Origin of the sequence: Anaerovirgula multivorans (assembly GCF_900188145.1) — a bacterium.
GTDB lineage: Bacteria > Bacillota > Clostridia > Peptostreptococcales > Natronincolaceae > Anaerovirgula > Anaerovirgula multivorans.
This window is the reverse complement of the sequence record NZ_FZOJ01000013.1, coordinates 1-115,343: the sequence shown is the minus strand read 5'-3', so window position 1 is coordinate 115,343 and position 115,343 is coordinate 1. Positions and strand designations below refer to the sequence as shown.

The following is a 115,343-nucleotide window of genomic DNA, read 5'->3' as shown; positions in this document are numbered from 1 at the left end:
ATCAGGCAGATACGAGTTGGAGTTGACCTACAACTACAATCCAGAAAAACCCTATGAGATTGGCAATGGCTTTAGCCATATAGCAGTTACAGTAAATGATTTAGAGGGTTCTCGAGAAAAGCATAAAGAGATGGGATATAAAGTTACAGAATTGATGGGACTTCCAGGTAGTCCGCCTAGATATTATTTTGTAACTGATCCAGACGGATATGATGTAGAGGTTATAAGGGCAGATTCATAAAAATTTCATCTTTAAAGTTTTTAATAAAAGAATACAGATAAAAACCTTCAATCAATAAGCGATTGGAGGTTTTTATCATTAAGGAATAATTTTCTAATCAAATTCTAATCTTGCCCTAAGAATCTTCTAATATTTATTTTCTATAATAATATTACAAAGATGATGATGGAGGGATAGAATATGAGTGTTAGTTTAGAAACCATTGATTTATTAAGAAAGAGAGCAAATGTCAGTTATGAGGAAGCGAAGTTAGCATTAGAAAAGAATAATGGCGATCCAGTGGAGGCTTTGATTTTCCTTGAAAAAGAAAACAAAACAAAATCAGAAAAAGAAGAAAAGAAAACCTCAGGCACCATTCTTAACAGTATTACAGGCACTATAAAGGGTTTGATAGAAAAGGGCAACAACAGCAGACTGGTTATCGGAAAACAGGATAACAATATTTTCAATTTATCTATGACATTAACAGTAATCGGTAGTATTGCCGCTCCAGTAATTCCATTGGTGGGAATCCCATTGGCCTTTTTAACAAATCACAAAATAAGGATAGAAAAGAAAAATGGTGAGGATATCAAGGTAAATGAAGTACTTGATAAAGTATCCTCCACTGTAAGCTCTATGGTGAATCAGACGGATCAAGAACCACATAAAGAATCAAAAGAATAATAACGTGCTTTTAAAAAAGTCATCCTTTCACCTTTAAAGGAAGACTTTTTTATTGCATTCTATGTAGATAAATATGTGACTGCATACTTTGATTGCATTCTGTGAAAGTGACTGACAGCAAATCAAAGATTTGGGTCATCTACTTTTAATATCCAACAACTAGGATCTTCTCCTGGTCTGAAAGCTGTAGCTAAGATTTGGAAGTATAGTATATAATGGATATATAACCGTTGATTTATTCCTTCAAAGGAGAGATGGAAGCATATGCAAAGAATATTGATTATTGAAGATGAGGTAAAAATTGCCCGTTTTCTTGAATTAGAATTAAAGCACGAAGGCTATGAGGTAATTCAAGCTCATGATGGAAGAGCAGGGTTAGAAAAAGCCTTAAAGGAAAAGATAGATTTGATTTTGTTAGATATTATGCTGCCAGGGCTGAATGGGATGGAGGTTTGTCGACGAATCCGCATGTCATCAGATGTTCCGCTTATTATGTTGACGGCTAAAGACCAAACGATGGATAAAGTAATGGGGCTTGATTTTGGGGCGGACGATTATATTACAAAACCCTTTGCCATTGAAGAATTGCTGGCAAGAATCCGAACAGCATTAAAAAGGAAAAGAGGGACTTTTGAAACTCACCATATTTTAAGGGTAGGAAATCTTAAGCTAGATGAGGAGCAGCACTTAGTTACCTATAATGAGCATACTATTGAGCTAACGAAAAGGGAATTTGATTTGCTCTTCTATTTAATGGAGAATCAGAGCATTGTTTTATCAAGAGATAAAATTTTAGAGAAGGTTTGGGGTTACGACTATATGGGAGATACCAATGTAGTAGATGTTTATGTTCGATATCTCAGGGGAAAAATTGATGAAAAATATAATGACAAGCTTATCCATACCATTAGAGGGGTGGGTTATCTTTTAAAAAATGAATAAATTTCAAGTAGTTTCTACAACGATTAAGAGGCTTTTTTCTCTTCTGCTTCAATTAATAAAGCTGTTATTTAAGGGAGCAGGCTATATCATTAAACGGATTAAGAAATTATTTAGGTTTTCTATTACCTTTAAGATTACCGTAGTATATGCTTTTATTTTTTCTTTGCTTCTTTTCATTATTAGTGCTAGTGTTTTAGGGGTTTCGGGCTACTTTCTAAAACAGCAAGCAGAGAGGAATTTAAAGAGGAATTTAATACAGACGACAGAAATGATGACAGAGGAGTTTCAGTCCTATGAAAATTATTTAAAGGAAATAGCTGAGAAGGAAGATGTTATTTTTGCAGTTTCAGATAATAGAAGGAGACTGTTGTTTTCTACTGGAGATAATACGATAACAGAAACCATTGGCTTTTTCCATCAACCGATAATAATCCAAGAAACAATAACAATAGAGGAGCAACAATATATTTTACAGGCAACTAAGTATCTAAGAACAGAAGATACTTATATGACGGTGTTATTTATAACCCTTCTTATATTAAATAGTATTGCTATTCTCATTACGCTTATTTTTGGATCAAAGACCAGTAGAAAGATGCTAAGGCCCATTGAGAAGATGACAAAGACAGTAAAGCATATTTCTATTCATCAATTAAATACCAGATTGGATGTTGGAAGCTCCCAGGATGAATTGAAGGATTTAGCAGAAACCTTCAATGCAATGCTAGATCGGATCGAAGCCTCCTATCAGCAGCAGAATCAATTTGTTTCTGATGCCTCCCATGAACTAAGAACACCTATTTCAGTACTGCAGGGGTATGCCAATTTGCTGGATAGATGGGGAAAAGAGGATAAAGAGGTGTTGGAGGAATCTATTGAAGCTATAAAAAGTGAATCGGAAAACATGAAGGACCTAATTGAGAAGCTTCTATTTCTAGCAAGAGCAGATAAAAATCTTCAAAAACTAGAGCTTACGGAATTTTCCATGGGGGAATTAATGAATGAATTAGTGAAGGAGGCGAAACTAATAGATAAAACCCATGAATTTGGTTGTGATGTAAAGGAAGATTATATTTTTTATGGAGATAGAAAATCTATTAAGCAACTACTGCGAATATTGCTAGATAACAGCGTAAAATTCACACCAGAGAGCGGCAAAATTTCAATTCATCAAAGGGTCTGGAAAAATCATATAGTGATAGAGGTAGAGGATACAGGAATAGGTATAGCCAAAGAAGAGCTTCCCCATATATTTGAACGATTCTATTGTGCTGATAAATCTAGAACAAAATCTCAGGGAGGACAGGGCTTAGGCTTATCCATTGCAAAATGGATTGTAGAGAGCCATCATGGTAAGATTGAAGTAAGAAGCACGTTGAGAGTTGGAACGAAATTTGTTATTATGCTACCTGTAAAGAAAGTAAATAATTGATAAATGGTGAAGATCATAAATTATAGAGATGTGATAACGGACAAAGGCAAAAAACAAAATGATTATTATATAGTAGTAGAGGGGAGAGGTGCATATGGAAAAAAATACTATAAAGATTGTAAGGAAAGAACAGCATCAAATCAGCCAGTGGGCTGGCGGAACTACGACACAGCTTATGATTTATCCTGAGGATGCTGATTATGGTAACAGAGATTTTAAATGGAGAGTAAGCTCTGCTAAGGTGGAGCTGGTGGAATCAGAATTCACACACTTACCAAGATTTTCACGAATACTGATGGTTGTCGAAGGAGAATTAGCTTTAGAACATGAGGGAAGGTATAAGGTGATGTTAAGTCCTTATCAACAGGACAGCTTTATGGGGGATTGGACAACGAAAAGCTATGGAAAAGTAACAGACTTTAACTTGATGATGGCAGAAGGGGTCACTGGAACATTAGAGGCTTTGAAGATAGTAAGAGAGAAGTGTGTTGAAATCTTAAAAAGTGATGAGGATAATAAAGTAAAACAAATAACAGAGGCATTTTATATTGTTAAGGGTAGTCCCTGTATAGCTGTGGGAAATGATGAAATAAGCTTAGGTGAAGGAGATTTTTTCTCTATAACGGGATTATCCAAAGATGAACACAATATTAATTTTTATAATAGAAGAGAAGAGGAAATGATGATAATCAGAGTGACTATTTACTACAATGATTAGTATAACGAAATTTCATACCGAAAAAGAAAACAAATCCATCTAAGGTCTTTGGTTAGATGGATTTGTTTTTGTAATCGATACTTTATAAGGATAAACCCATATAAGTTTAAAAATAAAAACACATAGGAAAGAAATATAATTACAAAAAAATAAAAAAATATTGTAATATAATTTCAAATGCATTATAATTAAATTACAGAAAATTTATAAAACATATGATTTTTACGGAAAAAAAGAAGTAACTTATAAGAATTGGGGGATACTGATGCAGATCAATTTAAACGGAATGACAACAGAGGAAAGAAATGAAAATAGTAAAAATATCGACAGTATGTCTACTTTAGAAATGATGCAGATTATTAACAATGAGGACAGACAAGTTGCATTGGCTGTTGAAGAAGAACTTATTAACATAGCGACAGCAGTAGACCTTATAGCAGAGCAGTTGCAAAAAGGGGGTAGATTGATATATATTGGGGCAGGTACTAGTGGAAGAATTGGTATATTGGATGCTTCTGAATGCCCTCCTACCTACGGAACAGACCCTTCCCTGGTACAAGGATTAATCGCTGGAGGTACGGAGGCAATCTTCAAAGCAATAGAAGGTGTTGAAGATAACGAAGATGAAGGAAGATTAGACCTTGAAAGAATTAGCTTCAATCATAAGGATGTTTTGGTAGGTATAGCAGCCAGTGGACGAACACCTTATGTAATCGGAGCAATGAAGTATGCAAATACTCTTAGGGCTCAAACAATTTCTGTCACATGCAACATTGGAAGTGACATGTCAAAGCTTGCAACTATCGCTATCAATCCAATTGTTGGGCCAGAGGTGGTTACTGGTTCTACCAGAATGAAGGCAGGAACTGCACAAAAGATGGTTCTAAATATGCTTTCAACAGGAGCCATGATTAAGCTAGGAAAGGTTTATGAAAATTTGATGGTGGATGTGGAGGCAACCAATCTAAAGCTAATTGAGCGATGCAAACGAATTGTGATGGAAGCTACGGGAGTATCTAGAGAGACGACAGAAAAATACTTGAAAGAAACTGATTACGATGTTAAGCTTGCAATCTTCTTGATTTTATCAAAGATACCGCTTATAGAGGAAGCAAGAGAAATACTAGAAAAGAATCATGGCTATGTAAGAAAAGCACTGGAGTCTGTAAGAAAGTCTTCTTTTGGAAGCTTTAAAGGATAACTTTGTTGAAACCAATTACGGAAATTATAGCTTATCTATAATTATGAAAGGTATATAATTTCCTATTGATTATAAAAAAAGGGGTGTTTTTTATGGCTAATGTGTCTATAGCTAATAAAGAATTAGCTAGCAAAATTGTTGAATTAGTAGGTGGCAAAGGTAATATCATAACCGCTGCTAATTGTATGACGAGGGTGCGAATCCAAGTAAAAGACCAGTCGAAAGTGAACATCAAAGAATTAAAAGAAGTAGAGGGTGTATTGGGAGTAGTTGAAGCAGAGACACTTCAAGTTGTAGTGGGTCCAGGGAAAGCCAAAAAGGTGGCAGACCTTCTTGCGGATGAATTTGGAATAACTCAAGCTTCGACGGTAACTGAAGATTGGCAAAGCAATAAAGCGGCTATTAAAAAGAACCAAAAACAGAACAAATTAAAAACAGCGTTAGAAGCAATTGCAGGTATATTTATACCTCTTATTCCAGCAATTATTGCTGCGGGTATATTTAATGGATTTAGCAGTTTAATTGGTACAATGATGCAGCAGGGGGCGTTACCAGAAGGTAGCCAAATGTGGGAAGTAATCCGGCTTGTTTTTGCACTTATCGGTACCAGTTTCTTAGGTTATTTTGCTATATTTACCGGGGTAAATGCTGCTAAAAGATTTGGTGCTACTGAAGCACTTGGAGGGATGGTAGGAGCCATGTCAATTGCGGCTCAAATTGTAAATATCGCTCAACTCTTCGGGCTGTACGACGCTGAAGTACCATTGAATTCTATTTTAACAACAGGTAAAGGCGGCATTATAGGTGTTATTATCGGTGTATATCTTCTGGCAAAGATTGAAAGAGCTGTTAGAAGAAGGGTTCCTGATGTACTGGACTTAATTATTACTCCTATTGTTGCTCTTCTTGTTACGGCAGTGATTTTTGTATTTATTATCATGCCGGTATCAGGTGTAGTATCCGATTGGCTAGTAAAGGGATTGAGTGTAATCATTGGTTCAGATAATACTATTATTAGTATCATTTCAGGATATATATTATCAGCTGTATTTCTGCCAATGGTATTGTTAGGGTTACATCATGGTCTAATACCAATTTATGCCATACAATTGGAGACCTTTGGGGGAGTATCTTTATTTCCCGTGTTGGCGATGGCAGGTGCTGGTCAAGTAGGAGCTGCAATTGCCATCTATATGATTAGTAAAAAAGTTAACAATCATAGAATGAAACAAGTCATTGCTGGAGCGCTGCCGGCAGGCATTCTAGGGATAGGGGAGCCACTAATTTATGGTGTTACTTTGCCTTTAGGAAAACCTTTTATTACTGCAGGATTAGGTGCGGGCTTTGGGGGCGCTTATGTTATGGCTACTAAGGTTATGGCGACAGCCTGGGGACCTTCTGGTCTGGTAGCAGTACCTCTTATGCAGCCAAGTTCAATGATACATTATATAATTGGTATACTCATATCCTATACTGGTGGTTTTATTATTACTCGGTTGTTTATTAAAGATACTGATGTAGCAAATGTTTAAAAGGAATATCTTTAAAAAGCATCTTGGAAATCTAGAAGTATAGAGGAACAATGGAGAGGAGAAGGATATAAATGCTCGGAATTTCAGTTTATACAGGTATGGATTATAATCTGGAGGACAACTTAAACTACTTGGAAATGGCCCATAGACATGGTATAAATACTGTGTTTACCTCTCTACACATCCCAGAAGCTAATGAAAAGGTTTATTTAGAAGCAAAAGAAATTCTGCGAAAAACCAGAGAACTAGATATGCAAGTTATCGCAGATGTTTCAAAAGGTTTTATGGATAAAGTCAACCTTAAAGCATATAACATCTATGCTTTAAGGTTGGACTTTGGCTTTACCATAGAAGAAGTAGCCGCCTTTACAAGAAATTATCCCTTTAAAATTCAAATAAACGGCAGTACCATAGACAAAGGCTATCTGCAAAAACTAGTAGAAGCAGGGGCTTTGATGGAAAAGATGGAGGTTGGTCATAATTATTATCCTAGACGGGACACGGGTATAGCCTATGATTTGCTTATGGAGAGAAATCAGGCTTTCAAGGAGTATGGTTTGAAGATTATGGCCTTTATACCTTCAAGGGGAGGAAAAAGAGGACCCATTTATGAAGGCCTACCTACACTGGAATGTCACAGAGACATCCATCCTATTGTAGCTGCCCAGCACTTATTAGCCTCTGATATAGATTTAATTGTTTTGGGAGATGCTTTTGCTCTAGAGAAGGAAATAGAGGATTTAAGTAAAATTAAAAGGAAGATTTATACCCTTCCTTTAAAAATAGCAAGTCTCAGTAAAGGAGAAAGACAGATTATTTCTAACATCCATACTAATCGCATGGATCCAGGAGAATTTGTTATTCGCTCTGAAGAAGCAAGAGGCAAAAAAACTCTTCCTATTATAAAAAAGAATACCATTGAAAGGAAAAAATATTCTTTGACCATAGATAATGAAGGATATTTGAGATATGAAGGTGAATTACAAATAGTAAAAAAGGATTTTAAGGCTGACGACAGGGTCAATGTAGTAGGTGATGTCTCTGAGGCTGCTCTGCTGATTGACAGGATAAGACCTGGAGATGCTTTCAAATTTATATTGGAGGAATAAAAGCAAAATAGGAGGAGAGCTGGTTGAGTTGTATTTTAAAAATAAGAGAAGTTTATCAAGAGTTTACACCGACAGAAAAAAAAATAGCTAATTATGTTATGGAAAATGGAGACGAAATTGTTAGTTTGTCAGCAGCGGAACTAGGGGAACAAGTGGGAACTAGTGCGCCAAGTGTAGTTCGATTTGCTAGAAAACTGGGCTACACTGGTTTCCAAGAGATGAAATTAGGGTTAGCAAAGGATGCTGTTTTACAAGATAGACAGCAGGATAAGGTATACGAGGCTGTTAGCATCCATGACTCTACTAAAGAAATCATCTATAAAATTGGACAGGAGAACATGAATGCAATTGAAGAAACCAGTAGTCTATTAGATGAAGATGCAGTAACAGAGGCTATTGATGCTATGACAAAAGCTAGGCATATTAATATTTATGGTGTTGCTGCTTCTGGATTGGTGGGACTTGATTTTCAGTATAAGCTAATGCGTATTAATAAGAGATCCAGTATGTATATGGATAGTCATACCCAGCTAGCTTCTGCCATTCATATGGGCAAAGAAGATGTAGCAGTTGGAATCTCTCACAGTGGGAGAACGTTGGAGATATTTAAAGCAATGGGGACAGCTAAAAAGCGAGGTGCTACCACCATATCTATTACAAAGTACGGTAAAAATCCATTAAGTGATTTGGCGGATATCAATCTATTTACAGCTAGTGTAGAAAAAAATTTGCGTACTGGTGCTATTGCCTCAAGGATTGCACAATTAACCATCATTGATATTCTATTTGTTGGAATAGCCAGAAACAATTTTAATGAAATATCTAAATATATTCAAGATACAAGGGAGATTGTAGAAGATTTTAAAGTGTGATGAAGATAAATAAGGGGTGACAACAACCAATGAGAATATATATAGAAGAGAATTACGAAACGATGAGTAAGAAAGCAGCTTTGATGGTCGCTAGTCAGATAATATTAAATCCTAAAAGTGTTTTAGGCTTAGCTACAGGCAGCACGCCTGTTGGAATGTATCATGAATTGGTGGCAATGTTTAAAAGAGGAGAAGTTGATTTCTCAGAGGTTATTACCTTTAATCTTGATGAATATTATGGGCTACCAAAAGAACATGAAAGCAGCTACTATAGATATATGATGGATAATTTCTTTTCTTATGTTAATGTACCAGAGCATCACATGCACATCCCAAATGGAATGGGAGAAAATGTGGTGAAGGAATGTTTGGAATATGAAGAAAAGATACGGATTGCAGGAGGTATTGATCTGCAAATATTGGGAATCGGAAGCAATGGGCATATCGGGTTTAATGAGCCTGCAGATAAGCTGAATGTAACTACACATTTGGTGAGATTAACAGAAAAGACAATTAATGATAATAGCCGTTTTTTTGAAAGGGAAGAAGATGTTCCAAAAGAAGCCTTATCAGTGGGCATAGCCACTATTATGAAGGCAAAGAAGATAGTATTATTAGCCAGCGGCAGAAATAAGGCAGAAGCTATAAGGGAAATGACCAGTGGATATGTAAATACTCAGGTGCCAGCTTCGATTCTTCAAACTCATTCAGAGATTACATTAATCGTGGATAAAGAAGCAGGAGCGCTGATAGAAGCCATATAGTTATTTAATAAAGGTAAGGATGATAAAGATGAAGGCGCTAATTAATGGAAAAATTCTCTTAAAGGATGGTATATGGGAGGATAAAGGTTTATTGATAGATGAGAAAATTAGAGGAATTTGTGATAAAAAAGATCTTTACAAAGAAAATGCAGAAGAAATTATTGATGTAAAGGGCTGCTATATTTCTCCAGGATTTATAGATATCCATATTCATGGTTCCGGCGGCAGTGATACGATGGATGGAACGGTAGAAGCTCTAAAAATGATAAGTAATACTATTTTGGTCAATGGAACTACTGGATTTTTACCTACTACCATGACGATGGATATGCCAGTTATCCATAAGGCTTTAGAAGCCGTTAAAAAAGCTACGACAATGGAATGGTCAGGAGCTAAGATATTAGGGGTTCATATGGAGGGCCCCTTTATTAATAAAAAATTTAAAGGTGCTCAAAGGGAAGACTATATCATTAAGCCAAATTATGAATTTATTAAAGATTACGTGGATATCATTAAGATTATTACAATGGCCCCTGAGATAGAAGGGAGCAGAGCTTTTATTGAATCTGTCAAAAAGAGGTCGAATGCTGTGCTATCTATTGGGCATAGTAATGCTACTTATGAGGAGGCGATGGAAGCTATAGAAGCCGGTATTTCCCATAGCACGCACCTTTTTAATGCCATGACACCCTTACAACATAGGAATCCAGGGGTTGTTGGAGCCGTTTTCAATAGCAATATCACTTGTGAACTTATTGCTGACAAAATTCATGTTCATCCAGAACTTTTCAAATTCATTTTAAAGGTAAAAGGGCAGGATAGATTGGCTTTGATTACTGATGCTATGCGAGCAGGTTGTATGAAGGAGGGAATGTATGAGCTGGGAGGACAGCCGGTATTAGTAAAGGAAGGAAAAGCTCAACTAGAGGATGGAAGCCTAGCAGGAAGTATTCTAACCTTGAATCAAGCCGTCAAGAATTTTGTGGAGATTACAAAAGCTCCCTTATACGAAGTAATAAACTTAGTTTCCCTTAATCCTGCGAGGATCATTGGCATAGAAGGGGAAAAAGGTAGTATCGAGGTTGGAAAAGATGCAGATATTATTGTTTTTGATGAAAATATTGAAATGAAGATGGTATTTGTTGAAGGATGCAGACGATTAGGAGACAAATAATAGAAAAGTTAGATGGACGAGAAGAATGGGTTATAAAGGTAACAATATAGGAAATAGAAAGCAGAGGAAATAAAAAATATATGTTGAATACAGTATCTTATAATGAATAATATCCTAGTGCTATGGTTTAAAAGAGAGCCTGCGGAGGTACTAAATGTAGTAAAGTATTATATTGAACACAGCAAAACCGTCTAAATTAAAAATTAAGGTGGTTTTGCTATGTTTTAAGGGAGAAAAGCTATTAGAGATAAATAAATTCAAAGTTTTCTTCCTGTTGAAATGCCTTTTCAAACAGTTGAAATCTCTGGTGATCCCATGAAGTATCAAATACACCTAAGATTGTTATATTGGTGTTTTGACATTTTCTTGATAGAAAAGAAAGGAAGTCAAAGATTTTCTCATCATAAAAATGAAGATGATGTATATTGATAATAATCCTATCTAAACTAATACGCTGTAACATACTACATAGCTGTTGAAAGAGAAAGTATTCATTGGAAGAATTAATTTCTTTAAAGTTATCCAATTCTAGCAATGTTTCTTTGAGATAAGAGCTATCATCTTGATTTTTCAATAGTTTAATGTATTCTTCTATGATTTCATAGATTCCTTCATAAAGAATTCGCTTACCAGGAAGCTTACCAATCTCAATCGTGACTTCTCTATGATTTAATGTAACTTCTTTAAGTTTTTTCTGAGATTCTCCTAATTTTGATTTTGAAGAAACCATTAGAAACTTCATATGAATACCTGCCTTTTCATATGGAACCAACTGATTATATACATTTTTTGTCATCATCGTTGGCAAAGTTACAGGAATTTTTAATTCTCTTCCGGTAGATATTGACTTAAATAATGTTTGAGTCTCCTTCATAGGACTAATATTCAACTCTTCTCGAAGGGTTTTCTTCAACTGTTGATAAACTTCGATAGCGGCAATCCTATGGCCTGATAATGCATAAAGCTTTATTAAACGGTAATACAATTCTTCATGTAAAGGATCAATTTTAATGAGTTTCTTTAAGGGGAGAATAGCTTGATTATATTGCCTTAAATTAACATACTCTTCTGATAATTTAAATTGTACTTGGAAATAGAGCCTTTGTAAATCTTCCCTTTCATAAAAAACCCAATCATTGAAGATAGGAGCATCTTGAATATAAAAATCTTCTAAAAAGCCTCCTCGATAGAGCTCAGCAGCTTTTTTTAATAGTATAATTCTATCTGTTTCGCTGCTTTTATGGGTATTTGCTTTCTTAATAAAATCTTTAAATTGAAATACATCTAAACCACATATATGTTCTTCAGAAAATTTAATTGTACTTTTATTAGGACTAAGAATATATTGATTTTTCTTCCCATTAGAATCTAAATTTTTTCTAATGATCCATAGAATATATCTTAAATTACTGCTGGCAGAGTTTTTATCAGATTTTTCCCAAAACATTCCTGCTACATGCTCTCGGTAGTGGAACTTGGGGGAACTCATCATAAGATAACATAATACACCACAGGCTTTTTCAGATAGAGAGGTAGTAATGGATTTTTCATCGATAGAAAAATCCAACTGTCCCATAAATTTTGCGTTTAGCATCATACTATTTCACCCAAATCTTTTTCAAATAATATTTGACCTTTCTTTATTGTACACATTACTTTTATATCCTTAATACAAGTAGGTTCTATAGTAAGAGGATTGTGATCTAGAATTACAATATCAGCTAGTTTGTTTTTTTCAATTGTTCCTTTTGTATCCTCTTCAAATATACCTATAGCAGCATTAACCGTAAACATTTTGAGGGCTTCATAGGGGGAAATTCTATAATTATGATTGGGATGATTTACAGCTGCATGAATACCTAATATAGGGTCTACTGGCATGACATCACCATCTGAACCACCAGCAATAAGGATACCAGCATCTACTATTTTTTTAAAAGGATTTGTTTGCCGTGAACGTTCTTTTCCTAATCGAATTTCATACATACCATGGGGTTCTCTAAAAAAATATTCATAGGTAGGCTGCATGGATAATATAACGCCTAAGTCCTTTGCTCTTTTTATTTGGTGGGCAGTGGGCAATTCAAAGTGCTCTATTCGATGGCGATGGTTAACTTTAGGATGTTGACCCAAAACCCTTTCGTAAGCATTTAAAAGATACTCGATAGCTCTTCCGCCAACAGCATGAATTGCAATTTGTAGATCCTTCCGATGGGCATGGAGTATAAATTCATCTATTTCTTCTTGAGAGAAATATAAGACACCTCTATTTCCAGGTGAATCACTATAAGGTTCAAATAGAGCAGCATTTCTAGAACGAAAGGACCCATCAAGAAAAATATCTCCGCCTATTCTTGGAAGCTGGTGAGAGAGAACTTTTTCCACATCAGTGGTTTGGTAGAAAATAGCAATATCTATAGGCAGTTTATCTTTTTCATTCAATATAAAGTCTGCATGTCTATCATGAAACAAAGATCCACCCTCCATTGCAACCAGAGAAGTAACACCTTTTTTTATGATCTTTTCTATCGTAGTTTTAAGGCCTTGAACCTGAGCTTCATTAGAGATCATTTCAAACATTTTTTTTCTAGCTATAAAACTAGCATGATGGTATATCCTTCCGGTAGAGAATCCTTTGCTATCTTTCTCAATACTATTAATAGTAAAAGGGAGATTCATTTTATGCAGTGCATAAGAATTAACTGTTACTGTGTGGAATTCAATACTACTGATAAAAACAGGTTGATCTGGTGCAACTTTATCTAAATCGTTTTTCGTAGGAAGTATTCTTTCCTTTAGCTGAAACTCATCCAGCCTTATGCCCCAAATAATACTTTTAGGTGGCAATTGTTTTCTCTTTGCTTCAATCAAATCCAATACATCCTGAATCGAAGAAGCCTTTTCAAAATTAATAGCTAATTCGTTTATGCTAGTGGGCATAAGGTGCATATGAGAATCAAAAAATCCAGGAACGACTGTTTTTCCCTTCAGATCTATAGTTAAGGTATTATCTCCAATGTATTTTTTGATATCTTCATTACTGCCAACATCTAGAATCAACCCATCTTTTATTGCTATAGATTTATGTATGGATTCATCTTTATTCATTTGTATAATAATGCCATTATATAAAACAAGATCTACATTCAAGATATGACCTCCATTAAATTTTTTAAAACTATTCTTTAGGCTTTATTGCTCTAAAGCCGGAGCCAATATGTACACTACATATATTCTTCAAAAAAAAGAGCAGACCTTTTTCTTTGCAACAATTTAATAAAAAAACATGAGTACAACGGAAGATAAACGGAAATAAAACGATGGGCAAACTTACTACAAACAGTAATGAAATATAATTAATAATAAAAGGTTTCAGAAAATTAAAAAAATTTAAGAGGTGATGCAATATGAAGAAATCAGATAGTAGTAATCTGGCAACAAGAATTGAAAAAATATTTATGGAGCTGTTAGCAATTAAAAGTCATACAGGAACAACTGGGGAAAGGGATATTGAAGCATATCTGTACCAAGAGCTTAGAAAATCAGACTATTTTCGTGCAAATCCAGAAAAATTAGGAATGTACCCACTAAAAAGAGATTCTCTTAAAAGGTCAATTATTTGGGGTTTAGTAAAAGGAAAAGGGAAAAAAACCATTGTTCTTTTACATCATCACGATGTTGTAGATACCTTTGATTATGGCATCCTTAAGGATCATGCTTATAACCCCATTAAACTGGCAAATAAATTGAAACATATTGAAATAGCTGATGAAGTAAAAAAAGATCTGGAAGCCGGAGAATGGGTTTTTGCAAGAGGAGCAGCTGATATGAAAGCGGGAGCAGCTATTCAGATAGCTTTAGTAGAGGAATATGCAAAGCAACAGGGGCTAGAAGGAAATATCTTGATTGTATCTGTTCCAGATGAAGAATCTTTATCTACAGGGATGAGAGAAGGCGTAAAACTTCTGAAAGACATTAAGAAAAAATTCGATTTGGAATATGTTCTTTTAGTAAATTCAGAAGCGCATCAACGGGATGAAGAGGATAAAGGCATTTTTTATGAAGGTTCAGTTGGAAAGCTGATGCCTGTTATCTATGTAAGAGGAAAGAAAACCCATATAGGAGATATTTTCCACGGATTTAATCCTATAGTTTTGTTGTCTCAGATCGTGGCTAATACAGAATTAAATACAGCGTTTTCAGATGTAGAGGGAGATGAAGTGTCTCCACCTCCCTCTTGGAGTTTCTGCAGAGATACTAAGAAATGCTATGATGCTTCTATTCCAGAAGCATCAGGGGGATACTTCAGCATTCTAACACTTACCAGGACACCTAAGGAGATATTAGCACAGCTTCAAAAGGTTTGTGATGAATCCTTTGAAGAAGTCATTGATAAAATGAATGAAAATTACAGCAAGTTTCTTAGTAAAAGTAGGGAGTCAGTTAAGAAGCTACCTTGGAGCATAAATGTGAAAACTTTCTCTGAAATTTACGAGGAAGCAATCCAGTATTCAGGAGACGCATTTCTTAAAGATTTTGAAGATACTACTAATGAACTCATAGTGGAAATTCAAAAAAATAAGATCAATATTCCAGAAAGCAACTTTGTTCTAATTGAGAAAGTGTTGGAATATGTTGCAGATCGCAGACCTATAGTAGTAATTGCTATTTCTCCACCCTATTATCCGCATATTGCTAATAAGGATTTTAAAAAACTATCAAAAACTGTGAAAGAAATAGGCAAAAGAATTAATGATATTGCTCAAAAAGAATGGAAGGAAACCTACAATAAGAAAAATTATTTTATGGGAATTTCAGATATGAGTTATGTGGCATTACATCACAGTGATGAGGTGATTCCTTATATAGGACCTAACATGCCTTTATGGGAAAAGATGTATGATATTCCCTTCGAAGCTATGAGGGATCTATCCATTCCTGTTATTAATGTAGGTCCATGGGGTAAAGATTTACACAAATTTACTGAGAGAGTTCATATGAAAGATGTGTTAGAAAAGACTCCGGTGCTATTAGATACTGCTATTAAATGGGCTTTGTCGGAAACACAATTATCTGAACAATAGAATTTAAAAACCAATTTATAGAAAAGGAGTTGTATGGTATGCAAGAAGCAATTTTACATTTTATTAACACAGCTACAGGGATTTTGTGGGGACCGGCAATGCTAGTGCTGCTTGTAGGAGGTGGATTGTTTATATCCTTCAGGATCGAGTTCATTCAATTTAAGCACTTTGGATATATGTGGTCTCAGACAATAGGTTCTCTATTTACTAAAGATGGTAAGGAAGGCGACGGAACAATTACACCTTTTCAGGCAGTTACTGCTGAATTGGGATCTACCGCAGGAGCATCCAATATTGTTGGTGTACCGGTAGCTATCTTTTTCGGAGGACCCGGTGCAATATTTTGGATGTGGGTGACAGCACTAGTAGGTATGGCTTCAAAGTATGCTGAAGTCGTGTTAGGTGTAATGTATAGAGAAAAAAATGAAGTGGGAGAATATGTTGGCGGTCCCATGTATTATTTAAAGAATGGTTTGAAATCTCCTGCTTTAGGAACTGCTTATGCCTTCATATTCATGCTGACAATTGTTTCAGGGATTATGGTTCAAGCAAACTCAGCGGCAGGTTCTGCCAGTACCTTAGGAATTAGCCCTGTTGTTTCAGGAATGATTATAACAGTTTTAGTTGGACTGATTGTTGTTGGAGGTGTAAAAAGGGTCGGAAAAGTATCAGAAAAATTTGTTCCAGTGATGGCAAGTCTGTATTTATTGGGATGTATTATTATCATTATAAGCAATATTACTGTAATCCCGTCTGTAATAGGAATGATTTTTAGAGATGCCTTTACAGGACGTGCGGCTGTAGGTGGATTTACTGGCAGCACGATAGCAATGGCCTTACGCTGGGGAATGGCTAGGGGAGCGTACTCTAATGAAGCAGGAATGGGGAGTGCACCTATTGCTCATGCAGCAGCCCAAACAGATCATCCTGTTAGACAGGGATTATGGGGAATGTTTAGTGTATTTGTTGATACGATATTGATTTGTTCTATGACGGCATTTGTGATATTAAGCACAGGCATTTGGCAAGAGGCTGGGTTAGAAGCATCTGCAATGACAGCGGTAGCTTTTAGCAATTTTTATGGATCAATTGGTGGAGTTATTGTTAGTTTTTCAATATTATTATTCGTTGTGTCTACTATATTTGTTATTCTTTTTTATGGTGAAAAACTGGCAGAATATCTATTTGGATATCGTTTTTCAATATTAATGAGATGGGTTTATTTAGCAGCTTGCTTCATTGGTGCTGTTGGAGGTTTACAATTTGTATGGATGTTTTTAGATTTCCTATTTGGATTAGCAGTTATACCAAACATGATAGGAGTGCTAGGATTGTCAGGTGTTGTTGCTGCTAAAACAAAAGAATATTTTACATCCAAAGATTATTATCTAAAAGACATAAAAATGAAAGGACAGAGAAAAGGCAAAAATATGGTTTAGGTGTCATAAGAATTACCGTTCCTAACCGATGGAACTGGAAGAACTTATGTTATATAGAATAATCTTTCCTTTAGAGTCAAATCTCAATAGATTTGACTCTAAATATTTGTTCAAGCTCTCTTAAGCTTAAGCCAGTTAAAAACTAAATATTAAAATAATATTGCTAAAAAAAAGACTTTTTAGCTTTCTAGATAAAATGAGACTTAATTCAGAGGGAGTTTTTACTCCCACTGAATTGTAGCCGAATTTACTTCGAGGATGTAGTGCTTGATCTCCCGCTTTAAGTAGACAACCGAAAGTTTGGTTTCTAACTTTCGTGTTGGTCACTTAGTTTGTTTATCTATAAGCAGATAACCAAAATCTTTGATTTTGTGTTAGTCGCTTAGTTTGTTTATCTAGAAGAAGCGGGAGTCTTAGCAATACACCGAAGGATAAAATAGCAAATATAGATGTTTATAACTGGAACTATATATTAGAAAAAATTGGTTTACATAAATTGATTGAAATTCATAGAAAATCCACTGCATTTATCGTATTATTAAATGTAATACATAAAATACAAGGCATCTTAGGGGGCTTTACTATGAAGAACAGTAAGTGGCAAACCTTTCTGCATATTGGACAGTTTTTGCTTTTCTATATTACGATTTTTCACTTTTTCTCTTCAGATAAACAAATCTTCTTTATAGGACAATACATAATTTTCATAATACTATTTAAAATTTTATCTAAAAGAAGTGGATTTATTCTACTGATAGCCTATAACTTGCTAATAGCACTAGGTTATCTTTTTATTGGATTTATAGAGATGTGGGAAGCCCTTAGACAGCTTGAGGGAATCGTGAATCACCTTGTATTAATACTCAATATAGCAGTACTCTATGGATTTACCTACATAGCCAAATCGGTAGAAGAAGAGAATGTTGAATTGAAAGAAAGAGTAGAGGAGTTGACTCAATATATAGGTTCTTCAGAGATGTTAACGAAACAAGAATATAAGAGAAGAAGCAGTTTAATTAAGAAAGCTATGGAAAGACGGGGAGAGTTAGGGTATGAGATACAATTTTCAGTTAAAGAGAAAAACCTCCATGTACAAAAAGCAGTTTTTAATACCTTAACGAATTTAGCCCTGGCGACCTTTCGAAATCAATATGATCTAGTAGGAAAATGGAGTAAAGATTCTTTTGTAGTCTTGTTACAAAATACGGATGAAGCTGGAATGGAGATTGCCCTTAATCGTTACTATACAAGGATCAATGAGAAGTTAAATATTAAAGAAGAAGAATTAATAATGGACATCCAAGTAATAGGTAAGGATGAGAGGCAGGTGAATACTGCATGAAATATTTATTGTTGATTACCTCCTTAGTTTTTAGCACGGTGATTATCTATTATTGCGTATTAACAGTCTTTGGATTATACTATCGAATTAATAAGAAAAAAAGTCCCGTTTTACAACATTATCCCAGTGTAGATGTGCTCATTCCTGCTCATAATGAGGGAAAGGTTATTAAGAAAACTTTAGAGGCAATGGTAAAGTTGGAATACCCCGGAGAAAAAAGGGTTTATTTATTAAATGATAATTCACAGGATCAGACAGAAGAAATTGCAGAAACCTTTTGTAAAAAATTTAAAGATGTATATCATATTAAAGTTCCTCTAGGAGAGCCAAGGGGAAAGTCCAGGGTATTGAACTATGGGCTGCAAATCTCACAATCAAAATATTTTATCGTATATGATGCTGACAATCAACCAGAGCCTCAAGCGCTTAAGCTGCTGGTGGAAGCAGCAGAAGCTATACCCAATGCAGTAGGAGCTGTAGGCTATGTAAAAACCATTAACGAAAATAAAAACTGGCTAACTCGAATGATCTCACTAGAGTTTCAAATATTTCAATTGTTAATGCAATCGGGAAGATGGATTTTATTTAAGATGGGTTCTTTAACCGGCACAAATATGCTTCTTAAGCGTTCAATCATTGAGGAAGTGGGAGAATATGATGTTTACGCATTAGCAGAGGATGCTGAATTAACATTAAGGATTACAAGAGCAGGTGGATTGCTACCTATCATTCCAGAGGCTGTTACTTGGGAGCAGGAGCCACAACAGTTAAAGGTCTTGATAAAACAAAGAACCAGATGGCTACAGGGGAATCTTTACTTGCTAGAAAAAATGTTTACCTCTTTTGAATACTATAGGGGGAAAATGCTAGTACATACTTTACAACAGGTTTTGGTTTATGTTATTTTCTTAATTTTTCTATTAGTCTCTGATGGCTGGTTCATAGCAGGCATTTTGGGCTTTACCACAATTACATTGCCTATTCCTATGCTGTTAATTTGGTATGTTTCATACATCCTATATACATGCCAACTGTTTAGTGCTCAGGTGGCCGAAAAAACTATATCACCGCTGAATATGCTAATCGGGTTTATTATGTATTTCACTTATGCTCAGCTATTTATCATTCTCTTTATTAGAAGTCTATACTACTATTTAAAGGCCAGAAAAAAAAGAGAAACCATATCATGGGATAAGACGATACGTTTTTAATAGGAAAATTCTTTGTTAAGAGTTTTCTTTTTTTTAGACTACTTTTCTTATTTAATGCAAACGATAAATAGGTTCAATATTTAACAAAAAAATGCTAGTCAAAAGAAAGAAAGAAGTGTACAATATTTAGTGTAAACAACTAAAAATTCGATCATACACGAACTATATACTCTTGGATAAAGATGAATATTCGAAAATTCTATTATTAATAGGAGTTGATGGTAATGAAATATGACGTTATTATTGTAGGAGCTGGACCATCGGGTATTTTTACTGCCTTAGAGCTGGTGAGGGGAAATTCTCAGAAACGTATTTTGATTATTGAAAAGGGAAGACGCATTGATAAAAGACATTGCCCTAAAGAGGAAACTAGAAAATGTGTTAATTGCAAGCCCTATTGTCACATTACTACAGGTTTTTCAGGGGCTGGGGCCTTTTCTGATGGAAAGCTTTCCTTAAGCTATGAGGTTGGGGGGGACTTGCCAAATTTAATAGGCAGCAGTAAAGCCCAGGAATGTATTAACTATACAGATCAAATATACCTAGAATATGGGGCAGATACAAGAATAGAAGGTGTAGATTGTAGTGAAGAGGTTAAGCATATAAGAAGAAAAGCAATAGAAGCAGGACTTAAGCTGGTGGATTGTCCTATTAGGCATTTAGGCACAGAAAAGGCTCAAGAGATCTATTTGAAAATACAGGAGAGCCTTTTAGATGCAAATGTTGAAATTCACTTTGATACAGTAGTCAAGGATTTGGTTATAGAAGAAGGAATAGCTAAGGGCGTAATCACAGCAAATGCCAAAACAAAGGAAGAGGAAAAAATAATCCTAGGAGAGACAATCGTTGTGGCTTCTGGCAGGAAAGGTGCCGATTGGCTTCAGGAAATATGCTTAAAGCACGACATTGAGCATAATGCTGGAACGGTGGATATAGGTGTTCGGGTAGAAGTGAGAAATGAAATTATGGAAAAGGTAAATGAAGTACTTTATGAATCAAAGCTAATTGGTTATCCAGTTCCATTTAAAAATAAGGTGAGAACCTTTTGTCAAAACCCTGGAGGTTTTGTAAGTCAAGAAAACTATGATAACGATCTGGCGATTGTTAATGGACATTCCTACAAAGATAAAAAATCTGAAAACACCAACCTAGCCATATTGAGTTCTCATAATTTTTCACAGCCATTTAATCAACCGATTGAATATGGGAAAAAGGTAGCAGAACTAGTAAACATGCTGGGAAATGGTAAGATTTTGGTACAGAGATATGGAGATATTTTAGACGGAAAGCGAACTTGGCCTCGTGAACTAGATCAAACCAACGTAAAACCTACACTACCAGATGCAGTAGCTGGAGATTTAGGATCCGCCATTCCTTATAGACCATTATTAAATATCTTAAACTTTATTAAAGCAATGGACACGGTTGTACCAGGCTTTGCCAGCAGAGAAACTTTGTTGTATGGGCCTGAAATAAAGTTTTACAGCAACAAAATTACTTTAGATGAAAACTTTGAAACCAACATCAAAGGACTACACTGTTTAGGAGATTCTAGTGGATGGACAAGAGGACTAATGATGGCGTCTGTGATGGGGGTATTGATGGCACATAAGATTAAATGAGACTTAATTTAGAGGGAGTCAGAGCACTACACCGAAGGGGAAAGAATAAAAAAAGACACTTTTCAGGCTTAATTAAAAGCTTGAAAAGTGTTTGTTTTGTGAAAAACAAATTGGTTTGATATTTAAAAGGAGAAAAGAAACTAAATAATATTAAAATTGGTACATAAATATATTATATCAGAAATTTTCCAAGAATGGTAGCTTATTCTTATAAGCTTATCTATTATAATAATATAATTTTAAAAAATTGTCTATAGTCTACTATGCTGATTTTATGGATATTCACTTCGATGCTTTAATTTCAATACAAACACAAGCCTATAACAAAAGATGTTGTTCAAATAGAAAAAGCCTGCCACAATATATTGTGGCAGGCCTACCCTATTGAGATATTTATTCATTCTACGCTTACTTTACTTTTACAATCCATCCCTCAGGTGCTTCTACATCACCAAACTGAATGCCATAAAGGGTATTATAAAGCTTCTTCGTAACAGGTCCAACCTCTGCTTCGCTATAGAATACGTGTAGGTTATCTTTATATTCGATACCACCGATAGGTGTAATTACTGCAGCAGTTCCACAAGCCCCTGCTTCCTTAAACTCATCTAAGTTATTAACAAGTACATCTCTTTCTTCCACTTCCATACCTAAATATTCTTTTGCTAAGTACATTAGAGAATATTTTGTGATACTAGGAAGGATAGATGGTGACTTTGGTGTTATAAACTTATCATCCTTTGTAATACCAAAAAAGTTAGCAGCTCCAACTTCTTCTATTTTTGTATGGGTCATTGGATCAAGATAAATACAATCTGCAAAACCTTTTTTTACGGCCAGCTCATGAGGATAAAGGCTACCGGCATAATTGCCACCAACCTTCGCTGCACCTGTTCCATATGGTGCTGCTCTATCGTATTCAGAAATTGTAAAGTTTACAGGAGCCATTCCTCCTTTAAAATAAGGACCTACTGGTAAGCAGAAGACACAGAATATGTACTCTGGTGCAGGCTTAACACCAATATTGTCTCCAACACCTATTACAAAAGGTCTTAAATAAAGAGTGGCACCAGTTCCATATGGAGGTACATAAGCTTCATTTGCTTTAACAACCTGGATACAGGCATCAATAAACTTTTCTACTGAAACCTCGGGCATCATCACACGTCTACAGCTATCCTGCATACGCTTAGCATTTTCATCTGGCCTAAATAACTGAATAGCACTTTCGCTAGTGCGATAAGCCTTCAAACCTTCAAAACATTGTTGTCCATAGTGAAGGGCGGTTGACGATTCGCTAATAGTTAAGTGATTATCTTCTACTAATTCTCCTTCATCCCATTGACCATCCTTCCATTTAGAAACATAACGAAGGTCAGTCTTCATATAGCTAAAGCCAAGTTTACTCCAATCGATATTCACATTTTTACTCATGAAATCCCTCCATTTTTATAAAATATTTTGATTGATTTTGTTGTATAAGTAGTATATATATAATTATAACATATTACTACAAACCTTAAATAATATTATTGACAATCTTCATTTTAGAATAAAAAATTTTTAAAACAGTAACGCTTAAATTCTTATCAAGAAATAAAAATGTTATAATATAGAATAGTATGCTAAAATTATGAATTAAAGCAAAATCCCCAAAATATATAATTTGCTATTACTCATAAAAAAAGGAGTTTTGTTGAACCCTATTACGGTAACTAATAGATTAGTAATCTAATATACTAAGAAGTGTAGAGTATAGGATTTGTAAATATAATGAAACTTATATAAACTGAAGAGGAAATAAAATAAGATGAATCAAAGAGAAAAGATACTATGTCTAATATCATAATACATAAAATATGGAGTTGAAATTTATGAAAAAGTGTTCTATATGCAATAAAAATACAGCAGTTGTGTTTGCAACAAAATTTGAAAATGGAAAATCAGAAATGAAGGGCATCTGTATACCCTGCGCAAAAAAAATGGGCCTTCCAGTTATTGATCAGATTATGCAACAGACAGGCATGACAGAGGAGGAAATAGAAAGCTTAACAGAAGAGATGGATATTAATCCTGCTGAGGGAGAGGAAGAATTTAATCTAGACGGTTTGGAGAGTCAGCAATCATTAATGAGTTTATTTAATAATAAAGCAGAAGATAAAGAAGAAAATCTTCATCTCTTTGATGAAGAAAGGGATTCTTTTGCTGACACAAAAGAAGAAACTAGGAAGCAGGCAAAAAATAAAAAATCTAAAAGGAAGAAAAAACATTTAGATACCTATGGCAGCAATCTTACAGAAAGAGCTATAAACAAGGAAGTAGACAAAATTATTGGAAGACATAGGGAAATTGATAGGGTAATACAGATTTTAAATAGAAGAACAAAGAACAATCCAATCTTGATTGGTGAGCCAGGAGTTGGTAAAACAGCTATTGCAGAGGGCTTAGCTGTGAGAATTGTTGAAAAACAGGTGCCAGCAAAGCTTTTTGGTGCGGAGGTCTATCTATTAGATCTAACTGCTATCGTAGCAGGAACACAGTTTAGAGGTCAATTTGAAGGCCGTATGAAGTCAATTATTAAAGAGGCACAGGACTTGGGGAATATCATACTGGTTATTGATGAAGTCCACAATATTATGGGAGCTGGTGAAGTACATGGTGGTGTTATGAATGCTGCAAATATTCTAAAGCCCGCCCTTGCTAAGGGAGAAATACAAATCATAGGTGCTACTACCTTAGAAGAATATAGAAAGCATATTGAGAAGGACGCTGCTTTAGAAAGAAGATTTCAACCAGTGTTAATTGAAGAACCAACCCTTGAGGAAACGATAGAAATATTGAAGGGAATTAAAGAATATTATGAAACTTATCATAAGGTTACAATATCGGATGAAGTATTGGAAACAGCAGCGAAGCTATCTGAAAGGTATATTACTGACAGATACCTGCCAGATAAAGCTATCGACGTAATTGATGAAGCAGGTTCTAGAGCAAATCTAAAAAATCAAGGTTTAATTGAAGTGGAGGCTTTAAAAGAGGAATTAAATGTCCTACAAGAAAATAGAGAAGCCTTAGCTCGAGAAAATGACTTTGAAAAAGCTGCTCAATACAAAGTAGAAGAATGCATATTAATTGATAAAATAAAAGATATCGAAGAAGAATGCAGCAAAGTGTATATTACTGTTGAAGATATTGCAGCCGTTATTGAAGCTTGGACAAAAATCCCTGTACAAAAGATTACTGAGAAAGAAGCTCAAAGGCTATTACAATTAGAGGAAAAACTGCATGAAAGAATCATAGGACAAAATGAGGCTGTTAAAAGTCTTGCTAGAACGATACGCCGTAATCGTTCAGGATTTAAGAAAAAGAAAAAACCTTCTTCTTTTATTTTCGTTGGGCCAACAGGGGTAGGCAAAACAGAATTGGTTAAGGCTTTAGCATCAGAGCTTTTTGGAAATGAAGAAGCTATGATTCGAATGGACATGTCTGAGTATATGGAAAAACATACGGTTTCTAAACTCATCGGAGCTCCCCCGGGATATATTGGTTATGACCAAGGCGGGCAATTGACAGAAAAGGTTAGAAGAAGACCTTATTCAGTTATTTTACTAGATGAGATGGAAAAAGCACATCCGGATGTATTTAACCTCTTATTGCAAATTTTAGAGGATGGAAGACTAACCGATAATCAAGGTAGAACTGTTTTTTTCGAAAATACAGTGATCGTCATGACATCTAACATAGGAACTCAGTTGAAATCTAGCGGCATAGGTTTTGGTAAAAATGGATATGAAGCAATGGAATCAAAGGTAAGAGATGCTCTAAAGGAAACCTTTCGACCAGAGTTTTTAAATCGTATTGATGAGATTATTGTTTTTGATCGACTTAACCGGGAAGAACTATATGAAATTGTAGACTTAATGCTAAAGGAAGTTGTGGAGGAAGTTAAAGAAAAAGGTATGACACTAGAGATTAGTGATGAGGTGAAGGCCTTTATTTTAGAAAAAGGATATGACGAAAAGTATGGGGCGAGACCTTTAAGGAGAACTATTCAAAAGTATATTGAAGATGAGATTGCTGAGAATTATCTTCAAAATAAATTTCATGAAGGAGCGCATATAAAGGTAGAACTAATTAATAATAAGATTTTTCTTACACAGGAAAACATAAAGTACTAAATTTTTATAAAGGACTACCAGCCCTACAAACGGAATGGTAGTCCTTTATTTTTTAGTTTTTGAAACTATGAACTGGAGCAGGAATTTTTCCTCCACGGCTGATGTTATTAGAAAGTGATATACTATAAGTTTCATAGAAAAGGCACCATTAGCGCCAAGCTAACCCAGTATTTGGTATAATTTGCTTGTATTAATGTTTAAAAAAACAATTTCTTGATTCGTTTCAGTTTATTTAAGGTTCATGTTATTGATAAGTAGTGATATTCTAAACTCTAAATGAGTCAAGAATTTCAATTGTTTTTATTAAAATACAATGAAATTTTCCATTATTAGGTTAGCTTGGCGCATATGGAAAGGATACTATAAATATAAGACTTTATAAAATACAATAAATTTAAAAAATACAAAAAAATGAAAAAAATAGAAGGAATTTACATTTGAGGCATTGAATCTAGAAAATATAGTGAATTTTCAAATTTATACCCAAATATGAATGGAGGAAACTATATGGAGAAGCAATGCAGGCATATCTCGGTTATTTTAATAGTGGCATTTTTTATTCAAATTCTGTTTTCATCAGGGATATTTTTTATTGCTAATCATGTTTTTGCAGAACAAACCAGTGTGGATGTCAAAGCAGCAAATAGGTCCGACAATTGGATAAGTTCCTTGTACACAGATACAGCAGCAGAGTTTGTGGAAGACCTTCCTTCACAGCTACAGGACATTTTCAAAAGTCATCCTAGGCTGTTGAAGTCACCACTAGAAAGATTGAGCCTAAATGCTGAACGGAGGAATATTCTTTCTAAAACATACCCAATGGAAGCAGAAAAACCAGATGAGGATCAACTGACTTTATTGGAAGAAAAAGTAATGAATAAAATCGCAGTATATATGGGCGAGGGTATTCCCGAAAATCCATACCAAATATGGAACGCTGAAGATTTAAATAATATACGGCATGATTTATCAGCCCATTATATACAGATGGCGAATATTGATTTAAGCGAGTATAGTAATTGGCAACCAATAGAAAATTTTACTGGCGTTTTTGATGGTAATAATAAACGTATTTCCTCTTTGTTTATTAATAGGCCAATGGAGAACAGTATTGGCTTGTTTGGAAGAATTATAAGACCGGCAGAGTTAAAAAATATTAAATTAGAAAATATAAATGTAACAGGAAACTATTTTGTAGGTGGTTTGGTGGGAGAAAATGGACTTTATGATGTTTCCCCAGGTGGTAATATTGATAATGTACATGTATCAGGTAGTGTCACAGGATTTGTATTTGAAGATGAATATGGATGGTTAGTCAGCGGACCAACTGGTGGATTAATTGGTGTTAATCTAGGCGGAATTATTAGCAGGGCGCATTCAGCAGTAAATGTAAATGCTGCTGAAACTTGCGGTGGTTTGGTAGGTTTAAATGTTCCAGTTTTTCCAAGTTCTTTGTATCCTGCACTTATTAGTGATTCGTATGCAACGGGTAACATAACATTAATTGATGATCCTAGAACATTTGGTGACTACTTTGGTGGACTGGTAGGGTGGAATTCAGGCGAAATTCAAAGGTCATATGCAGCAGGTAATGTTTACGGGAAAAGTACAATTGGGGGTCTTGTTGGAGATAATGAGGGTGCTATAAGTAATTCATATGCAACAGGCAATGTAACAGCTATTCGCTACACTGCAGGTGGATTAATAGGGTTTAATATAGGATATATAGATAAATGCTATAGTATAGGATGGACAGATGCAGAGCTTTATGCAGGTGGCTTAGTTGGATATAGTACTGAAATTATCTATAATTCCTACTACGACGCCGAAACTTCAGGTCAATCCAATACAAATGGTGGAGAGCCTCGTACAACAGTACAAATGAAGGACATAAACACGTTTATTGGCTGGGATTTTGAAAATGTGTGGGATATTGATGCTTATATCCATGACGGATATCCTTTTCTCAGAGCAATTCCTGGAACACCTACAATAAAAGATATTACAGGTCTGAATGCAGCAGAGGAAATAGCCAAAAGAGACCCAGCCCAGATTTCTCTGCGATCTTTAATAAGTGACCCAATAGATACTTCAACCGGGGCTCAGATAATTGACCTTCACTTACTAACAATAAAAGGAGCACAGCCTATTGTATTTTCTATCAATTACAACTCCCTCCTGCTGAAAGCAGGTTCATTGGGAAAAGCTTGGAGTCATCCTTTTGAAGTAAAATTAGAATTTCTTTCCGATGATAATATTAACGTTTTATGGAATCAAAACCGAAAAAATCTATTTTTAAAAGAAAATGAAAATAAGTATTTTCCCGAAGATTATTCCGTTCGCTTTGATACCCTCACAAAAAAAGAGGATGAAGGTTATGAATTAGTACGGAAGGATAAAACTAGTTATTTGTTTGACTCAACAGGGAAATTAATTGAAATTATAAATTCTAACCAATTTTCAATTATGTTCTATTATGATGAGTTTAATCGCTTAAAGGAGATTATTGAACCTATATCAAACAAAAAATTAATCCTTTCCTATGATGATAATAATCTAATTGAAAAACTTACAGCCCCCCTGAATAGAGAAGTGCTATTCCAGTATGATGCAAATAAGAATCTAACGACTATAACAGAAAGCATAGGTGCAACCATTACCTATACCCATAACCACGAAGGTCAGATTCTGTCCGCTACAGACTCAGAAGAAAAACAGATTTTTGAGAACACATTTGATGAATATGGAAGAATCATATCTCAAAAAGATGGACTGGAAGATAATTATCCTACTATTTTTGCTTATGATGAATTGACAGAGCCCGGAAAAATAATTACAATCGTAACAGACCGTAACGGAAATCAAAAAGTATTGGTTCATGACAGCAGCTATCGCTTAATTCAGTTTGGAGATGAACTGAACTTTACAACAGATTTTGAATTTGATGACGATGGAAATCTTATTAGAGAAACAGATGCCAAAGGCAACACTACAGCTTATACATATGATGAAAGAGGAAATCTTTTAACCATTACCAATGCTCTAAGGAACATAACGAGAATGACCTATGATGAAAATGATAATCTTTTGTCTGTTAAAAATGAAGCAGGAGATATAACAAGCTTTACGTATGACGATAACCAACGGTTAATCCGCATACAAGCGGTTAATCCGCATACAAGATGCATTAGGGAATATTACCAGCTATACCTATGATGAAAATGGTTTGCTTCTTACAGAAACAAGCCCCAGAGGAGCAGTAACGAGCTATACCTACACAGAAGGACTTCTGCATACCCGGATGAATCCTGCTGGAGATGTTCTGACCTATAATTATGATGCAGGAGGAAGACTCACTTCCATATCCGATGTAGCAGGTACTGTTTCCATGACTTATGATAATGGAGATAAGATAAATAGTATTACAAATCCATTAAGCAATACCATACAATATACCTATGATTTAAGAGGCAATAAACTAACAGAAAAGGATTCTAAAGGAAACATTACTGCTTATACGTATAATGATAATGATCTCTTAATCAGCATAAAAAATTCTCTAAATCATACTGTCTACTATGAATATGACGGAGAGAACAGGCTGAAGAAAATTACCGATGCAAAAGGAAAAGAAACTACTTTTACCTATGATGAGAAAGGACAGATGACAGGCATAACAGATCCTATCGGAAATACCTTTACAACAGAATACGATGAAATAGGCAATGTAAAAAAACAAAAAGATGCATCAGGCAACATTGTAAGTGAATTATACTATGATGCTGTATATAACTTGATTGCTAAAAAAGATGCTTTAGGAAGTTTACAGACCTTTGAATACGACCAGGTGAATAATCTGATTAAAGCTATAGATCCGTTAAACAGAATAACTGAATTTCACTATGATGCTTTGGGCACAATGACATCTGCAGTAGATGCCTTAAATGGAATCAGTGCACAACAGTTTGACGAAGATGGAAACAGAATTACCCTGACAGATCCAAACCAAAACACTCTGACCTTGAATTACAATCAGGCAGGCCAATTAATATCAGCAGTATCCGAAACAGGCGATATGATTCAGTACGAATACAATGAACGGAATTTGTTAGAAAAGACAACCAACGGCAGAGGACAGGAAGCTAATTATACTTATAACGCAGCAGAACAGCTAACAAGCTTGACAGATAATATTGGTATAGTAAACTACACTTATGATGCCAATGGAAATCTTCTTACCATTACAGATGACTTTGGAACCATAATGTGTGAATATGACGCTTTAGACAGGCTGATAAAATATACGGATGTATATGGAAATATCATTCGTTATGCTTATGATGCCAATAATAATTTAACATCCCTTACCTATCCTGACAACCGTATAGTAAGCTATAGCTATGACGATGCAAACAGATTAATAGAAGTAATAGACTGGAACCAGAGGAAAACTACCTACAGCTATAACGAGAATAACCAATTACTGACCACAACTCGGCCCGATGGCTCCGTAGAAACAAGAACTTACAACACTGAAGGAAGACTAACAGCTTTACTGGATATTGAAGAAGACGGTACAGTAATCAATCATTACATTTTTGATTACGATGCTGTTGGAAACATTACCGAAGAAGTCAGTAGTCAAGAACAAGAACTGCCTCTACCGGGAAAACTTATTCAAATGACTTATAATGAGGCAAACCGGCTGGCAGCCTATAACGGAGAAACTGTCCTTTACGATAAAGACAACAACATGATCTGGGGGCCTTTAGATAATGAAATGACAGTATTTCATTATGACTCCAGAAATAGGTTGACAGAAGCAGGAGCAACCACCTATGCATATGATGCAAATAACAATCGGATAGCCATTACAGAAGATAATGTTACAAAGCAATATGTGGTCAATCCCAATACGATACTGAGTCAAGTTCTTATGGAAAGAGATCAGGAGGGTAATGTAACTGTCGCTTATGTGTATGGGTTAGGACTTATCAGTAAAGAAAATGCAAACGGAGAAATAAATATCTATCACTATGACTTAAGGGGCAGTACCGTAGCTTTAACAGACATGGCTGGAAATCTGACAGATCGATATGTTTACGATTCCTTTGGAGAAGTGGTATACAAGGATGGGATTACAGAAAACCCGTTTCTTTACAATGGACGAGATGGGGTTATCACAGACAACAACGGACTGTACTACATGCGGGCACGATACTATAATCCAGAAATTCGAAGATTTATGAATGAAGATATCATCCTTGGATTTGTTAATGATAGCCAAAGTTTAAATCGTTTTGCCTATGTTCAAGGTAATCCAATCAATTACATTGATCCAGAAGGGTTATTCGTTGTGACTATTAGTGGGGGTGGTTCAGGATCATATGTTGTAACCGGAGGAGCTAACATTGGAGTAGGATTTGATGATAAGGGAAAAATTCTTATTTACAACTATATAGGAGGTGGAGTAAAAACCAATATTGACCTGGGATTGGGGGCAAATGTTGGAATATATCCTTGGATGGAATCTGTAGATGATCTTAAAGGTTGGTCATTAAATGCAGGGGCATCTTGGGACTGGATTATCAACGTCGGAGGGGATTTTAATATAATGGATGCAAAAAGTGGGACTAGTATAAGTGGAGGGAATATAAATGCTGGAGCTCTACCAGGTAGTGTTAAGCTTGAACTTGGTAAAACAACAAAGCTTCAAGAAATAAATGTATTCAACCTGATGAATGGATCTGAAACAGAATTAGAAGACGGATTGATAAAAATCAATAGATATGATAATAGAATAGAATTACATGCTGGTAATAATAAAATCATTTACTATAAGAATGGAAAAATGCAAATGTATTCTGGAAAAATACAGGTTTTTAGTAATAAATGAGAAGGGTAGTATAGCTTGAGAAAAGAAAAGTAATTGTTTTATGACAGATATATATTATGAAATTTACTTTTTTAGGGTTTAGGAATTAGAATTTTAGGCAGTAAAAAATTGTTCTGCCCACTAAAAAATGAAAATCTCCAGCATATTACAAATCAGCTTTAATTATTTTCACTATCCTAAGGCATAAAACAACATATGCTGGAGTTTAATTAAAAAAATTTTGTTGTAGAAGTCGGAAACTTGTGTCTTTAGGACAATGAAAGGAACGATAGCTAATATGCAAGTATACAAAAAAGATATTTCTAAGAGAGTTGATATGATGTCCAAGTATATAGCTTTACAGAAATTCGGAGTAATTACATTAATGTTAATTATAGTAATACTATTAGTAAACAATATTAGTACGCTTCATTTATTTTTTATTGTATTATTCATATTTTTAATAATATATTTAATTAGAAAAGCAAACTATTTACTAAATTACCATGTAGTAAATAGTATTTCTTTAATGAATGATTCAACATTGCATATTAAAACTAAAAAGAAAATATATGAAATTAAAATGAAAGATATTCATTTAATCGAGGATGGTTATCACAATATAATTCTTAATGTAGATATTAAGAATAGAAATATTGAATTCTATTTCCCTAAAAAGCTTGAATTAAAAAAGAATATAAATGACTCTTATTTTTTTGAACTATTTACAAAATGTAGAATCAAAAAGACCAGTAGAGATATGATAAAAAAATTTATTTAATGAATAAAAGTGCAGAAAGGTCTAATTACATTATTTATAGTATTGTCATTAATCATAGTAGTGGATATTTTGGAAAAAACAAAGAGGAGTGAAAAAATGAAATTTAACAGAACTATTAAGACTTTTATATTAACAATACTCATTTTAATATTATCTTGTTATAGTGTTTTTGCTGCAACCTACACCTATGATAGTTTAAATAGGTTAATATCCGTGATTCACAACAATGGGCAAGTTATGAACTATTCTTATGATGCGGCAGGCAATATTGCTCAAATAGCTAGAACATCTTTTAATGGAGATGATAATGCTGACCTAAAAGAAATTAGAATTGACGACGAGCTACTGGAAGAGTTTGATGCTAATATTTTAGATTATACAGTCCAACTACCTTTTGGAGCAACAGAGACCCCAACAGTAACTGCATCTGTTTATAGTACAGGAAGAGCTACAGCGATAATAACACCTGCAGAAAGATTACCTGGTATAACTACCATAACAGTTACTGCAGAAGATAGTATAACAACAAAAATATACACAGTTAGCTTTTTCGTAGTAAATGAACTTAGCCATGATATAAGATTAAGTGATTTGAAAGTTGATGATATCACAATAGATAGATTTGATCCGAAAATAGAAATTTATAATATGGAACTGCCTTTTGGAACAACACAAGTACCAACAGTCACAGCATCTGTTTACGATGAAGGAAAGGCTACGGCGGTAATAACACCCGCAAAAACCCTTCCTGGAATAACTACAGTAACAATAATGACAGAGGATAAAATGTTCATTAAGATTTATGCGGTTAAATTTATAATAGAACAACAGCAAGTCCCAAAATTAACAACAATAGACATTGCTAAAAATGTCCGGAAGAAGCCTTGGCATATAAATTAGGAAAGAAGGACTACAACCTTTTAAAAGGCTTGTAGTCCATTCATTAGTTTTTGAAGCTATGGACAGGTGCAGGAATTCTTCCACCTCGGCTGATAAAATCAGCACTTGAAAATTTACTAACCGCCATGAGAGGAGCCATTCCCAGTAATCCACCAAATTCAGCGGAATCCCCTAAGATCTTACCATAAACAGGAATAATCCTTACACCAGTAGTTTTATTGTTGATCACACCAATAGCTGCTTCATCTGCAATGATGGCAGCGATCGTAGATTCAGGAGTATCCCCCGGTATAGCTACCATATCTAGCCCTACAGAGCAAACACAGGTCATGGCTTCTAATTTATCTAAGCTTAAGGAGCCCTTTTGTACTGCATCGATCATTCCTTCATCCTCGCTGACGGGAATAAAGGCACCGCTTAAACCTCCTACATGGGAAGAGGCCATGATGCCTCCTTTTTTCACGGCATCATTTAATAGCGCTAAGGCGGCAGTTGTACCGTGACAACCACAGCTTTCTAGACCCATTTCCTCTAAAATTCTTCCAACACTGTCACCGATAGCAGGAGTAGGGGCAAGCGATAAATCTACAATACCAAAGGGTATTCCAAGTCTAGAGGAGGCTTCATGAGCCACTAACTGACCAGCCCTTGTTATCTTAAAGGCGGTTTTCTTAATGGTTTCCGCCATCACATCAAAGCTTTCTCCTTTAACATTTTCCAAAGCACACTTTACTACCCCAGGACCACTAATGCCTACATTGATAATGGATTCGGCTTCACCTACTCCATGGAAGGCACCTGCCATAAAGGGGTTATCTTCAACTGCATTGGCAAAGACCACCAGTTTAGCACAGCCTATACTATCTCTTTCTCTTGTAAGATAAGCGGTTTGTTTGATAATCCTTCCCATATCTCTAACAGCATCCATATTGATCCCAGTTTTTGTGCAACCAACATTGATGGAGGAGCAGACCTTTTCTGTTACAGTCAAGGCTTCAGGAATGGATTCTATAAGGATTCTATCTCCCTTAGAGTAACCCTTCTGAACAAGAGCAGAAAAGCCGCCAATAAAATTGATGCCAACAGTGGCTGCAGCCTCATCTAAGGTTTTAGCAAACTCTACATAGCTTTTGTCTTCACTGGCTTGGGCCACAAGGGCTATAGGGGTAACAGAAATTCTTTTGTTAATAATGGGAATACCATACTCCGTTTCGATTTCTTCCCCAACCTTTACTAGGTTTTCTGCTAGTCTCGTGATTTTATCATAGATTTTTTTCCTAGCATTTTTTCCAGAGGAATCACAGCAGTCTAGAAGGGAAATTCCCATAGTAATGGTTCTTATATCCAGCTTTTCCTTTTCAATCATCTTTATAGTTTCCATGATATTTTGAAAGTTAATCATTGTCCTCATCTCCCAACTGTATTAGATACTATGCATTGTATTAAATAGGTCTTCATGTTGAATTTTTATGGAAACGCCTATTTCTTTACCAGCAACAACAAGCTCTTCTTTTAATTGTTTAAAATCTATTGTCATCTCCTTAAGATCTACCAGCATCACCATGGCAAAGTAATCCTGTAGCAACGTTTGATTGATGTCCAAAACATTTACCTTGTTCTTTTTTAGTACTGTAGTCACCCCATGAATGATGCCAATTTTGTCATCACCTATTACACTAATAAATGCCTTCATTTCTTCATCTCTCCTTTTGTAAGAATAATATATACCTGGGACATTCAAAAAAGGAAAAGAGACTAAATTAGAAATCTAGTCTCTGGAAATCAAGATTTTACAATGCAAGAAAACGCTACTCTGTTAACCATACAAATGACAGCTAAAGGTTATAGCATTATAAGTACATAGAAAATCCCCTGTCCTTTTACCTGAGAGTTTCACCTGAAAAACAGGCTTTCCCCTTCGGTGCTCTTTTGAGTCTCTCCAGAGGCTCGTCCAATAACGGTTTACCATATGTATTCCGCTATCTTCATTCGATTTTATATAATTTTTAAAATTTAATATTCATTGTAACACAATTAATTCTAAAAAATCAAGAAGAGTTTAAGAAAATTACAAAAAAAATTAAAGCGTGAAGGCTTTAATATGCTTTACAAGAAAATGGTAGTGATTTATAATGAAATAAATAGAATAGTTTAGCTAGGGGCGCCTTAGGCTGAGAAGGAGATATCCTAACCCTTGAACCTGACGTAGTTAGTACTACCGTAGGAAAGCTGAATCATAAGATGATAAAGTTTAATTATCTTTAAATTATTAAACATAGTCATAAAAGCTTACCTAATTTAGGTAAGCTTTTTTTGTCACATGGGAATTCATGAAATTATGGTTTCGTAAGATATAAGGAAAACGAGTTTTATTACATAGGAAATTGAGAAAGTTATATTTCTTCTGTTTTTAATAACTTTATTTTTCGCTAAATATAGAAAGCAATTTTTCAGGTCTTCTATTCTGTTTTTTAAAAGCTTAGATATAATCAAAATAATACGATTATGAAAACTTCATTATCATAAGGGGAGCCTATGGGGATAGGCTGAGAAAGAGATGGGATCTCTGACCCTCATAACCTGATTTGGGTAATGCCAACGTAGGGATCATTGTATTCATTTTCAATGCAAATTCTCTATGGATTTGCATTTTTAAATGTCCAGAAAAGTATAGTAGGCATTCATTTATTTCTAAAGAAACTACATAACAAATTATCTTTAGTAGAGGGAGGTGAAAAATAATGATAATTAATGGTAAAGAGGGAAGCTTTGAAACCGGGATTACGATTAAGGAACTATTGATGAAGCTGGAGTTAAATGAAAAAATAGTTGTCATTGAAATTAATCATAAAATTGTTCCCAAAAAACAGTATAGTAGTTTCGTTTTAAATGAAGGCGATAAAGTAGAAATTGTAAGCTTTATGGCAGGGGGCTAGGTTATGAATATTTTTTAGAAAAAAGAATCTTAATTAGGAGAGGATAAAATGGATTGTTTAACAATTGGAGGGGTTGTCTTAAAGAGTAGACTGTTGATTGGAACAGGGAAATTTTCCAGCAACAAAACAATGACAGAGGCCATAAAAGCCGCTGATGCACAGGTAGTAACCATGGCATTGAGAAGAGTAGATCTAAATGGAAGGGAAGAAAATATTCTTCAGCATATTCCTGAAAACTGTATTCTCCTTCCCAATACATCTGGTGCAAGAAATGCTGAAGAAGCTATTAGAATAGCTAGATTAGCCAGGGCTATGGGATGCGGAAATTGGGTAAAAATCGAAGTGATCTCTGATAATAAATATTTGCTGCCAGACAACTACGAAACCATAAAAGCAACAGAGGCTTTAGTAAAGGAAGGTTTCATTGTACTGCCCTATATGAGTCCTGATTTAATGGTGGCAAAAATATTGGCAGAAGTAGGGGCAGTAGCTGTAATGCCCTTAGGAGCTCCTATCGGAAGCAACAGGGGAATCAAGACAAAGGAACTAATACAAATTCTAATAGAAGAAATCAATGTGCCTATTATTGTAGATGCAGGGATCGGGAAGCCTTCTGAAGCGGCAGAGGCAATGGAGATGGGAGCAGAGGCAGTTTTAGTGAACACTGCCATTGCTACTGCACAAGATTCTATCAAAATGGCACAGGCTTTTTCCTTAGCAGTAAAGGCTGGTAGACTTGCTTATCTTGCTAAAGTGGGATTAGAAAAGAAATTAGCAGAAGCCTCCTCGCCTCTCACAGGATTCTTATATGAAGGTGAAGAAAAATGACATTTTATAATGAGTACCTTCGATATAAGGATTTTGACTTCGACAATTTTTTTCAAAAGGTTACAAGAGCCGATATAATGGATATTCTGCAAAAACAGAAGATTACAGAAGTTGAATTTTTAGCATTATTGTCTCCCACTGCCGCCAGTTGTTTGGAGAAAATGGCACAAAGAGCACATCAAGCTTCTCTAAGACATTTCGGCAAGGCAATACTGCTGTATACCCCTATGTACCTATCCAATTATTGTGTAAATCGTTGCAGCTATTGCAGCTTCAATAGCGATAGCGGCATTAAGAGATCGAAATTAAATTTACAGGAAATTGAAGAAGAAGCCAAAGCCATTGCTGCCACTGGATTAAGACATATCCTTATCTTAACGGGGGAGGATAGAGGGAGAACGCCAGTAGCCTATATAATAGAGGCTGTCAAGGTGCTAAAAAGATACTTTGATTCTATATCTATAGAAATCTATCCCTTATCTGAAGAGGAATACAGCCAGCTAATGGAGGTAGGGGTAGATGGACTTACAATTTACCAAGAGGTATATGATGAAGAAGTCTATGATTGTGTTCACGAAGCAGGGCCTAAAAGGAATTATAGATTTAGACTAGATGCACCAGAAAGGGCTTGCAGAGCTAAAATGCGAAATGTCAATATCGGTGCTTTGCTGGGTTTGAATAATTGGAGAAAAGAGGCTTTTATAACAGCATTACATGGAAATTATCTTCAAAACAAGTATGGGGATGTGGAGGTTAGTATATCCCTGCCCCGTATACGTCCACATATAGGGAGTTTTCAGAATGTTGTTTTTGTGGAGGATAGAGACTTAGTACAGGCAATGCTCGCCTTGAAAAATTTCCTTCCTTACATAGGCATTACTATCTCCACTAGAGAAAAGAAGGAATTTAGGGATCACTTGATTCCCCTTGGAGTTGTAAAAATGTCGGCAGGAGTTTCTACTGAGGTGGGAGGTCATACCCACTCCAACGGAAATAGTCAATTTGAAATAAGTGACACAAGAAGTGTAGGTGAGATAAAAAAAGCTATTTTAGCCAAAGGCTATCAGCCTATATTGAAAAATTGGATGCACCTGTAAAGGCATAAAAGAAGCTAAATAAAATAATGAGAAGGAGCTGGAAGTCATGAATTATACAACCCAAATGGATGCAGCTAGAAAAGGAATAATAACAAGAGAAATGGAAATTGTAGCAAGCAAGGAAAAGACAGATGTAGAAACCTTAAGGAAGCTTGTAGCAGAAGGTAAAGTTGCTATACCTGCCAATAAAAATCATGGATCTTTAGACCCGGAGGGAATCGGTGAGGGGCTTAGAACCAAGATTAATGTAAATTTAGGGATATCTAAGGATTGTCCCAATATCGATGTTGAGATGGAAAAGGTAAGAACTGCTCTTGATATGAAGGTGGAGGCCATCATGGATCTAAGCTCCTTTGGAAAAACCAAAGAATTCCGAAGAAGATTGATAGACGTGTCACCAGCCATGATAGGAACTGTACCTATATATGATGCTGTTGGTTTCTATGATAAAGAATTAAAGGATATTACTTCGGAAGAGTTCTTAGAAGTAGTAGAGAAGCATGCCAGGGATGGAGTAGATTTTGTTACCATCCATGCGGGTATCAATCAAGAGACGGCAGAAGTCTTTAAGAGAAACAAAAGACTGACCAACATTGTTTCAAGAGGAGGATCCTTATTATACGCATGGATGGAACTAAATGATAAGGAAAACCCTTTTTATGAACATTATGATAAGCTTTTAGACATTTGTGAGAAATATGATTTGACCTTAAGTCTTGGAGATGCTTGTAGACCTGGAAGCATCCATGATGCTACAGATGCCAGCCAAATTAAAGAATTAATGATTCTTGGGGAATTAACCCTAAAGGCATGGGATAGAAATGTACAAGTAATGATTGAAGGGCCAGGACACATGGCTATTAACGAAATAGCCGCCAATATGTTAATTGAGAAAAAACTCTGCCATGGAGCACCTTTCTATGTGTTAGGACCAATTGTTACGGATGTGGCACCAGGCTATGATCATATTACCAGTGCCATCGGTGGTGCTATCGCAGCTAGTCATGGAGCTGATTTTCTTTGTTATGTTACTCCAGCAGAGCATCTTAGACTTCCTAACCTGGAGGATATGAAGGAAGGAATTATTGCTTCGAAAATTGCAGCCCATGCAGGAGATATTGCTAAAAATGTTAAAGGTGCTAGGGATTGGGATAATGAAATGAGCAAAGCAAGACAACAGCTAAACTGGGAAAAAATGTTTCAATTAGCTATTGATCCTGAGAAAGCAAGAAGATATAGAAAAGAATCTATGCCCGAGCATGAGGATAGCTGTACGATGTGCGGTAAAATGTGTTCCATGAGAAACATGAACAAAATTATGGAGGGAAAGAATATTAATATTTTGAGAGAGGATGAATAAATGCTTTATCTCATAACCAACAGAAGAATGGCTAAAGACAAAAACCTAATCAAAGTGATAGAGGCTGCCGTTAGGGGTGGGGTAGATGGAATCATCCTTAGAGAAAAGGATTTATCCTATGAGGAATTACTACCCTTAGCAATAGAAATTAAAAAACTTACAGAAGGTACTGAAACATTACTTATGATAAATGGTAATTTGCAAGCAGCAAGAAAAGTTCAAGCAGATGGATACCATACAGGCTTTCGGGAATTTATAGATAGAAAACCAGTCTTCGATGGAATGCTAGGGGTCTCCATTCATAGTCTTGAGGAAGCAGTATTAGCAGAAAAGCAAGGAGCCACCTACTTACTGGCAGGTCATGTGTTCGACACCCAGTGTAAAGAAGGCCTGGCAGGTAGGGGGATTCCTTTTATCAAGGATATAAAGGAACAAGTTGAAATTCCAGTGATTGCACTGGGAGGGATCACACCAGAGAAGGCTGTAGAGGTGCTAAAAGCTGGAGCCAACGGCATCGCTGTGATGTCCTCTATTATGATGGCAGATGATCCTTATGGCTTAACTAGAAGGCTCAAAAATATATAGGATACTGAAAAGTCCTAAAGCACTTCTTATCTAGCTTACACCAGTCTTCAAAGTACTTTGAACATCAGGATTTAGGTTCTTCTTTTTAATAAATTTGTGAACTTTACGGTTTTTGTTCCATAATAAAAATAAGGTAATGGGAACTGCATCATGCGGTTCCCATTACCTTGTTCATTTATTGCAGTTTTTTTAAAGGCTTTAAGGCAGGCCCCTCTATGATGTCTCCTTTGGAGAGTCCCCCTCTTTTATATCAACAACCTTTGTGTTTTCAAAAATAGCACAACCATCTCCAGGTATTTTTTCAGCAAGAGAAAGCAAGTATTTTCTAGGGTGGAATTGAGCCTGTCCATCAAAACGCATTAAATTTTCCATATTTGGCTCACCCTGTTCTATCAATTACGAAGAACTGAAGTATTGTACTTAAGAAATTTCCCAGCAATCCATAGAAAAAAAACAAATTTTATGATATATTTATTTCAATATAGAGATACTACATAACAAATGTAGAAAAGAGAGGAGAATAAAATGGAAACGAAGCCTAGCAGTTCAAATTTTATTAAAAATATTGTTATTCAAGACCTAGAATCAGGAAAACATAAAGAAATCATCACCCGGTTCCCACCTGAGCCTAATGGTTACTTACATATAGGACATGCTAAGTCTATCGTATTAAACTTTGAATTAGCGGATGAATTTAAGGGAAAAACTAACCTTCGATTTGATGATACAAACCCAACAAAGGAAGATACGGAATATGTGGAATCTATAAAAGAAGATGTAAAATGGTTAGGTTTTGATTGGGACGAACTGTATTTTGCCTCTGATTACTTTGAAGAAATGTACAATTGGGCGGTGCATCTAATAAAAAAAGGAAAAGCTTATGTGTGTGACCTATCTGCTGAAGAAATAAGAGAATATAGAGGGACTTTAACAAGGCCTGGCAAAGAAAGTCCCTATAGAAATAGACCTGTAGAAGAAAACTTGCAGCTATTTGAAGAAATGAGAGCGGGCAAACACAAAGATGGAGAAAAGGTTTTAAGAGCCAAAATTGATATGGCTTCTCCTAATCTAAATATGAGAGATCCAGTGCTTTATCGTATTGTTCATGCAAGTCATCATAATACTGGGGACAAGTGGTGTATTTATCCTATGTATGATTATGCCCATCCCCTAGAGGACGCTATTGAAGGTGTTACCCATTCCATCTGCACCTTGGAATTTGAAGACCATCGGCCATTATATGATTGGATAATCCAAGAATGTGAAACAGAAAGCCAGCCTAAACAAATTGAGTTCGCTAGATTAAATCTAACCAATACTGTTATGAGCAAGAGAAAGCTAAAACAGCTGGTGGATGAAAATGTAGTAGATGGATGGGATGATCCCCGTATGCCTACTATTGCTGGATTAAGAAGAAAAGGGTGTACTCCAGAAGCTATAAGAAATTTCTGTAGAGAAATTGGTGTTGCTAAGAGCTATAGTGTTGTAGATGCTCAAATGCTGGAGCATTTTATTAGAGAAGATTTAAATGCAAAGGCTCCTAGAACCATGGCTATTTTGAAGCCCTTAAAAGTAGTAATTACCAACTACCCGGAAGATCAACTAGAAATGCTGGAGGCAGAAAACAATCCAGATGATGAAGCGATGGGAACAAGACAAATTTCCTTCTCTAGAGAAATATACATTGAAGAGGAGGACTTCATGGAGAATCCTCCTAAGAAATACTTTAGATTATTCCCTGGAAATGAAGTACGTCTAAAACATGCTTATTTTATTACATGTAACGAGGTCATCAAGGATGAAAATGATAATGTAGTAGAACTTCATTGCACCTATGACCCTGAGACCAAGAGTGGGACAGGTTTTACAGGAAGAAAGGTAAAGGGAACCCTCCATTGGGTAGATGCAAAAAATGCAATACCAGCAGAATTCAGATTATATGAGCCTCTAATTTTAGATGAGGACAGTGAGGGTGAACACTTCCTAGAGCAAATCAACCCAAACTCCCTAGAGGTTCTTAAAGGCTATGTTGAGCCTAATATGAAGGAGGCAAAGCCACAGGATAAATTTCAATTTTTTAGACATGGATACTTTAATGTCGATACAAAATATACAATGAAGGATCAATTGGTTTTTAATAGAATTGTATCCTTAAAAAGCTCTTTCAAAATTGGAAAATAATTATAGGTATGCGCGTTTAGACTTGAATTTTGACAATATATCTATATCCTATTGATTCTATACAAGATAAGACTACCCTAAACAGGAGAACCTGTGACGGGTAGTCTTATGTTTTCCACATTTTTCTTATATCCAGTATTTTGAATCTTTAGTATAATATTGCCAACGGCAAATATAAGAAATTATTAGATATTTCTACTAAAGATAAGGGGGCAGCATATGGGAAAGTACAAGATGAAAATAGCTTTAGGTTTGTTGGCTTTATTGATTCAAGTGAGTATTATTTATTCCGCCTATGCAGTTTTGGATGCAACGCCTACATATTTAGCAATAGAATCAGATATATATTTATCACCAACAAGTGATATCACCTATATACAAGAAAGCCTTTTTTTACCAGAAAAACTTATGGGAGAAGAAGACGTTAAGGTAATAGAAGGGAATGAAAACAAATCATCATTAGAAAATGAAGAAAACGGAGCTACAATAGATGAGGGAAGTTCTCAGGAAGGGCAGCATAAACCAGAGAAAGAGATTATAGAAAAGCCTATTGAGGGTCCAACAAAGCAAACGGATAACAGCTTAAGTCAGCATTTAAATCCTTATGTTTTAGAAATCATAAAGACTTATAAAATTGGTAATGGGAGATACCCTTATTTGCTGAACGACGATTATGATAACTATAATGGTGTCACCACAACCCTGTATTACCAAAATCAAGTACTACTTAAGGCACATCCTAGCGGTAATAGAGCCAGTCATTGTTCAGGAATAACCTTTGAAGTTTTTTATAAAGCAATGCAGGCTAGAAATAAACACTTTGGTATAGCTTCTGACGATTTTAACGGAATGACTTGGGATGAGCTATTTGACTTTGTATTACATTGGTATGCTTCATTGGGACCCAAGTCCCAAAGCAATATTGCTGTTGCTGTTGAAAAGTATGGAGTAGGCAAAAAAATAGCCAGACTTGAGGATGCAAGGGCGGGGGATTTTATAGATATTAGCAGGGAAAATAATACTGGTCATACGGCGGTATTTTTAGAATGGATAAAAGAAGGAGACAAGATCATTGGTCTAAAATACTGGTCTAGTCAAGGATCTACAAAGGGCATTGATTATCATCAAGAATATTTTAACATTCCTTCTCCCAGCGGGAAGAAGTATGGTAATGTTATGATAGATAAGGTATATATTGCTCGAGTAGCACCCATAAACCAGTATAAACCCTTTAGATAAGAATTTTTGAGACATTTTTAGCATTAGAAAATAGAGTTGTGATATTGAGGATCCAAAGGGTCCTTATTTTTTTTAGAAAATAGCAGGATTGTTGATACATATTGTATAATAAATATATGTTAAAGAAATATAAAGCAGAGAAAATAAGAGCATCTGTACAGATAAGTGAGATTACAAAAAAATAATTAATGGAGGGAAACTATTATCTATCAAAACCCTAGAATCCAATGGTTATACAGCAGAACTATAAAACTCGTAAATTAATAAAGCAAAGAAAATGAGGGATAAGATATGAAGATAGACTTTATTGTATGTGAAGATAATCCTAAAACTAGAAAAACCATTTGTGACTGGCTTGGCAGTTATATTGATAATATGAACATCCGACTTTTGGCAGCCACCTCCCAGCCACAGGAGGTACTAGATTGTTTAGCAAATGATGAAGACATCAAAATTTGTTTGCTGGATATCAATCTTAATAAAGAGATCAATGGGGTGGCATTGGCGGAGAAAATTAAAAATATCAATGTCAATACTAAAATCATATTCATAACAGCCTATGCAGAATGGGCAGTAGAAAGTCTTAACAGAAATATAGAGCCCTTTGCCTACCTTACAAAACCATTAGATAGACAAACCTTTGATTGGCATATAAATAGACTGTTAAAAAAGATAAAGGAATTAAGTGACTCCAAAAAATATCCTGAAAAAGGACAGTATATCAAGCTAGAGGCCTATGGTAGAGTCCATTATAAAAAAATAGAGGCTATAACTCATATGGAAACCTATCATAAGGAGGGATACTTAATAGTATATACCCTCCAGGGGGAGAAAATTATCCATAGAAGAAGATTAAGCGATATGCTAGAATACCTTGACAATCTATACCCCAATACTTTTCTTCAGTGCTACAAATCCATTATAGTAAATCCTTATCAAATAGAGATGATTGATAAAAAGCAGGGAGAAATCATTTTGAGGAATGGTGCTAGATTGTTTTTGTCGAGGAACAAAGAAGTTCAAGAGGAAATCGAAAGAAGATTGGTGGGGATGGTGCGGTGATAGATATTGATAAGCTTTGCAGTGCCATGGCGATTGCCATAGATGCCTTGGTATATATCAATGTATTAAGACTGTTTATCAAGATACCTAGAGATAAAATGATTAAGCTCTACCTTCTAACGTTTATCTCTGCAACCATTATAGTAACGATTCATGATGAGATGCAATACTTATACTATCTGAAGTCAGCTCTTCTGTTTACAGTCCTTGGTATAATTAATAGACTTTTATTAAATATTCGGCTGAATAAAAATGCTTTTGTATTATTTATTTACGGTGCTATAACATTAGTAGGAAATCTTGTTGCTATATCCATCATACAGCTTGGTTTAGGCGCAACAGTAATAGAAATGCAAAATGATATAAAGCTATTTTTTACTGCAAATCTGATCGTTCTTTTTACTAGCATATTGTTGATGTATATTATAAAATATATACTGCTGTACAAAACCTATGGGAAAGAAATACAGATTAAGGGGAAAAAAATGATCCTGTATATTGCCACCTTATTTTCCATGCTGTTTGTCAATCTGTATACTTTTCTCTATCATGTAGGGGAGATGAGGATAGCTGTTTCCATTGCCCATATCATTTTAATCCTTATTTATATTGTGATTTCTCTTAATTTCACCTTTTTAGAGAATGAATTCTACTATCAGAAGACCCTCTATAAAAATCAACAGGAGTACTTGATGATGATAGAAAAATTACTAAATGGTCATCGAGAGCTGAAGCACGGGTGGAGGAACTATCTCACTGGGTTCTCCGGCTTCCTCTATACCGAGGAGAAGGACTGGGATGGTATGGTGAAATATTATGAATCAGTGGTAAAGGCTACCAGCCACTTATCCAATGACGCTTTAATAGAGACTATTGATAAGAAGCAGAGAGAAATTACCCTGAAAAATGGTACTAGATTATCTGTGTCAGAAAATGAAGAGATGAAGAGAAAACCAAAAGAAGATTGGCGGGGAGAGTAAGATGATAGATATTGATAAGCTTCGAAGTGTTATAGCTATTGCAGTGGATGCCTTGATATATATAAATGTTTTAAGATTATTTATAAAGATACCCAGGAACAAATATATAAAGCTCTACCTTTTATTTTTTATCTTTTCAACAACTATTCATAACCAAATGCAATATTTATATTATCTAAAGGCAGCTATTGTGTTTGTAGTTTATGGTATAATTAATAGATTTTTATTAAACGTTTCTTTTCTGAAGAATGTTTTCTTGGTATTCATTTTTGCTGTAATAACTTTGTTAGGAGATGTTGTTGGGGTGTTTAGCCTAATGGCTACGTTAGGTGTAACAATGATGGAGATACAAAATGATACAAGGTTATTTTTTGCTTTAAAGCTATTATCCTTTGTCACAATTACATTATTGTTATATATAATGAAATACATATTATTATATAAAACCTATGGAAAAGAAATACAAATCAGAAGTAAAAACATGCTTCTATATATGGTCACGGTATTTTCCATGCTGTTTATCAACCTATATACTTTTCTCTATCATGTAGGTCAGATGAAGGTGTTTATTTCTATGATACATATTGTTTTGGTAGTGGCCTATATTACCATTTCCTTTAATTATACCTTTTTAGAAAATGATTTTTACTACCAAAAAATCCTCTTCAAAAACCAACAGGAGTATTTGCTGGTGATAGAAAATCTGCTAAATGGCTATCGGGAGCTGAAGCATGGGTGGAAGAACTATCTGACGGGTTTTTCAGGCTTCATCTATGCAGAGGAGAAGGACTGGGATGCACTGGTGGAATACTATGAGTCGGTGGTGAAGACTACCAAGCATTTAACCAATGACTCCTTATCGGTTTTGGTCAGGCTAAAGAATCACAGCCTGCTGGGGATGTTTGTGGAAAAAATCAATGAGGCAGAGACTCAGGGGATCCATGTTAATATCAATGTCATAGGAGAGGAAATTAAGCTGCAGGAGGATTACGATTTTTTAATGGACTTGAATTTTATACTGGGAAATTTTCTGGACAACGCCATAAGACATGCTGTCTTTGGGGATATGCCTATGCTATGGATTACTATTGATTATAGGGAGGAGTATATCAATTTTATTATAAAAAATACCTTTAAGGATACAGATGAGGGAGATAACCAGCGGTTTGACAGCGGTCATGGCTTAAGGCTGGTGACAGAGAAGATAAAAAAATATCCCTTCATGATTCACAATACGGTTATTGATGAGGATATCTTTATTCAGGAGTTAATTATGGAATGCAAAGATATTAAAAGCTATAGAGACTTTGAAGCAAAAAAGGAGGCAGCCCTTTAGGGCACCTCCTTTTTCATCTTCATTTTGTCTATTCCTCGGCTTCCAGCATGGATTCTGGCATTTTGGCTTCTCTGGATAGCCATGGTACACAGCCTGATTGAATAGTGAAGAAAAATGCAAGGCTGCTTAGCATGCTAGCTAGTAAAGTAAGGATTTGATTTTTTTTCATTGAATTGTCCCTCCTTTTAATTTAAATAGTTTGTACATAAAGGGGGTAGTATATAAACTCTCCCCAAAAACCCCTAATGTAATCAATGTGCTGTAAGCATTGTGGATGTTTACTAAGGTCATGATAAACAAAAGAGACACAACCACCAATAGCTTCCTTCTCAGCTTTTTTCGCAGTCTTTGACTTCTTAGGGGGCGAGCCTCTGTATCAGCGGGAGCATATAGATACAGAAGCCTAAAGCTCACACCCCAGAGCAGCAGTAGAAGATAGGGGGGGAGGGGATAAAAAAGCCCTATAGAGGCAATACCAAATAGCAACAAAAGACCATTGATAAAACAGAACAAATCTGTCCTGCAATGTAATCCCCAGGCATAGGACCGCACCAGACTATAGCTCACGTGAGTTGCCAGATAATAGAGAAAAAAATTATCTATAAACTGGTTTATAAAGACAGCCAAAGCAATCAAGCCAAGGAGTTTTGGAAATGTAATAAAGAATGATGCCAATCCATACTCAATTCTTTCCAATTCCTTTTGGTTCTTGTCAGGCAAAGCTTCCTTTATAAAGGAATAGGTTAAATGTCCAGCTGCTCTTTCAGGAAATGCCATTTTCATCTTCATCAACCTTTCGACAATTTATTTCAAAACTTGCTATATTTTATCATAATTCTACAACATCTATAAAATTATGATAAAAGAAAAATACTATTCAATAAAGTATTATTAGGGGAAAGTGAATATTTGTCGGTGTATTTATTATATTTACTGTTCGTCGATGTATTTTGCAGATTAACGATGCACTATGATTTAGGAAAGGGTATTTAGATTATAATAAGTGTAACGAAGTAAAAAAATAATCGTAAAGGCTATAGTGAAGCTCTGTTAAATTATAAGATTATGCGGGGATACCTTTTCTTTGCCTTAATAGAAAGATTCTTAAAATCAAGGGGTGTCTATATATGAACAAAAAAATTAAGATAGAAGAAAAGAGAAAGTTTAGCGATAAATTATTAATGAGAAAAGAGATGCACAAAGATATTTCTGAAAAAAAATATGAAAAAAAGAAGTTAAATGAATCTAAGAATCGAATTCCTAATGTAATCTTACCTGATCCAGAGTAATAAACTGATTATGAGACAGGGGGGGAATGTATTTGATATTAACAAGAGATAAACACAATCATAGTACGGAGATATATAAAGATATAATAAATAACAGTAATGAAGGTGTTATTGCTTTTTTGAATGCCATGGAGGAATTTGTGATTCTTATAGATCCTGATTCAAATAAGATTCTATTTGCTAACACGTATGCAAAAAAACAAATCCTTAATTTAGAAGATAGATGTTGTTGGGAGGCGTTGGGATACCAGGAACCCTGCTGTCATAAAAATAATTGTTTTTATAGAAAATCCCTTCAGGTAAAGAAGGAAGAGGGTATGTGGAAGGAACATAGAATTACAAAAATCAATCTATCTAATAAGATATTGATTATGGAGAGTATAATAGATATAGCTCCAAAAAAGTTGAAAAATTCAGAAAAGAATATAAAAAACAACTTGATTTCTATGGTGTCTCATGAACTGAGAACACCTCTAAATATTATTGTATCTACCATTCAACTACTGGAGAAGTATAATGAAGCTTGGAACACTCCCGAAAATTTAAAACATACGAAACGTATAAAAAAAGCTACTATACAAATTAATAAACTTTTACGAGATATATTACTAGTGGAAAAGGTAGAAGCAGATAGGGTAGGGTTCAACCCGCAGCCTATCGATGTTGTAAGACTAACTAAATCTGTGGTTGAAGGAATCGTAGAAAGTATATCTCAATCACAAAATGTTCTTTTTCTTAGTAGAAAGGAATCTTTTGTTGCTAATGTTGATGAATTTTTATTAACTACTATTTTAACGAATCTCTTAAGTAATGCAACAAAGTATTCTAAGGATAATGAGGAAGTGAGATTGAAGCTTGAATTTGATAATAAAAATATTGTTTTCAAAATTATAGATAAGGGAATAGGGATACCAGAAGTGGAACAAAAAAACCTATTTAAAAGCTTCTATCGTGCTTCTAATGTTGGAAAGGTTTCAGGAACGGGATTGGGTTTGGCTATTGTAAAGGACTTTATAGATATACATAAGGGAAGCATTGACTTTATAAGCAGGGAAGATGAAGGTACTACATTCACAGTTATCATACCTATTATTTAATAAGTTCTTTATAAGGAAAATTTAATAAGTTCTTTATAAGGAAAGGAAAATAGAATAGAAGTTCGCTGTATTTACGGAGAAGCTTGCTGCTTCTCTTTTTTTGTATAGTAAATTTGAAACAGTCATTTGCACAAAAAAAATTATGGCAAAATAGTAGATGCACCTCTCCAATTCAATTCCCCAGATATGGAGAGGTACAATATAAATATAAAAACAATTTAAAATAAGTTCATTAAAACATAAGGTCTTTACTCATAAAACCTGCTCCCCAATAATTTAAGTTGCAATCATCATTGTATAATTGATAATCTGGATTGAGGGAAGTAGTTTTTTCGGGGGTGGCCTTAACAACAGTTGGTTTTTTATTAGCGTTCAAGGCTGTATTCATTGAACCTTTATTTTTTTCAGCAGTTTTCATTTTTTTAGATAGCATCTGTCTCACCTCCTAATTTCTAATAAAAGATAAAAAAAACTCGCCTATGAAAGAATATACTTTTCAAGGACGAGATTGTAATCCGCGGTACCACCTTGTTTGCATCAGAATTGATGCCACTTCTTTCGGTTCTAACAAACCTAAGCCGTTATCGAGGCTAGTCGGTATCTACTACTAAGCATTTCATAGATACTACTCGGGAGTGATCTATACTTTATTTACAGTATCGGTTTTCAGCTAATACCGACTCTCTACAACTGTAGCCATAAAATACCCTTCTCCGTCTTCGCTTTAACTAAAGTTTAATTTTTTTAATATTCAATTAAAATATTGATTAATATGTATTATAACAAGGATCATATTTAATGTCAACAGAATTTTCTAAAAATTCCATAATAAATTTAATTATTTGTTGAATTGATTAAGTACCCTGTTTTAAACTGACACTTAAAAAAATTTATAGCTATTATATGCGCATAACTCCTAATTAGAATTATTTATATGTATTTGCAGATTTAGAAAATATTCAAGTCAAGTCTATTCGACAAATCTTCCAAGACCTTGACACCACCAATACTATTACCTCTTTGATCTAATGCAGGGCCTATAACCCCTATGCCCATCTTTTTGGGCGACACAGCAACAATGCCTCCACTAACACCACTTTTTGCAGGCAAACCAACATTTATTGCGAATTCACCTGAAGCGTCATACATTCCACAAGTAGCCATAACTGCCTTTACTGTCTTAGCAATTTCTTTAGTAAGTACTCTTTTTCCACTACATGGTAGCATTCCATCGTTAGTAAGCATGGCCCCCATATAAGCTATATCCTTGCAAGTTACCTCAATGGAACAAAGTTTAAAATACGCGTCTAATATTTCTTCCACATCATCGTCAATAATCCTAGTGCTTTTCATATAATAGGTAAGTGCTCTATTCCTGTCCCCTGTACTCTTTTCAGAATGATAAACATCATCATTAACCTTTATATCTGGGTTGTTTGTAATTTCTTTCATAAAATTATAGATTCTATTGAACTTATCCTCAGAAGTAATACCTTTTACCATAGAAACAGTAGCAATAGCACCAGAATTAATCATAGGATTCAAGGGTTTATGTGCGTTCTTGGTTTCAAGATTCACAATGGAATTGAAACCCTCTGCCGTAGGTGATACACTAATCTTTCTAAATAGCTTTTCTGAGGTATTATCTATAAGTGCACACATAAAAGAAACAATCTTTGAGATGCTTTGCATGGTGAACTTTATATCGTAATCACCAGCAAAGTACTCATTTCCCATCATATCACAAACAGAAATACCCAGCACATCAGGATTTCCTTTAGAGAGTTCAGGTATATATGTAGCAACATTTCCATATTGTGTCCAGTATCTATTTTTCTCAATAACTGCTCCTAATAAATCTTTCATAATGATTCCATCATCCTTCCATTTCAATTTTCAAATCATAGGCGTTAACTTAAGCTATATTTTGGTAATTTATTTTGGGCAAACAATATCCCTGTAATATTTCTAGAGTTGTTTTTCTTTTTCGTTTAAGAAAACCTGTATTAATAGCGATTTCCATAATTTTAGCATTACTAAAAAAGCGAATAAAAGGTATAATAAGTGATGAAGATATCTTCATGGGAATCTCTCCTTTGTGATTGGTAGTCACTTTGAGATTCCCATTTTTTATGCTTTTTTGCAAATGTAATTTTTACCTTGGAATAACATGGGTTAAGTTAACGCCTATGATTGATTAATATAAAGATTATAGTATATCTATTTAACCTATAAAGCGCAGAGCAGTTACTCTCCATATTGGCATGTTGACAGCCTATACATATCTAGTTGCGAAAAACGCTAGAAATAAAATAATATTAGTGATATTATTTATATATAAATATAACAAGAAGAAAAAATATAAATTCAATGAGGAGAGTCTTATAAAAAAGCTATATTTTAAATTTAATAGGAATAGAAAAATTCAGTAAGGATAAAGAGGAAATAGTTTTTGATAATAAAGTAGCAATATATATATAGATAGATACGGCCTTCAACTTACTAATTAAAAGACCAAGAGATGCAGAAATCTGTTTTCTTGGTCTTTTTTATTAGCAATGTATATGTAGTGTATGTGAATTTGTAATTCTGGTATGAAAGGGGGTGCTCATTATTGTCTCGAAAAACAAAACCCATCGCCGATTACATAATAGAATATATCACAGTATTAGCAGCTCTAATTACAGCCATAGCTACTCTAATCAAGGCCACGCGCTAGAAGAAGCAGGTGCTGCCACACCTGCTTCCTCCCTAGTGCACATTATTGTCTCAGGCAATATTCTATTGAATATTGCACTCATTTAATAATATATCATATTATTCATGAATATGTTCAAAAATTTTGATTTTATTTTTGAAAATTTTAATTCCATTAATCAATGGTGTATAAGAGAAATGAAGTAGTACAAATTTACTAAAGTTATATTGAAGGATAGTATTGACACAATAGAACAAATTTTTCGAAAACTATATGTTATGATAATATAAAGGTTTCTAAAGATAAAAATGAATGGACTAATAGAAAATAGCAATTTGAAACCAACTTAAACTCTAGAATCCTCTAAGGAGTGCTTACTATGTTAAATCATATCCCCTGGTATATAGCACTATTTATAAGCTTACCTGAAACTTTTTTAATAATAAAGGTAGGACTAAATCTTTTTAAAGAAGATATAAGCATAAAAGATAATTTATTAATATCATTAATTGTGGCAGTGTTCTCATATTCAATCAGGATATATTTGAATGTATATGGTCTACATACAATAGCTACTGCAGTTTTAATTGTAATATTAGTTAATTTTATTATGAGAAAAGCTTTAGTACATTCGGTTATCTGTGTTTTTGCTGGATTGTTAATCATGGGAGTGTCACAGAGTGTTACGGTTCCTTTTTTACTAGTACTGCTCAGAAGGTCAATGACGGACTTGAATTTCTATCCATGGCTGAATATATTTCTTTTTTTACCTAGTGCAACCATCGTATCAGGAGCAATTATACTGATGAAAAAGAAAAAAATTTATCTGCTAGATTTAAAAAAATATATAGAGGGTTGATTATTTTGTTTAAAAACAAAGATGTTTTCATCATATTAACCATTCTGGCTCAATCAGTTTCTATTGTCATTTTAAACCAAGTTATTTATGCTTCTGATGATCTAAACTATTTTAAGAAATTTTTACCTTATGTTAATTTGTTAATATTAGTTTTAACTGCTTTTGTATTGATTTCTATTAGGCAAATAGGAGATAACATGCGAAAAAAAGTAGAGGCAAATTTGTTGAAGTCTTATTTGAATCAAATCGGTGAATTAATGACCACTTTGCAAGTACAAAAGCATGAACATACAAGACATATTCAGACCATCCAAGCTATGCTCTATTTAGACGAGGTAGGTAGTGCAAAAGAATATATTGGAGGTGTTTCTGAAAAGTATCGTTATGCAAATGAAATTATTTATGTTGGAAATCCTGTTCTTACAGCACTATTAAATGGTAAGAGGAAAGTAGCAGAGAGCAAATCTATTGATTTTGATTTTGCAATAAAATGCAATGTAAGTAAAATAAAAATCGCGCCATGGGATTTATCCAGTATTTTAGGAAACCTATTGGATAATGCTTTTGAAGCGGTAATTGAAAATAACGGCAACAAAAAAGTTGGATTAGAGATGAAACTGGAGGATAACAAACTTGCAATATATGTCTATAACAATGGTCCTAAAATATCTTCTAAAGAACAAAGGCTATTATTTAAATCTGGTTATACCACCAAGGGATCCATGGCCAGAGGATATGGATTATTTCTTGTCAAGAAATTAGTAGATCAATATAATGGCACAGTCAAGATAGGATCTGAAAAAAGAACGGTTTTTATCATATATTTTCCTATAGAAGAGGTGCTAGAAAATGATTAAAGATATCTCCAAAAGTATAGGTAATGCATTAGGAAGAGAAATTCAGGCAGATAAGGATCAAGTTGAAATCTTTATTTATGCATTGGAGATTATTCTAGGAGCTTTGGTTAAATCGCTTGCACTGGTGTTATTTTCTTGCATATTCGGTATTTTTAGAACAACCATAGGCTGTGTACTAAGCTTTGTTATCATTCGTTATTTTGGTGGAGGCGTTCATTTAAGTACTTATAATCGATGCTTTGCCGTGGGAGTGATGATGTTTTTGGTTCTTGGCAAAGTAGCCACTAAACAGTTAAGCACTAGTATATTAGTTACATTTCTAGCTATAAGCATAATTTTAGGTATAATTATTATTTGCAAATGGGTTCCTGCTGGGACAGAGAAGAAGAAAATAACTGAATTTAAACAAAAAATCCAACAAAAAAAGAAAACTGCTCTTACATTAACTGTATTAAGTATAACTAGTTTATATTTTATTAAGATTAAACTTTTAAATGATTCTTTTAGTTTATTGTTAGGGACATTATCTAGTTTATTTCTTATAACGCCTTGGGGTTATAAGGTTATGTATGCTCTTGACAATAAATTAAATAAATTATGGAAAGGAGGTGTTTTTAGATGAATAAAATTTTGAAAAATTATATTCTTACCAGTATGGCATCTCTTTTAAGCTTAATTGCATTAACAGGAATTAGCACAAACAGTATATTTTACTTATATGAGCCTAACATACCAAAATCTCTAAAAAAATAAGAGCTGATGAAAATGGGAAAAATTTTATTGTTGGAAGATGAGCACTATACAAGGAGATTTATTAAAAAGATACTTCTTGAAAACCCTCTAGTTTCTGAAGTGTTTGATACTGAAAAAGGGAATGAGGCGATTCGGTTTGCCAAGAAATATCAACCGGATATTGCGTTATTAGATATCGAGTTAGATGAAAATGAAAAATTAAGTGGGCTAGAGGTTGCCAAGGTGATAAAGCATGTAAGTCTTGAGACAGAATTTGTATTTATCACAGGCTATTCAAAGTACGCTCTAGAGTCCTTTAGTGTCCATCCTTATGATTACATCTTGAAGCCAATTAATATTGGACATATGATGGAAGTAATTAGTTTTCTAGTAAACAAAGTAGAACAAAGTAATGGTATTAACAAAAATACTAAGAACACTAATAAAATCGTAGTAAAAAACAAAAATGAAAGATTTTTTATTCCTACAGAAGAAATCATATTCATTGAAGCACAGAATAAAAATATATCTTTTCATTGTGCAGATGCAATTTATACTACCCAGGGCATTACACTAGCAGAACTAGAAAAGCAGCTAGGTGACAATTTTGCTAGGGTTCATAAATCCTTTATCGTTAACAAGAATAAAATTCGGAAGATTAAAGAAGTGGGCAACAGATCTTATTATGAAATCAGATTCTTAGAAACAAATAAACTTGCTTTTATGAGTAGAAATAAGTTTGAAACACTTAAAGATAATCTGATTTCGATTTAAAGAGAAGCATGTTACTGACGATTTTAAATAAGAAGGAATGAGTTAGATTAAAAACCACCAAATAAAATGTATTTGGTGGTTTTTTCTATTAAATTTAGTGGTAAATCTGGTAATAGAAAGATGGTTTCTTTGTGGTTAGTATAGTAATCGTTTAGAATTTTGAGTTTTGCTTCCCTGCTGCTTCCTTAAGCTTAGCTAATAATTCTTCTGGTGAATTAAAGTTGTTTTGCAAAACTCCCTTAATCACGTTATTTGTATTATATCTATTGAATGAAGCATTCACATTGGCTTTTTCTATAGCTTTAGAATTTGGACTTGCATTGCCGGTACGAGCTTCTAAAATATTAACTGCTAAAGGCCAGCTGTCACTCAGTGCCTTATCTATATTTGCAACATATGATTGGAAGGATGCTTCATCCTCTAAAAGTAAATCCCTCATACCTTTAGATACTGCTATCTGTACCCCTCCTATTTTATGTGTATCAAATAACAGTTTGTTTTGGTTAACGATATTACTGCTAAGAACTCCTGCTATATTCGTTGGAACATAAGGAGCATCTTGAACGTTAAAGCCAGCCGCCTGTAGATGTAATTTTACTAATCTGGCCAACAGCTTGTTTTGACCTCCAACATATGTTATCCTTGCATTTTCTTCTTTTATTCCAATAAAAGAAACAGTGTCTTTCGAGTTTTTAACCATATTTATGGCTGTTGGCTCATCAAATCGTGTGGAAGTTAAGTGTAGAGTTAGATTATCAGTTGGTTTTATACCTTCAAATAGATAAAGATTAAACCCTCCTCTGTTAGCTAATGCAGTAGCCAATTCAGATGTACCTTTTGCAATAGCACCACCGTGTATGGTAAATACTGTCATGTCACTGCCATTGTTCTTATTTATTATCCTATAGTCAACATCTATCGTTTCGTTTTCACTCAGTTCTGCAAAATCACGATAAATTCCTAGTGAGAATGAAGCATAAGCAAAGCTCCCCGCTAAAGCTAAACAAACTAAACAAATGGTTAAAAGAATACAAGTTTTTTTCTTCATTTTTTCTTCCTCCTTTTAATAAAATCGTTATAAAGGTTTTTCTAGTACACTACATTTCATTTTTGAACCACCTCCTATCAATCTTATAAAGTTCTTATATTTACTAAATAAACTTTAATAGCATAAGAGCTATGCAGAATGAAAAAGTGACAACTACTTGAGAGTTTGTATTCTTCTTACTAACTTTAACAAAATATAAGTATTTTTCTTTTAGCGTCAAAGCTTCCATGTTCTTCACCTCCTTAACCTATAAATCCTATTGATAGTGTCGCTACGTAAGTTAAAATAGTCAGTAGTCCCGTACTTGTAATAGTGGGGATAAATCCTTGTCTTTGAATTGTATTGGCTATTAAACCTGGAATAACAGCACCCATGGCTGCTAGCCCTATTAAACCTATATATGCATCTGGAATTATAAGACTAAGTACATATTTAATAATTATTGCTATAGTTATCATTGCTGTAAATTTTCTTTTCCCATATAAAATTGTAATTCTTGCAATACCGTGTGTAACTATTAAGTAAGTTACTAAACTTATCAGAAATATTAATAATAATGTCTGTGGTTGTTTCATAATTAATGATAAGTATCCTGGCACTACCAAGCCTGCTGGCAGAACTCCAGTCAGTTCGGTGAATAGTAGACTTAAAATAATCCCTATGATTATTGCTATGTATATATCTGTTGTAATCAAATCCCATACCTCCTTAAATTTATTAGCTTAAGCGCTTTTATAAAGAATAACTGAATCTTCAATTATTAATTCAACAATTTCATCACCACCGCCATGTATATTCCCAACTCCATATACCACGCGGTTAGAAAAATATTTTTCTATTTCTTGGAAAATTTCAATAGGAGATAACCCTTCTAAGTTCATATACTGTCTTGCACTTATTTTTTTCTTATTCAAGGCTTCAGTTATTGGCTTAGTGCTCTCGCCCATAACCGCCAATATGTCTATATCCATATGGGGTAATACATCTTCTGCAAATTGTATTGTTCTATCAACCCTATCAGGGCGACAATTTAGAAGAATTAAATTTTTGTCTGTTGGATAGCCTATACTTTGAATATGATTCCATATAAATAAAGTAGAATTTGGATCATTTGCCGCAAAGCCATTAACAAAATAGCCTTTGTTCTCTTCTCCAATTGTATATATCCTTAATGCACCAGGATCTGGGTTAGCTTTTAACATACCCTTTAGAGCAATATCCCTGTCAATATTTAATGCTTCAGCTACGGCCAATGGAATGGAAACATTTTCGGGGAAAATAATATATCCGAATTTATCCAAATAACCATCCGGGATTTTAGACTCATCTGCAATAATTGTCTTGCAATTCCGTTTTTCTGCTATTTTTGTAAAAAAGTCATTATACTCACTATCTGTAATAATTAAATAACCGTCTTGCGGAATTGTGGAAGTGAAGGATTCAGCTATAAAATCTAATGTTGGACCACATAAGTCTAAATGATCCTCTCGTACATTCACTATTACACCAATATTAGCTTTTACTAAACTTTTTTGAAAAGCAATTTGATAATCTGGGTTTACTGCCATACATTCAGTAACAAAGGCTTCTGCCTCCAACTTTGCAGCCTCTCTAACAACTGATTTTTGCTCAATAATGTTTGGACCCAAAGGACCACGGGTTATTGGTTTTTCCTCATCTTTATCCCAATATATTATTCTTGCACTTGTTCCTGTGGTTTTACCCACAACTTTAATGCCCGCTTCTTTTAATACTCCAGTTATTAGCCTTGTAACTGTAGATTTGCCTCGTGTCCCATTTACATTAACACGAGTATTTATCTTAGATAAGTTTTTATTATGATTTACTCGTTCAATTATCCCGAGTAATAGTACAACAAGAAGTAAAAAGATTACTACACCCAAATTGACCCCTCCTACTTTGCCTCAGTTTATAAAGATCTGTAAATATCATTTTTAATTTTCAATATTATTGAATTTATTGATTTTTTTTCCAGTATACGATATGGCAAAATAACTCTTTAGTTTATTAGGTAAAAAATTGACCCCTCCTCTTGCGTTTCCATGTTTTAGTTTACACTAAGGAGCTGTTATCTCTTCTTTTAAGTTCTCTAAACTCTTTTTAGACGATCACATACGAATTTACCAATCTGACTTGTCCAATTTCGAAATAACGCAAAAAATCTCTAGATTATCAAAAAAAAATTTAAAAACCAAAATACTCTTTAGGAAGCTTTAAAAGTTGATTTTGTTAAAACCCATTTAAGAAATCATAGGCGTTAGCTTAATCCATGATATTCCAAAGTGAAAATTACATTTGAAATGCCTCTTACTTTAAAACTCGTCTATGGAAATCCAAAAATAAGTTGTTTATTCAGCATTTTCCCATCTCCTATTCAGCATTTCGCTCTATAAGTCTTGAGGCACCCTTACCCTATCAGTGGACCTCTGTAAGTAATTATAGTAGAATATTATTTCCTAGATTTTACAAAACCTTTAACAATTGTTTCCAAATTATTACAATTTGTTACCAAAATTTATATTTATACATTATTCATCTTCTATTACTTCACATAATATTCTTTTTATAACTTTGAATTACAAACAAAATCACGTAAATGCTCATATGAAACTATAGTCTTTAAAATTAATAAATATTCATTGTGCCCAAAATAATTGAGGACCATCGTACTAGTATAATGCTAATACCAATGATATAATTAAAATGCATTTTCAACTTATGTTAGCATCTCGAGCTATAAGTAAATAAGGAAGCTTTTGAAATCTTAGCAAATCCTATACTGGATATTTTTTAGTATAGTAACGGAGGTGATAGTATTGCACTATCAAGGTAAGGTCTTGGTTGTAGATGATGATCCAAACATATTGGAATTAGTAAGATTATATAGTGAAAAGGAAGGATTTGAAGTTGTAGGAGCAAACAATGGAGACCTTGTATTGTCTGCTTTTAAAAGAGAAAATCCTGATGTAATTATTCTAGATATAATGCTTCCCGGAAAAGATGGACTTACCCTATGTCATGATTTAAGGAAGATACGTATGATTCCCATAATCATGCTTACTGCTAAAGGCGAGGAAGCAGACCGCGTCTTGGGACTGGAAATGGGAGCTGATGACTATGTAGCAAAACCTTTTAGCCCTAGAGAATTGGTGGCTAGAATCAAAGCTGTTCTACGTCGAACTAAGACACCCGATACATTGGGAAACATGGATTTAAAATACCCAGGGCTAGAGATTATGCCTGATATCAGAAAAGTGCTTATTAATGATAAACAAATAGAGGTCACACCTAAAGAGTTCGATCTGCTATATTATCTTGCACAGAATCCTCTACGTGTCTTTTCTAGGGAAAATCTTTTGTCCGTTGTTTGGGGATATGACTATTTTGGGGATCAGCGTACAGTAGATGTCCATGTGCGAAGATTAAGAAAAAAGTTAACTCCTTTGGAGCATGAATATTTAACAACAATTTGGGGTGTAGGCTATCAATTTACCTCTCCTTCTAAAATAAAGGAAGTAGCTTATGAATAGGTACATACCACAAGTGCAGAAGTTGCTAAAGAAGCTTTTCCAAATCCTTAGTAAATTATGGTTGACTTTTAAGCAATTCTTATTAGAGCAGTTTAACAAGAATATTTATACTAGAGTATTGTTTACGAATGTAATATGCTTTGTTATCTGTCTTACTGCGGTAATAGTATTTTTCGACTTTTCAGTAAAACAGGTAACCCACAACCAGATTCAACAAGAATTATTTCGAAAGGCTAAACGAGTAAACTTTGCCTTGCTTCAACAAGATAATTTAGAATGGATGATTCCGTTTGCAGACAAAGATACCAACGTTGCCCAAAATCAACAGGAACAACTCAAATTTTTATCCGATATTTTCGATGCAAAGATTACAGTATTTGATAACAACGGTAATATAGTAGCTACATCTGCAAAACAAGAAATAGTACCAGGCGCCCAAGTAGATAAAAAATTTATTGAAACCATCTCCAGTGGTGACACAATTACAGCAAAGATTATTAATCAAGAGACTGAAGAGCTAGAATTTATTGCGGCTATTCCCATGGGAGATAGTAAGGATACCATTGTAAATGGTATTTTATTAGAAGCAAAACAATCTAATATTGACCTTAATAGAATCAAAATGCGTTCATATCTAATATTGGGAGGAATATTCTTACTCCTTATCATTATTTTTGTTTCTGTCTACCAAGCCATACACATTTCTAGACCTATTTCTCGATTAACTACTTCTATAGCTGAACTAAACAGCGGAAACTATGTTATTCAAGAGGACGATTCTGCTCTCGATGAAGTTAGAATACTAACAAATCAATTTAATAAATTAGCTGAAAAAATGCAGAGAATACAGAAGGAAAATCAGAGTGTAGAAGAAGAAAGAACAAGGCTTTTCGCTGAAATATCTCATGAACTTCGTACTCCTTTGACTGCTGTCCAAGGCTTTGTAGAGGCTATTCAGGATGGCATAGTTGAAGACCAAGATTTACTTAAAAAATATCTAAAAATTATTTATACGCAAACCATACATATAAACAGATTGGTTGATGATATGTTACAACTAAGCCGCTTAGAAAGTGGCAGCATAAGTCTCGATAAACTTCCTTTTGATTTAATAACTCTAGCACAGAAGGTTGTTGAATCCATGGAAGCAATGGCTCAATCTAGGGATTCAACTATTGTATTTGAGAAAAATACCGACCGGGCGATGATTATGGGGGATATCGATCGAATCGAACAAGTGATTAAGAACTTGCTGCAAAACGCCATCAATGCCACAGCAAATGGAGAGATTAAAGTTAAAGTTAAAATTTTACAGTGTGAGGTTATTCTCAGTATTAAAGATAATGGTATAGGTATATCCAGTGAAGATTTACCACACATTTGGGATAGATTCTATCGAAATAAGACTCAGAAAAGCAATAATAAGCTACAGCAGGGTAGTGGCTTAGGTTTAGTTATAGTAAAACAACTTGTTCAGCTGCACAATGGGAAAATCGATGTGGAAAGTCAACCTGGGACAGGAACTATTTTCTATATACGTTTCCCAGCTTTCTAGTATCACTTATTCATATTTTATACTTTCTTTTCCAAAGCTATATTAAAAACGAAGAAAGCAACAAGAGCTTAATTGTGGTAATTACTGAAAATTAACATAAGTTGATATCAGTATAATTTTATATTTTTAAGGAGTATCATCGAATTGTAATTTCCTATTTATTCTTATTGTAGATAAATAGGAGGTTTTTATGAAATAATGAATACAGGGATGACTTGCTATAAAAGCCATCCCTGTATCTAGTATATTTTATTTATGAAATTCTGATGCAATATCATTAAGGTTATAGGGTGTCTCTTGATAAACATAATAGTTAAGCCAATTGGAGAATAGTAGGTTCGCGTGGCTTCTCCAATTTACCATTGGCGGCTTTGCTGGATCATCATTAGGAAAATAATTTTTAGGCATTTCTATTTCTTTTCCAGCACTTACATCTCGATCGTATTCTGATTTTAAAGTTGTAGGGTCATATTCAGAATGTCCTGTTACAAAAATTTGTCTTCCATCCTTTGCAGCCACGATATAAATACCACTTTCCTCTGATTCTGATAATATTTCTAGCTCCGATACTTTTTCAATATCTTCTCTTTTTACCTCCGTGTGTCTTGAATGGGGAGCAAGGAAAATATCATCAAATCCTCTTAACAGTTTTACATTTCTTGTATTTACCCTATGAGGAAAGATACCAAACATTTTACCCGGCAGTGGATACTTGGGAATATCAAAATGATGATAAAGTGCTGCTTGGGCTCCCCAACAGATATAAAGTGTAGAGGTAACATTTTCTAGAGCCCAGTCCATAATTTCCTTTAGTTCTTCCCAATAAGCTACCTCTTCAAAGGGTAAGTGCTCCACAGGTGCTCCGGTAATAATAAAACCATCGAATTTTTCGTCTTTTATATCATCAAAGGTTTTATAGAAGTTAGCTAGATGATCTAGTGGCGTATTTTTAGGCTGGTAGCTTTTAGGGTGTAAAAGAACAATATCTACCTGTAGGGGAGAGTTTCCCAGTAATCTCAAAATTTGAATCTCTGTTGTAATTTTTGTCGGCATCAAATTTAAAATGCCAATTTTTAAGGCACGAATATCTTGACTTAAGGCACGACTTTCCTTCATAAAAAAAATATTTTCTTTGTTTAAAACCTCTGCTGCTGGTAGACTATCAGGTATTTTTACAGGCATTAAAACTTTCCTCCTTTAATAAACAATACTTAATGATTACTTAGCTGATTGCTGAAGGGCTTGATCTAAATCTTCGATTAAATCCTCAACATCTTCTATGCCAATAGAAACCCTAATCATGTCTGGTGCAACACCAGCCGCCAATTGTTCCTTTTCATTTAATTGGGCATGGGTAGTGCTGGCGGGATGGATCACAAGGGATTTAGCATCTGCAACATTAGCTAATAAAGAGAATATCTCTAAAGCTTCTATAAACTTTTTACCCGCTTCTAATCCTCCTTTGATACCAAAGGTAAAGATAGAGCCTGCTCCCTTAGGCAAATATTTTTGTGCCAATTCATGGTATTTGTTTCCCTTTAAGCTTGGATAGTTTACCCAAGAAATTAGAGGGTGATTATCTAAAAATGCTACGATTTTTTTCGTATTTGCCACATGGCGCTCAACTCGAAGAGATAGGGTTTCCAATCCTTGTAAAAACAAGAAGGAATTAAAAGGACTAACAGCGGCACCAGTATCTCTTAAAAGCTGAACTCTAGCTTTGAGAATATAAGCCAGAGGACCAAAGGCTTCAGTATAGCTAACGTCGTTATAGGTAGGATCAGGTTCTGTTAGACCTGGGAATTTGCCACTTTGTGACCAATCGAAGTTTCCTGAATCAACAATGATCCCACCTATAGAAGTTCCATGACCTCCAATGAATTTTGTGGCGGAATGGACGACAATGTCTGCCTTAAACTCGATGGGACGAATCAAGTAGGGCGTACCAAAGGTATTATCAACAATAAGAGGTATACCATTTGCGTGAGCGATGCTTGCCACTGCCTCGATGTCTACTAAATTAATGCCAGGATTTCCAATTGTTTCGATATAAACAGCCTTTGTTTTCTCTGTAATTGCCTTTGCGAAATTCTCAGGATGATCTGGATTAACAAATTTTACGTTTATTCCTAACCTTGGTAGGGTAGTAGCAAAAAGATTATAGGTTCCTCCATATAAAGTACTGGCAGAAACAATCTCATCCCCAGCTTCTGCAATGTTTAATACTGCATAAGTAATGGCAGCAGAGCCTGAAGCAACAGCTAAGGCACCAACTCCACCTTCTAAAGCGGCGATTCTTTGTTCAAAAACATCGGTGGTAGGATTCATGATTCTAGTATAGATATTACCGAATTCCTTTAAACCAAACAAATTTGCTGCATGATCAACATCATTGAAAACATAAGAGGTAGTTTGATAAATTGGAACAGCTCTGGAACCTGTAGTTGGATCAGGCTTTTGTCCTGCATGTACCTGTAGGGTATCAAATCTTAGTTTTTTCTCGCTCATTTTTACATCTCTCCTTCTAAATTTATAGTATTTTGATATGTTTACTTGGCATTGATGACGAATAATAACTTCTATGAGCAAGTGGGGTACTGCAAGTCCGTGTAGGTATTGAGTAAAATAAAAAAGCGTCTCCAAGATGAAGGAGAAGCTTATAAGTACATAGAATAATCACTTATCCTCTCATCTCTTAGGTATAACAACACCTACAGGATTTAGCACCATGCACCTTATGTGCTGGTTGCCGGGCTTCACAGGGCCAGTCCCTCCGCCACTCTTTATAAGAGTTATTTATGAAGTTTTAAGTATTACTTTAATATATAATGTATCACCCTAAAAAAAGAATGTCAAGAAAAAAATTCTAAATTTATAAATTTCTGATTATTTAAATTTTTGAGAATTTCGCCTTAAAAGGAAGGACCTCCTAGGAATTTTTATGAAAAGCATGCTGATGACATGAGATAAGGCTTTAGGATAGCTAGCAGCGCCTAAGGCTATATAGCTCATTTTGAAAATCTTAGAAAAAATGGTATAATAATAGAATCTAGTTGAATAAATAATTACTCGTCTTGTTACATCATAGGATAGTACCAAAAAACTAATTTCTTAATAAACAAATAAAATTCCGCTTTTATTCTGGTAATATGGAATAATTCATAAAAAAATCCTCAAAAACATAAAAATTATATTATTAATCATCAAAAAACATATAAAAATATAATGAAAATCTATAAAAAACTGGAATGCTCAGATGATATTTAAGTGAAAGTATAATTAATTGTGCAAAAAAATAAAAAAAGTGGAAAAAAATAAAAAAATGAATATATGATAATAAGGACTTGTTAATTCCAAAATATAGAGGGTAAATATATACTGTTTATAAATATACTTTTACACTTGTATTCATAATTCTTACTATTAAAAATAGGGGGTGTGGTAGGCTTCATCTGACGAGATAGAAGTAAGAAAGAAGAGAAGGACTATAATTGAGAAAGATAAAGGGAGGATAACATGAATATCAATAAGGCTTATGTCCAAGCAGTTAAGCCCGATAAGGTGGAGGACCTGGAGGTGTCGAGGGCGACAATAGAAGACATTGAGGGGATATTGGCAGTTGCATCTTCAGTAGGTACTAATAGCAAAGATCATAGAAAAGGATTTTTAATGGATAATTACCTGAAGGACAAAGAAAAGTATGTAGAAAAATTTAAGAAGGATATAAAAAATTCTAAACTTTTCTATGTAATCAAACGAGGAGAAAAAGTATTGGGGTTTCTTCTAGCCTATACTAGGGAACAGTGGTTAGATATGGAACCAAATTGGATTTTCAGCACAATGTGGAAAGGGGATTTTGATAAAAAATCCTTAAAAAACTTTGTAATACTGGAGAAAATAGCCGTTCGGTCTAATCTAACAGGATTAGGAATAGGAAGCAAGCTATATAAAAGGTTCAAAGAAGATTCAAGGGCTATGGGTATTAGAGATATGTTTTCAGAAACTATTATTTCTCCAAAGCCAAACTTTGCTTCAATGGAGTTTGCTCTAAAGCAGCAATACAATTTGGCAGGAATAAGATACGAAAAATTCGAGAGTAAGGTTCTTACTGATATCGTTTATCATAGAAAACTATAATGAAATATTTTTTTATGACAAACTTATGAGGCGACCAATTGGTCGCCTCATAAGTTTGTCATAAAAACCATAACTAGTATAAATTTATCCTTTGGTGTATTGCTACTAGAAGAAATTGGAATTATACTATAATAAGATTAGCAGTTTATTTAAGTTTTTAAAATAAGCTTGGAACTAGAAAGCATAGAATTAAGACATAGAAAGTTCATATCATGAATTTTGAATGTAATTCCAATGGATCTCGAAAGGATAGGTGGGCATAGATGTATAAAATATTCATTGTTGAGGACGATAATACCATATCCTCCATTATTGAGGAAAAGTTAAATAAATGGGGGTATAAGACATTAAGAGTTTCGAATTTTAATGATATACTCTCAAATTATACTTCTTTTGAACCTCATCTTATATTAATGGACATCAATTTGCCCTATTATGATGGTTTTTATTGGTGCGGAAAGATTCGACAGCTGTCCAATGTCCCTATTATTTTTATATCTTCGAGAGATACTGATGGTGATAAGATAAGGGCCATAACACAAGGTGGAGATGATTATATAGAAAAGCCATTTTCCATGGATCTACTAATTGCCAAAGTACAAGCTATACTGCGAAGAGCTTATTCCTACAGCGATCAAACATTAAATATACTGCAGCATAAGGACATGATATTAGATATAGAGCATCTAAAAGTTTTTTGCGGTGAGAAGGAAATAGAGCTTACACGAAATGAGTGTAGGATCTTATCTATGTTGATTAGAAATCATGATAGGCTTGTAAAGCGTACACGGCTGATGAAGGCATTATGGGATGATGAGAGCTTTGTGGATGATAATACCCTCACTGTCAATGTAAATCGTCTACGTAGGAAATTGGAAATGATTGGGCTAAAAGAGTATATCAAAACAATCAAAGGTGAAGGATATAGGCTAATATGAAACTTGTTAAATATTTAAAAGAAAAATGGATAACTTACACATTTGTCATAGCTGCCTTCATGTTTTTTGCTGTGATTTATAAATTAGATAAAAGTTTTAATATGACTGCATCAAATGCCAATTATATTATAATGGGATGGCTGCTGCTATTTGTTATTTTTATAGCTGTTGACTATGGGGTTTTCTATTATCGTGTGGAGAAATTTAAAAAATATTGTAGTTTAAATGCTTCTTCGGAAGATTTGGATGAGTTTGTTTATCCTGTAGATAAAGAATATGCCCAGCTGGTATATAATTTAGTAGTAGAATATGAAAAATATAAGTCAGATATATATACTAAGTCATCTGGAGAATTAGAATTTATCACAAAATGGGTGCATGATGTTAAGGTGCCAATTTCTGCTGTAAAACTAATATTAGAAAATCATGAAAATGATATTCCCAGTAAACTTTATCAAAGCATCGATAAAGAACTATTTTCAATAGAAGAGTCGGTGCAAAGGGTTTTTTATGAGCTTAAATCCAATAGTCTTCATGATGATTACAAAATAGCAAAGATTAGCACTAAAAAGCTAATTGCTCAAACTCTCAAAGGCTATTCAAACTTCTTTAGCTATAAGAAAATCAATATTTCCTTTGATGGTGAGGACGGCCATGTTTTAACCGATGAAAAGTGGAGTGGATATATATTGTCTCAAATCATATCCAATGCCGTAAAGCATACGCCTGTTGAAGGGACCATCGGTATAAGCACCAAAAAAAATGGCAATGAAACTACGATATCCATTAAAAATAGTGGGAAGGGGATCTTGGAAAAGGATCTTGGACAAATATTTAAGAAAGGTTACACGTCATCCGAGGATAGAAACGGTATGAAGGCCACAGGCTATGGGTTATATCTCTCAAAAAAATTGAGCAATATGTTGGGACATAAATTGACAGTAGAATCTAAATACGGGGAATACGCTGTCTTTAGTTTAACTTTTATTGAAAACCAAACGATGCACCATATGTGACAAAAATGTAAGCTAAAAATACAAAATGTAAGCTAATTCGATTTCCCCAAATCTGTGATTACAATATAATTATCTGAGAATAATTATATGGAGGGAAAACCAATGCAGATACTAAAAGTAGAAAATATTAGCAAAACCTATGGAATCAAAAAAAGCTCCAAGCAGTACATGGCCCTTAAGAGTATTAGCTTTGAAGTAAAAGAAGGGGAATTTATCGGTGTGATGGGCGCATCGGGGTCAGGAAAAACGACACTTTTGAATATATTAGGTAGTATCGATAAACCTACAACAGGTAGATATATTATGGATGGGAAGGACGTTGCAACACTAAGCAAGAATCAGCTTGCCGAACATAGAATCAACAATATAGGTTTCATTTTCCAGGATTATAATCTTCTAGAAACAATGACATTAAAGGAAAACATTCTACTGCCTTTGGCCTTGAAGGGTTATAAGGTAAAGACTATGGAGGAGAAGCTTTTTAATATTGTAAAGGATTTAGGAATCCTAAAAGTTCTTGATAAATATCCCTATGAAGTCTCTGGAGGTGAACAGCAACGGGCTGCTGCATGTCGAGCTTTAATTACTAATCCCAAAATGATTCTTGCAGATGAACCTACTGGTAACCTTGATTCTAAATCAGGAAAGGATCTACTTGATCTTTTAACCTTTATCAACAAACAGTATAAAGCTACGATTTTAATGGTAACTCACGATGTATTTGCTGCAAGCTATTGTCAGAAAATCCTTTTTATTCGTGACGGAGAGATCTATAACGAATTGTATGCAGGAGATAGTAAAAAGAAGTTTTTTGACGCCATCATAGAGGTCATGAGTGTCCTTGGGGGTGAGGAGAAATGAAACTTACCACATTAGCTCTTCGTAACATAAAGCGAAATTTCTCAAAATACATCATGTATTTTTTCTCCCTAAGCTTCAGTGTTTTTACAGTATATTCCTTTCTTGCCCTTATGCAGAATGAGCAGGTAGTCATGGCCTTTACCTATGATAGTAGATATAGATCTATGTTGATGAGTTTTGGTATTATCATCATGGTTTTTGTAATGTTCTTTCTCATAAGCTCCAATAACAGTTTTATCAAGGCAAGAAAAAAGGAGATTTCTACCTATGCCCTATTTGGTATGACAAATGGGAAAATAGGCAAGCTACTTTTCCTAGAAACCATGATGGTGGGCTTTGCGGCTCTTGTTATGGGAATAGGTGCAGGTATATTTTTCTCAAAGCTAACAGCAATGGTTTTGTTGGAAATCTCTCTAGTAGCTTTTACTGGTGATATTGCCTTTAGCATCGATTTAAAGGCCATTTATATCACGACAATAGGATTCTTAGCTATATTCTCCTTTATGGGCTTATCAGGTCTGGGGGTTATCAGCAGATTTCAATTAGTGGACTTATTTAAGGGGGATAAGCTATCTGAAGGAAAGTCAGAAGGCTCTATTATTCTATTAATTATATCCCTTCTTCTAATAGGAGCAGGCTATTATCTAGCTGCCAGCAATGATCCCCAGCGGGTGGTGATGGCAGCTATACCTATTCTAGTTCTTGTTATTGTAGGAACCTATCTCTTTTTTTGGGGTGGACTTCCTAAAGTTTTACATTTGATAAGAAGGAACAAAAATAACTATTATAAAGGGACAAATCTCATAGCAACATCAGCATTTTCTCATAGGATGAAATCTATTGCTTCTGTTATGGCTACCATTGCAGTATTATCGGCTGTTGCTACAACCGCTATTGCAACGGGATTTACTCTTTATCGAAATATAGAGAAAAATACCTATGATATCATTGGCTACGATATGTATTTTTACGGAGGACAGGAGGACGTATTAGAAGAGGTTTATGATGCCTTTGAGAGACATAATATTGACCTCATAGAAAGCTACACCACCGACAGATATCAGACTACTCCCCAGATGGAAACTTTGATGGTGGAGGGGCATGAATATCTATCCAGTCACAAGGATTACTTCCGGGTATATTCTCAATCTGTTTATAATAAACTAATTTTCTTATCAAGAAGTGATTCAGAAGCTATTCAAATTCATCCTGGTGAAGGGGTGTATATATATTCCTTCTACGGTCCGTCTAACATTAGCAAAAGTATCGAAGATGCGGTTGTTGGGCAACAGCTTATATTTTCAAATAAAGAAATAAAGATAACCTCTGTATTAAATTCCAGCACTTTATCCTTTGGGGCATTGCATATTTTAGTTTTAAATGATAGCGATTTTGCTGCGCTTCTTCAAGAGGGAGATATCTCAAATGTTGGAGAAAGTGGTGAACCCTATGGGCAAGCAACTGTCTTTCAGTATAAAAATCCTTTACAAGCCCATGATTTAAATCGTGAATTGGATCAAATCCTACGGGGTAGGGTAGGAAGCTATAGAATTGCCTACAATCATTACATTGAATCAATGGAGACCTTTGGTTTAGTATGCTTTATTGGCTTTTTTATGAGCGGGGTATTTATGCTGATGACAGCAAGTCTTTTATACTTCAAACAGGTAATGGCAGCAGAGGAGGAGCGACATCAATATAAGATGCTTAGAAAAATTGGTATGGATAGTGCAACAGAGAAAAGGGTAATCGTAAAAAGACTACTTCCAGTTTTTTTGATACCTCTTTTATTAGGAATTACTCATAGTATGTTTGCCATGAAGGCAGCTGATACCATGGTGTTTTCCAATATGATACCTGTGGACAATTCCTATTTTACTGTTCTTGCCTTTTCTGCTGTTATGTATAGTGTATATGGAATCGTATATGGAATCTTCTATTTTATTACGAAAGGTCAATACACAAGAATTCTTCGATAGAAAATTTCATAAATACTCTAAGGATTTTTAATGGATAATTATTCGAAGGATAAAAAAAGTATTTCTTCAGAAGCCTAAAAGAAACGACCCAGTGGGTCGTTTTAGTTTTTTTGAGAAGTATTAGAGTGATGAATCACTTAAATAATCAGGCTATTCACTGGATTGTGTTATATTGTATTTGTAGAAATAAAGGGATTATTTATATAAATGTCGAAATAAATAGAAATATGAAACCTGTGGAAAAGAAATTAACTTACGGGGGTGGCATCATTGAATGTTAAAAAAACAACGTTTGTTTGGATTCTTTTAGTACTAATAATTTATAGTTTCCACATAAAGGTAGATGCCCTTCCGATTCAAACAATACGGATAGCAGGAGATAATAACTATCCACCCTATGAATATGTGGATAAAAATGAAATATATAAAGGTTTTAATGTGGATATCATGAGGGCAATTGCTATTGAACTGGGAATAGAAATTGAAATTATACCAATGAATTGGTACCAAGCAATTGGGGCATTGGAGAAGGGAGAGGTAGATGCCATTCAAGGCATGACCTACAGCCAGCAAAGGGGAGAAAGCTTTGCCTTTAGTGATGTATTGGTGGTGAACTCTCAAGCGATATTTGTGTTGAAGGAAACCAACTATATAGCAGAACTCCAAGACTTAAGAGGTGTGGCGGTAGGTTTTCAAGCTAAAGACATTAGTGAGGAAATTGTTTCTTCTATAGAAGGAATTATTCCAGTGGCGAAAAATAACCAAGAAGAGTCTATGGAGGCCTTACTAAGAGGTGAAGTAGAAGCTGTTATTGGCAATAGGCTTACCGGTTTATATATTTCACAAAGAGAAAAACAATTTGACGAGATAAAAATTGTAGGGGAGCCCCTATATGCTACAGAATATATGGCAGCAACACTCAAGGGAAATACGGAGGTTTTAAAGCTTTTAAATATGGGGATAGAAATCATTAAAAAGAACGGTACCTATGATAAAATCTATCAAAAATGGTTTGGAGAAATTTTTCAAGATAAAACAGGTCTATGGAAAAAATTACTGGCTATTACCATGCTTATTTTACTGATAACGATCATTGGGGCAGTATTTACTATAAACTGGAATCGCCAGCTTAAAAAAGAGGTTTTTAAAAGAACCTATGAACTAGATAAAATAAACAGAGTATTAAAGAAAAGAAAATATCAGCTAGAGCACAGCAATCGTCTACGGGGAAAAATATTGGAAAATATTATTATTGGAATTATTACCTTTAACCCGAATCAAAGAGTTTCAGCTTTCAATAAGGCTGCTGAAAAAATATTGGCAAAAAAGGTTGAAATCAATAAAGATTGGAAGGATCTAGAGTTAGATAAAATATTGTCTCCTACTGCCTTGAAAAAGGTAATGAAGGGAGAGATATGGCGGGAAAACCTTGAGTGGGATAGGGTGGGGAGTATAAAGGTTTATGTTGAATGCAATCTTATCCCCATCAGAGATAAGAATGATGAAGTGGAAGGGTTTATTTTATTACTAAGAGACTACTCTGAAGAAAAACATCTGAGAGATATTATTTATCACGCTGATAAAATGCAGTCATTAGGGAGACTGGCAGCGGGTTTAGCTCATGAAATCAGAAATCCTCTGACGGCTATCAAGACCTTTGTTGATTTACTGCCTAATAAGTTTGAAAGCCTAGACTATCGAAAAAAGGTTATAGAAGTTGTTCCAAAGGAAATTCAGAGAATTGATCATTTAGTTACCCTTCTGTTAGACTATGCTAGACCTAAACCTAGAACTTGTAAATTCACTGGTTTAAGAAGTTTATTAAATGAAATAACAAATCTATTATCTATTCATTTAAAACAAAAAAATATTGAATTTATTTATGAGATCGATGACATTACCCTATGGTGTGATGAACAACAAATACAACAAGTTTTGGTGAACTTAATTCTTAACAGCATTGAAGCTATCGGGGAGAAGGGGAAAATCGTCGTATCTGCTATGGAAGAAAATGACGAAGCCATCATTAAGGTGATAGATAATGGTTGTGGTATACCATCAGAGGCTTTAAATAAAATTTTTGATCCCTTTTTTACATTAAAACCAAAAGGTTATGGACTAGGATTAGCCATAAGCTTTCAATTGATAGAGGATAATAAGGGGAGAATAGAATTTTCTAGTAAGGTTGGGGAAGGAACAATAGCAACCCTGTATTTATCTATAGCTAAGGGGGGAGAAAACAATGAATCACAATATACTTATTATTGACGATGAAATTAATATTCTAACATCCTTAAAGTTTGCATTAGAGGACCAATATACGGTCTACACAACTACAGATCCTCTTGAAAGTTATGAAATTCTTAGCAATAACCCTATTAATTTAGTTCTTTTAGACCAGAGGTTAGGGAATTACAACGGTTTAGAAGTTTTACAGAATATTAAACAGAATTATCCTGGGGTTATTGTCATTGCCATGACCGCCTATGGTACCATACAATCCTCTGTAGAGGCTATTCAAAGAGGTGCTTATTACTATGTAACAAAACCATTAAATCTACCAGAACTATTTATATTGATTACAAAAGCACTTGATTATCAAAACTTATCCAAACATGTAGATGTCTTGACGAAACAGCTAAACAGTAAGCAGGATATTGAGTTGATTATGGGCTCAAGTAAAGCAATATCAAATATTTATGAAATAGTGGACCGGATAAAGGATTTAGATATTAATGTATTAATTACAGGAGAAAGCGGTACTGGTAAGGAATTAATAGCAAGGGCTATTCACTATTGGGGGAAAAGGAAGTTAGGCCCCCTACAGACTGTTAATTGCGCAGCTATTCCTTATAACCTCTTGGAAAGTGAACTCTTTGGCTATGAAAAAGGAGCTTTTACGGGAGCTTTTCAAAAATACAACGGGAAATTTCAATTGGCGGAAGGAGGCACCTTGTTTTTCGATGAGTTAGGGGATTTGGATTTAGCTCTTCAAGGCAAACTCTTGAGAGTCATACAGGAAAGAGTAGTAACACCTCTAGGGTCGGAAAAAAATATCCCTGTAGATGTAAGGTTTATTGCTGCAACCAACCGTTCTTTAGCAGAGGATGTAAAGAATGGAAGTTTTAGAGAGGACTTGTTTTTTCGGCTAAACGTTATAACGATAGAGATGCCGTCTCTAAGGGAACGTAGGGAGGACATTCCTGCCTTGGCAAGATACTTTATAGAGAAGTATAATAAAAGCTTTAATAAAAAGGTAGAAGGTATTGCCCCCAGTGCTATAGAGGTTTTAGAGGGTTATCATTATCCAGGTAATATAAGGGAGTTGCGAAATATTATAGAAAGAGCAGTAGCACTAACAGATGGCTATACCATTCAAATCAAGGACTTTCCCAAGGAATTAACAAAAAATATGATAACAAATCCTTCGGTAACCAAGCAATGGATTCCGTGACACATAGGAGAATCTCTGGCAGAGATTGAGAAAAAGGTTATTCTAGCTACATTGGATCATGTAGAAGGCAATAAGACCAAAGCCGCCAAAATTTTGGGTATTAGTGATAGACATTTAAGGACAAAGACAAAACAGTTTGCAGAAAAAAATAATATTTAGAATAATCGGAATTTATTTCCTAGTAAGAAATTATTTCCTACTTAAAAAAGAAATAATATTATGACTATTTCAATAAAAACCCTGAAACATAAGGGTTTTTATATTTTTTGAGAACTGGCAAGGATATTGCTTATCTAAAGGACAAGCGTGTTTCTTCGATAAAATTGTTAATAATTTGACGGATAATAACAAGTTTTATTGGAGGGGTGCTAAAAATAACAAAGGAGGTTGTATAGGATGTCAAAGGATAAACAATATATACTAGCTGTACCAAACTTTAGTGAAGGCAGAAGAAAAGAGGTTATCGAAGCAGTAGTAGATCAAGTGAGAAATGTAGAAGGAGTAAAGCTGGTAAGCTACGAACCAGAAGAAGACTTTAATAGGACGGTCATAACCGTTATCGGTGAGCCGGCTCCTTTAAAAGAAGCTTTACTAAATATGGCAGGAAAAAGCTATGAGTTAATCAACATGGAGGAGCAAAGGGGTACTCATCCAAGAATTGGTGCTCAAGATACTATACCATTATTTCCTTTTAAAAATACTACTGTAGAAGATTGCAGAAAGCTAGCAGAAGAAATAGGAGAAGAAGTCTATAAAAGATTTGAGGTGCCTGTATATTTTTCTGGTGCAAATGCAAGATGCGAGGAAAGAAAGGCTCTTGCTTTTATCCGTAAGGGGCAATATGAAGGTTTAAAGGAAGTAGTACATACTGATGAAAGAAAACCAGATATTGGACCAGCTGCATTACATTCAACAGCAGGAGCTACGATTGTAAGCGCTGATGTGGAAGGCTTGACTGCCTATAATGTTTTTTTAGGTACGGAGGATGTAAACATCGCTAAAGCAATTGCTAAAGGTGTAAGGGGTCCTAGTGGTGGTTTTTCTACCGTTAGAGCAGTAGGTATTAAATTCCCCGAGAGACATGGTGTAGTCGTATCTATGAACATGTTAGATTGTAGCATTACACCCCTATATAGAACATTTAAGTTTGTTCAACAAGAGGCAGCTAGATATGGTGTTGCTGTGACAGGCTCAGAGATAGTAGGACCTGTTCAATTAGAGCATTTATTAAATTCTTTAGAGTATTACTTAGGACTTGAGAACTTTAGAAGAGAACAAATCTTAGAAACACATTTGATGAAGTAATTTATCTTACGGGAGGAGGAGAAAAGAACAAATAAGTTTTGTCGTTTAAAATCTTTAAAACTTTTAAATGAGGAGGAAAAAAATGAAAAAAATAATGTGGTTACTTGTTATTGTAATGGTGATAAGTTTGTTGGCAGGTTGTAGCAGTAATACAGCTACAGGTGGAGGGGGTGCTGAAGAAATCTATATTGCCAGTGCCAACCCAATGACTGGAGATTCAGCACAATTTGGTGATATGAAGGTAAAAGCTATTCAATTGGCATTAGATGAAGTAAATGAAGCTGGTGGTATTAACGGTGCTAAAGTAAGCCTTTTAGTAGGAGACGATACAGGAAATCCTAAAGAAGCACCTAACGTTGCTCAAAGATTTGCTGATGATAAAAAGGTACTAGCTGTAATAGGACATTGGAATAGTTCTTGTACCCTTGCAGCACGAGGAATTTATAATGATGCTGGAATGCCAGTAATAACAGATTCAGTGAACAAGGATATCACAGATGGCTCAACTCCTTATCTGTATCGTATTTCCTTAACAGATACAACTCAGGCGGAATACTTAGCGGAATATGCTTATGAAGTAATGGGTAAGCGTAAAGTTGGCATTATGTATACATCTAATGATTTTGGAGCTGGTATAACAGCAGATTTTTCCAGAGTATTTGAAGAAAAAGGTGGAGTAGTTGTAGCTACTGAGACCTATCACGAAGGACAGTCTATTGACTTCACACCACAACTTACAAAGCTAAGAAATGAAGATCCAGATCTTATGTTTATTGCAGGATATTATGTAGAGACTGCATTAATAGCACAACAAGCCCAGTCAGTAGGTTTAGACGTTCCAATGCTTGGAACTGATGGAATTAGCTCAGAAGAATTGATTAGGCTTGGAGGAACCGCAGTAGAAGGTATATTATTTACAGGCTTCTTCCATCCACAAGTAAAATATCCAGGAACAGAAGAATTTGTAACAAGCTTTAGAGAAAAGTACAATAGAGAGCCTGACACCTATGCAGCATTAGCCTATGACTCTGCTAAAATTATATTAAAAGCTATAGAAGAAAAGGGTGCAACTAGGGAAGGTATAAAAAGCTATTTAAGTGAAGTAAAGGATTTCCCTGGTGTAGCTGGCCCAATCTCTTTCGATGACAAGAATGATGTTACTAGAGGAATTATCATTTTAGAAGTTAAAAATTTAGAAATAGTTCCTGCAGAAGTTCAACCTTAAAGGAAAAAAGGGACAGTTTTGTCCCTTTTTCTAACCAAATACGATAAGGGGTGAGACCATGTTTTTAGACCAACTAAGTAACGGACTGGCCCTAGGTAGCATTTATGCCTTGACGGCTATTGGGTTTACGATGGTTTACGGTATTATAAGATTGATTAACTTTGTACATGGTGATATTTATATGATGGGAGCCTTTTTTGCATTAACAGCATTAACTGTTTTAGGGCTGCCAATTGTCGTATCTTTTATTATAGGTATGATAGGTTCTGTTGTAGTAGGGCTTATGATAGCAAAGTTTGCCTACAAACCAGTTTTTGAAGCTCCTCGGATTAATTTATTTCTATGTGCTATTGGAGCAGCAATTTTTTTAGAGAATTATGCAATGTTAGTTTGGGGTCCTCAAACCCAATCCTTTCCAGATATTATTCAAAATCAATCTTATAACTTTTTAGGATTAAAATTCACCACTCTACAATTAATTATATTAGGGACTGCAGTGGTATTAATGGTAATTCTAACTTATATTGTTAAATATACAAAAATGGGTCGTGCAATGCGGTGCACCTCACAGGATGTAGATGCAGCAAAATTGATGGGAATTAACACAAATCATGTAATTTATTTTACTTTTGCTATAGGATCTTCCTTAGGGGCAGCCGCGGGCATACTAGTAGGAATGTATTATAAAGCTGTATATCCTATGATGGGTTTTACCTCTGGATTGAAAGCTTTTGTGGCTGCTGTTATTGGAGGAATTGGCAGTATACCTGGTGCAATGATAGGTGGAATTATTATGGGGATAGCAGAAACCCTAGGAGCTGCTTACATTTCTTCAGGCTATCGTGATGCTATTGCTTTCATCATTTTAATTTTTATTCTGTTGGTAAGACCATCGGGAATATTAGGCAACTCTGCAAAAGAAAAGGTTTAAGGGAGGTGAAGAAAAATGGCGAATTTTATAAAGGTATCTGCGAATTTAGGTTTTGCAGTTTTTGTGCTTTTCATTGCTATTAAAATTCTATCAAGGGTTTTTGATGCGATTACCATAAAGTATAGCGCAATAGATAAAAAGAAACAAAGAGTTATTTTAGCAGTTTTTGGAGCAATGATTATTTTCTGGCCTTTTCTAGCAAAGGGATCTCCCTATATATTTAGGACAAGTATCATGGCATTGATTTATGTTGTATTGGCTTTAAGCTTAAATATGGTCATCGGATTTGCTGGTCAGCTTTCTATGGGACATTCAGCCTTTTTTGGAATCGGAGCCTATGTGGTAGCATTATTAACCGTCAATTTTGGCATATCCTTTTGGATCGCTATGATTATGGCAGGAATAGTGACAGCTATATTTGGATTTATATTAGGCATTCCTACCCTGAGATTAAAAGGAGATTACTTAGCTATTACTACCATTGGATTCGCAGAAATTGTCCGTCTAATACTGGTGAATTGGACAAAGGTAACAAAGGGACCAGCAGGAATTCCAGGGATACCTTCTCCTCAAATATTTGGATGGGTACTAAGGAGTAATGTAGCTTACTATTATATTGTTCTTGCCTTAGTCATCTTAACAATTTTTATTTCCTATCGATTACTACACTCTAGACTGGGTTTAGGGCTTATTGCAGTAAAGGATGATGAAATAGCAGCAGAAGCAATGGGTGTTAATTCAACCAATTTGAAAATTCTTGCTTTTGTTCTAGCAGGGGCTATTGCAGGTATGACGGGAGGATTCTTTGCTTCCTTCATTCATTATGTAAATCCTGATAATTTCACCTATATGGAATCTGTTTTAATCTTATGTATGGTGGTATTAGGGGGTGTAGGAAGTATTTCGGGAGTAATCATAGGTGCAGTAGTATTAACCATATTGCCAGAAGCCTTAAGAGATATTTCAACTTATCGATATGCAGTTTATGGATTATTGTTAATCGTTATGATGATTATTCGACCTCAGGGTATGATAAGTAAAGAAAATTTAAAGGGGGTTACAACAAATGCTGATAATGGAGGCAAAAGAGGCTACAAAGGCCTTCGGTGGTTTAGTAGCAGTAAACAAGGTTAATATGCACATTAATGAAGGTGAAGTTGTAGGATTAATAGGCCCCAATGGTGCAGGTAAAACGACTTTTTTCAATTTGATTACAGGTATTTATGAAACTACTTCAGGAGAAATTAATTTTTTAGGTCAGCCAATTAAGAAGAGTAAACCTTATGAAATTGCAAAGTTAGGTATCGGAAGGACCTTTCAAAATATAAGATTATTTAAAAGTATGACAGCTTTAGAAAATGTTATGGTAGGACAATATTGTAGGACACAGGCCAACCTATTAGGTGCTATATTAAGGACAAAAACAGTTCAAGAGGAACAAAAGCAAATGAAGGAGAAGACCATAGAGCTTCTGAAATTTGTTGGATTGGAGGATAAAAAAGACGAAATTGCCACTAGCTTACCCTATGGCGACCAAAGAAAAGTGGAAGTAGCTAGAGCCTTAGCAACAGAACCTAGATTATTATTATTGGATGAACCAGCTGCTGGAATGAATTCTAAAGAGAAGGTAGAAATGCAACAGCTTATAAAAAAAATACAGGGAAAAGGCTACACAGTCTTATTAATCGAACATGATATGAAATTAGTCATGGGAATCTGTGATAGGATACTTGTACTAGACTATGGTAATAAAATAGCAGAAGGATTACCAGAGGAAATCCAAAAAGATGAAAAGGTTATAGCAGCTTATCTAGGAAAAGGAGGTGTCGCTTAATGTTGCAGGTGAAGGACTTGAATGTTTACTACGGAGGAATCCATGCTCTAAAGGGAATATCCTTTCATATCAATGCAGGAGAAATTGTAACTTTGGTAGGAAGCAACGGAGCTGGGAAGTCTACAACTTTAAGGGCCATCTCAGGGCTTATTCAAAGCAGAACAGGAAGCATTGCTTTGGAGGATAAGGAAATACTGGGAATGCCTTCGGAAAAAATTGTGGAATTAGGTATTAGCCAGGTTCCTGAAGGAAGACGTATTTTTACGGGATTAGATGTAGAAGAAAACCTATTGATGGGAGCCTACTTAAGAAATGATAAAAAGGAAATTCAAGAAGATCTAGAGTATGCTTTTAAGATATTTCCTAGACTGAAGGAACGAAGGAAGCAAGCAGGAGGAACTCTGAGTGGTGGAGAGCAGCAAATGTTGGCAATTGCTAGGGCTTTGATGGCTAGACCTAAAGTACTGATGCTGGATGAACCATCTATGGGATTAGCCCCCATTGTTGTAGAAGAGATTTTTGAATGTATCACAGAATTAAATCAAAAGGGATTAACTGTACTACTGGTTGAACAAAATGCCAATATTGCATTACAGGTGGCCCACACAGGCTATGTAGTAGAAACTGGGAATATTGCTTTCTCAGGTAAAGCACCAGATCTTCTTAAAGATGATAGGGTGAGAAAAGCCTATCTAGGGGAGGATTAACTAATAGAAATTATAACTATTTTTTTGATAAACTTAAGACGACCCCATGAGGTCGTCTTAATCTTTATAGATTTACTTTTACTTCATAGTTATTTTTCAGTTCATTTACTTTATCAAGGTAAAGACTATGTTGTTTTTGGGCCAACATCTGTTGAGCTAATTGACCCTTCACCTCTTCAAAAGATTTTGTTTCTTCATTTTTATGCTCAAAAGTTTGAATGATGTGATAGCCAAACTGAGTTTTAACAGGAGCACTTATTTCATCCTTTTCCATGTTAAAAACAGCTTCTTCAAATTCTGGAACCATTTGGCCTCTTGAGAAACTTCCTAAATTTCCTCCCTGAGCTTTAGATGGACATTTAGAATATTTTTCAGCTGCCTCCTGGAAGGAAAGGCCCTCTTGAATTTCCGCTATAATGTTCTCAGCTTCTTCTTGACTATCTACAAGAATATGGCTGGCTTTTGCTGTAGCAGGATTCATAAAATGATCTTTGTTTGCCTCATAATAATCTGCTAGTTCTTTTTCATCGATAGCAGCTGTCTTAACCAAATGATTAATAGCATATTGTTTTAAAAAGCTTTCTTGAACTTTCTTTAGCTCTTGCTTGTAAGCTTCGTCTTGATCTAACCCATGATCAATGGCATCCAGATAAAACAATTCTTGATTCACTAATTCTTCTAAAAGTCTTTTTTGACCTTCTTCTGATTGGAACTGTGCAGCCCTTTGAGGATCAAGGCTTCTTATAAGTAATTGAAGATCTTCATTAGTAATTTCACGGCTACCTACTACTGCCAATACTTGTTTGTTATTCATGAGTTTAACACTCCTTTATTATTGTATTCTAAATCATCTTATCAAAAAAAGAGGGATATGTCTAATTTGTGCTAAATTTTCAAAAAAAATCCCTTGAAATTGATAAGGAGTATTAAGTCAAAGACAATTTACTAAAAAAGTCTTTCGGTGGGGGACGAATAGGAAAAAATTTGTTATAATAAATAGTGAAGCTTATCAATGTTTAAGATTTATAAAATTAGTAAATTTATATGTGTTAAAAGATGTGTTTTAAACAATAATAAGTGTATGCAATAGTGTATAGCAATTATTATTAAGGAGGCGAATATAATGAAAAAAATTTTAGTAACAGGAGCATTGGGACAAATAGGTTCTGAACTAGTAATGCATATGAGGGGAATCTACGGTGCAGATAATGTTATAGCCAGCAGTAGAAGAAAAGGAGATAACCCTATTGTTGATGCAGGTCCTTTTGAATTGGTGGATGTTACCAAGTCACAAGAAATTGTTGATGCAGTAAAGAAGCATAAGGTAGATACAATTATCAATCTGGCGGCGATACTATCAGCTACTGGGGAAAGTAATCCAGCAGCAGCATGGGACATCAACATGAATGGACTTTACAATGTATTAGAAGTGGCAAGAGAAAACCAATGCACTGTTTGTACTCCTAGTTCCATTGCTGTCTTCGGACCTTCTACCCCTAAAGACAATACACCTCAAGATACCTTGATGAGACCAACGACTATGTATGGGGTAACAAAAGTATCAGGAGAACTTTTATGTGACTATTATTTTCAAAAGTTCAATGTTGATACAAGGGGGATGCGTTTTCCAGGCTTAATCTCTAATGTAGCATTACCCGGTGGAGGAACAACTGATTATGCAGTACATATCTATTATGAGGCTCTTAAAAATAAGAAATATAATTGTTTCTTACAAAAGGGAACCTTTATGGACATGATGTATATGCCAGATGCATTAAATGCTATTGTAGAATTGATGGAGGCAGATCCATCCAAATTAACACATAGAAACGCATTTAACGTAACTGCCATGAGCTTTGACCCAGAGGGAATTGCAACAGCTATCAAAAAGTATATTCCAGAATTCCAAATGGAATATGATGTAAACCCTGACATCCAAAAAATTGCTGATTCATGGCCTAACTCACTAGATGATAGTGAGGCAAGAAAACAATGGGGCTGGAATCCAAAATATGATTTGGATGGCATGACAAAGGATATGCTAGAGAAGTTAAGCAAAAAAATGAACATTCAATATTAAAACATAAATAGAACTGGTTTCAGCGAGCTGAAACCAGTTCTATTTATGTTTTTTATGAAATCCTTTGAGATGAGGTAATGTATTTATTAAATACATTATACAATGTACTACATCATGGCACGGCCCATTGGGGTAGAAGTATCGAATTGCTCTTTAACGGAGACAAAAGCTATATTGTTTTTCTGCAGTAATTCGAGTATATTAGAAAAGTCCGATACATTACGGCTAATACGGTCTAGTCTATAGCAGATTAAAACATCATATTTTTTCTTTTCTACATCTTTTTAATTTAATTGTAATTTTATCTGGTTTAAGAAAGTGCTGATACTTTTTTTGTATCACTTGTCGAATTAAAGTTTATATAAAATTGGTACAAATTCTTAATGGATTGTACCAAAATAAAGAAACGGAATATAAAACAGGACTTTTTTACCATTCCATAAAATCCTCCAAATTAATTTTTAAAAGAACTGTAATTTTCAACAATTACAGTTCTTCTTTTTTAAAAATGAAAGCTACAAAGCTCTGAATGTCGATGCATGTCGGTTGAAAAACGTAGAAGTATGGAAAAATTTGCAATAAACTTAAGGAATAATAGCGGCAATAGTGATTGTAATTACAGGAAGGAGAAAATGACCATGTCCCAAACCCTCTACAATATCAAAGAAGGTGCAACATTAAGATGTTCCCTTGGTACAGGCACTAGTCAATTAAAAGTTCCCCAGAGTCATGGAGCGACTTTACAAGGAAAAAACCAAGCAACGATTGAAGACCATGTTGCAAATGTAAATATTATGCCATTTTCCATGTGTACAAGGGTGAATCCACCAGTTCCCTGTACCCCCTCCATTCTCCTGAAATGGATTAACGGAAAAAAAGATCATAAGGTTAGAGAAGAATTAGCTCTTCTAAATATATGCATTGTCCCCTGTGTCCATGGGGGAATCATAAAAATCGAAGAATCAGGTCAGCAAAAATAAAGAAAGTGAAAGAGGTGAACCTATGACTGCAATAACTTATTTTCAGTTAAAAACCAATATAGAATATATCCAGCAGATAAAAAACATAAAAATGACACAGCAAATCAACCACCATGCCTATCTATACCTGACAGCAATAATATCAGAGCAGTATAAAGATGATTATGTAAAAGAAAACCTTAGAGAAGAACAAATAACCCTGTACATAGAGGATGATAAACCCAAGACTTTGTTTCAAGGAATGATCCAGCACATACAAGTACAAGTCATAGAAGATGTTTATTATCTAGAAATAAAAGCAGTATCCAATTCCTTTAAAATCGACATAAAAAAAGAATGTCGTTCCTTTCAGGATAAAAACATGAGTTATAGAGACATGATTAAGGGTATAGTAAGGAACTACCCAGGTGGAGATATGATGGACAAAGCTTCTCAAGGCAAAGCCATTGAAAAATTTATTATGCAATACCAAGAAACAGACTGGGAATTTTTAAAACGGATGGCATCCCATTTTCATATGGGGATACTCCCTTCAGTTATACATGAAGGCCCTAAAATTCTATTCGGAACAGCAGAAGGTAACGACATAGGAGAAATAGAGAGCTACAACTACTATATAACAAAAAATATAGGACAGTACATGAAATCTTCCCAAAATACAAATCCAAACCTAAAGGAACTGGACACCATAGAATTTCATATCGAGACAGAAAAAGAGTATGAAATAGGAGACAAAGTTACCTATCAAAATATCCCTCTATATATAAAAAGCAAAGAAGGAGAGCTTGTTAACGGCACTTTGCTTTTTAAGTATGCCCTTTCCACTAAAAATGGATTGAGTCAAGACCAATTATACAATGAACAAATCACTGGAATCTCCTTAAAAGGAAGAGTCCTAGAAGTAGTGCGGGATAAGATCAAAGTACATCTAGAAATAGACAAAAGCCAGAACAAAGCCCAGGCATGGGAGTTTCCCTACACCACAATATATACCGCAGAAGGAAACAGTGGCTGGTACTGCATGCCAGAACTAAATGACACAGTTCTTATATACTTCCCCACTAGACAAGAGCATAAAGGCGTAGGGATGAATGCTATAAGAGTAGAGAACAAGAGTACAGATAAGATACAAAACCCTGATATAAAATATTTTAGAACCAAAAACGGAAAAGAATTAAAATTCAGCCCAGACGAGATTCAGATAACCTGCATTAATGGAACAGATAAAGAAACAGGAGAATCCAGAATCATATATATTCGGCTCAACCAAGACACAGGTATCGAAATCATCAGCACAGAACCGATTCATTTCAAAACAGAAAAAGGAATCAAGCTAGAAGCAGAAGATACAATAAAAATATTAGCCAGCGAGCAGATCAAACTAAAATGCAAAACTAGCGAAATAAAAATTGACAGCCAAATAGATATATGCGGAGAAGATGTAAAAATCAATTAAGATACAACAAAACAACAATACAAATGATCATAAGGAGATTATATGGAATACTTTGTAATAAAACAAGATAATCGGGTTACCTCCCCCCTTAAAATCGATTCATCCACGATAGATATAGATACAGAAGAACCCTTTGTTGTCTATGCTGATTTTCATCCCACAACAACCTTTGTAGATTATTTTTGCAAAAAAAAATTATTTAATCATTACTTTTGCGTATCAGATGCTCTAAAAGAAATGTTAGAGATATATGCAGACAATATGACAGCTATCCCCTTCTTTGTCACCGATAAAGAACAAAAGGGACAAAAAATATATTGGAAAATAGACTTAGAATTGCAGGATTGCCTAGAAATCCATTCCCAAATGAGATATGACAACCTAGCCATCATAAAAGAAAAAATAAAAAGCAAATATATATTTAAAGTTGCCTTCCAAAAACAAGAATATCTCATAGTATCCCTACATTTAGCCGAGAACATATTACGAAAAAACCTGTGTGGGATACAGTTTATTCCAGTAAGCTTAAAATAGAGGTGAAAAACCATGAAAAAAGACGGATTAACCTATAGAGATTTGACAATAGATATGCCAGTGAAACTGCAGAGAATAACAGAACTAAAAATAGAACAAAGCCTAAACAACCATGCAGTTGCCCATATAACAGGCATTTTAAAAGAAGAAAATCATGATGCAATACACAGTTTAACAGACCAAACCAATATAAAGATCAAGGCACAACTAGAAGATAAAGAAGAAATAATATTTTCAGGAATTCCTGTAAAAGTCACGATAAAGAAAATAGATGGAGTATACCATATCCACATGATACTAAACAGCACCTCCATCTATCTGGATATCCAACAAAAAAGCAGAAGCTTTCAAAATCCCAATAACCCCTATGAAAACCTATTAAAAACAATTCTTCGAGAATACAGAGGAGATATATTTGATAGCGCTACAAAAGGTGCTCTGCAAAACTGTTGCTTTATACAATACCAAGAAACCGACTGGGAATTTATAAAAAGAGTAGCTTCCCATACACAAGCACCTATATTTCCAGAAATCGCCTCAGAGGAGCCACGAATATATATTGGAATCAACATTGGAAACAACTATGAAGAAAAAAATCCAGACTATACGATAGAAAAAAATCTAAAAAACTATCTACATTACACAAAAAACCATGGAGATCGCTATGAACAAGAAGACATTTCCTATTGGATTGAAAGTATGGGAGACTATCAACTAGGAGATAAGATAACCTATCAAAAAATCCCTTTTACAGTAGCTCAAAAAGTAACAGAAATAAAAAAAGGAATTCTAATTCACAAATATAGACTTCAAAAAGAAACAGGCTTAAAACAAAGTATCCTATACAACAAAAAACTTAAAGGAACCTCTATACAAGGGAAAGCTCTTGCGGTAGAAAAAGACAAACTAAAACTCCATCTATCCATAGACGCTAGCCAAGACACATCCACAGCAAATTGGTATCCCTTCGATACAGTCTATACCACAGAAGGAACAACCGGCTGGTACAGTATGCCCCAGATAGGAGATACAGTACAGCTATATATGCCTACAGAAAACGAAAAAGAAGCCTATGTAAAAAAAGTGATGCGACTAGATGGAGAAACAAATCCTAAAGTTCAAGATCCATCCATCAAATATTATGGAACAGTACATCAAAAAGAAATGAAATTAGCGCCCAAAGAGCTTACCCTCAGTGCAGTAGAAAACCAACTCTATCTGAAAATGAATAACGAGACAGGAATAGAAGTAAACAGCCATCAGGATATACATATAAAAACACAAAAACAGTTGATTGGAGAGTGCGAAACCATAGAAATAGAATCAAAAGATAAAATCCTGCTGGCTACCAAAACCTGCAGTATCATTGTTGATGACATAGTACATATCAAAGGATAAGGATGACGCCCTTAACAAAGATGGGAGAGAAAACAGATGGAAAACAAAATAACCTATGCAGAAGAAATCATACAAAAAATCAAACAAATTAACCAGAAAGAAGAAGACATCTACAACATAGAAAACGACATAAACAACGGATTTGTCGTTGTAAAATACAAGAAACTCGATATAGAAGAAAAAGAACTGCTAGACGGAGCAATCACAATGCTAATGCCCAAAGAATTTCAAATCATGGAAGAAGAACTGGCAGAGATCAAATATCCAGGAGAAGACAAACCCGACTATATCTATACCAATGAAGATACAACCGTAAACATAACATTTACCATAGAAGATAGTGGCGAGATAGACAACGAAGAGATAGAAGAAGTAAAAGACATCCTAGCCAAACAAATGCAGCGACTGCATCCTGCATCCAAAATAGAAGACAGTCAGACCATCCAGACAGGAGAAAAAAACATTAGTTTCTTTTCCTACGACCTGCCATTAATAGATGGAGACATATACAATCTTATGTTTTTTATGGAATTAAAAGGACAACTACTCATGGGAACATTCAACTGCAGCATTTATCAGAAAAAACAATACAAGCCCATTATCCAACAAATCCTCATGACCATAAAAGAACCCTCAAACCACTTAGAAGAAAAGACAGAAGAAAAAGGTCAAAAAGACAGGTGATGATATGGCAGAAACAGCATTAGAAAAATTCAACCTAAAGGAAGTAAAACCATCCCTAGAGCAGGCATTAAAAAACCTGGAAGAAGATTTCCAGCAAAATAAACAGCAGTTTAAAAAAACATTCATCGACTCCTTTAAACAAATCTGTACCAATACAAAACAAATTCAACAAAGTACCCAGCCCAAAACAGGATTTATCATATACCACCTGCTGCGAACAAAAATATTGCAGCACAAATATACATACACCGCCATGGCATATGACAAAGACTGGTATCTAAAGGATGGTATCCCAGTAGGAGAACTAGATGTTACCTTTATTTACAAACACTATGAAGACATGAGACAGCAGCTTATGAAAGTATTTAGAAAATATGTATTGAAAATCAGCGAACCAGATGTAGAGAGAATCATGCTGGAACAGCTGGATTACTTTCACAAATACGTAGTAGAAGTCATACGCCATAGCCTCATAGAAGCCTTAGAAACAGAAGAATATATGTCCATAGATAAAGAAGACATATTCGAAATACAAGCAGGAGAATACTATGAGCCCTGTGATATCATACATATGGAAGAAAAAGAAAAAAACCTGCTAAAAATTAAAAACTGGCTGAAGCAAAACCAAGAACAAGCCTACAGGTTTCAAGATTTTAGAGAACTAGACCTAAGCAACCTTACTTATACAAATATGGACTTATTCAATACAGATTTTCGAAACAGTCTATTAAACCAAACAGACATCGTCAATAGCCTATTAATTGGAACCAAATTCAAAAACTGCACCATGAAGGGTGCCAACCTGATGGGAGCTATGATCAACGATGCCAACTTTGAAAAAGCTGATATGACAGCAGCCAATCTGCAACACACTGTAGCCTTTACAGGAGTCAACTTCAAAGACAGCAATCTAACAAAGGCTGATTTCACCAGAGCAATCATCATAGGAGGAGACTTTGAAGGAGCAGATTTAGAAGAAGCGATATTTACAGAAGCCAAATTACATAAGAGCAGATTTACAAAGAAACAGCTGGAAAAATGCAGCCTTACTCAAGAACAGCTTGAAGAAATAGAAATTATACAATAACATGGAAGGAGAAAAAACATGGAAGGAGAAAAAACGTGTTATACTTAGGAAAAGAAATCGAAAAAGCCAAAGCAGCCGTGCCTAAAGTAGTAAATGCAAGAAAACAAACTGGCAAAAAAGCAGCAGGAAAAATAGCAAAGAACATACAGACAAAAGCTGTTTCAGCAATACCAAAGAGGTTGAAAGCAACGACAGGTACAGCCAAACAAATCACCCAAAAAGCAGCGGCAGCAATCCCTAAAGTTATAAACCCTAGAAATATAAACCCTGCAAAGAAAGCCATAGACAGAGGGAAAAATACAGCAAAAGAAAAAGGAAAACAAATAAAAAAAATCATAGATAAAAAAGTAAAAGATGGGAAAGAGAGAAAAGAAAGGATACTAGATAAGCTAAAAAAAGAATGGGAAGATGCCTGTACAACAGTAAAAAGAGGGACACTAACAATAGGAGCAGTTACAGCAGAAACAGTTGCAACAGGAAAGAAAAATTGGTCAGAGTTCCAAGACAGGTTTTTAGGTAGAGGAAAATACGCAAGAGTTGATGCAATAACAGGAGCAGTCCCTTGGATTAGAAAAGATGATGCAACCACTGAAGCAGCGAGGGGTAAAGTGAATATTAAACCTGAAGTGGAAAGCGAAATGATTAAGAAAGTGGGGGATGATAAGGGGACGGGTGATGATGATATCAAAGAAGCAATATATGTATCTAGCGTGAATATGTGGATTAAAACTCAACTAGAGATTAATTCAGATAATAAAAAGCTTATTAATGCTCATACTCTCACCTTGTATGATGCAGAAATTAATAAAGAGATTACAAGATTTACAGTGCCCTATAAAGAAGATTATAAATTTGATATTAAAATGACACAACTGACAAAGAAGCACCCACAAACATGGTCTGAGCCTATTGACAATGGCTTAGATGCAGCATCAGACTTGGCAGGCTCGATATCAGTAGCAAGCCAAGGGAATATTTCTGCCGATTATGTCACTGTAGCGGCTTTTGCAGCAGGAGTTACTAAATCAATGATAGATCTTAACATACCAGCGAAACCAGACGATATTAGAATTGCTGTAAGCGTAGTGGACCCGAATAGAAAGGTCAATGAAACCAGCCAAATAGCCGATTATAAAGTTATTAATTATGTTAGGTATGTTGAAAGTGAAGATGAATATAGAACCTATGATACATCTGATAAGGGCTGGTATTATCCATTGTTTGATGGATTTGCTAGGGATAAATATTATCCATCTGATTATGAGAAGTTAAATAAATATAATTTTAAGTAAGTGATAGGGAGGCTAGTATGCAAAAAAGAAAAAAGTGGTTAATTGTTATTGGTTTTATTATACTGCTACAGTATAGAGGATATTATATAAGAAATTTAAAGGTGGATGATCCATTTCTTGATGTTATTGTAGAAAAGGTACTATTATTGGAAGAAAAGCGAGTAGAAAATCTTCCCCATACTTGGGAAGATCGTAGTCAACTACACGGGGAGCTAAATACAGGCCATATGGCAAAAAATTCAAACTTGGAAATCGAAATAGCAGCTCCAGTACAAGGCATGTCAAGTTCTTTATATGAATATTATGAAGCTTATGTAGCTGGTGATTATGAAAAAGCAGAGAAGTTTTTACAGAAATATGTTAACAGTTTAAATAGACTCCAAAATGTACTAATAAAGTTGCGACAACAGCGGCAACAAATAGAGATTCTATGGGAAAAAGGGATTTTCCAAGAAGAGTAATAAATATCCATAGACAAGGGTCCATGTGGAGCCAAGGGGACGGCAGGTCAATGCTGTCAACTTAAGAGAGAGTACTAACATGCATATCTAATTCCACAATGAGATAAAAATATAAGAACACTTGAATTTCCAAGATTTCTACGCAATTATTGTTTTTTAATCAATACAGACCAGAACAAGTAATATAATACTATATATGATAAATAATGGTAACATAACAATTGACAAGCTATAAAATAATATATAGAAACAAACATACAAAAAGGACATTAGAAATATGAAATCAAATGATAGAATAAACTTAACTTTGTCTAAATTAGGGAGTCAACGTATACACAAAACAGACAAAGGGACAGGGATTTGTCTGATAGAAAAAATTTGATATAATTCTGATGAGATGGTGAAATATACCAATCAAAGCGCGAGAAAAGAGGAAAACAGGAATATATCATATCATAATTAGGAGAATTAATCGTCAAAATATATTTGAAGATGATAGAGATTGTGTTAAATTTATTGATGCAATACAGAAGAGCAAAAAAAGTAAATTTGAGCTTTATGGACACTGCTTAATGGGAAATCATGTACATTTATTATTGCGAGAAGGAATAGAATCATTATCCCTGATAATGCAGAGAATATGCTCTGGTTTCGTATATTGGTACAATCACAAATGTGGATCGTTTTGAACATTTGTTTCAAGAATGATATAAAAGTAAAGTCGTAGAAAATGAAGCACATCTGTTGACAGTATTAAGATATATTTATCAAAACCCCATGAAGGCTGAAATAACAAATTCAGCAGCAAAATATAGATGGAGCAGTTATCATGAATATAAAAAGGATAAGGTACTGAGAGATTTAAAGGCTACCAATGGTATTACAATAAGACAACTTGCGAAAGTAACAGGGGTAAGTAAGTATACGGTTGAAAAGGTATAGCGGACAAGTCCCTGTCCCTTTGTCTATGAGGTAATGTATTTATTAAATACATTATACAATGTACTACTCATAGGAAATAAGTTATGATATAATTATAACATAAAAGGATAACGTTTACCTAAATGAGATCCTTTGTGAGTTATGCCTTTAATCATGTAAAATGAAACCTTCATAATTAGTACCTCTTTATGGGATTTATGCTAATTTATCCTTCAGTGTATTGCTAAGATTCCCACTTATAGATAAACAAACTAAGTGACTAACACGAAATCAAGGAATTTGGTTATCTACTTGCAAAAAAAATTTAATGTTTACAAAAAATTCTACTGTTATTCATTATTAATTTTATATATAATGGAGTTGTATACAGAATACATTATTCTGTACATATATATAACATAATTTAATTATCAATTAATATAAAAAAAGGAGGCTATCAAATGGCTAGAAAGATGAAAACAATGGATGGTAATGCTGCTGCAGCACATGTATCCTATGCATTCACTGATGTAGCAGCAATTTATCCTATTACTCCTTCCTCTAACATGGCTGAAAATGTTGATGAGTGGAGTGCCCATGGCCTAAAGAACATCTTTGGTCAAACAGTAAAGGTTGTAGAGATGCAATCAGAGGCAGGAGCTGCAGGAGCTGTTCATGGTTCTTTAGCTGCAGGAGCTTTAACAACTACATTCACCGCTTCACAAGGGTTACTTTTAATGATTCCTAATATGTATAAAATTGCTGGAGAATTGTTACCAGGGGTATTTCACGTAAGTGCTAGAGCATTAGCTGGACATGCACTTTCTATTTTCGGAGATCATTCAGATGTTATGGCCACAAGACAAACTGGATGTGCTATGCTTGCTTCTGGTAGTGTTCAAGAGGTTATGGACTTAGGAGGGGTTGCGCATTTAACTGCTATCAAAGGAAGAGTGCCATTTGTACATTTCTTTGATGGTTTTAGAACATCCCATGAAATGCAAAAAATTGAAGTGCTCGAATTCGAGGAGCTTGCTAAGTTAGCAGACTGGAATGCTATTAAAGCTTTCAGAGATAATGCTTTAAGCCCAGAACATCCTGTACTCAGAGGAACTGCTCAAAACCCTGATATTTTCTTCCAAGCAAAAGAAGCTGCTAACAAGTTCTATGATGCTATTCCTGATATGGTAGCTGATTATATGAAGGAAATTTCAAAGCTTACAGGAAGACAGTATGCACCATTCAATTATTATGGAGCAGAAGATGCAGAAAATATTATCATTGCTATGGGTTCTGTAACCGATACGATTGAAGAAACTATCGATTACTTAGCAGCAAAAGGAGAAAAGGTAGGGGTATTAAAAGTACACTTATACAGACCTTTCTCAGAAAAATACTTCTTTGATGCGTTGCCAAAAACAGTAAAAAGAATTGCTGTGTTAGATAGAACAAAAGAGCCAGGTTCTCTTGGAGAACCATTATATCAAGATATCAGAACCATGTTCTTCGACAAGAAAGATGCACCCATGGTTATTGGTGGTAGATATGGTCTTGGTTCAAAAGACACGGTACCTGCTCAAATTTTAGCGGTATATGATAACCTAAAGGCAGATACCCCTAAAAATGCTTTCACCATTGGTATTGTAGATGATGTAACCAATACATCTTTAGAAATAAAGGAAAATATTTCAGCGGCTCCAGCGGGAACTATTCGATGTAAGTTCTGGGGATTAGGATCTGATGGTACAGTAGGTGCAAATAAAGAAGCTATCAAAATCATTGGAGACGATACAGATATGTATGCACAAGCATATTTCTCCTATGACTCTAAGAAATCTGGTGGTGTTACTATATCCCACTTACGTTTTGGTAAGCAGCCTATTAAGTCTCCTTACTTAATTGACGAAGCAGACTTCATTGCCTGTCATAACCAAGCCTATGTGAATCAATATGATTTGTTAAAGGGTTTGAAAAAGGGCGGTACCTTTTTATTAAACTGCATGTGGTCATCAGAGGAACTAGAAGAAAAGCTACCAGCGGCTATGAAAAAGTATATCGCTGAAAATGGTATCAACTTCTATACACTTAATGGTACAGAAATTGCTAGAGAAATAGGTTTAGGTGGAAGGATTAACATGATTATGCAATCTGCCTTCTTTGAACTAGCAAAAGTTATTCCTGTGGATGAGGCATTAAAACACTTAAAACAAGCTGTTGTTAAAGCTTATGGTAAAAAAGGTGAAAAAATTGTTGCTATGAACCATAAAGCAATAGATCGTGGTGTAGATGCTCTTGTAAAGATAGATGTACCTGAAAGCTGGAAGGGTGTTGCAGAAGAAGTAGCGGCAGCAGTAGAAGTAGAAGAACCAGCCTTCATCAAAAACATCTTAAGACCTATAAACGCTCAAGCTGGTGATGATCTACCTGTAAGTGCTTTTGTAGGTGCAGAGGATGGAACCTTCCCATTAGGAACCAGTGCTTTTGAAAAGCGTGGTATTGCTGTAACCATTCCTGAGTGGATTCCAGAAAACTGTATTCAATGTAATCAATGTTCCTTTGTATGTCCTCATGCCGCTATTAGACCTTTCCTATTAAATGAAGAGGAAATGAAAAATGCACCAGAAGGATACAAAACATTGAAGGCAATGGGTAAAGAATTTGAAGGATTACAATATCGTATGCAGGTAGCTCCATTAGACTGTACAGGTTGTGGAAACTGTGCTGATATCTGTCCTTCTAAGAACAAGGCTTTAGAAATGAAACCTGTTGAGCCACAAATCGTTGAACAAAAAGAAAATTGGGATTATTCTATTACTGTTACAGATAAGTCTCACTTAACAAATATTGAAACATTAAAGGGTAGTCAATTCTCTCAACCATTATTTGAGTTCTCAGGGGCTTGTGCTGGTTGTGGTGAAACACCATATGTTAAGTTAGTTACTCAATTATTCGGGGATAGAATGATGGTTGCTAACGCTACTGGATGTTCTTCTATCTATGGAGGAAGTGCACCGTCTGTACCATACTGCAAAAACGCTGAAGGCAAAGGACCAGCTTGGGCAAACTCTTTATTTGAAGACAATGCTGAGTATGGCTATGGTATGATGTTAGCATCTACACAAATTAGAGATAGAGTTGCAGATTTAATGAAGGAAGCTTTAACATTAGATATCAATGCTGAATTAAAAGCGGCCTTCCAAGAGTGGCTTGATGGCAAGGATGAAGGTAAAGCTTCTAAGGCTGCAACCTATAAAATTCTTCCATTAATCGAAGCTGAAAAAGACAATGCTGTAATCGCTGAAATCATTGAGAAAAAGGATTATCTAATCAAGCAGTCTCAATGGATCTTTGGTGGAGACGGTTGGGCTTATGACATCGGATATGGTGGATTAGACCATGTACTTGCTTCTGGTGAAGATGTAAATGTTCTTGTAATGGATACAGAGGTATACTCCAATACAGGAGGACAATCTTCTAAGGCATCTCCAACAGCAGCTATCGCTAAATTTGCAGCTGCCGGTAAAAGAACTAAGAAGAAGGACTTAGGTATGATGGCTATGAGCTATGGTTATGTATATGTGGCTCAAGTAGCTATGGGTGCAGACAAGAATCAATTAATGAAGGCTATGAAGGAAGCAGAAGCTTACAATGGACCATCCTTAGTAATTGCTTATTCACCATGTATTGCTCATGGAATCGGGGCAGGTATGGGTAAAACTCAAGAACAAGCCAAGCGAGCAGTAGAGGCTGGATACTGGCATCTATACAGATTCAACCCAGAATTAAAGAAAGAAGGAAAGAATTCATTTACATTAGATTCTAAAGAACCAAAGACTTCTTTCAGAGAGTTCTTAATGAGTGAAGTTCGTTATGCTTCTTTATCAAAATCCTTCCCAGAAGTAGCAGAAGCTCTGTTTGAAAAATCAGAGGAAGATGCAAAGGAAAGATATGAAGGCTACAAGAAGTTAGCACAATAAACAGGCTTTATTCACTCTCCAATATAAGTAAAGGTCAAGGGATTTAATCCCTTGGCCTTTGCTAAATTTATAGGAAATTATTTAAAGTTTTCAGCAAAATGGCATGCAACAAATCTTTCCTGGCCCATATCCCTTAACTCAGGGGTTTGTTCTTTACAGATGCCTTGACGATATCTACATCTTCCATAGAATCTACAACCTTCTGGGGGATTAATTGGACTTGGCACATCTCCCTCAAGAATGATTCTCTCTCTTCGTACATTGATTTGTGGTATGGGAATAGCAGATAATAAAGCCTGTGTATAAGGATGAAGAGGCGTCTTAAACATAGACTTATAATCAGACAATTCCATGATTTTTCCAAGATACATTACTGCAATTCTATCACTAACGTGTTTCACAACACTTAGATCATGAGAAATGAATAAATAAGTTAAATGAAATTCTTTTTGTAACTGACTCATCAGGTTTAGAATCTGAGCCTGTATAGATACATCTAGGGCTGACACTGGCTCATCCTGAACGATAAACTTAGGATTTAAGGCAAGTGCTCTAGCAATACCGATTCTTTGACGCCGTCCACCATCTAGCTCATGGGGATAGGTGTTTACCAATCTTTCAGCTAATCCAACTGTCTCCATTAGTTCTTTAACCTTCCTATTTATTTCAGTTTTTGTTTTATAGACTTTGTTAATTTCTAAGGGTTCTGCAATGATTTGTGAAATACTCATTCTGGGATTTAAGGAGGCAAAAGGGTCTTGAAATACGATTTGCATTTTCTTTGTCATTTGTCGCATTTGTTGTTTATTATATTCTAGAATATTTTCTCCTTCAAATATAATTTCTCCATCAGTGGCTTCTAAAAGGCGAAGTACTGCTCGACCAGTGGTAGATTTACCACAGCCTGACTCCCCAACTAGCCCTAAGGTTTCTCCTTCATTAATATAAAAATTGACACCATCTACTGCGTGCAATAATCCTTTTTTTGTTTTGAAATATTTCTTTAAGTTTTTTGCTTCAATCAATCTTTTGGTCATCTAAAATACCCCCTAACTGAAGCTGGTGTTCATACAAAAGACAAAATACAAAATGGCCTTCAGCTACCTCGATAGATTTTGGCTGCCTTTCAGAGCAGGCTGCCGTCGCCCTTGGACATCTAGGATGAAAGGAACAGCCATTAGGGAGATTCGTTGGATCAGGCATTAATCCTTTGATAGGCTCTAAGGCTTCCACGTCTTCCTCTATATTAGGAATAGAATTAAACAGACCAATAGTGTAAGGGTGCTTTGGACTAAGAAATAAAGATTCTGCATCGGTATATTCCACAACATTTCCTGCATACATGATAGCAACTTTATCACAGATTTCTGCAACAATACCTAAGTCATGGGTAATCATAATCATAGAGGTTTCATACTCTTCCTTAAGCTTTTTCATTAGATTCAGCACCTGTGCTTGGATTGTCACGTCCAATGCTGTAGTAGGTTCATCTGCAATTAATAGCTTGGGGTTACATGCCAAAGCAATGGCAATAACTACCCTTTGCCTCATGCCGCCACTGAATTGATGGGGATATTCCTTATATCTTTCCATAGGTATTCCCACGGTATCTAACATTTCCTGTGCTTTGATAACAGCTTCCCCTCCACTAACCTTTTGATGAAGCTTGATTACCTCTGCAATTTGGTCGCCCACTGTCATAACAGGGTTTAAAGAGGTCATAGGATCTTGGAAAATCATAGATATTTTATTGCCACGAATCTTTCTAAGTTCAGCAGGAGATTTTCCAATTAGATTTTCTCCCTCAAAAATAATCTCTCCACTTATAATTTTTCCAGGGGGATTTGGCACTAGCTGCATAATGCCTAAGGCAGTTGTAGTTTTTCCAGCTCCTGTTTCCCCAACTAGCCCTAAGGTTTCGCCTTTGCCAATGGTGATGCTCATATCTTCAACAGCTCGAACTCTTCCATCTTCAGTAACATAATGAATAGTCAAATCTTTTATTTTTAATAAACTTTCATTTTTGATCATTTTTTATCCCTCCCAATTAGTCTTTTAACCTAGGATCTAGTGCATCTCTTAAACCATCTCCAAAAAGATTAAGACTAAATATTGTTAGCATGATGGCTAAGCCAGGGAAAGTAGCAATATGCCAATAATCTCGAATATAATGCCTACCTGCTGACAGCATGGCTCCCCACTCAGGGTTTGGCGGCTGGATACCTAGACCAATAAAGCTGAGTCCAGCAGCTGAAAGTATGGCATTAGCTACTCCAAGAGTCGCTTGTACAATAATTGGTGCCATAGCATTGGGGAGAATATGTTTTGTTATAATTCTAAAATCATTAGCTCCGATTGCCTTTGCCGCTTCAATAAATTCCTGATCCTTGATGGTTAATACAGAGGCTCTAACAATTCGGGCATAGGAGGGAATAGAAGCAATACCGACAGCAATCATAACATTGACTAAACCAGGTCCCAATGCCGCTACGATGGAAATAGCCAATAGGATACTGGGGATAGCCAGTAGAATATCCATAAGACGCATAATGGTGTTGTCTAATTTTCCGCCATAGTATCCAGCAATAGCGCCTAACGTTCCCCCTGTGACAGCAGCAATACCTACCGCGATGAAGCCTACCTGCAGTGAAATTCTTGATCCATAAATGATTCTACTAAATATATCTCTACCTAAATGATCTGTGCCTAAAAAATGGTTGCTGCCAGGGGGTATAAATCTCCTATATAAGTCTTGATCATCAAAACCTTCTGGGGCAATGAAGTCCGCAAAGATAGCAGCAAATACTAAAAGAGAAATAATAAATAACCCAACCATTGAAGCTTTATTTTTCTTTAATCTTCTCCATACTTCTAGCCATTGGCTTCTTCTTTTTTTATTAATTGATACTGCTTGTTTATCAATTAAGGTTTTTGTTTGGGACATAGAATAACCTCCTCCTTTACAATATTAGAGTTTTATTTATACTGGGATTTGATTCGAGGATCTAGGAAAGCATATAGTATGTCTACCAATAGATTTACGATACTAAAGGTGAGAGCGATAAATAAAACGCCTCCTTGTACTACAGGAAAGTTTCTTGCACTAATGGATTCCACCATGAGTCTTCCAACACCAGAGATACTAAAGATAGATTCTGTTAATACTGCGCCTCCTAATAAATACCCGAATTGCAGGCCAATAACTGTTACAATAGGAATGAGGGCATTTTTTAAGGCATGCCTATTGACAACAACAGATTCAACTTGTCCCTTAGCCCTAGCTGTTCTTATATAATCCTGTCTTATTACTTCCAGCATACTGGAACGGGTCATACGAGTGATAATAGCAGCGGAGCTGGTACCTAAGGTTAAAGCCGGAAGAATCATTTCCTTCCATGAAGAAAATCCAGAAGAAGGAAGCCATCCTAGCTTAACAGAAAATAGTAAAATTAGCATGAGGCCTTGCCAGAAGTTGGGCATGGATACCCCCAATAGAGCTGCTACCATAGAAGTATTATCGAATATAGAATATTGCCTAGTGGCAGAAATGATTCCTGCAGGAATTCCCAACAGTACTGCAACAACTATGCCTAATGTGGCTAGTTTTAATGTAGTAGGAAAACGGATTAATATTTCCTCGATAACGGGACGTTTAGAGGTATAGGATCGACCCATATCCTGATGAATAACTAAATTTTTAACAAATCGACCGTACTGTATCAAGAATGGATCATTCAAACCCAATTCCTCGCGAAATTTCTCAACTTCTTCTAATGGTGCAGATTCTCCTAGCATAATTCTTGCGGGGTCTCCTGGTGTAATATGCATCATGGTAAAAACGATGAAGGATACTCCAAGCATTACTGGCATCAACATAAGCAGTCGACGAAGTATATATTTATGCATAAATTGCCTCCTTCTATTTTAATTTATTTACAATCATAGTATAGGCATTTTAGTGGATATAGTGCCATAAAAATATGACACTATATCCACTCATAACATAGTTATAAGGGTTCTGCCAGAAAGCAGATTACCTTGTATAGCAGGATATATGCTATATAGCAAACTTTCTTTTTCTTATGGGATCTTATGAAATAGGATTTATCGATTGCTACTCAAAGTAAACAGTCCATAATTTATGATGTCCTGCAGGATGATTTTGGAATCCCTTCACATTATTTCTGATACCGGTTAATTCTTCTCCTGTCCATGTAAAAATCCAAGGTGCTTCATCTCGAACAATTTCCTGAACCTCTTTGTAAGAAGCTTCCCTTACCGCAGGATCAGCATTTACTCTTGCTAAATCCAATAATTCATTTACCTGTTCATTGGTATAAAAGGTCCTATTACCACCATCTCCATGGGTACTTGAATGAAATAATGGATATAAACCATAGTCAGGGTCACCAGTAACTGTTACCCATCCAAGAATGAACATATCATGTTCGCCAGCAGCTGTACCTGTCAGATAAGCGCCCCATTCCATTACACTGACTTCTGCGTCGATGTTAATTTGCTTCAATTGATTTTGTAAAATTTCAGCGATATCTATCCTCTGTTGGTTTTGGTTAGTCCATATTGTTGTTTTAAAGCCGTTTTCTAAGCCTGCTTCCTTCATTAACTCTTTAGCTTTCTCAACGTCATGACCATAAGGCTGTAAATTTCGATTAGAAGCCCAAACGTTTGGACCTAAAGGTCCTTTGGAGGGCTCTCCAGTACCTAAGTATACAGCATCTACGATAAGGTCCATATCTGCAACATAGTTGATGGCTTGACGTACCCGTATATCGTCAAAAGGCTCTTTCCCTACATTGAATCCTACATAGGTAGTAGATAAGTTCATATCTCTTACCATATTTAAGTCAGGGGCATTTGTTATTCTATCTACATCTGGTCCAATAATATCATAAGCGATATCTATGCCTCCGGTTTCTAGCTCAATGGTTCTATTACCATCTTCAGAAATAGCTTTGAAAATTATCTTTTCAATCTTAGGCATTTTGGCTTCATCATGGTACTCTTCAAACTTTACTAACTCAACAGTTTCCCCAACAACCCAGTTCAATAGTTTATAAGGACCAGTTCCTACAGGAGTCTGACTGTAGTCATCACCAGCTTCAGTAACAGCCTTTTCATTTAGGATACCAGTAGCTGTATGGGCTAAGTGTGCTAACAGCGGCGCGAAAGGCTCGGTTGTCGCTATTCTAATTGTGTAAGGATCAACAACCTCAATACCATTTGGGTTGATAGCTTCTACAATATGGGCTACATGAGAAGAATCAAGAGCTCTTTTAATAGTAAAGGCAACATCGCTGGCAGTTAATTCTTCACCATTATGGAATTTAACGCCTTGCTTTAACTTAAACTTATAGGTTAACTCATCCAGTTGTTCCCAACTTTCAGCTAAGCCTGGTAACAATTCCATTTTTTCATTTTGATTTACTAGGTTTTCATAGATTTGTCTCATAACTCTAGATGAAGCCTGATCATTGTTGGCATGAGGGTCCAATACGACTGCATCAGAACGCTGCGCTACAATTAATGGTTTTGAATCAGTTGGTGCATCAGCAGTTTGATTGCTACAGCCGACGGCTACCAGTGAAAAGATTAGTAAAAAGATTGTTAAGATAATAATTTTTTTGCTTTTTAACATAAAATTTCCCCCTTTAAATATATGTATTATTGTATTGTTATATTTTTGCTAAAGGCAAAAATATAATAATTTTATTAATATTTGCATATAATTATTAAAAATTTTGAATAAAATGTGTATTTTATTTTTACACACCGATGTATCTAGTATCAGAGTGACCATATAAAAAAAGAAATTTGTCGAAAAATATAAATAAAGCTTTTTAGGAAACCGCTCGCACAAAAAGATGTGAATAATTTAAGTCAGAGGATTTGTGGACTGTTTTTTTATTTCTGAACAAAATTTACTGAAAAGACGACTTTGTTTTAAGCATGTACATTATAAATCTAAAAATCTATATTATAGTTTATTACTAATTTTTAGAAATATTATTGATTTATACGATTATAATATAAAATTATGAGCTTTAGAATATAATAAAAATAAAATCATAAAGCAAAACTCGGAGACAATTTTAAATGGCTCATACTGAGAAGATGCTTACAACTTGATTTAAGCAGGTGTGTTAATTTTTAGAGCTCTTGCAATCTTCTCTTTATATTTATAGCCGGGCATTACGCCATAAATGACTTCGCAGAACCTAGTTTCTCTTATACCATATTGCTTACAGAATTCTTTCTGTGTCAGGCCCAGCTCTAAAAGTTGTTTTTTTACATCTAGTCCAAAAGGAGTCAAGGCTCTTTTTGTCATGATTTCACCTCCTTAACAGGTTTAATTAGTAGTAGAAGGTTGCGCTAGTGTATGGTACAATCTCAATAATGATAATAATAATAAATAAAAGGGACACTTTAAATTATATTCGTAATATTACGCGCAGTCAAGAAAATATGCGTAATATTACGAATATAATTGTTGTTTTACGTATATAATTCTAATATTATGTCATAAGGAGGAGTAAATTTGAACACGATTGGAAAACGTATTAAATATTTAAGGGAGAAAAAGAAACTTACTCAGAAGCAACTAGCTGACGCAACGGGAGTTCAGCGTGGGAATTTAAGCCATTATGAAAAAGACAAGATAAAGCCTTCTTCTGATGCAATAATCTCTTTGTCGCAGTTTTTTAACGTTAGTTGTGACTGGTTTTTGATCGGCAAAACTGAAAAGAAAGGGAGGAAAGGTAAAAGTGATGAAGAGCCTTTGATTTTGAGAAAGCTGACTGATGAAGAGAAAAAAGACGTAGCAAAATATGCTGATTATTTGGTGTGGCGAAGAACCCAAGAAGAAAAGGAAAGAGAGCAGTTGGATATAATTGCCGAGGAAAGCGACACCTATGAGGAGAAGAAAAGAAGAGACTCGTAATGTTTTAAGATATCAAATAAAGATGATACGCAAGAATTGATTTTTTTTTAGACTATAAATCGTAATTTATTACAATTTTGTTCTTATTTCTTAAAATTCCTCATATAAAAACGATTTCTATGTAACACAAAAAGTCAAATTTTCGAGTATAATGGAAATAAGATATTAAAATATTATCAATAGATTGTTAATCAAGCTATAGGGAAGTGATAAGTATATGCTGGGTTTAACATTAGAAGGTGGAGGAGCTAAAGGGGCTTATCAGATAGGGGCATGGCAGGCTTTTAGAGAATTGAACTTTGAGTTTCAAGGGATTACAGGAACATCTGTGGGGGCATTAAATGGTGCATTGATGGTACAAGAGGACTTTGATAAAGCCTATGAGATATGGCATAATATTACCCCCCATATGGTCATGGATATAGATGACAGAATCTATGAGATGCTTTCAGGAAATCAATTGAATACAGCAAATATACATATTATATTTGAAGAAATAGGGAAATTTGTGAAGGGCTTTGGCTTTGATACAAAGCCATTGGAAAGTTTAATTAAGCAGACTTTGGATGAAGAAAAAATTAGAAGGTCAAAGGTTGATTTTGGCTTTGTAACCGTATCCTTAACAGATTTTAAACCAATGGAAATTTTTAAAGAAGATATACCCATGATGAAGATGGCTGATTATCTAATGGCTTCTTCTTATTTACCAATTTTCAAATCTAAAAAACTAGATGGCAAGAATTTTTTAGATGGCAGCTTTTATAATAATCTTCCTATCGATATGTTATATCATAAAGGATATAAGAACATTATTGCCGTTCGACTGTTAAGTAAAGGGCGCATTAAAAAATTAAGCTATCCTGATCTTAATATAACTTATGTTCAGCCCTATCGAGATCTGGGTAGCATTATAGATTTTACTAAAAAAAGAGCACAATATAACATGAGGTTAGGATATTTTGATACTTTAAAGGCATTTAGAGGATTAAAAGGTAGAAGGTATTATATTAAGACAAATATCAAAGAGGAAAAGGCATTGAGAATCATTATGTCGATAAGAGAAGGAGCCATTAAAGAGTTAGGTGAGCTTTATTATCTTTCTCCTGTAAAGGCCTCTAATAGACTACTTTTAGAAGATATCATTCCCAAATGGATAGCATTAATGGATTTAGAGGAAAACTGTAGCTATGTTGATGTTTTAATAGGTTTGGTAGAAGCTTTAGCAGATTATAATCATGTAGATTGCTTTTATATTTATAGCTTATCAAATTTGCTGAAGAGAAGTATGAAAAGCTATAATAGTAGTGTGGGAAGGATTGAAAATAAAAATATAGGACTTTTATTGAAAACAGAGTTCTTACTTAAATTGAATAGAGAAAAGCTTATACAGGAAACTGTAAGAATTATAATAAAGCATCATGAAGATTTATTATTATAGTTTGTAGCGATATTACGACAGGAGGGAAAATTTTTGGACATTTTCAGGCTATTTACAGCTTTATTTACCATAACAACAATTTTGGTAAGTATATTAATTATACTAGACAATAGAAATCCCTCGAGAACAGTGGCTTGGCTTTTATCTTTAATCTTCCTACCGGTGATAGGTATGTTTTTATATCTATATATTGGACAAAACCATAGGAAGAAGAAAACCTTTATTAAGAAAAGAAAACAGGATTATAAAGTAGTGCATAATTTGTTATATCATCAAATTGATTTTACTGATTATGGAGAGTTTTTAAAGAAAAACTTTTTCGATACTCGAGGAAAGGTAGCACCCCTCCTTCTTAACAATTCTGAAGCGCCTATTACCGTTAACAATGAGGCGATTGTTTTGATCAATGGGTATGAAACTTTTAGAGAGATGCTGAAGTCTATCAATGAAGCCAAACATCACATCCATATGGAATACTTTATTATTAAAGATAGTGACATAGGTAGAAGATTTCAAAGGGCATTAATCAAGAAGGCAAAAGAAGGACTAGAAGTACGAATCATTTATGATGCAGTGGGGTGTTGGCGGCTAAAGGAAGATTTTTTTGATCCTCTTAAGGCGGCAGGTGTAAAGCTAAAGCCATTTTTGCCAGTAACTTTACCTTTTTTTGGGAATAGGTTAAACTATAGAAACCATAGAAAGATATTGGTGGTAGATGGAAAGGTAGGTTTTGTTGGAGGTATTAACATTGGGGACGAATATTTGGGAAAAAATAAGAAAATGGGGTTTTGGAGGGACACACATCTAAGGCTAAGGGGAGAAGCTGTATATTTACTACAGGTTATTTTCTTAAGAGACTGGTTCTTTGTTAGCAAAGAGGAGCTAGAGGAAGGAGCTTATTTTCCTAAGCAAGGTTCTTGTGGACAGCAAATGATACAAATCACCTCCAGTGGTCCCGACTCCTATTGGGAATCTATACATCAAGCTTATTTTTCCGCTATAACTACCGCAAATAAAAGTGTTTTTATTACAACTCCCTACTTAGTACCAGATGAGAGTGTATTGATGGCATTAAAAACCGCCGCCATAAGAGGAGTAGATGTGCGAATACTTCTTCCAGGTAGACCAGATCATCGAACAGTATTTTGGGCATCAAAATCACATTTTATGGAGCTGTTGGAGGCAGGTGTAAAGATCTATCAATATCAAAAAGGCTTCGTCCACAGCAAGGTGTTTATTGTAGATGAAAACTTTTCTTCTGTAGGAACCGCCAACTTAGACATTAGAAGTTTTCATTTGAACTTCGAAGTAAATGCCTTTATTTATGATGAAGGAGTTACAAAAAAATTGAAGAAAAGCTTTTATCAAGATCTTCAAGAAAGCAAACAGATCATATTGAAGGATTATAGCCAGAGACCTCTGCACCATAGGTTCATAGAGTCTGTCGCTAGATTGTTTTCTCCTATACTCTAAAAGAATATTGAAATGAGGTGTAGCTTATGAGTGTAATTTTAATTATAGAAGATGAAGAGCCTATTAGAGAGTTAATTAAGTTAAACTTATCTATGGTAGGGTATAAAACATTAGAAGCTTGTGATGGGGAAGAGGGTCTCCATTATATAAACAATGAAGAAATAGATCTGGTGCTTTTAGACATCATGCTTCCAAAGCAGGACGGCTATGAGTTATTGCCCCAAATTTTGAAAAGAAATATTCCGACAATTATTCTAACAGCTAAAGATAGATTGAAGGACAAAGTGAAAGGTTTAGATATGGGTGCGGATGACTATATGACAAAACCATTTGAAGCTGTAGAATTGTTGGCTCGAATTAAATCTGTTCTAAGAAGAGCAGGAAAAGAAAAAACAAAAATAGTAATAGATGATATCGAAATTTGTTTAGAGCAATGGAAAGTTCTAAAGGACGGTGAGGAAGTAGACCTGACTTATAAAGAATTTGACTTGTTACGCTTATTAGTTGAAAACAAAGGTAACGTTATGTCACGAAATAAATTACTAGAACTAGTCTGGGGTTATGAATTTGAGGGAAACACAAGAACTGTTGATATGCATATCCAGCGGCTTAGGAATAAACTGGGAATAGATAATATTAAAACCGTCTACAAGGTTGGCTATCGAATGGAGGATTAGAGGATGAAATTCAGTTGGAAAATTTTTCTCCTTTGTATGGGGATTTATGTGATTTCTCTGACTGCAACAGGGATGGTGGTTACAGAAAATACATATAAGAGTTTATTGAAGGAGGAAATAGAGCGGAGCTTGGAAGAAGAGAGTAACCTTCACTCTACATTAGCTTTGTACTTACTAAACAATCAACGGCTTGCTCAGGAAAAGATTGAATTAAAAAATTACAGTAAGAGCATGGTTGATATAGTCAAGACGGATAGAAATTATTTAGAGATATTTGACGAGAAGCTTAACCTTTTAGCCACAAATGCTCCAAGGGCTTGGTTTTTCTCTCGAGATGAACTAGATGTAGCCTTAAAGGGTCAAAAAAACTTTGTGCTGAGAAGAGATGAGGAGCAACTTTATTTATTCGTCTCAAATGTCTTAGAGATTGATGAGGAAAAAATTCTTCTATCTCTGATAAAAGACATCACCCATGTAGAGAAGCACCGGCAGCAGCAATACTTACTTTTCATGAGAACTGGACTTATAGGACTAGTTTTTGTGGCGCTAATTACCTGGGGATTAAGTAGATTTCTTCTAAAACCTTTCAGAGAGCTAAATTTAACTGCTCAAAACATTGCATCTGGCAACTATCATGTCAGAGCCAAGGTGAACAGAAAGGATGAAGTAGGACTTTTAGCGGAGCAGTTTAACATCATGGCTGATAAGATTGAGCAGAAGATGAAGGAATTGAAAGCAGAAGGACAGCGACAGCAGCACTTTATTGACAACCTAACTCATGAGCTTCGTACCCCTCTTACATCAATTATGGGTTATGCGGAGTATCTCCTAAAGGCAAAATATGATCCCGAAATATTTAAAAAGAGTCTAAATTATATTTACTCTGAGGGGAACCGCATGTTGAAGATTTCTAAAACCCTGATGCATATGATTTTAGTTCGGGAAAACCCATTAAACCTAAAAGAAGAGCAAGTTATGCCATTGTTAGCAGAGGTGCAGAACATCATGCGAGTAAAGGGAGAGAAGAAAGGAATAATATTAGAAATAGAAGGAGAAGACGCCCTGATTCCACTAGACAAGGATTTATTCAAAGTGATCATTACGAATCTAGTGGATAATGCTATAAAGGCTAGTCGTAGGGGGAAAAAGGTCACTATAGGAGTAGAGAAAATGCCAGAGAATACTTGTATTTTTGTGGCGGACGAAGGAAAGGGTATGGAAGAGTGGGAAACAAAAAAGGTAACAGAGCCCTTTTATCGTATCGATAAATCTCGTTCTAGAAAAGAAGGAGGTGTTGGTTTAGGGTTGGCTATTTGCCATCAAATTGTGGAGGAACATGGTGCTACACTTGAGATAGAAAGTAAGGTTGGAATAGGTACAAAAATAAAAATTAATTTTCCTCATAGATTTTACAAAAATTTTACAAGTCGGAGTCAAGTTGGATAAAATGACCTGTTACAATAAGACTTGTAAGTTAAGATCTTCCTTTGGAATCTTCAAAGGTTGATTTTCTTGGAACACATTACGGAAATATGAATTAACTGTGAATTTTCAACTTACATAATTTCCTATGTGTTATAAATAATATGAGGAAGGAGAATTTAAAAATGAAAAAAATACTTGCATTGTTATTAGTACTTGTAATGGGATTGACCTTAATGGTAGGTTGTACAAAGGAAGAGCCTTCAAATGTTGAACCAGTTGGAGATCAAATTGAGGATCAAGTAGACCAACCAGATGTAGACGTAGATGCAGATGTAGATGTAGATGCAGATGTAGATGCAGATGTAGATGCTGATGTAGATGCAGATGTAGATGCAGATGCGGATGAAGAAGATGCTGAGCTAACAGAAGACGTTGAAGACGAAACTGAAAAGAAGTAAATTTAATAGGATAAGTGAAATGGAGACCTTCTTAAACAAAGGTCTCTTTTCTTTATATACTAAAAAATGTATAATTAGGAATAGATAAGCGAAAGGAATGGTGAGATGAAGAGAATAGCTTTTTTCCTTTTTTTTATATTCATCCTAGTAGGTTGTACTCAACAAGAGATAAAGGAAAGTCAAGTTTATGTGGTACAAGATGATAATTATACTGAAGAACAGTTAAGTGATATTTTAAATGTTGAAGGAAGAATTCCTTTCCAAGAATATGTAAACCAAAGTTTTCTAGAAATACAGGATCTAGGTCTAGTATTATTGACTATCTCTCCAAATGGAAAAGAAATATATTTGATGGAGAGAATTGAAACAGATAATCTCCCACAAGTAATCATGGGAGAAACAGGAGAACAGGTCAGAATTATTAGGGAAGATAGAATTACCAAAGAACAGGAAATTATTGTGGAAAACATCCCTTTTGTTTCCAAAGTACTATGGAATACAGAGGAAAGCAAGGTAGCCTTTAACGGTGGGGGGAGATTGACAATTTATGATGTAGATAATAGAAGGACTATTATGGAAGAACAGTTGACACGAGATACGATCACTAGCTTTTTTTGGTCGCCTATCGATGAAAACAAGCTTTACTCAGAGGAAGCTGACTTAGCCAATGGGAGTATCTACTATCTAGCTTCTCAAAAAAAAGTAGAAGCCTATGAAACTAGAGAAGAAACCTATTATAAGGGAAAATTAGATAGTAACTACTACTATGGAACAAAGTGGGACTTGGTTAGTGGTGATATCAAAACAGTTATTTTAGATAAACAGGGAAAAACAATCAAAGTTTTAACCACAGGAAGGTTTAGAGACGCATATCAGAAATCCTTAGTAGCAGTTGGTGAAAGAGGTTTTGGCTTATATTACATAAGAGATATCAATAATGCTGAAAAGGTGATAACTTTAACGAAAGAGTATATCTATGATGTTAAATTTATTGCTGATGGAAAGGTTGCCTATACTACAATGGCAGAAGGTGTAGAAGATAATTTGTTCTATTTACATATCATTAGCAACGATGGAAGTGAATTGAAAAAAGTTAAGGTCCATGGTGGTAGTATTGCTGTTTTACCTGATGGGAATTCTGGGTATATTAGCGGATCAGAATGGCAGAAGGTGGACTTTATTCAAAATAAGCTGGAGCAGGATAGCCTCGTAGAAAATGAAGAAGATGAAGAAGCTGGAGAATTGCAGGCAATATATACAACAATCAGGGGCGCTATGACTACACTTTACGACTTTGAGCTGATGGGAGAACAAAACTGGAGTCAGATAAAAAAACATTTTAAAAACACTCACCTATCTCAGCAGTGGGCCTACTTTGATGTGGAAAAGATTTTTCAAGAAAGAGTCAACAGGTCATCCAAAGGGGGTTATGCCATGAAGATTGACCTAAAGACTTATGATATCAACGCTACTGGTGATGGGGCATCTGTAACGATAGGAATAAAGGCAAAAAACCCCTACGGCAGAGATGTCATCATGGATTACGCTTTGGAATTGATAAAAAGCGAAGACAAATGGTATGTAGCAGGTTTCAGCACTTTCCCCTACTCAACAGAGCGTCAGGAAATAGAGGACATTCTTCAGGAAATGGTAACTAAGATCCAAATGGGCCAGCTCTTTTCAGGAGAGCTTGAGGATAGCGAGATTGTCATTGGACAAATTCAATTTTGGTTAAATGGTATACCCCACCTGGCACCTAGTGTGGAAACTGCCAATGCAGTGAAAGTTTTTTTACAGGTAAAGCATCAAGGAAAAGAAGAGATATATAAGTTGGTGCTGGAAAAAATAAATCAAAGGGATTGGAAACCAGTTAAGCTGACAAAAGAGGGTTTGAGTACCCTTTAAGCCTAAAGAATCTTATGAAAAATATTCTAAAAAATACATAAAGGAGAAAGAATCTTTTTAGTGAATAAATAGTAATGGAAAATTTTTAACAAAAAATACAGATAAGGTGACTTAAATTAGATGAATAAGAACAGCTTGAAATTTAAAATCCCGTTTTTCATTATGATATTTGCAGTAGCATGTGTAGTGATCACTGGATACTTATTTCAATACATTGCTATTCAAAATATTGAAATAAATATATTCAATAAAAACCTCAGCATGGCACGAATGATAAGTAATCAAATAGATATTTATGTGGAGGATGCAAAAAATACCGTTGTTACTGCTGCAAATTTTTCTTCCCAAAGCCATGGAGATATGGAAAAGATCGAGGAAGAAATATTTAGGATATATGATAATTTTCCCTACTTTGATTTGATGTTTTTTATGAACAAAGAAGGACAAATGGTATTTTCCAAACCCTCTAACGACCATGTGAAGAATAGAATGTATATAGATAGAAGTTATTATTGGGATATCATGGAGGGGAAGGCGTCTACCGTAAGCCCCCTCCTTATAAGTAGTGTACTGAAGGAAGCACATTTTATTATTGCAGCTCCTGTATATAATGATAGGAAAGAAATTATAGGTTTAATAGGTGCTGGATTACCGTTGCATAACATACAGAGAGTGGTAGAAAAAAATCAAGAACATTTTAGCGGGACTATATGGGTAACGGATGAAAATGGCATTATGGCTGTGCACCCAGATATAGGGAAGTTGAAAAGCTTAACACATTTGGATGAAAAACAAATTATTCCCAATAGGGAGGAATTACAGTTCTCGAGGATTTTGGAAGAGAGAAAAGAAATTGTTGTAGATTATAGAATTCAAGAAGAAGAATATTATGGAGCCGTAAGTTTTGTGCCGAATCTTGATTGGATGGTGGTGGTAGAACAAAAAACTGATGCAGTTTTTTTAGAAATCACCCAGTTAAAAGTACAATTAAAAAATGTAATTATAATGGTAATTTTTACTGCCCTTATTTTCGGGGGAATATTGGCCCATAAAATCACAAAACCCATATCTATATTAGTAAAAAAAGTTAGGAAATTAGGGTATGGTTTAAGGGAGATACAACCTATCAATATTCAGGTGGATATGAAGGATGAGATAGGAGAATTAAACGAAGCTTTTCATGACATGACAATGCAGTTAAAGGAAAGCTTGAAGGAACTACATGAATCCTATGTAAGAGAAAGTCAACTACAACAATATTTGAATAATATATTAGAAAATGCAGGAAGTGGTATATTTGTTGTTGATAAAACAGGAGTCATTACCATTTTTAATAAAAAGGCAGAAGAAATATCGGGATTTGATGCTATCTTTTTTATCAATAAAAGACAAGAGGAATTTTTTGAAAGAACAAAATTAAATCTGGAAGACATCTTAAAAGATGTAATAGAAAAAGATAAGGCTTTTCAAGACATAGAAGTCACTATGAAGAATAGCTTAGGAGAAGAAGTTGTTGTAAGCTTAACAGTATCAAGAGCTTTAGATAAAGAAAAAAATATCATTGGAGTTATTTTTCTTTTTAGAGATATTTCAAAGATTAAAATGATAGAAGCAGAATTAAAAAGAGAAGATCGAATAAAGACACTAGGAGAATTATCAGCATCCATTATACATGATTTAGGGAATCCTTTAGCTGGTATAAGCAATTTGGTTGAAATTTTAAAACAGGATAACTATGATGAAGAAAGTAAACAAGAAGTATTGAATGTATTGGAAGAGGAAATAAAAGATCTAAATAGACTGGTTTTAGATTTTCTAAAATACACCCATAATACGCAACATGAGCAAGAGAAAACAAATGTTAATGAACTAATGGAAGGTGTTATCTATCTATTAAAATCTGAAATGATTAATAAGACAATCATTATCAAGAAAAACTATCATCAGGACCCTCTTTTTATAAAGGTAGATAGAAGGGGAATAAAACAAGCATTAATTAATATATTGAAAAATTCCATACAGGCGGTTGAAGTGGATGGAAAAATTGATATTACAATAAAAAAAGAAGAAGAAAGTGTTATCATTTGTATTGGGGATAATGGGATGGGTATGGAGGAGAAGGAGCTTGAAAAGATTTTTTACCCCTTTTATACCACAAAAAAGGAAGGTACGGGTCTAGGACTATGGATAGCATATAAGATGATAAAAGAGCAAGAAGGCTATATAAATGTAAAGAGCAAAAAACAGGCGGGGACAGAAATTTATATTACATTGCCTTGCATGGAATGATACTGTAGGAACATAGGCGATTTCTAATAGAAGAGGTGAGGCTGACGATGAAGATATTGGTAATAGATGATGAAAAGAGCATACGATTATCTTTGAAAATAGGTCTTGAAAAACTGGGCATAAAAGTTATAACTGCTGAGACAGGAGAAGAAGGCTTAAAAATGTTAAGCTTGGAAAATCCAGAAATGGTAATATTGGATATCAAACTGCCAGGGATAGATGGAATAGAGGTTTTAAAACATATGAAGCGTATAAAACCCTCTTGTATCATCATTATGATCACATACTTAAGTGAAGTGAAATTAGCAGTGAAGGCAATAAAAATGGGAGCATATGACTATTTTACAAAACCTTTTTCCATTTCAGATATACAAAACTCTATAGAAAAGACAAAAGAATATATAAAAATGAAAAATCAGTTGGAAAGTATCAATCCTTATGGGAAGATGGTGTTAATAGGCAATTCCCAAGGTATCAAGAAGATAACGGAAATTGTTATAGAAATAGGTAGAACAGAACATGATACCTGTATTCTTTTAGAAGGAGAGAGTGGAACAGGCAAAGAAGTCATTGCTAGATTGATACATGATAAAAAATCAGATGGGAAAAAAGTTTTTATGGCTATCAATTGTGCTGCTATTCCTAAAACCCTGCAAGAAAGTGAATTGTTTGGACATGAAAAAGGAGCCTTTTCAGAGGCCAAAAACATGAAACAGGGGCTTATAGAAAGAGCTAACGGAGGAATACTTTTTCTAGATGAAATTGCAGATATGGACATAGAATTACAAGCTAAAATGTTAAGGGTACTACAGGAAAAAAAATTTCGAAGGATAGGCGGACTAAAAGAAATAGAATTTAATGCTACGATTGTTGCCGCCACAAATAAGGATTTGCAAGAAGAAATAAAATATGGTAATTTTAGACAGGACTTATATTATAGACTCAACATTATTCCAATTCATATACCCTCATTGCGACAACGAAGGGAAGATATTCCTCTGCTAATAAATTATTTTATGAATGAATATAATGAAAAACTTAACAAAAGCGTATATTCTATTTCAGGTGAAGCAGTACAGATGCTACAAAAATATGATTGGCCTGGAAACGTAAGGGAACTGAAAAATATCGTTGAGAGAATTATGTTTTTTAAACAAGGAAACGAAATTCAGTTAGAAGACCTACCTAAAGAAATACTCTTTGCTGCGCCCTCTCAATATGAAGCAATGGAACATTCAAATCTAGAAATGGTTGAAGCAGAAACCATTTACAAATCTTTGATAACAAACAAATGGAACATAAGTAAAACAGCTAATGAATTAGGGATAGCTAGATTAACCCTTAGAAGAAAAATAAAAAAATATAGTCTTAAATAGATAACTAATAACATCTTTTAAGTGGTAACGTTTTTACCGGTGGCGGTAAAAACGTTACCACTTTTTTGTTGAGCTACAGGACTATGAATTTCTTTTTGAAATCATGTAGTGATATTTTTCCCTCTTTTTCTACGGCGAAACGATTGCCAATTCTTGAAGAAAAATTTTTTCAGTTATTTTTTTGAAAATGTTTTCAAAATGGCATATTATTTGCAAAATATATTTTTAACAAGCAATAACCTTTAAAATTCAAAGAAAAGAGGGAGGAATTTATATGAAAAAAGCATTAGCAGGTATAAAAGTTCTTGATTTAAGCAGGGTTCTAGCAGGACCCTTTGCCACCATGATTCTAGCGGATTTAGGAGCAGATGTCATAAAAATAGAAATGCCCCACGGAGGTGACGACTCCCGACAGTTTGGTCCCTATGTCAACAAAGAAAGTGCATATTTCATGAGTATTAATAGAAATAAAAAGAGTATGACTTTGAATCTAAAAAAATCAGAAGGCAAAAAACTATTTATAGATATGGTAAAAAAAGCAGATGTAGTGGTGGAAAATTATAGACCTGGTACCATGGAAAAACTTGGATTAGGCTATGAAACATTAAAAGAAATAAATCCTAAAATCATCTATGCATCAGCATCTGGATTTGGACACACAGGTCCCTATAGCAAACGGCCTGCCTATGACGGAGTAGTTCAAGCGATGGGGGGGATCATGAGCATAACAGGTCAAAAGGGAGGAAAACCCACTAGAGTAGGACCTTCTATCGGTGACGTCACTGCTGGATTATATACTGCTATAGGTGTATTAGCAGCTTTAAACTATAGAAATGAAAGTGGTAATGGACAAAAAGTTGATGTTGCCATGTTGGATTGTCAAGTATCTATACTTGAAAATGCTTTAGCAAGATACTTTGTAACAGGCATATCCCCTAAACCTGAAGGCAACCGTCATTCTTCTATTATTCCTTTCGAGCCTTTTGAAACCTCTGATGGAGAAATTATGATTGCAGCTGGAAATGATATGCTATGGAAAAAACTTTGTATCGTTATGGGAAAAGAAGATTTGGCAGAGGATGAAAGGTTTAATACCAATCCCCTTAGAGCTGAAAATTATGATATTTTACGTCCTCTTATTGCTCAAGAAATTACAAAAAAGTCAACCGATGCATGGCAAACAATTCTAGATGAAGCGGGCGTACCAAATGGACCAATAAATGATATTGAGAGGGTTGTTAAGGATCCACAGGTATTACATCGAGAAATGTTAGTGGAGGTGGATCATCCAGTAGCGGGGAAAATGATGATTCCAGGAATACCAATAAAAATGAGTGAAACACAGGGAACAATAGAAAATCCTGCACCTCTATTAGGACAGCATACGGAAGAAATTTTAAAAGAGTTTGCTGGACTAGGGGAGGAAGAAATAGAGCTATTAAAAAGAGGAGAGGCAATCTAAAATGAGGTTTTATAAAAACTAGCTGAAAGAAAATTAGAAGATTATATAAGGCCACAAAAGGAGGGAAAAACGTGGAAATATATGGATTCGGATTAGTTGCGCTATGCATGTTTATCGGTTCCTTTATAGGAAGATTTATTGGAGATATTATAGGAGTGCAAGGAGATGTGGGAGGCGTAGGCTTTGCAATGCTATTATTGGTATTAGTCACAAATTATTTTGAAAAAAAGGGAAAGCATTTCGATGAAAAAACATCAAAAGGCATTGTATTTTTAAGTGCTCTTTACATTCCAGTGGTTGTGGCAATGGCATCTATACAAAATGTAGTGGCTGCCTTTGCAGGAGGATTAGTAGCCTTCGCTGCTGGAGGGCTTGCCACCATAGGAGGCTTGCTATTAGTGCCAATAATTTCTAAGTTGACGGTGAAGGAAGACATGAAAATGGAAGACAAAAAATAATGAGATCTTGTTTAATAAAAGAAAGGGGGATTAGGTACAATGGCAATTGATATTTTAAAGAGTTTATTCCTTTCATATGGGTTGGTAGGTGCCTTTGGGTTGATTGCTTTAATCATGTTGATTTCCTATGGGCTGACAGGAGCCATAAAACAAAAAAGAATGGGCTCTGCTGTTGCGATTATCGTAGGGCTTGTCTTGGCATATATTGCAGGAAAAATTACTGGAGGCTCTAAAGGTTTAGCAGACATAGAAATATTTGCGGGGGTAGGATTGTTGGGAGGAAGTATGCTAAGAGATTTTACCATCATCTCCACCGCTTATGGTGTGAAAATTGAAAACTTAAAAAAGGCAGGTTTACCAGGGATAGTTTCTTTGATTGCAGGGATTTTTTCTTCTTTCCTGATAGGGGCTGTGGTAGCAGTTCTGCTGGGTTATAGGGATGCCGCAGAAATTACTACTATTGCTGGAGGAGCAGTAACCTTTATTGTTGGTCCTGTTACGGGGACAGCTCTGGGGGTAAGTTCAGAAGTAATAGCCCTTTCCATCGCTGCAGGGGTGGTAAAATCAGTTTTAACTATGATAGTCACTCCCTTTATTGCACCAATCATAAAATTGGATAATCCAACAGCAGCAATGGTCTATGGAGGCCTTATTGGAACAACAAGCGGTGTTGCAGGAGGATTAGCAGCTACTGATACTAAACTTGTACCCTATGGCGCTATGACCGCCACTTTTGTTACAGGCTTGGGGAGTCTCCTCGTACCTTCAATAGGTTTTCTTATCATAAGAGGAATATTTAATTAAGCTTTTATTGTAGGAAGGATCCTTAGAATTTTTATAAAAAACGGAAAAATAGATAAGTGCTGTGGCCAGTAAAAAGGTCAATCACATTGGGAGGGTGAATTATGACTGTGAACAAACTAGGAGATCTTCGCCAACGGAAGGAAAAAATCCAGCTAGGCGGGGGAACAAAAAGAATTGCTGATCAACATGAAAAAGGCAAGCTGACAGCAAGAGAGA

General features: G+C 34.9%; 102 protein-coding genes, 1 pseudogene, 4 riboswitches and 1 other annotated feature (1 of these 108 running past the window's edge). Of the genes and pseudogenes, 78 read left to right on the top strand and 25 right to left on the bottom strand.

Going from position 1 to position 115,343, the window contains the following annotated elements; genetic code table 11:
* From gloA to nagA, 11 genes are all read left to right on the top strand, one after another.
* Nucleotides 1-241 carry the 3' portion of a lactoylglutathione lyase gene (gene gloA / locus CHB72_RS14170; protein ID WP_330397044.1) on the top strand. The gene continues 149 nt to the left of window position 1, outside the view, so the window shows 241 of its 390 coding nt (coding positions 150-390); its start codon lies off the left edge, out of view; it ends in the stop codon at nt 239-241.
* A gap of 180 nt (nt 242-421) precedes the next feature.
* Complete coding sequence (locus CHB72_RS14165) at nt 422-907, top strand: DUF4342 domain-containing protein (RefSeq protein ID WP_089283541.1); 486 nt, start codon at nt 422-424, stop codon at nt 905-907.
* 264 nt (nt 908-1,171) lie between these two features.
* A complete protein-coding gene (locus CHB72_RS14160) occupies nt 1,172-1,849 on the top strand; it encodes a response regulator transcription factor (RefSeq protein WP_089283540.1) in 678 nt (225 codons plus the stop codon).
* Nucleotides 1,842-3,281: a sensor histidine kinase gene (locus CHB72_RS14155; protein ID WP_089283539.1), complete on the top strand. Its 1,440-nt coding sequence runs from the start codon at nt 1,842-1,844 to the stop codon at nt 3,279-3,281. The genes CHB72_RS14160 and CHB72_RS14155 overlap by 8 nt, the downstream gene beginning before the upstream one ends.
* A 94-nt stretch (nt 3,282-3,375) precedes the next feature.
* Complete coding sequence (locus CHB72_RS14150; RefSeq protein WP_089283538.1) at nt 3,376-3,999, top strand: HutD/Ves family protein; 624 nt, start codon at nt 3,376-3,378, stop codon at nt 3,997-3,999.
* A 265-nt stretch (nt 4,000-4,264) separates the two neighbouring features.
* On the top strand, nt 4,265-5,200 hold the full coding sequence (gene murQ, locus CHB72_RS14145) for an N-acetylmuramic acid 6-phosphate etherase (RefSeq protein ID WP_330397043.1): 936 nt from the start codon (nt 4,265-4,267) through the stop codon (nt 5,198-5,200).
* A 92-nt stretch (nt 5,201-5,292) separates the two neighbouring features.
* Nucleotides 5,293-6,732, top strand: coding sequence for a PTS transporter subunit EIIC (locus CHB72_RS14140; RefSeq protein WP_242975135.1), 1,440 nt, complete (start codon nt 5,293-5,295; stop codon nt 6,730-6,732).
* A gap of 71 nt (nt 6,733-6,803) precedes the next feature.
* Nucleotides 6,804-7,841 carry a MupG family TIM beta-alpha barrel fold protein gene (locus CHB72_RS14135; RefSeq protein ID WP_089283536.1) on the top strand — a complete coding sequence of 346 codons (1,038 nt, stop codon included), beginning with the start codon at nt 6,804-6,806 and terminating at the stop codon, nt 7,839-7,841.
* 23 nt (nt 7,842-7,864) lie between these two features.
* On the top strand, nt 7,865-8,713 hold the full coding sequence (locus CHB72_RS14130; RefSeq protein ID WP_089283535.1) for a MurR/RpiR family transcriptional regulator: 849 nt from the start codon (nt 7,865-7,867) through the stop codon (nt 8,711-8,713).
* A 29-nt stretch (nt 8,714-8,742) separates the two neighbouring features.
* Nucleotides 8,743-9,477, top strand: a complete 735-nt coding sequence (nagB, locus tag CHB72_RS14125) for a glucosamine-6-phosphate deaminase (RefSeq protein WP_089283534.1) — start codon at nt 8,743-8,745, stop codon at nt 9,475-9,477.
* A 28-nt stretch (nt 9,478-9,505) separates the two neighbouring features.
* Complete coding sequence (nagA, locus tag CHB72_RS14120; RefSeq protein ID WP_089283533.1) at nt 9,506-10,651, top strand: N-acetylglucosamine-6-phosphate deacetylase; 1,146 nt, start codon at nt 9,506-9,508, stop codon at nt 10,649-10,651.
* A 241-nt stretch (nt 10,652-10,892) separates the two neighbouring features.
* Here the strand turns inward: nagA and CHB72_RS14115 are convergent, their stop codons facing one another.
* Together CHB72_RS14115 and CHB72_RS14110 are read right to left on the bottom strand one after the other, a co-directional pair.
* Nucleotides 10,893-12,248: an AfsR/SARP family transcriptional regulator gene (locus CHB72_RS14115; protein WP_089283532.1), complete on the bottom strand. Its 1,356-nt coding sequence runs from the start codon at nt 12,246-12,248 to the stop codon at nt 10,893-10,895.
* Nucleotides 12,245-13,801, bottom strand: a complete 1,557-nt coding sequence (locus CHB72_RS14110) for an amidohydrolase (protein ID WP_089283531.1) — start codon at nt 13,799-13,801, stop codon at nt 12,245-12,247. The genes CHB72_RS14115 and CHB72_RS14110 overlap by 4 nt, the downstream gene beginning before the upstream one ends.
* 257 nt (nt 13,802-14,058) lie before the next feature.
* On the opposite strand from CHB72_RS14110, the gene CHB72_RS14105 reads away from it, so the two are divergent.
* From CHB72_RS14105 to CHB72_RS14085, 5 genes are all read left to right on the top strand, one after another.
* On the top strand, nt 14,059-15,735 hold the full coding sequence (locus CHB72_RS14105; RefSeq protein ID WP_089283530.1) for a M20/M25/M40 family metallo-hydrolase: 1,677 nt from the start codon (nt 14,059-14,061) through the stop codon (nt 15,733-15,735).
* Between the two features lie 38 nt (nt 15,736-15,773).
* Entirely contained in the window at nt 15,774-17,174 is a 1,401-nt protein-coding gene (locus CHB72_RS14100; RefSeq protein ID WP_089283529.1) for an alanine/glycine:cation symporter family protein, read from the top strand.
* 583 nt (nt 17,175-17,757) lie between these two features.
* On the top strand, nt 17,758-18,516 hold the full coding sequence (locus CHB72_RS14095; protein ID WP_089283528.1) for a hypothetical protein: 759 nt from the start codon (nt 17,758-17,760) through the stop codon (nt 18,514-18,516).
* Nucleotides 18,513-19,727: a glycosyltransferase family 2 protein gene (locus CHB72_RS14090; RefSeq protein WP_089283527.1), complete on the top strand. Its 1,215-nt coding sequence runs from the start codon at nt 18,513-18,515 to the stop codon at nt 19,725-19,727. Before CHB72_RS14095 ends, CHB72_RS14090 begins: the two co-directional genes overlap by 4 nt.
* Nucleotides 19,728-19,951: 224 nt before the next feature.
* Nucleotides 19,952-21,349 carry an NAD(P)/FAD-dependent oxidoreductase gene (locus tag CHB72_RS14085; protein WP_089283526.1) on the top strand — a complete coding sequence of 466 codons (1,398 nt, stop codon included), beginning with the start codon at nt 19,952-19,954 and terminating at the stop codon, nt 21,347-21,349.
* A gap of 408 nt (nt 21,350-21,757) precedes the next feature.
* Here the strand turns inward: CHB72_RS14085 and CHB72_RS14080 are convergent, their stop codons facing one another.
* Nucleotides 21,758-22,783 carry a branched-chain amino acid aminotransferase gene (locus CHB72_RS14080; RefSeq protein ID WP_089283525.1) on the bottom strand — a complete coding sequence of 342 codons (1,026 nt, stop codon included), beginning with the start codon at nt 22,781-22,783 and terminating at the stop codon, nt 21,758-21,760.
* A gap of 440 nt (nt 22,784-23,223) precedes the next feature.
* Between CHB72_RS14080 and CHB72_RS14075 the strand changes: the two genes are divergently transcribed.
* The 5 genes from CHB72_RS14075 (at nt 23,224) to CHB72_RS14055 (ending at nt 33,083) form a co-directional block, all read left to right on the top strand.
* Nucleotides 23,224-25,527, top strand: a complete 2,304-nt coding sequence (locus CHB72_RS14075) for an ATP-dependent Clp protease ATP-binding subunit (RefSeq protein ID WP_089283524.1) — start codon at nt 23,224-23,226, stop codon at nt 25,525-25,527.
* Nucleotides 25,528-26,034: 507 nt separating this feature from the next.
* Nucleotides 26,035-28,743 (top strand): RHS repeat domain-containing protein, encoded by a 2,709-nt coding sequence (locus CHB72_RS14070; protein WP_176431382.1) that lies wholly within the window; start codon nt 26,035-26,037, stop codon nt 28,741-28,743.
* A gap of 10 nt (nt 28,744-28,753) precedes the next feature.
* Nucleotides 28,754-31,423 (top strand): RHS repeat domain-containing protein, encoded by a 2,670-nt coding sequence (locus CHB72_RS14065; RefSeq protein WP_089283522.1) that lies wholly within the window; start codon nt 28,754-28,756, stop codon nt 31,421-31,423.
* A 316-nt stretch (nt 31,424-31,739) separates the two neighbouring features.
* Nucleotides 31,740-32,183 (top strand): hypothetical protein, encoded by a 444-nt coding sequence (locus CHB72_RS14060; protein WP_207652567.1) that lies wholly within the window; start codon nt 31,740-31,742, stop codon nt 32,181-32,183.
* 96 nt (nt 32,184-32,279) lie between these two features.
* A complete protein-coding gene (locus CHB72_RS14055; RefSeq protein ID WP_089283520.1) occupies nt 32,280-33,083 on the top strand; it encodes an RHS repeat domain-containing protein in 804 nt (267 codons plus the stop codon).
* Nucleotides 33,084-33,126: 43 nt separating this feature from the next.
* On the opposite strand, the gene CHB72_RS14050 is transcribed toward CHB72_RS14055, so the two are convergent.
* Nucleotides 33,127-34,485, bottom strand: coding sequence for a PFL family protein (locus CHB72_RS14050; RefSeq protein WP_089283519.1), 1,359 nt, complete (start codon nt 34,483-34,485; stop codon nt 33,127-33,129).
* Between the two features lie 21 nt (nt 34,486-34,506).
* On the bottom strand, nt 34,507-34,776 hold the full coding sequence (locus CHB72_RS14045) for an ACT domain-containing protein (protein WP_089283518.1): 270 nt from the start codon (nt 34,774-34,776) through the stop codon (nt 34,507-34,509).
* A gap of 169 nt (nt 34,777-34,945) precedes the next feature.
* Nucleotides 34,946-35,036, bottom strand: a riboswitch (glycine riboswitch).
* A gap of 194 nt (nt 35,037-35,230) precedes the next feature.
* A riboswitch (TPP riboswitch) is annotated at nt 35,231-35,327 on the top strand.
* Between the two features lie 271 nt (nt 35,328-35,598).
* A riboswitch (TPP riboswitch) is annotated at nt 35,599-35,708 on the top strand.
* Nucleotides 35,709-35,824: 116 nt separating this feature from the next.
* On the opposite strand from CHB72_RS14045, the gene thiS reads away from it, so the two are divergent.
* Genes thiS through CHB72_RS14020 form a run of 5 tightly spaced genes read left to right on the top strand, consistent with a single transcriptional unit; the run spans nt 35,825 to nt 39,889 of the window.
* Entirely contained in the window at nt 35,825-36,019 is a 195-nt protein-coding gene (gene thiS, locus CHB72_RS14040) for a sulfur carrier protein ThiS (RefSeq protein ID WP_089283517.1), read from the top strand.
* Nucleotides 36,020-36,067: 48 nt separating this feature from the next.
* Complete coding sequence (locus CHB72_RS14035) at nt 36,068-36,847, top strand: thiazole synthase (protein WP_089283516.1); 780 nt, start codon at nt 36,068-36,070, stop codon at nt 36,845-36,847.
* Complete coding sequence (gene thiH, locus CHB72_RS14030; protein WP_089283515.1) at nt 36,844-37,944, top strand: 2-iminoacetate synthase ThiH; 1,101 nt, start codon at nt 36,844-36,846, stop codon at nt 37,942-37,944. Before CHB72_RS14035 ends, thiH begins: the two co-directional genes overlap by 4 nt.
* Nucleotides 37,945-37,990: 46 nt before the next feature.
* Nucleotides 37,991-39,304 (top strand): phosphomethylpyrimidine synthase ThiC, encoded by a 1,314-nt coding sequence (thiC, locus tag CHB72_RS14025; protein WP_089283514.1) that lies wholly within the window; start codon nt 37,991-37,993, stop codon nt 39,302-39,304.
* The gene (locus CHB72_RS14020) at nt 39,305-39,889 is read left to right on the top strand and encodes a thiamine phosphate synthase (protein ID WP_089283513.1); all 585 of its coding nucleotides are present in this window, start codon (nt 39,305-39,307) and stop codon (nt 39,887-39,889) included.
* Nucleotides 39,890-40,102: 213 nt separating this feature from the next.
* Here the strand turns inward: CHB72_RS14020 and CHB72_RS25965 are convergent, their stop codons facing one another.
* Nucleotides 40,103-40,261: an FAD-dependent oxidoreductase gene (locus CHB72_RS25965; protein ID WP_242975136.1), complete on the bottom strand. Its 159-nt coding sequence runs from the start codon at nt 40,259-40,261 to the stop codon at nt 40,103-40,105.
* Nucleotides 40,262-40,414: 153 nt separating this feature from the next.
* Between CHB72_RS25965 and CHB72_RS14015 the strand changes: the two genes are divergently transcribed.
* The 5 genes from CHB72_RS14015 (at nt 40,415) to CHB72_RS13995 (ending at nt 46,687) form a co-directional block, all read left to right on the top strand.
* Nucleotides 40,415-42,070, top strand: coding sequence for a glutamine--tRNA ligase/YqeY domain fusion protein (locus CHB72_RS14015; protein ID WP_089283512.1), 1,656 nt, complete (start codon nt 40,415-40,417; stop codon nt 42,068-42,070).
* A gap of 219 nt (nt 42,071-42,289) precedes the next feature.
* Nucleotides 42,290-43,309, top strand: coding sequence for a hypothetical protein (locus CHB72_RS14010; protein WP_089283511.1), 1,020 nt, complete (start codon nt 42,290-42,292; stop codon nt 43,307-43,309).
* Nucleotides 43,310-43,600: 291 nt separating this feature from the next.
* On the top strand, nt 43,601-44,371 hold the full coding sequence (locus CHB72_RS14005; protein ID WP_089283510.1) for a LytR/AlgR family response regulator transcription factor: 771 nt from the start codon (nt 43,601-43,603) through the stop codon (nt 44,369-44,371).
* Complete coding sequence (locus tag CHB72_RS14000; RefSeq protein ID WP_089283509.1) at nt 44,368-45,351, top strand: hypothetical protein; 984 nt, start codon at nt 44,368-44,370, stop codon at nt 45,349-45,351. The genes CHB72_RS14005 and CHB72_RS14000 overlap by 4 nt, the downstream gene beginning before the upstream one ends.
* A 1-nt stretch (nt 45,352) precedes the next feature.
* Complete coding sequence (locus tag CHB72_RS13995; RefSeq protein ID WP_089283508.1) at nt 45,353-46,687, top strand: GHKL domain-containing protein; 1,335 nt, start codon at nt 45,353-45,355, stop codon at nt 46,685-46,687.
* Nucleotides 46,688-46,715: 28 nt separating this feature from the next.
* On the opposite strand, the gene CHB72_RS26620 is transcribed toward CHB72_RS13995, so the two are convergent.
* Both CHB72_RS26620 and CHB72_RS13990 read right to left on the bottom strand, forming a co-directional pair.
* Nucleotides 46,716-46,856, bottom strand: coding sequence for a hypothetical protein (locus CHB72_RS26620; protein WP_176431381.1), 141 nt, complete (start codon nt 46,854-46,856; stop codon nt 46,716-46,718).
* Nucleotides 46,853-47,470: an accessory gene regulator B family protein gene (locus tag CHB72_RS13990; RefSeq protein ID WP_207652566.1), complete on the bottom strand. Its 618-nt coding sequence runs from the start codon at nt 47,468-47,470 to the stop codon at nt 46,853-46,855. The genes CHB72_RS26620 and CHB72_RS13990 overlap by 4 nt, the downstream gene beginning before the upstream one ends.
* Nucleotides 47,471-47,814: 344 nt before the next feature.
* Here CHB72_RS13990 and CHB72_RS26615 point away from each other — a divergent pair, with 344 nt between their 5' ends.
* A complete protein-coding gene (locus CHB72_RS26615) occupies nt 47,815-47,976 on the top strand; it encodes a hypothetical protein (protein WP_176431380.1) in 162 nt (53 codons plus the stop codon).
* A 32-nt stretch (nt 47,977-48,008) separates the two neighbouring features.
* Entirely contained in the window at nt 48,009-49,073 is a 1,065-nt protein-coding gene (locus tag CHB72_RS13985; protein ID WP_176431379.1) for a sensor histidine kinase, read from the top strand.
* A 232-nt stretch (nt 49,074-49,305) separates the two neighbouring features.
* Here the strand turns inward: CHB72_RS13985 and CHB72_RS13980 are convergent, their stop codons facing one another.
* The 3 genes from CHB72_RS13980 to CHB72_RS26610 all read right to left on the bottom strand — a co-directional run bounded on the left by CHB72_RS13980 (nt 49,306) and on the right by CHB72_RS26610 (nt 51,156).
* Nucleotides 49,306-49,506, bottom strand: coding sequence for a hypothetical protein (locus tag CHB72_RS13980; RefSeq protein ID WP_089283505.1), 201 nt, complete (start codon nt 49,504-49,506; stop codon nt 49,306-49,308).
* 62 nt (nt 49,507-49,568) lie between these two features.
* Nucleotides 49,569-49,802, bottom strand: a binding site (T-box leader).
* A 219-nt stretch (nt 49,803-50,021) separates the two neighbouring features.
* A complete protein-coding gene (gene glsA, locus CHB72_RS13975) occupies nt 50,022-50,939 on the bottom strand; it encodes a glutaminase A (protein ID WP_089283504.1) in 918 nt (305 codons plus the stop codon).
* 49 nt (nt 50,940-50,988) lie between these two features.
* Nucleotides 50,989-51,156 (bottom strand): hypothetical protein, encoded by a 168-nt coding sequence (locus CHB72_RS26610; RefSeq protein ID WP_176431376.1) that lies wholly within the window; start codon nt 51,154-51,156, stop codon nt 50,989-50,991.
* A 994-nt stretch (nt 51,157-52,150) separates the two neighbouring features.
* On the opposite strand from CHB72_RS26610, the gene CHB72_RS13970 reads away from it, so the two are divergent.
* The 5 genes from CHB72_RS13970 to CHB72_RS13950 are packed head-to-tail and all read left to right on the top strand — an operon-like array spanning nt 52,151 to nt 54,993.
* The gene (locus tag CHB72_RS13970; protein ID WP_089283503.1) at nt 52,151-52,630 is read left to right on the top strand and encodes a hypothetical protein; all 480 of its coding nucleotides are present in this window, start codon (nt 52,151-52,153) and stop codon (nt 52,628-52,630) included.
* A 5-nt stretch (nt 52,631-52,635) separates the two neighbouring features.
* Nucleotides 52,636-53,487 carry a sensor histidine kinase gene (locus CHB72_RS13965; protein WP_089283502.1) on the top strand — a complete coding sequence of 284 codons (852 nt, stop codon included), beginning with the start codon at nt 52,636-52,638 and terminating at the stop codon, nt 53,485-53,487.
* On the top strand, nt 53,480-54,109 hold the full coding sequence (locus CHB72_RS13960) for an accessory gene regulator ArgB-like protein (RefSeq protein ID WP_089283501.1): 630 nt from the start codon (nt 53,480-53,482) through the stop codon (nt 54,107-54,109). Before CHB72_RS13965 ends, CHB72_RS13960 begins: the two co-directional genes overlap by 8 nt.
* Nucleotides 54,106-54,240, top strand: a complete 135-nt coding sequence (locus CHB72_RS13955; RefSeq protein ID WP_089283500.1) for a cyclic lactone autoinducer peptide — start codon at nt 54,106-54,108, stop codon at nt 54,238-54,240. Before CHB72_RS13960 ends, CHB72_RS13955 begins: the two co-directional genes overlap by 4 nt.
* A 12-nt stretch (nt 54,241-54,252) precedes the next feature.
* On the top strand, nt 54,253-54,993 hold the full coding sequence (locus tag CHB72_RS13950) for a LytR/AlgR family response regulator transcription factor (RefSeq protein WP_089283499.1): 741 nt from the start codon (nt 54,253-54,255) through the stop codon (nt 54,991-54,993).
* A gap of 151 nt (nt 54,994-55,144) precedes the next feature.
* Here CHB72_RS13950 and CHB72_RS13945 read toward each other — a convergent pair whose 3' ends face one another.
* The 4 genes from CHB72_RS13945 to pgsB form a co-directional block, all read right to left on the bottom strand.
* Complete coding sequence (locus CHB72_RS13945; RefSeq protein ID WP_089283498.1) at nt 55,145-56,041, bottom strand: poly-gamma-glutamate hydrolase family protein; 897 nt, start codon at nt 56,039-56,041, stop codon at nt 55,145-55,147.
* A 103-nt stretch (nt 56,042-56,144) separates the two neighbouring features.
* Complete coding sequence (locus CHB72_RS27765) at nt 56,145-56,270, bottom strand: hypothetical protein (protein WP_278277842.1); 126 nt, start codon at nt 56,268-56,270, stop codon at nt 56,145-56,147.
* Between the two features lie 13 nt (nt 56,271-56,283).
* Nucleotides 56,284-56,736, bottom strand: a complete 453-nt coding sequence (pgsC, locus tag CHB72_RS13940; protein ID WP_089283497.1) for a poly-gamma-glutamate biosynthesis protein PgsC — start codon at nt 56,734-56,736, stop codon at nt 56,284-56,286.
* Nucleotides 56,737-56,763: 27 nt separating this feature from the next.
* Entirely contained in the window at nt 56,764-57,945 is a 1,182-nt protein-coding gene (gene pgsB, locus CHB72_RS13935) for a poly-gamma-glutamate synthase PgsB (RefSeq protein WP_089283496.1), read from the bottom strand.
* A gap of 933 nt (nt 57,946-58,878) precedes the next feature.
* Between pgsB and CHB72_RS13930 the strand changes: the two genes are divergently transcribed.
* Together CHB72_RS13930 and CHB72_RS13925 are read left to right on the top strand one after the other, a co-directional pair.
* Nucleotides 58,879-59,592, top strand: coding sequence for a response regulator (locus tag CHB72_RS13930; protein WP_089283495.1), 714 nt, complete (start codon nt 58,879-58,881; stop codon nt 59,590-59,592).
* Entirely contained in the window at nt 59,585-61,147 is a 1,563-nt protein-coding gene (locus tag CHB72_RS13925) for a sensor histidine kinase (protein WP_089283494.1), read from the top strand. Before CHB72_RS13930 ends, CHB72_RS13925 begins: the two co-directional genes overlap by 8 nt.
* Nucleotides 61,148-61,396: 249 nt before the next feature.
* On the opposite strand, the gene metA is transcribed toward CHB72_RS13925, so the two are convergent.
* Nucleotides 61,397-62,329, bottom strand: coding sequence for a homoserine O-acetyltransferase MetA (metA, locus tag CHB72_RS13920; RefSeq protein WP_089283493.1), 933 nt, complete (start codon nt 62,327-62,329; stop codon nt 61,397-61,399).
* Nucleotides 62,330-62,365: 36 nt separating this feature from the next.
* Nucleotides 62,366-63,655 carry a homocysteine synthase gene (locus tag CHB72_RS13915; protein WP_089283492.1) on the bottom strand — a complete coding sequence of 430 codons (1,290 nt, stop codon included), beginning with the start codon at nt 63,653-63,655 and terminating at the stop codon, nt 62,366-62,368.
* 177 nt (nt 63,656-63,832) lie between these two features.
* Nucleotides 63,833-63,939, bottom strand: a riboswitch (SAM riboswitch).
* Between the two features lie 724 nt (nt 63,940-64,663).
* Here CHB72_RS13915 and CHB72_RS13910 point away from each other — a divergent pair.
* The 14 genes from CHB72_RS13910 (at nt 64,664) to CHB72_RS13850 (ending at nt 79,534) form a co-directional block, all read left to right on the top strand.
* Nucleotides 64,664-65,284, top strand: a complete 621-nt coding sequence (locus CHB72_RS13910; protein ID WP_089283491.1) for a GNAT family N-acetyltransferase — start codon at nt 64,664-64,666, stop codon at nt 65,282-65,284.
* 263 nt (nt 65,285-65,547) lie between these two features.
* Nucleotides 65,548-66,222, top strand: a complete 675-nt coding sequence (locus CHB72_RS13905; protein ID WP_089283490.1) for a response regulator transcription factor — start codon at nt 65,548-65,550, stop codon at nt 66,220-66,222.
* Nucleotides 66,219-67,238, top strand: coding sequence for a sensor histidine kinase (locus CHB72_RS13900; protein WP_089283489.1), 1,020 nt, complete (start codon nt 66,219-66,221; stop codon nt 67,236-67,238). The genes CHB72_RS13905 and CHB72_RS13900 overlap by 4 nt, the downstream gene beginning before the upstream one ends.
* Nucleotides 67,239-67,340: 102 nt before the next feature.
* Nucleotides 67,341-68,099: an ABC transporter ATP-binding protein gene (locus CHB72_RS13895; protein ID WP_089283488.1), complete on the top strand. Its 759-nt coding sequence runs from the start codon at nt 67,341-67,343 to the stop codon at nt 68,097-68,099.
* Entirely contained in the window at nt 68,096-70,078 is a 1,983-nt protein-coding gene (locus CHB72_RS13890) for an ABC transporter permease (protein WP_089283487.1), read from the top strand. Before CHB72_RS13895 ends, CHB72_RS13890 begins: the two co-directional genes overlap by 4 nt.
* A 270-nt stretch (nt 70,079-70,348) precedes the next feature.
* A complete protein-coding gene (locus CHB72_RS13885) occupies nt 70,349-72,346 on the top strand; it encodes a transporter substrate-binding domain-containing protein (RefSeq protein ID WP_176431378.1) in 1,998 nt (665 codons plus the stop codon).
* Nucleotides 72,321-73,532 (top strand): sigma-54-dependent transcriptional regulator, encoded by a 1,212-nt coding sequence (locus CHB72_RS13880; protein WP_207652564.1) that lies wholly within the window; start codon nt 72,321-72,323, stop codon nt 73,530-73,532. The genes CHB72_RS13885 and CHB72_RS13880 overlap by 26 nt, the downstream gene beginning before the upstream one ends.
* Before the next feature lie 3 nt (nt 73,533-73,535).
* Entirely contained in the window at nt 73,536-73,691 is a 156-nt protein-coding gene (locus CHB72_RS28295; RefSeq protein WP_408606575.1) for a helix-turn-helix domain-containing protein, read from the top strand.
* Nucleotides 73,692-73,928: 237 nt separating this feature from the next.
* Nucleotides 73,929-74,837 (top strand): glutamate formimidoyltransferase, encoded by a 909-nt coding sequence (gene ftcD / locus CHB72_RS13875; RefSeq protein WP_089283485.1) that lies wholly within the window; start codon nt 73,929-73,931, stop codon nt 74,835-74,837.
* Nucleotides 74,838-74,919: 82 nt separating this feature from the next.
* Nucleotides 74,920-76,062 carry an ABC transporter substrate-binding protein gene (locus CHB72_RS13870; RefSeq protein WP_089283484.1) on the top strand — a complete coding sequence of 381 codons (1,143 nt, stop codon included), beginning with the start codon at nt 74,920-74,922 and terminating at the stop codon, nt 76,060-76,062.
* A gap of 58 nt (nt 76,063-76,120) precedes the next feature.
* A complete protein-coding gene (locus CHB72_RS13865; protein WP_089283483.1) occupies nt 76,121-76,993 on the top strand; it encodes a branched-chain amino acid ABC transporter permease in 873 nt (290 codons plus the stop codon).
* Nucleotides 76,994-77,008: 15 nt separating this feature from the next.
* On the top strand, nt 77,009-78,127 hold the full coding sequence (locus tag CHB72_RS13860) for a branched-chain amino acid ABC transporter permease (protein ID WP_089283482.1): 1,119 nt from the start codon (nt 77,009-77,011) through the stop codon (nt 78,125-78,127).
* A complete protein-coding gene (locus CHB72_RS13855; protein ID WP_089283481.1) occupies nt 78,060-78,827 on the top strand; it encodes an ABC transporter ATP-binding protein in 768 nt (255 codons plus the stop codon). The genes CHB72_RS13860 and CHB72_RS13855 overlap by 68 nt, the downstream gene beginning before the upstream one ends.
* A complete protein-coding gene (locus CHB72_RS13850; RefSeq protein WP_089283480.1) occupies nt 78,827-79,534 on the top strand; it encodes an ABC transporter ATP-binding protein in 708 nt (235 codons plus the stop codon). Before CHB72_RS13855 ends, CHB72_RS13850 begins: the two co-directional genes overlap by 1 nt.
* Nucleotides 79,535-79,598: 64 nt before the next feature.
* On the opposite strand, the gene CHB72_RS13845 is transcribed toward CHB72_RS13850, so the two are convergent.
* Entirely contained in the window at nt 79,599-80,348 is a 750-nt protein-coding gene (locus CHB72_RS13845) for a peptidylprolyl isomerase (protein WP_089283479.1), read from the bottom strand.
* Nucleotides 80,349-80,657: 309 nt separating this feature from the next.
* Here CHB72_RS13845 and CHB72_RS13840 point away from each other — a divergent pair, with 309 nt between their 5' ends.
* Nucleotides 80,658-81,614 (top strand): L-threonine 3-dehydrogenase, encoded by a 957-nt coding sequence (locus CHB72_RS13840; protein ID WP_089283478.1) that lies wholly within the window; start codon nt 80,658-80,660, stop codon nt 81,612-81,614.
* A gap of 107 nt (nt 81,615-81,721) precedes the next feature.
* On the opposite strand, the pseudogene CHB72_RS28105 reads toward CHB72_RS13840, so the two are convergent.
* Nucleotides 81,722-81,883, bottom strand: a pseudogene (locus CHB72_RS28105) (recombinase family protein); the annotation flags it as partial.
* A gap of 270 nt (nt 81,884-82,153) precedes the next feature.
* On the opposite strand from CHB72_RS28105, the gene CHB72_RS13830 reads away from it, so the two are divergent.
* The 11 genes from CHB72_RS13830 (at nt 82,154) to nifJ (ending at nt 94,404) form a co-directional block, all read left to right on the top strand.
* Nucleotides 82,154-82,594, top strand: a complete 441-nt coding sequence (locus tag CHB72_RS13830) for a DUF4280 domain-containing protein (protein ID WP_089283477.1) — start codon at nt 82,154-82,156, stop codon at nt 82,592-82,594.
* A 22-nt stretch (nt 82,595-82,616) separates the two neighbouring features.
* Nucleotides 82,617-84,050 carry a contractile injection system protein, VgrG/Pvc8 family gene (locus CHB72_RS13825; RefSeq protein WP_089283476.1) on the top strand — a complete coding sequence of 478 codons (1,434 nt, stop codon included), beginning with the start codon at nt 82,617-82,619 and terminating at the stop codon, nt 84,048-84,050.
* 42 nt (nt 84,051-84,092) lie between these two features.
* Nucleotides 84,093-84,584, top strand: coding sequence for a hypothetical protein (locus CHB72_RS13820; protein WP_089283475.1), 492 nt, complete (start codon nt 84,093-84,095; stop codon nt 84,582-84,584).
* A 12-nt stretch (nt 84,585-84,596) separates the two neighbouring features.
* Nucleotides 84,597-85,982, top strand: coding sequence for a hypothetical protein (locus tag CHB72_RS13815; RefSeq protein WP_089283474.1), 1,386 nt, complete (start codon nt 84,597-84,599; stop codon nt 85,980-85,982).
* A 36-nt stretch (nt 85,983-86,018) separates the two neighbouring features.
* Nucleotides 86,019-86,666 (top strand): hypothetical protein, encoded by a 648-nt coding sequence (locus tag CHB72_RS13810; protein WP_089283473.1) that lies wholly within the window; start codon nt 86,019-86,021, stop codon nt 86,664-86,666.
* A gap of 4 nt (nt 86,667-86,670) precedes the next feature.
* Nucleotides 86,671-87,753: a pentapeptide repeat-containing protein gene (locus CHB72_RS13805; RefSeq protein ID WP_089283472.1), complete on the top strand. Its 1,083-nt coding sequence runs from the start codon at nt 86,671-86,673 to the stop codon at nt 87,751-87,753.
* 35 nt (nt 87,754-87,788) lie between these two features.
* Nucleotides 87,789-89,045 carry a hypothetical protein gene (locus tag CHB72_RS13800; protein WP_089283471.1) on the top strand — a complete coding sequence of 419 codons (1,257 nt, stop codon included), beginning with the start codon at nt 87,789-87,791 and terminating at the stop codon, nt 89,043-89,045.
* A gap of 17 nt (nt 89,046-89,062) precedes the next feature.
* Nucleotides 89,063-89,506: a hypothetical protein gene (locus CHB72_RS13795; RefSeq protein ID WP_089283470.1), complete on the top strand. Its 444-nt coding sequence runs from the start codon at nt 89,063-89,065 to the stop codon at nt 89,504-89,506.
* 407 nt (nt 89,507-89,913) lie between these two features.
* Nucleotides 89,914-90,195 carry a transposase gene (locus tag CHB72_RS28290; protein WP_207652571.1) on the top strand — a complete coding sequence of 94 codons (282 nt, stop codon included), beginning with the start codon at nt 89,914-89,916 and terminating at the stop codon, nt 90,193-90,195.
* A gap of 55 nt (nt 90,196-90,250) precedes the next feature.
* Nucleotides 90,251-90,448 (top strand): hypothetical protein, encoded by a 198-nt coding sequence (locus CHB72_RS27035; RefSeq protein WP_207652562.1) that lies wholly within the window; start codon nt 90,251-90,253, stop codon nt 90,446-90,448.
* Nucleotides 90,449-90,888: 440 nt separating this feature from the next.
* Nucleotides 90,889-94,404, top strand: coding sequence for a pyruvate:ferredoxin (flavodoxin) oxidoreductase (gene nifJ, locus CHB72_RS13785; RefSeq protein ID WP_089283469.1), 3,516 nt, complete (start codon nt 90,889-90,891; stop codon nt 94,402-94,404).
* Between the two features lie 77 nt (nt 94,405-94,481).
* Here nifJ and CHB72_RS13780 read toward each other — a convergent pair whose 3' ends face one another.
* The 6 genes from CHB72_RS13780 to CHB72_RS13755 all read right to left on the bottom strand — a co-directional run bounded on the left by CHB72_RS13780 (nt 94,482) and on the right by CHB72_RS13755 (nt 100,750).
* Complete coding sequence (locus CHB72_RS13780; RefSeq protein WP_089283468.1) at nt 94,482-95,441, bottom strand: ABC transporter ATP-binding protein; 960 nt, start codon at nt 95,439-95,441, stop codon at nt 94,482-94,484.
* A complete protein-coding gene (locus CHB72_RS13775; protein ID WP_089283467.1) occupies nt 95,422-96,435 on the bottom strand; it encodes an ABC transporter ATP-binding protein in 1,014 nt (337 codons plus the stop codon). Before CHB72_RS13775 ends, CHB72_RS13780 begins: the two co-directional genes overlap by 20 nt.
* A 16-nt stretch (nt 96,436-96,451) precedes the next feature.
* Nucleotides 96,452-97,348, bottom strand: a complete 897-nt coding sequence (locus tag CHB72_RS13770; RefSeq protein ID WP_089283466.1) for an ABC transporter permease — start codon at nt 97,346-97,348, stop codon at nt 96,452-96,454.
* A 32-nt stretch (nt 97,349-97,380) separates the two neighbouring features.
* Nucleotides 97,381-98,310 (bottom strand): nickel ABC transporter permease, encoded by a 930-nt coding sequence (gene nikB / locus CHB72_RS13765; RefSeq protein WP_089283465.1) that lies wholly within the window; start codon nt 98,308-98,310, stop codon nt 97,381-97,383.
* Nucleotides 98,311-98,518: 208 nt separating this feature from the next.
* Nucleotides 98,519-100,060 (bottom strand): glutathione ABC transporter substrate-binding protein, encoded by a 1,542-nt coding sequence (locus CHB72_RS13760; RefSeq protein ID WP_089283464.1) that lies wholly within the window; start codon nt 100,058-100,060, stop codon nt 98,519-98,521.
* Nucleotides 100,061-100,552: 492 nt separating this feature from the next.
* Nucleotides 100,553-100,750 carry a helix-turn-helix domain-containing protein gene (locus CHB72_RS13755; RefSeq protein WP_089283463.1) on the bottom strand — a complete coding sequence of 66 codons (198 nt, stop codon included), beginning with the start codon at nt 100,748-100,750 and terminating at the stop codon, nt 100,553-100,555.
* Nucleotides 100,751-100,960: 210 nt separating this feature from the next.
* On the opposite strand from CHB72_RS13755, the gene CHB72_RS13750 reads away from it, so the two are divergent.
* The 12 genes from CHB72_RS13750 (at nt 100,961) to madM (ending at nt 115,127) form a co-directional block, all read left to right on the top strand.
* Nucleotides 100,961-101,362, top strand: coding sequence for a helix-turn-helix domain-containing protein (locus tag CHB72_RS13750; protein ID WP_089283462.1), 402 nt, complete (start codon nt 100,961-100,963; stop codon nt 101,360-101,362).
* Nucleotides 101,363-101,579: 217 nt separating this feature from the next.
* Complete coding sequence (locus CHB72_RS13745) at nt 101,580-102,800, top strand: patatin-like phospholipase family protein (RefSeq protein WP_089283461.1); 1,221 nt, start codon at nt 101,580-101,582, stop codon at nt 102,798-102,800.
* A gap of 33 nt (nt 102,801-102,833) precedes the next feature.
* On the top strand, nt 102,834-104,273 hold the full coding sequence (gene cls, locus CHB72_RS13740) for a cardiolipin synthase (protein ID WP_089283460.1): 1,440 nt from the start codon (nt 102,834-102,836) through the stop codon (nt 104,271-104,273).
* A 26-nt stretch (nt 104,274-104,299) separates the two neighbouring features.
* Nucleotides 104,300-104,950, top strand: coding sequence for a response regulator transcription factor (locus CHB72_RS13735; RefSeq protein ID WP_089283459.1), 651 nt, complete (start codon nt 104,300-104,302; stop codon nt 104,948-104,950).
* Nucleotides 104,951-104,953: 3 nt separating this feature from the next.
* The gene (locus CHB72_RS13730) at nt 104,954-106,396 is read left to right on the top strand and encodes a sensor histidine kinase (protein WP_089283458.1); all 1,443 of its coding nucleotides are present in this window, start codon (nt 104,954-104,956) and stop codon (nt 106,394-106,396) included.
* A 161-nt stretch (nt 106,397-106,557) separates the two neighbouring features.
* Nucleotides 106,558-106,833, top strand: a complete 276-nt coding sequence (locus CHB72_RS13725; protein WP_089283457.1) for a hypothetical protein — start codon at nt 106,558-106,560, stop codon at nt 106,831-106,833.
* Between the two features lie 105 nt (nt 106,834-106,938).
* Entirely contained in the window at nt 106,939-108,738 is a 1,800-nt protein-coding gene (locus tag CHB72_RS13720; RefSeq protein ID WP_089283456.1) for a TolB-like translocation protein, read from the top strand.
* A gap of 120 nt (nt 108,739-108,858) precedes the next feature.
* Nucleotides 108,859-111,027, top strand: a complete 2,169-nt coding sequence (locus CHB72_RS13715; protein ID WP_089283455.1) for a PAS domain-containing sensor histidine kinase — start codon at nt 108,859-108,861, stop codon at nt 111,025-111,027.
* Nucleotides 111,028-111,074: 47 nt separating this feature from the next.
* Nucleotides 111,075-112,403 (top strand): sigma-54-dependent transcriptional regulator, encoded by a 1,329-nt coding sequence (locus CHB72_RS13710; protein ID WP_089283454.1) that lies wholly within the window; start codon nt 111,075-111,077, stop codon nt 112,401-112,403.
* A gap of 274 nt (nt 112,404-112,677) precedes the next feature.
* On the top strand, nt 112,678-113,865 hold the full coding sequence (locus CHB72_RS13705; RefSeq protein ID WP_089283453.1) for a CaiB/BaiF CoA transferase family protein: 1,188 nt from the start codon (nt 112,678-112,680) through the stop codon (nt 113,863-113,865).
* A gap of 71 nt (nt 113,866-113,936) precedes the next feature.
* Complete coding sequence (gene madL, locus CHB72_RS13700) at nt 113,937-114,323, top strand: malonate transporter subunit MadL (protein WP_089283452.1); 387 nt, start codon at nt 113,937-113,939, stop codon at nt 114,321-114,323.
* A 39-nt stretch (nt 114,324-114,362) separates the two neighbouring features.
* Entirely contained in the window at nt 114,363-115,127 is a 765-nt protein-coding gene (madM, locus tag CHB72_RS13695; protein ID WP_089283451.1) for a malonate transporter subunit MadM, read from the top strand.
* The last annotated feature ends 216 nt before the right edge of the window (nt 115,128-115,343 follow it).

Bases quoted from the DNA above. Each gene is read 5' to 3' on its own strand.
- CHB72_RS13730 (WP_089283458.1), top strand. From the start codon at position 104,954: ATGAAATTCAGTTGGAAAATTTTTCTCCTTTGTATGGGGATTTATGTG.
- metA (WP_089283493.1), bottom strand. From the start codon at position 62,329: ATGCCTGTAAAAATACCTGATAGTCTACCAGCAGCAGAGGTTTTAAAC.
- CHB72_RS13775 (WP_089283467.1), bottom strand. From the start codon at position 96,435: ATGATCAAAAATGAAAGTTTATTAAAAATAAAAGATTTGACTATTCAT.
- CHB72_RS14015 (WP_089283512.1), top strand. From the start codon at position 40,415: ATGGAAACGAAGCCTAGCAGTTCAAATTTTATTAAAAATATTGTTATT.
- CHB72_RS13840 (WP_089283478.1), top strand. From the start codon at position 80,658: ATGAAAAAAATTTTAGTAACAGGAGCATTGGGACAAATAGGTTCTGAA.
- nagA (WP_089283533.1), top strand. From the start codon at position 9,506: ATGAAGGCGCTAATTAATGGAAAAATTCTCTTAAAGGATGGTATATGG.
- CHB72_RS13960 (WP_089283501.1), top strand. From the start codon at position 53,480: ATGATTAAAGATATCTCCAAAAGTATAGGTAATGCATTAGGAAGAGAA.
- CHB72_RS13865 (WP_089283483.1), top strand. From the start codon at position 76,121: ATGTTTTTAGACCAACTAAGTAACGGACTGGCCCTAGGTAGCATTTAT.
- CHB72_RS14085 (WP_089283526.1), top strand. From the start codon at position 19,952: ATGAAATATGACGTTATTATTGTAGGAGCTGGACCATCGGGTATTTTT.
- CHB72_RS13990 (WP_207652566.1), bottom strand. From the start codon at position 47,470: ATGAAAATGGCATTTCCTGAAAGAGCAGCTGGACATTTAACCTATTCC.
- CHB72_RS13850 (WP_089283480.1), top strand. From the start codon at position 78,827: ATGTTGCAGGTGAAGGACTTGAATGTTTACTACGGAGGAATCCATGCT.
- CHB72_RS14045 (WP_089283518.1), bottom strand. From the start codon at position 34,776: ATGAAGGCATTTATTAGTGTAATAGGTGATGACAAAATTGGCATCATT.
- ftcD (WP_089283485.1), top strand. From the start codon at position 73,929: ATGTCAAAGGATAAACAATATATACTAGCTGTACCAAACTTTAGTGAA.
- CHB72_RS13910 (WP_089283491.1), top strand. From the start codon at position 64,664: ATGAATATCAATAAGGCTTATGTCCAAGCAGTTAAGCCCGATAAGGTG.
- CHB72_RS14140 (WP_242975135.1), top strand. From the start codon at position 5,293: ATGGCTAATGTGTCTATAGCTAATAAAGAATTAGCTAGCAAAATTGTT.
- CHB72_RS13980 (WP_089283505.1), bottom strand. From the start codon at position 49,506: ATGCTATCTAAAAAAATGAAAACTGCTGAAAAAAATAAAGGTTCAATG.
- CHB72_RS26615 (WP_176431380.1), top strand. From the start codon at position 47,815: ATGAACAAAAAAATTAAGATAGAAGAAAAGAGAAAGTTTAGCGATAAA.
- nikB (WP_089283465.1), bottom strand. From the start codon at position 98,310: ATGCATAAATATATACTTCGTCGACTGCTTATGTTGATGCCAGTAATG.
- CHB72_RS13705 (WP_089283453.1), top strand. From the start codon at position 112,678: ATGAAAAAAGCATTAGCAGGTATAAAAGTTCTTGATTTAAGCAGGGTT.
- madM (WP_089283451.1), top strand. From the start codon at position 114,363: ATGGCAATTGATATTTTAAAGAGTTTATTCCTTTCATATGGGTTGGTA.
- CHB72_RS26620 (WP_176431381.1), bottom strand. From the start codon at position 46,856: ATGAAAAAAAATCAAATCCTTACTTTACTAGCTAGCATGCTAAGCAGC.
- CHB72_RS14070 (WP_176431382.1), top strand. From the start codon at position 26,035: ATGGAGAAGCAATGCAGGCATATCTCGGTTATTTTAATAGTGGCATTT.
- CHB72_RS13905 (WP_089283490.1), top strand. From the start codon at position 65,548: ATGTATAAAATATTCATTGTTGAGGACGATAATACCATATCCTCCATT.
- CHB72_RS14105 (WP_089283530.1), top strand. From the start codon at position 14,059: ATGAAGAAATCAGATAGTAGTAATCTGGCAACAAGAATTGAAAAAATA.
- nagB (WP_089283534.1), top strand. From the start codon at position 8,743: ATGAGAATATATATAGAAGAGAATTACGAAACGATGAGTAAGAAAGCA.
- CHB72_RS13820 (WP_089283475.1), top strand. From the start codon at position 84,093: ATGGAATACTTTGTAATAAAACAAGATAATCGGGTTACCTCCCCCCTT.
- CHB72_RS13925 (WP_089283494.1), top strand. From the start codon at position 59,585: ATGAATAGGTACATACCACAAGTGCAGAAGTTGCTAAAGAAGCTTTTC.
- CHB72_RS13760 (WP_089283464.1), bottom strand. From the start codon at position 100,060: ATGTTAAAAAGCAAAAAAATTATTATCTTAACAATCTTTTTACTAATC.
- CHB72_RS13780 (WP_089283468.1), bottom strand. From the start codon at position 95,441: ATGACCAAAAGATTGATTGAAGCAAAAAACTTAAAGAAATATTTCAAA.
- CHB72_RS14005 (WP_089283510.1), top strand. From the start codon at position 43,601: ATGAAGATAGACTTTATTGTATGTGAAGATAATCCTAAAACTAGAAAA.
- CHB72_RS14165 (WP_089283541.1), top strand. From the start codon at position 422: ATGAGTGTTAGTTTAGAAACCATTGATTTATTAAGAAAGAGAGCAAAT.
- CHB72_RS13710 (WP_089283454.1), top strand. From the start codon at position 111,075: ATGAAGATATTGGTAATAGATGATGAAAAGAGCATACGATTATCTTTG.
- CHB72_RS14100 (WP_089283529.1), top strand. From the start codon at position 15,774: ATGCAAGAAGCAATTTTACATTTTATTAACACAGCTACAGGGATTTTG.
- CHB72_RS13770 (WP_089283466.1), bottom strand. From the start codon at position 97,348: ATGTCCCAAACAAAAACCTTAATTGATAAACAAGCAGTATCAATTAAT.
- CHB72_RS13895 (WP_089283488.1), top strand. From the start codon at position 67,341: ATGCAGATACTAAAAGTAGAAAATATTAGCAAAACCTATGGAATCAAA.
- CHB72_RS14035 (WP_089283516.1), top strand. From the start codon at position 36,068: ATGGATTGTTTAACAATTGGAGGGGTTGTCTTAAAGAGTAGACTGTTG.
- CHB72_RS14150 (WP_089283538.1), top strand. From the start codon at position 3,376: ATGGAAAAAAATACTATAAAGATTGTAAGGAAAGAACAGCATCAAATC.
- CHB72_RS13955 (WP_089283500.1), top strand. From the start codon at position 54,106: ATGAATAAAATTTTGAAAAATTATATTCTTACCAGTATGGCATCTCTT.
- CHB72_RS14080 (WP_089283525.1), bottom strand. From the start codon at position 22,783: ATGAGTAAAAATGTGAATATCGATTGGAGTAAACTTGGCTTTAGCTAT.
- CHB72_RS14060 (WP_207652567.1), top strand. From the start codon at position 31,740: ATGATGTCCAAGTATATAGCTTTACAGAAATTCGGAGTAATTACATTA.
- CHB72_RS14160 (WP_089283540.1), top strand. From the start codon at position 1,172: ATGCAAAGAATATTGATTATTGAAGATGAGGTAAAAATTGCCCGTTTT.
- CHB72_RS13815 (WP_089283474.1), top strand. From the start codon at position 84,597: ATGAAAAAAGACGGATTAACCTATAGAGATTTGACAATAGATATGCCA.
- CHB72_RS14135 (WP_089283536.1), top strand. From the start codon at position 6,804: ATGCTCGGAATTTCAGTTTATACAGGTATGGATTATAATCTGGAGGAC.
- CHB72_RS13845 (WP_089283479.1), bottom strand. From the start codon at position 80,348: ATGAATAACAAACAAGTATTGGCAGTAGTAGGTAGCCGTGAAATTACT.
- CHB72_RS13830 (WP_089283477.1), top strand. From the start codon at position 82,154: ATGTCGGTTGAAAAACGTAGAAGTATGGAAAAATTTGCAATAAACTTA.
- CHB72_RS25965 (WP_242975136.1), bottom strand. From the start codon at position 40,261: ATGGAAAATTTAATGCGTTTTGATGGACAGGCTCAATTCCACCCTAGA.
- CHB72_RS13805 (WP_089283472.1), top strand. From the start codon at position 86,671: ATGGCAGAAACAGCATTAGAAAAATTCAACCTAAAGGAAGTAAAACCA.
- CHB72_RS26610 (WP_176431376.1), bottom strand. From the start codon at position 51,156: ATGAAGATATCTTCATCACTTATTATACCTTTTATTCGCTTTTTTAGT.
- CHB72_RS27765 (WP_278277842.1), bottom strand. From the start codon at position 56,270: ATGGAAGCTTTGACGCTAAAAGAAAAATACTTATATTTTGTTAAAGTT.
- CHB72_RS13855 (WP_089283481.1), top strand. From the start codon at position 78,060: ATGCTGATAATGGAGGCAAAAGAGGCTACAAAGGCCTTCGGTGGTTTA.
- CHB72_RS13995 (WP_089283508.1), top strand. From the start codon at position 45,353: ATGATAGATATTGATAAGCTTCGAAGTGTTATAGCTATTGCAGTGGAT.
- CHB72_RS14010 (WP_089283511.1), top strand. From the start codon at position 42,290: ATGGGAAAGTACAAGATGAAAATAGCTTTAGGTTTGTTGGCTTTATTG.
- CHB72_RS13735 (WP_089283459.1), top strand. From the start codon at position 104,300: ATGAGTGTAATTTTAATTATAGAAGATGAAGAGCCTATTAGAGAGTTA.
- CHB72_RS14155 (WP_089283539.1), top strand. From the start codon at position 1,842: ATGAATAAATTTCAAGTAGTTTCTACAACGATTAAGAGGCTTTTTTCT.
- CHB72_RS13755 (WP_089283463.1), bottom strand. From the start codon at position 100,750: ATGACAAAAAGAGCCTTGACTCCTTTTGGACTAGATGTAAAAAAACAA.
- CHB72_RS13870 (WP_089283484.1), top strand. From the start codon at position 74,920: ATGAAAAAAATAATGTGGTTACTTGTTATTGTAATGGTGATAAGTTTG.
- CHB72_RS13970 (WP_089283503.1), top strand. From the start codon at position 52,151: ATGTTAAATCATATCCCCTGGTATATAGCACTATTTATAAGCTTACCT.
- CHB72_RS14090 (WP_089283527.1), top strand. From the start codon at position 18,513: ATGAAATATTTATTGTTGATTACCTCCTTAGTTTTTAGCACGGTGATT.
- thiH (WP_089283515.1), top strand. From the start codon at position 36,844: ATGACATTTTATAATGAGTACCTTCGATATAAGGATTTTGACTTCGAC.
- CHB72_RS13720 (WP_089283456.1), top strand. From the start codon at position 106,939: ATGAAGAGAATAGCTTTTTTCCTTTTTTTTATATTCATCCTAGTAGGT.
- CHB72_RS14020 (WP_089283513.1), top strand. From the start codon at position 39,305: ATGCTTTATCTCATAACCAACAGAAGAATGGCTAAAGACAAAAACCTA.
- CHB72_RS13795 (WP_089283470.1), top strand. From the start codon at position 89,063: ATGCAAAAAAGAAAAAAGTGGTTAATTGTTATTGGTTTTATTATACTG.
- CHB72_RS13950 (WP_089283499.1), top strand. From the start codon at position 54,253: ATGGGAAAAATTTTATTGTTGGAAGATGAGCACTATACAAGGAGATTT.
- CHB72_RS13890 (WP_089283487.1), top strand. From the start codon at position 68,096: ATGAAACTTACCACATTAGCTCTTCGTAACATAAAGCGAAATTTCTCA.
- CHB72_RS14050 (WP_089283519.1), bottom strand. From the start codon at position 34,485: ATGATTAACTTTCAAAATATCATGGAAACTATAAAGATGATTGAAAAG.
- murQ (WP_330397043.1), top strand. From the start codon at position 4,265: ATGCAGATCAATTTAAACGGAATGACAACAGAGGAAAGAAATGAAAAT.
- CHB72_RS13860 (WP_089283482.1), top strand. From the start codon at position 77,009: ATGGCGAATTTTATAAAGGTATCTGCGAATTTAGGTTTTGCAGTTTTT.
- CHB72_RS13945 (WP_089283498.1), bottom strand. From the start codon at position 56,041: ATGAAGAAAAAAACTTGTATTCTTTTAACCATTTGTTTAGTTTGTTTA.
- CHB72_RS13810 (WP_089283473.1), top strand. From the start codon at position 86,019: ATGGAAAACAAAATAACCTATGCAGAAGAAATCATACAAAAAATCAAA.
- thiC (WP_089283514.1), top strand. From the start codon at position 37,991: ATGAATTATACAACCCAAATGGATGCAGCTAGAAAAGGAATAATAACA.
- CHB72_RS13725 (WP_089283457.1), top strand. From the start codon at position 106,558: ATGAAAAAAATACTTGCATTGTTATTAGTACTTGTAATGGGATTGACC.
- CHB72_RS13900 (WP_089283489.1), top strand. From the start codon at position 66,219: ATGAAACTTGTTAAATATTTAAAAGAAAAATGGATAACTTACACATTT.
- CHB72_RS13715 (WP_089283455.1), top strand. From the start codon at position 108,859: ATGAATAAGAACAGCTTGAAATTTAAAATCCCGTTTTTCATTATGATA.
- CHB72_RS13825 (WP_089283476.1), top strand. From the start codon at position 82,617: ATGACTGCAATAACTTATTTTCAGTTAAAAACCAATATAGAATATATC.
- CHB72_RS14115 (WP_089283532.1), bottom strand. From the start codon at position 12,248: ATGATGCTAAACGCAAAATTTATGGGACAGTTGGATTTTTCTATCGAT.
- thiS (WP_089283517.1), top strand. From the start codon at position 35,825: ATGATAATTAATGGTAAAGAGGGAAGCTTTGAAACCGGGATTACGATT.
- CHB72_RS14095 (WP_089283528.1), top strand. From the start codon at position 17,758: ATGAAGAACAGTAAGTGGCAAACCTTTCTGCATATTGGACAGTTTTTG.
- CHB72_RS13745 (WP_089283461.1), top strand. From the start codon at position 101,580: ATGCTGGGTTTAACATTAGAAGGTGGAGGAGCTAAAGGGGCTTATCAG.
- CHB72_RS14055 (WP_089283520.1), top strand. From the start codon at position 32,280: ATGAAATTTAACAGAACTATTAAGACTTTTATATTAACAATACTCATT.
- CHB72_RS13880 (WP_207652564.1), top strand. From the start codon at position 72,321: ATGAATCACAATATACTTATTATTGACGATGAAATTAATATTCTAACA.
- nifJ (WP_089283469.1), top strand. From the start codon at position 90,889: ATGGCTAGAAAGATGAAAACAATGGATGGTAATGCTGCTGCAGCACAT.
- CHB72_RS14075 (WP_089283524.1), top strand. From the start codon at position 23,224: ATGAAAAAGTGTTCTATATGCAATAAAAATACAGCAGTTGTGTTTGCA.
- CHB72_RS13915 (WP_089283492.1), bottom strand. From the start codon at position 63,655: ATGAGCGAGAAAAAACTAAGATTTGATACCCTACAGGTACATGCAGGA.
- glsA (WP_089283504.1), bottom strand. From the start codon at position 50,939: ATGAAAGATTTATTAGGAGCAGTTATTGAGAAAAATAGATACTGGACA.